The 110,329-nt window shown below is 63.3% G+C and carries 108 protein-coding genes, 1 tRNA gene, 1 pseudogene and 1 riboswitch (2 of these 111 running past the window's edge); of the genes and pseudogenes, 60 read left to right on the forward strand and 50 right to left on the reverse strand.

All coding sequences use genetic code 11. From position 1 onward, the window contains the following. The 9 genes from AC2FNS_RS06155 to secG all read right to left on the reverse strand — a co-directional run. Positions 1-229, reverse strand: partial view of an ABC transporter permease gene (locus AC2FNS_RS06155; RefSeq protein ID WP_480633320.1) — the beginning only. 659 nt of this gene lie to the left of the window's left edge; 229 of the gene's 888 nt are visible here — the first part of the coding sequence; it begins with the start codon at positions 227-229; its stop codon lies off the left edge, out of view. A gap of 81 nt (positions 230-310) precedes the next feature. Further along, positions 311-1,060 (reverse strand): transporter substrate-binding domain-containing protein, encoded by a 750-nt coding sequence (locus AC2FNS_RS06160; protein WP_496680270.1) that lies wholly within the window; start codon positions 1,058-1,060, stop codon positions 311-313. 32 nt (positions 1,061-1,092) lie between these two features. Beyond that, positions 1,093-1,869 carry an ABC transporter ATP-binding protein gene (locus AC2FNS_RS06165; protein ID WP_496680271.1) on the reverse strand — a complete coding sequence of 259 codons (777 nt, stop codon included), beginning with the start codon at positions 1,867-1,869 and terminating at the stop codon, positions 1,093-1,095. Positions 1,870-1,997: 128 nt separating this feature from the next. Beyond that, a complete protein-coding gene (locus AC2FNS_RS06170) occupies positions 1,998-2,741 on the reverse strand; it encodes a phosphate/phosphite/phosphonate ABC transporter substrate-binding protein (protein ID WP_496797394.1) in 744 nt (247 codons plus the stop codon). A gap of 5 nt (positions 2,742-2,746) precedes the next feature. Then, complete coding sequence (locus AC2FNS_RS06175; RefSeq protein WP_496688894.1) at positions 2,747-3,184, reverse strand: tellurite resistance TerB family protein; 438 nt, start codon at positions 3,182-3,184, stop codon at positions 2,747-2,749. Between the two features lie 20 nt (positions 3,185-3,204). Further along, positions 3,205-3,654: a tellurite resistance TerB family protein gene (locus tag AC2FNS_RS06180; protein WP_496680273.1), complete on the reverse strand. Its 450-nt coding sequence runs from the start codon at positions 3,652-3,654 to the stop codon at positions 3,205-3,207. Between the two features lie 42 nt (positions 3,655-3,696). Then, positions 3,697-3,990 (reverse strand): DUF1330 domain-containing protein, encoded by a 294-nt coding sequence (locus tag AC2FNS_RS06185; RefSeq protein WP_496711860.1) that lies wholly within the window; start codon positions 3,988-3,990, stop codon positions 3,697-3,699. A gap of 78 nt (positions 3,991-4,068) precedes the next feature. Continuing rightward, the gene (gene pyrG / locus AC2FNS_RS06190) at positions 4,069-5,712 is read right to left on the reverse strand and encodes a CTP synthase (RefSeq protein ID WP_496711859.1); all 1,644 of its coding nucleotides are present in this window, start codon (positions 5,710-5,712) and stop codon (positions 4,069-4,071) included. Between the two features lie 158 nt (positions 5,713-5,870). Further along, on the reverse strand, positions 5,871-6,236 hold the full coding sequence (secG, locus tag AC2FNS_RS06195) for a preprotein translocase subunit SecG (RefSeq protein WP_496680278.1): 366 nt from the start codon (positions 6,234-6,236) through the stop codon (positions 5,871-5,873). A 149-nt stretch (positions 6,237-6,385) separates the two neighbouring features. On the opposite strand from secG, the gene nthA reads away from it, so the two are divergent. The 5 genes from nthA (at position 6,386) to AC2FNS_RS06220 (ending at position 9,756) form a co-directional block, all read left to right on the forward strand. After that, positions 6,386-7,000, forward strand: a complete 615-nt coding sequence (gene nthA / locus AC2FNS_RS06200) for a nitrile hydratase subunit alpha (RefSeq protein ID WP_496711858.1) — start codon at positions 6,386-6,388, stop codon at positions 6,998-7,000. Then, positions 6,997-7,674, forward strand: a complete 678-nt coding sequence (nthB, locus tag AC2FNS_RS06205) for a nitrile hydratase subunit beta (protein ID WP_496711857.1) — start codon at positions 6,997-6,999, stop codon at positions 7,672-7,674. Before nthA ends, nthB begins: the two co-directional genes overlap by 4 nt. Next, the gene (locus AC2FNS_RS06210; RefSeq protein WP_496711856.1) at positions 7,671-8,006 is read left to right on the forward strand and encodes a nitrile hydratase accessory protein; all 336 of its coding nucleotides are present in this window, start codon (positions 7,671-7,673) and stop codon (positions 8,004-8,006) included. The genes nthB and AC2FNS_RS06210 overlap by 4 nt, the downstream gene beginning before the upstream one ends. A 212-nt stretch (positions 8,007-8,218) precedes the next feature. Continuing rightward, positions 8,219-9,514: an adenylosuccinate synthase gene (locus tag AC2FNS_RS06215; RefSeq protein WP_496775302.1), complete on the forward strand. Its 1,296-nt coding sequence runs from the start codon at positions 8,219-8,221 to the stop codon at positions 9,512-9,514. Further along, positions 9,514-9,756: a DUF2842 domain-containing protein gene (locus tag AC2FNS_RS06220; protein ID WP_496713512.1), complete on the forward strand. Its 243-nt coding sequence runs from the start codon at positions 9,514-9,516 to the stop codon at positions 9,754-9,756. Before AC2FNS_RS06215 ends, AC2FNS_RS06220 begins: the two co-directional genes overlap by 1 nt. Before the next feature lie 130 nt (positions 9,757-9,886). Here the strand turns inward: AC2FNS_RS06220 and AC2FNS_RS06225 are convergent, their stop codons facing one another. Next, on the reverse strand, positions 9,887-11,596 hold the full coding sequence (locus AC2FNS_RS06225) for a hypothetical protein (RefSeq protein ID WP_496713510.1): 1,710 nt from the start codon (positions 11,594-11,596) through the stop codon (positions 9,887-9,889). 122 nt (positions 11,597-11,718) lie between these two features. Between AC2FNS_RS06225 and AC2FNS_RS06230 the strand changes: the two genes are divergently transcribed. Further along, positions 11,719-12,426, forward strand: a complete 708-nt coding sequence (locus AC2FNS_RS06230) for a thiamine diphosphokinase (RefSeq protein WP_496680288.1) — start codon at positions 11,719-11,721, stop codon at positions 12,424-12,426. Here the strand turns inward: AC2FNS_RS06230 and AC2FNS_RS06235 are convergent. From AC2FNS_RS06235 to AC2FNS_RS06250, 4 genes and pseudogenes are all read right to left on the reverse strand, one after another. Then, a complete protein-coding gene (locus AC2FNS_RS06235) occupies positions 12,371-13,285 on the reverse strand; it encodes a DMT family transporter (protein WP_496713508.1) in 915 nt (304 codons plus the stop codon). The genes AC2FNS_RS06230 and AC2FNS_RS06235 overlap by 56 nt on opposite strands. 49 nt (positions 13,286-13,334) lie before the next feature. Next, positions 13,335-14,708, reverse strand: coding sequence for an L-serine ammonia-lyase (locus tag AC2FNS_RS06240; RefSeq protein WP_496713506.1), 1,374 nt, complete (start codon positions 14,706-14,708; stop codon positions 13,335-13,337). Between the two features lie 74 nt (positions 14,709-14,782). Beyond that, a pseudogene (locus AC2FNS_RS06245) lies at positions 14,783-14,995 on the reverse strand (thioredoxin domain-containing protein); the annotation flags it as partial. An 80-nt stretch (positions 14,996-15,075) separates the two neighbouring features. Continuing rightward, positions 15,076-15,873: a methyltransferase domain-containing protein gene (locus tag AC2FNS_RS06250; protein ID WP_496713504.1), complete on the reverse strand. Its 798-nt coding sequence runs from the start codon at positions 15,871-15,873 to the stop codon at positions 15,076-15,078. 125 nt (positions 15,874-15,998) lie between these two features. Here AC2FNS_RS06250 and rpiA point away from each other — a divergent pair, with 125 nt between their 5' ends. The 6 genes from rpiA to AC2FNS_RS06280 all read left to right on the forward strand — a co-directional run bounded on the left by rpiA (position 15,999) and on the right by AC2FNS_RS06280 (position 22,179). After that, positions 15,999-16,784 (forward strand): ribose-5-phosphate isomerase RpiA, encoded by a 786-nt coding sequence (gene rpiA, locus AC2FNS_RS06255; protein ID WP_496713502.1) that lies wholly within the window; start codon positions 15,999-16,001, stop codon positions 16,782-16,784. A 109-nt stretch (positions 16,785-16,893) separates the two neighbouring features. Then, positions 16,894-18,252, forward strand: coding sequence for a glutathione-disulfide reductase (gene gor, locus AC2FNS_RS06260; RefSeq protein ID WP_496688876.1), 1,359 nt, complete (start codon positions 16,894-16,896; stop codon positions 18,250-18,252). A 72-nt stretch (positions 18,253-18,324) separates the two neighbouring features. Next, positions 18,325-19,473 carry an FtsH protease activity modulator HflK gene (hflK, locus tag AC2FNS_RS06265; RefSeq protein ID WP_496680296.1) on the forward strand — a complete coding sequence of 383 codons (1,149 nt, stop codon included), beginning with the start codon at positions 18,325-18,327 and terminating at the stop codon, positions 19,471-19,473. A 3-nt stretch (positions 19,474-19,476) separates the two neighbouring features. Beyond that, positions 19,477-20,364 carry a protease modulator HflC gene (hflC, locus tag AC2FNS_RS06270; RefSeq protein ID WP_496680297.1) on the forward strand — a complete coding sequence of 296 codons (888 nt, stop codon included), beginning with the start codon at positions 19,477-19,479 and terminating at the stop codon, positions 20,362-20,364. Beyond that, on the forward strand, positions 20,364-20,558 hold the full coding sequence (locus AC2FNS_RS06275) for a DUF2065 domain-containing protein (protein WP_496713500.1): 195 nt from the start codon (positions 20,364-20,366) through the stop codon (positions 20,556-20,558). Before hflC ends, AC2FNS_RS06275 begins: the two co-directional genes overlap by 1 nt. A gap of 172 nt (positions 20,559-20,730) precedes the next feature. Then, the gene (locus tag AC2FNS_RS06280; protein WP_496713515.1) at positions 20,731-22,179 is read left to right on the forward strand and encodes a DegQ family serine endoprotease; all 1,449 of its coding nucleotides are present in this window, start codon (positions 20,731-20,733) and stop codon (positions 22,177-22,179) included. Positions 22,180-22,413: 234 nt separating this feature from the next. On the opposite strand, the gene AC2FNS_RS06285 is transcribed toward AC2FNS_RS06280, so the two are convergent. From AC2FNS_RS06285 to AC2FNS_RS06305, 5 genes are all read right to left on the reverse strand, one after another. Continuing rightward, complete coding sequence (locus AC2FNS_RS06285) at positions 22,414-23,082, reverse strand: Crp/Fnr family transcriptional regulator (protein ID WP_496713498.1); 669 nt, start codon at positions 23,080-23,082, stop codon at positions 22,414-22,416. Positions 23,083-23,205: 123 nt separating this feature from the next. Continuing rightward, positions 23,206-23,811, reverse strand: coding sequence for an inner membrane-spanning protein YciB (locus tag AC2FNS_RS06290; protein WP_496680303.1), 606 nt, complete (start codon positions 23,809-23,811; stop codon positions 23,206-23,208). 17 nt (positions 23,812-23,828) lie between these two features. Further along, a complete protein-coding gene (locus AC2FNS_RS06295) occupies positions 23,829-24,731 on the reverse strand; it encodes an EamA family transporter (protein ID WP_170366474.1) in 903 nt (300 codons plus the stop codon). A 79-nt stretch (positions 24,732-24,810) separates the two neighbouring features. Continuing rightward, entirely contained in the window at positions 24,811-25,962 is a 1,152-nt protein-coding gene (gene ftsY, locus AC2FNS_RS06300; protein ID WP_496712778.1) for a signal recognition particle-docking protein FtsY, read from the reverse strand. Between the two features lie 57 nt (positions 25,963-26,019). Further along, a complete protein-coding gene (locus tag AC2FNS_RS06305; RefSeq protein WP_496742340.1) occupies positions 26,020-26,655 on the reverse strand; it encodes a lysoplasmalogenase in 636 nt (211 codons plus the stop codon). A 138-nt stretch (positions 26,656-26,793) separates the two neighbouring features. Here AC2FNS_RS06305 and AC2FNS_RS06310 point away from each other — a divergent pair, with 138 nt between their 5' ends. After that, on the forward strand, positions 26,794-27,186 hold the full coding sequence (locus AC2FNS_RS06310; RefSeq protein ID WP_496712782.1) for a hypothetical protein: 393 nt from the start codon (positions 26,794-26,796) through the stop codon (positions 27,184-27,186). A gap of 12 nt (positions 27,187-27,198) precedes the next feature. Here AC2FNS_RS06310 and xseA read toward each other — a convergent pair whose 3' ends face one another. Then, the gene (gene xseA, locus AC2FNS_RS06315) at positions 27,199-28,692 is read right to left on the reverse strand and encodes an exodeoxyribonuclease VII large subunit (RefSeq protein WP_496712784.1); all 1,494 of its coding nucleotides are present in this window, start codon (positions 28,690-28,692) and stop codon (positions 27,199-27,201) included. A gap of 74 nt (positions 28,693-28,766) precedes the next feature. On the opposite strand from xseA, the gene purD reads away from it, so the two are divergent. Continuing rightward, positions 28,767-30,029 carry a phosphoribosylamine--glycine ligase gene (gene purD, locus AC2FNS_RS06320; RefSeq protein WP_496712786.1) on the forward strand — a complete coding sequence of 421 codons (1,263 nt, stop codon included), beginning with the start codon at positions 28,767-28,769 and terminating at the stop codon, positions 30,027-30,029. Positions 30,030-30,118: 89 nt separating this feature from the next. Here the strand turns inward: purD and AC2FNS_RS06325 are convergent, their stop codons facing one another. Both AC2FNS_RS06325 and AC2FNS_RS06330 read right to left on the reverse strand, forming a co-directional pair. Continuing rightward, complete coding sequence (locus AC2FNS_RS06325) at positions 30,119-30,886, reverse strand: FG-GAP repeat domain-containing protein (RefSeq protein WP_496712788.1); 768 nt, start codon at positions 30,884-30,886, stop codon at positions 30,119-30,121. Between the two features lie 11 nt (positions 30,887-30,897). Next, positions 30,898-31,221, reverse strand: coding sequence for a 2Fe-2S iron-sulfur cluster-binding protein (locus tag AC2FNS_RS06330; RefSeq protein WP_149776058.1), 324 nt, complete (start codon positions 31,219-31,221; stop codon positions 30,898-30,900). Positions 31,222-31,347: 126 nt separating this feature from the next. Here AC2FNS_RS06330 and AC2FNS_RS06335 point away from each other — a divergent pair, with 126 nt between their 5' ends. Both AC2FNS_RS06335 and AC2FNS_RS06340 read left to right on the forward strand, forming a co-directional pair. Beyond that, the gene (locus AC2FNS_RS06335) at positions 31,348-31,734 is read left to right on the forward strand and encodes an OB-fold nucleic acid binding domain-containing protein (protein WP_496712790.1); all 387 of its coding nucleotides are present in this window, start codon (positions 31,348-31,350) and stop codon (positions 31,732-31,734) included. Positions 31,735-31,774: 40 nt separating this feature from the next. Next, positions 31,775-32,590, forward strand: a complete 816-nt coding sequence (locus AC2FNS_RS06340) for a DUF2189 domain-containing protein (RefSeq protein ID WP_496712792.1) — start codon at positions 31,775-31,777, stop codon at positions 32,588-32,590. 87 nt (positions 32,591-32,677) lie between these two features. Here AC2FNS_RS06340 and AC2FNS_RS06345 read toward each other — a convergent pair whose 3' ends face one another. The 3 genes from AC2FNS_RS06345 to AC2FNS_RS06355 all read right to left on the reverse strand — a co-directional run bounded on the left by AC2FNS_RS06345 (position 32,678) and on the right by AC2FNS_RS06355 (position 34,338). Continuing rightward, positions 32,678-33,088 (reverse strand): heparin lyase I family protein, encoded by a 411-nt coding sequence (locus AC2FNS_RS06345; RefSeq protein ID WP_496712794.1) that lies wholly within the window; start codon positions 33,086-33,088, stop codon positions 32,678-32,680. 21 nt (positions 33,089-33,109) lie between these two features. Beyond that, positions 33,110-33,514, reverse strand: coding sequence for a hypothetical protein (locus AC2FNS_RS06350; protein WP_496712796.1), 405 nt, complete (start codon positions 33,512-33,514; stop codon positions 33,110-33,112). A gap of 125 nt (positions 33,515-33,639) precedes the next feature. Further along, on the reverse strand, positions 33,640-34,338 hold the full coding sequence (locus AC2FNS_RS06355; protein WP_496712798.1) for a glutathione S-transferase N-terminal domain-containing protein: 699 nt from the start codon (positions 34,336-34,338) through the stop codon (positions 33,640-33,642). 112 nt (positions 34,339-34,450) lie between these two features. After that, positions 34,451-34,528: riboswitch (SAM riboswitch) on the forward strand. Between the two features lie 62 nt (positions 34,529-34,590). Between AC2FNS_RS06355 and metZ the strand changes: the two genes are divergently transcribed. From metZ to AC2FNS_RS06380, 5 genes are all read left to right on the forward strand, one after another. Then, entirely contained in the window at positions 34,591-35,781 is a 1,191-nt protein-coding gene (metZ, locus tag AC2FNS_RS06360) for an O-succinylhomoserine sulfhydrylase (protein ID WP_496712800.1), read from the forward strand. Positions 35,782-35,972: 191 nt separating this feature from the next. After that, positions 35,973-37,076: a GTP cyclohydrolase FolE2 gene (folE2, locus tag AC2FNS_RS06365; RefSeq protein WP_496712802.1), complete on the forward strand. Its 1,104-nt coding sequence runs from the start codon at positions 35,973-35,975 to the stop codon at positions 37,074-37,076. A 277-nt stretch (positions 37,077-37,353) separates the two neighbouring features. Beyond that, a complete protein-coding gene (locus AC2FNS_RS06370) occupies positions 37,354-37,998 on the forward strand; it encodes a hypothetical protein (protein WP_496712804.1) in 645 nt (214 codons plus the stop codon). Between the two features lie 52 nt (positions 37,999-38,050). Continuing rightward, entirely contained in the window at positions 38,051-39,499 is a 1,449-nt protein-coding gene (locus tag AC2FNS_RS06375) for a TrkH family potassium uptake protein (protein WP_496712806.1), read from the forward strand. Beyond that, positions 39,499-41,079, forward strand: a complete 1,581-nt coding sequence (locus tag AC2FNS_RS06380; RefSeq protein ID WP_496712808.1) for a thiamine pyrophosphate-binding protein — start codon at positions 39,499-39,501, stop codon at positions 41,077-41,079. Before AC2FNS_RS06375 ends, AC2FNS_RS06380 begins: the two co-directional genes overlap by 1 nt. A 56-nt stretch (positions 41,080-41,135) precedes the next feature. On the opposite strand, the gene AC2FNS_RS06385 is transcribed toward AC2FNS_RS06380, so the two are convergent. Next, complete coding sequence (locus tag AC2FNS_RS06385; protein WP_496797378.1) at positions 41,136-42,875, reverse strand: serine protease; 1,740 nt, start codon at positions 42,873-42,875, stop codon at positions 41,136-41,138. 205 nt (positions 42,876-43,080) lie between these two features. Between AC2FNS_RS06385 and AC2FNS_RS06390 the strand changes: the two genes are divergently transcribed. Further along, positions 43,081-44,010, forward strand: a complete 930-nt coding sequence (locus tag AC2FNS_RS06390; RefSeq protein ID WP_496682224.1) for a glycine--tRNA ligase subunit alpha — start codon at positions 43,081-43,083, stop codon at positions 44,008-44,010. Between the two features lie 8 nt (positions 44,011-44,018). On the opposite strand, the gene AC2FNS_RS06395 is transcribed toward AC2FNS_RS06390, so the two are convergent. Then, the gene (locus AC2FNS_RS06395; protein ID WP_496688844.1) at positions 44,019-44,651 is read right to left on the reverse strand and encodes a MarC family protein; all 633 of its coding nucleotides are present in this window, start codon (positions 44,649-44,651) and stop codon (positions 44,019-44,021) included. 91 nt (positions 44,652-44,742) lie between these two features. Here AC2FNS_RS06395 and AC2FNS_RS06400 point away from each other — a divergent pair, with 91 nt between their 5' ends. The 9 genes from AC2FNS_RS06400 to glmM all read left to right on the forward strand — a co-directional run bounded on the left by AC2FNS_RS06400 (position 44,743) and on the right by glmM (position 57,068). After that, positions 44,743-45,267, forward strand: a complete 525-nt coding sequence (locus AC2FNS_RS06400) for a DUF6446 family protein (RefSeq protein WP_496712811.1) — start codon at positions 44,743-44,745, stop codon at positions 45,265-45,267. 8 nt (positions 45,268-45,275) lie between these two features. Further along, the gene (gene gltS, locus AC2FNS_RS06405; RefSeq protein WP_496712825.1) at positions 45,276-46,487 is read left to right on the forward strand and encodes a sodium/glutamate symporter; all 1,212 of its coding nucleotides are present in this window, start codon (positions 45,276-45,278) and stop codon (positions 46,485-46,487) included. 9 nt (positions 46,488-46,496) lie between these two features. Then, positions 46,497-48,755, forward strand: a complete 2,259-nt coding sequence (gene glyS, locus AC2FNS_RS06410; protein ID WP_496797377.1) for a glycine--tRNA ligase subunit beta — start codon at positions 46,497-46,499, stop codon at positions 48,753-48,755. A gap of 88 nt (positions 48,756-48,843) precedes the next feature. Then, entirely contained in the window at positions 48,844-51,384 is a 2,541-nt protein-coding gene (locus AC2FNS_RS06415; protein ID WP_496682212.1) for a putative PEP-binding protein, read from the forward strand. Positions 51,385-51,536: 152 nt separating this feature from the next. Next, positions 51,537-52,211 (forward strand): cell wall hydrolase, encoded by a 675-nt coding sequence (locus tag AC2FNS_RS06420; RefSeq protein WP_496682209.1) that lies wholly within the window; start codon positions 51,537-51,539, stop codon positions 52,209-52,211. Positions 52,212-52,290: 79 nt separating this feature from the next. Then, a complete protein-coding gene (locus tag AC2FNS_RS06425; RefSeq protein ID WP_496712815.1) occupies positions 52,291-53,667 on the forward strand; it encodes a multicopper oxidase family protein in 1,377 nt (458 codons plus the stop codon). 102 nt (positions 53,668-53,769) lie between these two features. Next, positions 53,770-54,690, forward strand: a complete 921-nt coding sequence (locus AC2FNS_RS06430) for a dihydroneopterin aldolase (protein ID WP_496682204.1) — start codon at positions 53,770-53,772, stop codon at positions 54,688-54,690. Further along, positions 54,687-55,685, forward strand: coding sequence for a dihydropteroate synthase (gene folP, locus AC2FNS_RS06435; RefSeq protein ID WP_496797376.1), 999 nt, complete (start codon positions 54,687-54,689; stop codon positions 55,683-55,685). The genes AC2FNS_RS06430 and folP overlap by 4 nt, the downstream gene beginning before the upstream one ends. A 36-nt stretch (positions 55,686-55,721) precedes the next feature. Continuing rightward, positions 55,722-57,068, forward strand: coding sequence for a phosphoglucosamine mutase (glmM, locus tag AC2FNS_RS06440; RefSeq protein ID WP_496712819.1), 1,347 nt, complete (start codon positions 55,722-55,724; stop codon positions 57,066-57,068). Here the strand turns inward: glmM and AC2FNS_RS06445 are convergent. Together AC2FNS_RS06445 and ilvC are read right to left on the reverse strand one after the other, a co-directional pair. After that, complete coding sequence (locus tag AC2FNS_RS06445) at positions 57,062-57,964, reverse strand: DMT family transporter (protein WP_496712821.1); 903 nt, start codon at positions 57,962-57,964, stop codon at positions 57,062-57,064. The two genes, glmM and AC2FNS_RS06445, sit on opposite strands and share 7 nt — an antisense overlap. Positions 57,965-58,036: 72 nt before the next feature. Next, positions 58,037-59,059: a ketol-acid reductoisomerase gene (gene ilvC, locus AC2FNS_RS06450; RefSeq protein ID WP_496682193.1), complete on the reverse strand. Its 1,023-nt coding sequence runs from the start codon at positions 59,057-59,059 to the stop codon at positions 58,037-58,039. 131 nt (positions 59,060-59,190) lie between these two features. Between ilvC and AC2FNS_RS06455 the strand changes: the two genes are divergently transcribed. Beyond that, positions 59,191-59,646: an Lrp/AsnC family transcriptional regulator gene (locus tag AC2FNS_RS06455; RefSeq protein WP_496682190.1), complete on the forward strand. Its 456-nt coding sequence runs from the start codon at positions 59,191-59,193 to the stop codon at positions 59,644-59,646. Next, positions 59,643-60,101, forward strand: a complete 459-nt coding sequence (locus AC2FNS_RS06460) for an Lrp/AsnC family transcriptional regulator (RefSeq protein ID WP_496686637.1) — start codon at positions 59,643-59,645, stop codon at positions 60,099-60,101. The genes AC2FNS_RS06455 and AC2FNS_RS06460 overlap by 4 nt, the downstream gene beginning before the upstream one ends. A 3-nt stretch (positions 60,102-60,104) precedes the next feature. Here the strand turns inward: AC2FNS_RS06460 and hutC are convergent, their stop codons facing one another. Continuing rightward, on the reverse strand, positions 60,105-60,719 hold the full coding sequence (gene hutC, locus AC2FNS_RS06465; protein WP_496686636.1) for a histidine utilization transcriptional repressor HutC: 615 nt from the start codon (positions 60,717-60,719) through the stop codon (positions 60,105-60,107). Positions 60,720-61,035: 316 nt separating this feature from the next. On the opposite strand from hutC, the gene AC2FNS_RS06470 reads away from it, so the two are divergent. Then, the gene (locus tag AC2FNS_RS06470; protein ID WP_496682183.1) at positions 61,036-62,163 is read left to right on the forward strand and encodes an aminotransferase class V-fold PLP-dependent enzyme; all 1,128 of its coding nucleotides are present in this window, start codon (positions 61,036-61,038) and stop codon (positions 62,161-62,163) included. Between the two features lie 13 nt (positions 62,164-62,176). Here AC2FNS_RS06470 and AC2FNS_RS06475 read toward each other — a convergent pair whose 3' ends face one another. From AC2FNS_RS06475 to AC2FNS_RS06485, 3 genes are all read right to left on the reverse strand, one after another. Beyond that, entirely contained in the window at positions 62,177-63,373 is a 1,197-nt protein-coding gene (locus AC2FNS_RS06475; RefSeq protein ID WP_496727583.1) for a UbiH/UbiF family hydroxylase, read from the reverse strand. Between the two features lie 74 nt (positions 63,374-63,447). Further along, positions 63,448-63,696, reverse strand: coding sequence for a hypothetical protein (locus AC2FNS_RS06480; RefSeq protein ID WP_496711927.1), 249 nt, complete (start codon positions 63,694-63,696; stop codon positions 63,448-63,450). A 122-nt stretch (positions 63,697-63,818) separates the two neighbouring features. Continuing rightward, positions 63,819-64,463 (reverse strand): pyrimidine 5'-nucleotidase, encoded by a 645-nt coding sequence (locus tag AC2FNS_RS06485; RefSeq protein WP_496711928.1) that lies wholly within the window; start codon positions 64,461-64,463, stop codon positions 63,819-63,821. A 101-nt stretch (positions 64,464-64,564) separates the two neighbouring features. Between AC2FNS_RS06485 and AC2FNS_RS06490 the strand changes: the two genes are divergently transcribed. Beyond that, positions 64,565-65,212 carry a GntR family transcriptional regulator gene (locus AC2FNS_RS06490; RefSeq protein WP_496682172.1) on the forward strand — a complete coding sequence of 216 codons (648 nt, stop codon included), beginning with the start codon at positions 64,565-64,567 and terminating at the stop codon, positions 65,210-65,212. On the opposite strand, the gene AC2FNS_RS06495 is transcribed toward AC2FNS_RS06490, so the two are convergent. Continuing rightward, positions 65,169-67,082, reverse strand: coding sequence for a glycosyltransferase family 2 protein (locus AC2FNS_RS06495; RefSeq protein ID WP_496711929.1), 1,914 nt, complete (start codon positions 67,080-67,082; stop codon positions 65,169-65,171). The two genes, AC2FNS_RS06490 and AC2FNS_RS06495, sit on opposite strands and share 44 nt — an antisense overlap. A gap of 90 nt (positions 67,083-67,172) precedes the next feature. Next, positions 67,173-68,339, reverse strand: a complete 1,167-nt coding sequence (gene carA, locus AC2FNS_RS06500; protein ID WP_496711930.1) for a glutamine-hydrolyzing carbamoyl-phosphate synthase small subunit — start codon at positions 68,337-68,339, stop codon at positions 67,173-67,175. A gap of 183 nt (positions 68,340-68,522) precedes the next feature. On the opposite strand from carA, the gene AC2FNS_RS06505 reads away from it, so the two are divergent. Then, entirely contained in the window at positions 68,523-69,005 is a 483-nt protein-coding gene (locus AC2FNS_RS06505; RefSeq protein WP_496682166.1) for a GatB/YqeY domain-containing protein, read from the forward strand. Between the two features lie 7 nt (positions 69,006-69,012). On the opposite strand, the gene AC2FNS_RS06510 is transcribed toward AC2FNS_RS06505, so the two are convergent. From AC2FNS_RS06510 to ctaD, 3 genes are all read right to left on the reverse strand, one after another. Next, a complete protein-coding gene (locus tag AC2FNS_RS06510) occupies positions 69,013-69,504 on the reverse strand; it encodes a DUF2244 domain-containing protein (RefSeq protein WP_496682165.1) in 492 nt (163 codons plus the stop codon). 45 nt (positions 69,505-69,549) lie between these two features. Next, on the reverse strand, positions 69,550-70,149 hold the full coding sequence (locus AC2FNS_RS06515) for a 2-hydroxychromene-2-carboxylate isomerase (RefSeq protein ID WP_496711931.1): 600 nt from the start codon (positions 70,147-70,149) through the stop codon (positions 69,550-69,552). 134 nt (positions 70,150-70,283) lie between these two features. Continuing rightward, entirely contained in the window at positions 70,284-71,942 is a 1,659-nt protein-coding gene (gene ctaD / locus AC2FNS_RS06520) for a cytochrome c oxidase subunit I (protein WP_496682160.1), read from the reverse strand. A gap of 292 nt (positions 71,943-72,234) precedes the next feature. Here ctaD and AC2FNS_RS06525 point away from each other — a divergent pair, with 292 nt between their 5' ends. After that, positions 72,235-72,654 carry an HIT family protein gene (locus tag AC2FNS_RS06525; protein WP_496682157.1) on the forward strand — a complete coding sequence of 140 codons (420 nt, stop codon included), beginning with the start codon at positions 72,235-72,237 and terminating at the stop codon, positions 72,652-72,654. A gap of 8 nt (positions 72,655-72,662) precedes the next feature. Here the strand turns inward: AC2FNS_RS06525 and AC2FNS_RS06530 are convergent, their stop codons facing one another. Beyond that, positions 72,663-73,076: a MerR family transcriptional regulator gene (locus AC2FNS_RS06530; protein ID WP_496686620.1), complete on the reverse strand. Its 414-nt coding sequence runs from the start codon at positions 73,074-73,076 to the stop codon at positions 72,663-72,665. 74 nt (positions 73,077-73,150) lie between these two features. Here AC2FNS_RS06530 and AC2FNS_RS06535 point away from each other — a divergent pair, with 74 nt between their 5' ends. Then, positions 73,151-74,077 carry a cation diffusion facilitator family transporter gene (locus AC2FNS_RS06535; RefSeq protein ID WP_496711932.1) on the forward strand — a complete coding sequence of 309 codons (927 nt, stop codon included), beginning with the start codon at positions 73,151-73,153 and terminating at the stop codon, positions 74,075-74,077. A gap of 334 nt (positions 74,078-74,411) precedes the next feature. On the opposite strand, the gene lipB is transcribed toward AC2FNS_RS06535, so the two are convergent. Together lipB and AC2FNS_RS06545 are read right to left on the reverse strand one after the other, a co-directional pair. Further along, positions 74,412-75,071: a lipoyl(octanoyl) transferase LipB gene (gene lipB / locus AC2FNS_RS06540; RefSeq protein WP_496711933.1), complete on the reverse strand. Its 660-nt coding sequence runs from the start codon at positions 75,069-75,071 to the stop codon at positions 74,412-74,414. Between the two features lie 38 nt (positions 75,072-75,109). Next, positions 75,110-75,769 (reverse strand): DsbA family oxidoreductase, encoded by a 660-nt coding sequence (locus tag AC2FNS_RS06545; protein ID WP_496711934.1) that lies wholly within the window; start codon positions 75,767-75,769, stop codon positions 75,110-75,112. Between the two features lie 141 nt (positions 75,770-75,910). On the opposite strand from AC2FNS_RS06545, the gene AC2FNS_RS06550 reads away from it, so the two are divergent. From AC2FNS_RS06550 to AC2FNS_RS06575, 6 genes are all read left to right on the forward strand, one after another. After that, positions 75,911-75,997, forward strand: a tRNA-Leu gene (locus AC2FNS_RS06550). A gap of 235 nt (positions 75,998-76,232) precedes the next feature. Further along, positions 76,233-77,240, forward strand: a complete 1,008-nt coding sequence (gene dusA / locus AC2FNS_RS06555; RefSeq protein ID WP_496711935.1) for a tRNA dihydrouridine(20/20a) synthase DusA — start codon at positions 76,233-76,235, stop codon at positions 77,238-77,240. Between the two features lie 33 nt (positions 77,241-77,273). Further along, complete coding sequence (locus AC2FNS_RS06560; RefSeq protein ID WP_496795997.1) at positions 77,274-78,098, forward strand: sulfite exporter TauE/SafE family protein; 825 nt, start codon at positions 77,274-77,276, stop codon at positions 78,096-78,098. Beyond that, on the forward strand, positions 78,092-78,877 hold the full coding sequence (locus AC2FNS_RS06565; protein ID WP_496797375.1) for a hypothetical protein: 786 nt from the start codon (positions 78,092-78,094) through the stop codon (positions 78,875-78,877). The genes AC2FNS_RS06560 and AC2FNS_RS06565 overlap by 7 nt, the downstream gene beginning before the upstream one ends. A 33-nt stretch (positions 78,878-78,910) precedes the next feature. After that, complete coding sequence (locus tag AC2FNS_RS06570; protein ID WP_496711938.1) at positions 78,911-79,639, forward strand: SpoIIAA family protein; 729 nt, start codon at positions 78,911-78,913, stop codon at positions 79,637-79,639. Positions 79,640-79,980: 341 nt separating this feature from the next. Continuing rightward, the gene (locus AC2FNS_RS06575) at positions 79,981-80,223 is read left to right on the forward strand and encodes a hypothetical protein (RefSeq protein WP_496711939.1); all 243 of its coding nucleotides are present in this window, start codon (positions 79,981-79,983) and stop codon (positions 80,221-80,223) included. On the opposite strand, the gene AC2FNS_RS06580 is transcribed toward AC2FNS_RS06575, so the two are convergent. From AC2FNS_RS06580 to ccmI, 3 genes are read right to left on the reverse strand one after another with little or no spacing between them, the layout of a single operon-like run. Next, positions 80,218-80,451, reverse strand: a complete 234-nt coding sequence (locus AC2FNS_RS06580) for a DUF1289 domain-containing protein (RefSeq protein WP_496686609.1) — start codon at positions 80,449-80,451, stop codon at positions 80,218-80,220. The two genes, AC2FNS_RS06575 and AC2FNS_RS06580, sit on opposite strands and share 6 nt — an antisense overlap. 17 nt (positions 80,452-80,468) lie before the next feature. After that, entirely contained in the window at positions 80,469-80,933 is a 465-nt protein-coding gene (gene ruvX / locus AC2FNS_RS06585) for a Holliday junction resolvase RuvX (RefSeq protein WP_149774785.1), read from the reverse strand. Continuing rightward, positions 80,930-82,159, reverse strand: a complete 1,230-nt coding sequence (gene ccmI / locus AC2FNS_RS06590; protein WP_496681215.1) for a c-type cytochrome biogenesis protein CcmI — start codon at positions 82,157-82,159, stop codon at positions 80,930-80,932. Before ccmI ends, ruvX begins: the two co-directional genes overlap by 4 nt. A 176-nt stretch (positions 82,160-82,335) precedes the next feature. Here ccmI and AC2FNS_RS06595 point away from each other — a divergent pair, with 176 nt between their 5' ends. From AC2FNS_RS06595 to AC2FNS_RS06615, 5 genes are all read left to right on the forward strand, one after another. Next, the gene (locus AC2FNS_RS06595; RefSeq protein WP_490360667.1) at positions 82,336-83,580 is read left to right on the forward strand and encodes a sarcosine oxidase subunit beta family protein; all 1,245 of its coding nucleotides are present in this window, start codon (positions 82,336-82,338) and stop codon (positions 83,578-83,580) included. Further along, entirely contained in the window at positions 83,580-84,377 is a 798-nt protein-coding gene (locus AC2FNS_RS06600; protein WP_496711940.1) for an FkbM family methyltransferase, read from the forward strand. The genes AC2FNS_RS06595 and AC2FNS_RS06600 overlap by 1 nt, the downstream gene beginning before the upstream one ends. A 19-nt stretch (positions 84,378-84,396) precedes the next feature. Continuing rightward, a complete protein-coding gene (locus AC2FNS_RS06605) occupies positions 84,397-84,726 on the forward strand; it encodes a sarcosine oxidase subunit delta (protein ID WP_496686601.1) in 330 nt (109 codons plus the stop codon). Positions 84,727-84,793: 67 nt separating this feature from the next. Then, a complete protein-coding gene (locus AC2FNS_RS06610; RefSeq protein ID WP_496797374.1) occupies positions 84,794-87,808 on the forward strand; it encodes a sarcosine oxidase subunit alpha family protein in 3,015 nt (1,004 codons plus the stop codon). Then, on the forward strand, positions 87,801-88,367 hold the full coding sequence (locus AC2FNS_RS06615; RefSeq protein ID WP_496711942.1) for a sarcosine oxidase subunit gamma: 567 nt from the start codon (positions 87,801-87,803) through the stop codon (positions 88,365-88,367). The genes AC2FNS_RS06610 and AC2FNS_RS06615 overlap by 8 nt, the downstream gene beginning before the upstream one ends. A gap of 78 nt (positions 88,368-88,445) precedes the next feature. On the opposite strand, the gene AC2FNS_RS06620 is transcribed toward AC2FNS_RS06615, so the two are convergent. Further along, complete coding sequence (locus AC2FNS_RS06620) at positions 88,446-89,198, reverse strand: FkbM family methyltransferase (protein WP_496711943.1); 753 nt, start codon at positions 89,196-89,198, stop codon at positions 88,446-88,448. 107 nt (positions 89,199-89,305) lie between these two features. Between AC2FNS_RS06620 and AC2FNS_RS06625 the strand changes: the two genes are divergently transcribed. Then, entirely contained in the window at positions 89,306-89,905 is a 600-nt protein-coding gene (locus AC2FNS_RS06625; protein ID WP_496686593.1) for a superoxide dismutase, read from the forward strand. 189 nt (positions 89,906-90,094) lie between these two features. Then, entirely contained in the window at positions 90,095-90,544 is a 450-nt protein-coding gene (locus tag AC2FNS_RS06630; RefSeq protein ID WP_496681233.1) for a baeRF12 domain-containing protein, read from the forward strand. A gap of 3 nt (positions 90,545-90,547) precedes the next feature. Here the strand turns inward: AC2FNS_RS06630 and AC2FNS_RS06635 are convergent, their stop codons facing one another. After that, positions 90,548-91,099, reverse strand: a complete 552-nt coding sequence (locus AC2FNS_RS06635; RefSeq protein WP_496711944.1) for an LOG family protein — start codon at positions 91,097-91,099, stop codon at positions 90,548-90,550. Positions 91,100-91,225: 126 nt separating this feature from the next. On the opposite strand from AC2FNS_RS06635, the gene AC2FNS_RS06640 reads away from it, so the two are divergent. Then, a complete protein-coding gene (locus AC2FNS_RS06640) occupies positions 91,226-92,599 on the forward strand; it encodes a LysM peptidoglycan-binding domain-containing protein (protein ID WP_496797373.1) in 1,374 nt (457 codons plus the stop codon). Positions 92,600-92,675: 76 nt separating this feature from the next. After that, the gene (locus AC2FNS_RS06645; RefSeq protein WP_496681322.1) at positions 92,676-94,481 is read left to right on the forward strand and encodes an ABCB family ABC transporter ATP-binding protein/permease; all 1,806 of its coding nucleotides are present in this window, start codon (positions 92,676-92,678) and stop codon (positions 94,479-94,481) included. Positions 94,482-94,540: 59 nt separating this feature from the next. Here AC2FNS_RS06645 and AC2FNS_RS06650 read toward each other — a convergent pair whose 3' ends face one another. Continuing rightward, positions 94,541-98,323 carry an efflux RND transporter permease subunit gene (locus AC2FNS_RS06650; protein ID WP_496711946.1) on the reverse strand — a complete coding sequence of 1,261 codons (3,783 nt, stop codon included), beginning with the start codon at positions 98,321-98,323 and terminating at the stop codon, positions 94,541-94,543. Next, the gene (locus AC2FNS_RS06655; RefSeq protein WP_496711947.1) at positions 98,320-99,546 is read right to left on the reverse strand and encodes an efflux RND transporter periplasmic adaptor subunit; all 1,227 of its coding nucleotides are present in this window, start codon (positions 99,544-99,546) and stop codon (positions 98,320-98,322) included. The genes AC2FNS_RS06650 and AC2FNS_RS06655 overlap by 4 nt, the downstream gene beginning before the upstream one ends. 222 nt (positions 99,547-99,768) lie before the next feature. On the opposite strand from AC2FNS_RS06655, the gene AC2FNS_RS06660 reads away from it, so the two are divergent. From AC2FNS_RS06660 to AC2FNS_RS06680, 5 genes are all read left to right on the forward strand, one after another. Next, positions 99,769-100,440, forward strand: coding sequence for a hypothetical protein (locus tag AC2FNS_RS06660; protein ID WP_496711948.1), 672 nt, complete (start codon positions 99,769-99,771; stop codon positions 100,438-100,440). Positions 100,441-100,487: 47 nt separating this feature from the next. After that, entirely contained in the window at positions 100,488-101,810 is a 1,323-nt protein-coding gene (locus AC2FNS_RS06665) for a PQQ-like beta-propeller repeat protein (protein WP_496711949.1), read from the forward strand. 48 nt (positions 101,811-101,858) lie between these two features. Further along, positions 101,859-103,313: a ribosome biogenesis GTPase Der gene (gene der, locus AC2FNS_RS06670; RefSeq protein ID WP_496711950.1), complete on the forward strand. Its 1,455-nt coding sequence runs from the start codon at positions 101,859-101,861 to the stop codon at positions 103,311-103,313. A 163-nt stretch (positions 103,314-103,476) separates the two neighbouring features. Beyond that, positions 103,477-104,463, forward strand: coding sequence for a fatty acid desaturase (locus AC2FNS_RS06675; protein WP_496681249.1), 987 nt, complete (start codon positions 103,477-103,479; stop codon positions 104,461-104,463). Positions 104,464-104,553: 90 nt separating this feature from the next. Next, positions 104,554-105,081 (forward strand): helix-hairpin-helix domain-containing protein, encoded by a 528-nt coding sequence (locus tag AC2FNS_RS06680; RefSeq protein ID WP_496686579.1) that lies wholly within the window; start codon positions 104,554-104,556, stop codon positions 105,079-105,081. Between the two features lie 40 nt (positions 105,082-105,121). Here the strand turns inward: AC2FNS_RS06680 and serS are convergent, their stop codons facing one another. Beyond that, a complete protein-coding gene (gene serS / locus AC2FNS_RS06685; RefSeq protein ID WP_496711951.1) occupies positions 105,122-106,414 on the reverse strand; it encodes a serine--tRNA ligase in 1,293 nt (430 codons plus the stop codon). Between the two features lie 78 nt (positions 106,415-106,492). Continuing rightward, positions 106,493-108,154 (reverse strand): mechanosensitive ion channel family protein, encoded by a 1,662-nt coding sequence (locus tag AC2FNS_RS06690; RefSeq protein ID WP_496681253.1) that lies wholly within the window; start codon positions 108,152-108,154, stop codon positions 106,493-106,495. A 204-nt stretch (positions 108,155-108,358) separates the two neighbouring features. Between AC2FNS_RS06690 and yajC the strand changes: the two genes are divergently transcribed. Then, positions 108,359-108,646, forward strand: coding sequence for a preprotein translocase subunit YajC (gene yajC, locus AC2FNS_RS06695; RefSeq protein ID WP_073279584.1), 288 nt, complete (start codon positions 108,359-108,361; stop codon positions 108,644-108,646). A gap of 33 nt (positions 108,647-108,679) precedes the next feature. Further along, positions 108,680-110,329: the 5' portion of a protein translocase subunit SecD gene (gene secD, locus AC2FNS_RS06700; protein ID WP_496686570.1), read on the forward strand. 12 nt of this gene lie beyond the right edge of the window; the window shows 1,650 of its 1,662 coding nt (coding positions 1-1,650); it begins with the start codon at positions 108,680-108,682; its stop codon lies off the right edge, out of view.

The following is a 110,329-nucleotide window of genomic DNA, read 5'->3' on the forward strand; positions in this document are numbered from 1 at the left end:
GCACGATGGCGATATAGCCCTTGCCCAGCCAGCCCAGCGGCGGGACATGCGACCGGGCCGCCATGGCCCCCGCAAAACCGAAGGCCAACGCCACCGGGGCCGTCACCGCCAGCAAGGCCAGAACCTTGATGAACGACAAGTAGAACGACCAGTGCACGCCGTTGGTCAGATAGCATGAAAACCAGCGGAAAGTGCCGAGCGTGTCGGGATCAGCGCAGTAGGAAAACATGAGGCGTCTTTCGAACGTCAGGCCCAGCACAAGGCCGGGATTGGTTCGGCGCGCGTGGCGCCGAACCGTAGGACCGGATGCTTAGTTGGTGACGACCGAGCCGTCAGGTGCATAGGTGGCGGTATCCTCACCGAACCACTTTTTCAGCATCTCGTTCAGGGTGCCGTCCTGTTTCATCGAGGTAATCGCGGCATCGAATTTTTCACGCAGCTCCGTGTCGCTTTCGCGCAGACCCATACCGACGCCACCGCCCAGCGGAACTGGATCGCCGACAAAGACCAGTTCGCCATTCGATTCCTCGACAAGCGGCACCAGATAGTCGCGGTCGGCCAGAACGGCATCGGCTTCGCCGTTGCGCACGGCGGCGATGGTTTCCTCGGGCGTTGCGAATTCAACCAGGGTTGCGCCCGACTCGGCCACGTGGCCGGCCTGGATGGTCGCGGTCTGTGCAGCGACAACGCCACCGGTCACGTCAACATCCGCCGAGGTGGCCACATAGGCCGACGCGGTCGGCGGGTAGTAGTCCTGGGTGAAGTCGATGACCTCGTCACGCTCGGCCGTGATCGACATGCCGGCGATGATGGTGTCGTAGTTGCCCGACACCAGGTTCGGAATGATCGAATCCCAGTCGTTCTTGACCCATTCGCATTCCAGCTGGGCGCGTTTGCACAGCTCGTCGCCGACTTCACGCTCGAAGCCGTCGATCTCGCCGGCGTCGTTGATGAAGTTGTACGGAGGATAGGCGCCCTCGGTGCCCATGCGGACCGTGTCGGCCATGGCCATGCCGGCGCCAAGCGCCAGTGCCGCGGTGGTCAGAATCAGGTTTTTCATTGGTAACTCCCCTGTTTGGTTCTGTTCTGATGTTATGCCGCCATCGTGGCGGAGAGAAAGCCCCGAAGCCGTTCGGATTCGGGCGCGGAGAAGATATCTTCGGGCGAGCCTTCTTCTTCGATCAGGCCCTGGTGCAGAAACACCACGTGGCTCGAGATGTCGGCGGCCATCTGCATGTCATGGGTGACGATGATCATGGTGCGGCCTTCGGCGGCCAGATCCTTGATTACCTTGATCACTTCCTGCTCCAGCTCGGGATCCAGCGCCGAGGTCGGTTCGTCAAACAGAAGCGCCTCGGGCTCCATGCAGAGCGCGCGCGCGATGGCGGCTCGCTGTTGCTGGCCACCCGAGAGCTGCGCCGGATAGGCGTCGCATTTGTCGCCGATGCCAACCTTGTCCAGATATCTGCGGGCGCTGTCCTCGACCTCGTGCCGGTCACGGCCCAGCACGGTGATCGGGGCCTCCATCACGTTTTGCAGGATGGTCATGTGGGCCCAAAGGTTGAACTGCTGGAACACCATCGACAGGTTGGTGCGAATGCGCAGCACCTGCTTGGGATCGGCGGGGCGGCGATGGTCGCGGGTTCCCGTCCAGCGCACCGGCTCGCCCTTGAACAGGATCTCGCCTTCCTGGCTGTCTTCCAGCAGGTTGCAGCAGCGCAGCAGGGTGGATTTGCCCGACCCCGATGACCCGATCAGCGACACCACGTCGCCGCGATGGGCGGTGATGTCCACTCCTTTGAGGACTTCGAGATTGCCAAAGCTTTTGTGCAGGTTCCTGATCTCGATGACGGGAGTGCTGTCGGTCACGGGTCGTCCTGGTGTTGTTGAGTGCGTTGGTGCGGTACTAGGGCTGAAAAACCAGAGCAATGCAATGCGCAAATGACAAGTTCAAGACCTGAAATCTCCGATTCGGCCAAGGACAGTGGTCAAATTGGTCAGCTTTCGGGCACCACCGCCGCGGGCGGTGGCGGGTTGGGAACGGCAAGGTAGAGATCGGGAGCAATGTCGATCAACCCGTGGATGTGCAGCGCCGCGCGATCGGCCGGGGAAAGGTCTGAGATCGCGGCGCGAACCGCGGCGGCGACCGCGGCCGGATCGCGCGTGATCGCGGTGATGTAGGGCAACGCCGGGGTGGGGCGCGTGGTTGCCACTTGGCGCAGGCGCTGGCCCAGATCGGTGTGCTCTTGCAGCAGCACCCATGTCAGCGCGTCCAGCGATGCAAAATCGGCATGTCCGTCGGCCACGGCCTGCGCTGACAGGGCGTGTCCACCGGTTTCCAGCAGGCGCGCCGGTGCAAGGCCCAGTTCGGACAGATGCGTGACCGGGGCGGCCCAGCCCGATTGGGACAGGGCCTCGTTATAGGCAAAGACGCAGGCGGCCAGTTCGGGCAGATCACGCGCATCATTGGCCTGGGCCACGAAGACCGAACAATAGTGCCCCGGAGGGCAACCCGGCAGGCCATAATCGGGGGTGCCAACCAGATGCACCTTGCCATGCAGTCGGGTGCGATAGGGCATGCCGCAGGTCTGGGCAAAGACTAGGTCAGGGTCCTGCCAGATTTCCCAGAAATCGCGATCACGGGTCAGTTGGCCCGGACCTTCGCCCAAATGCGCGCGAATCAGGCTCCAAAAGCGATCATTGACGGGCCGAAGGGCGGGCATGTCGTACATGCCCAGCATTGCGGTCACGATTTGGCGGCCTTCTGCCGGGCCCGTGCCGAATCCACGTCGCTGACGCCCAGAAGGCTGACCACCAGCCGCAAAAGCGAATCCTCATCCTGCGAGCGCTGACCGTCGGCCAGCGCCACCGACCACAGCGCCTGAACCACGCCGAGGCGGTGATCATAGGGCACCGCATCCTTGATGGCACGGGTGAAACGGACGGTGTCGGGGGCTTCTGCCTCGAGGTCCTCGGCCCGCGCACGCAGTCCTGCGGCCTCGAACGGCGACAGGTCATAGCGTTCAGCCAGGACCTTGTCGATGCGCGACATTTCGCTGTCGGCATAGTCATCGTCGGACCGGGCAAGGCGCACCAGCAGGGCGGCAAGCGCTAGCCGGGCGTCGTCATCGGTCAGTGGGTCGGGCTGCGGCTGGGTAAGCCGGGACAGGAAGGCATTGAACATGCCTCAGATATAGCGGCGGCTCAGTCTGCGTCCAAGCGGCTTTGCACGCGTTCGCGCGCGGCCTGGCTGTCATTGTAGCTGAGCCCCATGGCGATGCGTGCCTCCTCCACAATCTTGATCTCGCCCTCGTCCGAGTTTCCGTCGGCCAGCACCACCTCCCACAGGGCCTCCATCGCGGCCAGCCGCTCCTGCAAGTCCGTCGTTTCGCGGATCAGCTTGCCGAACGTGTCGGTGTCGGGGGCTGCGGCGTGCAGCTTCTCGCAGGTGGCGCGGACCTGGGCGGCCTCGATCGCGTTGTGCTGGTACAGGCGTGCCAGGATGCGATCGATCAACCGGATCTCTTCCAGCTTGTAGTCGCGGTCGGCCTGAGCCACGCGCACCAGCAACGCGCCTAGAGCCAGTTCCGTGTCCGGATCGGGCAGGGTGGTCTGTTGCTGCGGGCGAAACGCTTGAAAGAACTTTTTCAACATTGGCGCAGACTATTCCGTATTTTGTGGTCCGCCAAGCCCGGGCTACCCGTCATAGCCTTCGATGACCACCAGATCGCCCAGCGAGACCGGATCGCGCAAGGCCTTGGCTTTCTGGTAACCCGCGCTTTCATAGCAGGCCAGCGCATCCTCGTAGCTTGGGAATTCGATCACCACGGTGCGGGCGCGGGCTGCACCTTCCTTGACCTCGCGCTGACCCCCGCGCACCAGGAACCGCGCGCCATAGGCGGCGAAGGGTTCGGCGTTTGCGGCGATGTAATTCCTGTAGGCCTCCATATCGTTCACGTCGACATGCGCCACCCAATATCCTTTGGCCATGAAACTGCCCCCTGCGGTTTTTCCGGGTCAAATTGACCCGGAACGGAATGCAAAGCAAGCCCAAGCCGAAGGGGCGCGTCAAACCAGGCGCGAGCTTTCCTTCGCAGCGCGCACGAAATCGCGGAACAGCGGGTGCGGGTCGAAGGGTTTGGACTTCAATTCTGGGTGATATTGCACGCCAATGAACCACGGGTGATCCGACCATTCGACGATTTCCGGCAGGCGCCCGTCGGGCGACATCCCCGAAAATTTCAAGCCCGCTTTCTCAAGCTGTTCGCGATACTTGGTGTCCACCTCATAGCGGTGGCGGTGGCGTTCCTCGATCTGGGTGGTGCCATAGACCTCGGCCACCTTGGAGCCTTCGGTCAGAACCGCATTGTAGGCGCCCAACCGCATAGTGCCGCCCTTGTCATCGCCAACCTTGCGTTCGATCTTGGCGTTACCCTGGATCCATTCCTTGAGGTGATAGACCACCGGTTCAAACCGTTTCTGGCCGGACTCGTGGTCGAATTCCTCGGACCCCGCGCCGGATATGCCGGCAACGTTGCGGGCGGCTTCGATCACGGCCATCTGCATACCCAAGCAGATGCCCAAATAGGGAACCTGATGTTCGCGGGCGTATTGCGCCGCTTTGATCTTGCCCTCGGTGCCACGCTCGCCGAATCCACCCGGCACCAGAATGGCGTGGAAGCCTTCCAGATGCGGACCGGGGTCCTCGGTGTCGAAGATCTCGGCATCGACCCATTCGACCTTGACCTTGACGCGGTTGGCCATGCCGCCGTGGGTCAGCGCTTCGGCAATCGATTTATAGGCGTCTTCCAGCTGGGTGTATTTGCCGACGATGGCCACCTTCACCTCGCCTTCGGCGTTGTGGATGCGGTCGCTGACGTCTTCCCATTTCGACAGGTCGGGCTTGGGGGCCGGGCTGATCTGGAAAGCGTCCAGCACCGCCTGATCCAGCCCTTCCTTGTGGTAGGCCAGCGGCGCGTCATAGATGGTCGAGAGATCCTGCGCGGCAATCACTGCATCGGGGCGGACGTTGCAGAACAGGGCCAGCTTTTCGCGCTCTTTCTGCGGGATCGGACCTTCGGAACGGCAGACCAGGATGTCGGGGGCCAGACCGATCGAGCGCAGTTCCTTGACCGAGTGCTGGGTGGGTTTGGTTTTAAGTTCTCCGCTGGCCTTGATGTAGGGCAGCAGGGTCAGGTGCATGAAAATGCACTGTCCGCGCGGCTTGTCCTGGCTGAACTGGCGGATCGCTTCAAAGAAGGGGAGGCCTTCGATGTCGCCGACAGTGCCGCCGATCTCGCACAGCATGAAATCGACCTCATCCTCGCCGATGGCGATGAAATCCTTGATCTCGTTGGTGACGTGCGGGATCACCTGGATGGTCTTGCCCAGATAGTCGCCGCGGCGCTCCTTCTCGAGCACGTTCATGTAGATGCGGCCCGAGGAAATGGAATCGGTCTTGCGTGCCGGAACGCCGGTGAAGCGTTCATAGTGACCCAGGTCCAGGTCGGTTTCGGCACCGTCATCGGTGACGAAGACCTCGCCATGTTCGAACGGCGACATGGTGCCGGGATCGACGTTCAGGTAGGGGTCGAGCTTGCGCAGGCGCACCGAATATCCGCGTGCCTGCAGCAACGCGCCCAATGCGGCCGAGGCCAGCCCCTTGCCCAGCGACGAAACAACACCACCAGTGATGAAAATAAAACGCGCCATGTTTTTCGGCTGCTCCCGTGAGACGTCATTACCAACTGCCCGGCGGCCTGAAAAACCGCAGCATCACGGGACTTCACGTATAAAGGATTCGCGCCAAAAGCGCAAGAGAACCGCAAGATGCTGTTGCCGTTCTCTTTCAGATTTCTAGGTTTTGTGGATCAGTCGGCCTGCGGGATCAGCGGGGCATTGTCGCCCTGCGCCGGAGGCAGCAGATCTTCGGCCGGCGGAACCAACGGTGTGGTTTCTTCGGTTTCCACCGGAGCCGGAACGCCCAGACGATCGATGACCGACGTGCCAGCCGATTTCTGCGCCGCCAGAATCGTCAGCGTGATCGAGGTGACGATGAAACAGGCCGCAAGAATCCAGGTCAGTTTGCCCAGCGCCGTCGCGGCTGCGCGGCCGGTCATGGCGCCGCCGCCACCGCCGCCCATCCCCAAGCCGCCGCCCTCGGACCGCTGCATCAGGACAACGGCAATCAGGCCAAGGGCCAGAAGAAGGTGGATGATGAGAACGACGTTTTCCATGGTGGTCCTGTACGGCGTGGCGTGTATCGCCGGGTACTTAAGCAAGTTTGGGGGCGGGGGCAAGTCACGAGTTTCCCGCAGCCGGATCGATCCGCGATTTTGCATCGAAAGATGTGGACAGGACGCGGTGCATCGCGCAGGCTTTGGCCATGCCACATGACCACCCCGATCATCCGCACGCCCTGCTGCCACCCGAACCCGCCCTGCGCGTGAAAGCGCTGGAAACGGTTCTCATCCGCAAGGGCCTGATCGACCCGGCGGCTCTGGATGAGATCATTGACATCTATCAAAACCGGATTGGTCCGCAGAATGGTGCGCGCGTTGTTGCAAAGGCATGGGCCGATCCAGAGTTCAAATCCGGGCTGCTGAAGGATGCGACGCCGCTGATCGCCGAACTGGGCTATTACGGGCGGCAAGGAGAGCACATTGTGGTGGTCGAGAACACGCCACAGCAGCACAACATGGCCGTCTGCACCCTGTGCAGCTGCTATCCGTGGCCGCTGCTGGGGATTCCGCCCACCTGGTACAAGTCAGACGCCTATCGCGCCCGCGCGGTGCGCGAGCCGCGAAAGGTTTTGGCAGAGTTCGGCGTAAATCTGCCGTCTGAGACGGCGGTACGCGTGTGGGATTCGACAGCCGAGATACGCTACCTCGTCCTTCCGATGAGGCCGCCGGGCACTGAGGGGATGAGCGAGGACGAGCTTACGGCGCTGGTGACCCGCGACAGCATGATCGGCACCGGGCTGCCCAAGGTGCCGGCATGACGCGCGCGCATGATATGGGTGGCCGGTTCGGGGATGGCCGGGTCCGGCCCGAGCCGCAGGAGGCCCCGGTTTTCGCCGAGGAGTGGCACGCCCGGGCGCTTGCCGTCACGCTGGCCGCGGGCGCGTTGGGGCAATGGAACATTGACACCGCGCGCCATGCGCGCGAGCGGTTGTCGCCGCAAGACTATGCGCGGTTTTCCTATTACGAAAAATGGATCTCGGCCCTGGCTGACCTGTTGGTCGAAACGGGTGTGCTCAGCCTGGACGAGCTGCGCGGGGTGGACACCAAGGTGGAACATCCGTTGGCGGTTCGGGCGCTGCAAGCCGGCGCCGTTGGAAAAGTTCTGGCCATGGGTGGTCCGGCCGACCGTCCTTCGAACGTCGAGGTCGAATTCAAGGTTGGTCAGGTGGTGCGTACGCGCCGACCGGCGGGGAACCGATTGGTCGATGGCGGTCATACCCGATTGCCGAAATATGCCGCCGGAGCGCAGGGGCGGATCTTGCGCGTTCACGGGTGTCACGTGCTGCCGGATTCCAGCGCCCACGGACTGGGTGAAGCGCCTGAGCCGCTCTACGCCGTCGCGTTTCGGGCCTCGCAACTTTGGACGCACCCCGAAAGCCCACAGGACGAGGTCATCCTTGACCTTTGGCAAAGCTATCTGGAGCCGCCATGACCACATGCCCACCACCAATCCGACCTAACGTGGTGTTCGAGCAACCCTGGCACGCACAGTTGTTCGCCACCACGGTTGCGCTGAACGAGGCGGGGAGGTTTTCCTGGGCTGAATGGACGAATGCCTTTTCGACCACTTTGACGCGGCACGGTGTCGCCCGCGAACTGGATGGCGGCAATGACTATTTCCTAGCTTGGCTAGAAACGCTCGAGACACTTTTGGTATCCTCAGGTGCCGCCGAGCGCAATGAACTTGATGCTGTGTTCGAGGCTTGGAGGGTTGCGTTTCTGAGCACTCCACACGGGCACCCAGTTCGACTTACTCGCGAATAGGGGCTCTGCCCCCGCCGCCCGTTCCGGGCGACTCCCCCAGGATATTTATGGCCAGATGAAATTTGCGGCCAATGTTCATCCGGCCCAAAATATCCCCACCGGAGGCATCGCGCGCCAGCGCGATCGAACACTGCGTCGAAATACCGGTTTCCCTGCTGCCTGTGCCTCGTTATACGGGCCGAGTTTGGAAAATCAGCACAAAAGGACCGGATATGGCCAATGTTGTTGTTGTCGGCGCCCAATGGGGCGACGAAGGAAAAGGCAAGATCGTCGACTGGCTGAGCGAGCGGGCAGACGTGATCGCGCGTTTTCAGGGCGGGCACAACGCCGGGCATACGTTGGTTATCGACGGCAAGGTCTACAAGCTGCACGCCCTGCCGTCAGGAGTGGTGCGTGGCGGCAAGCTGAGTGTCATCGGCAACGGGGTCGTGCTGGATCCGTGGCACCTCTTGGAAGAGATAGAGACGATTCGCGGGCAGGGGGTCGAGATCACGCCCGAAACGTTGATGATTGCCGAGAATACACCCTTGATCCTGCCGATTCACGGAGAGTTGGACCGGGCGCGCGAAGAGGCCGCAAGCAAAGGGACCAAGATCGGCACGACTGGCCGTGGAATCGGGCCGGCCTATGAAGACAAGGTGGGGCGCCGCTCGGTGCGGGTGGCCGATCTTGCGGATGATGCGACACTGGAGGCCCGGGTCGACCGGGCATTGCAGCATCATGACCCCCTGCGCAGGGGTTTGGGTATTGCTCCGGTCGATCGCGATGCCCTGATCGCTCAACTGAAGGATGTCGCGCAGCAGATTCTTCCGTTTGCCGCCCCGGTATGGAAAGTGCTCAACGAAAAGCGCAAGGCGGGCAAGCGCATCCTGTTCGAGGGCGCACAAGGTGCGTTGCTGGACATTGATTTCGGCACCTACCCGTTCGTGACATCGTCAAACGTGATCGCCGGCCAGGCCGCGACGGGCGTAGGCATTGGACCCGGATCCATCGATTTCGTTCTGGGTATCGTCAAGGCCTATACGACCCGGGTGGGTGAAGGGCCTTTCCCGACCGAGTTGCATGATGCGGACGGGCAGCGCCTGGGTGAGCGCGGGCACGAGTTCGGGACCACCACTGGACGCAAGCGGCGTTGCGGTTGGTTCGACGCCTGTCTGGTGCGCCAGACCTGTGCAACCAGCGGGGTCAACGGTATTTCGCTGACCAAGCTGGATGTTCTGGATGGTTTTGACACGCTGAAGATCTGTGTTGGCTATGAGTTGGATGGGCAGCGCTTGGACTATCTGCCCACGGCCGCCGAGCAGCAGGCGCGCTGCAAGCCGATCTATGAGGAGTTGCCGGGCTGGAGCGAGTCCACCGAAGGTGCGCGCAGTTGGGCGGATCTTCCGGCCAATGCGATCAAATACGTGCGTCGGGTCGAAGAACTGATCGAGTGCCCGGTGGCCTTGTTGTCCACCAGCCCGGAGCGGGACGACACCATCCTGGTGACCGACCCGTTTGCAGACTGATGCGCAGGCAACGAGAAACCGGTCTCAGCTACAAGGCGCGCAGGCGGTGGTCATTGGTGCTGCTGCTGGTGGGGCTGCCGCTCTACATCGTGGCCGTCGTCACCGTGTTGAACTGGCTGGACCGTCCTCCGATCTGGCTGGAACTTTTGGTTTATGTCGGGCTTGGGATCCTGTGGGCGCTTCCGTTCAAATTCGTGTTCAGGGGGGTGGGGCAGGCCGACCCCGACCAAGAGCAGGAGTAAGTGCACCACTGGCCCTGATCAAAGCCGCGTGATCGGAGCGCGACCGGCTTCCCAAAAGAACCCATGTCAGCCGCACCAAAAAAGGCCGGAGAAATGTCTCCGGCCCGATTGGTCAGTTGTGGGGGTCTTGTCAGCCCGCGGCGCGTTTGTCCTCGGGCCGGAAGCCGATCTGGTTCGAGGCGGCAAAGCGCCCTCCGCCGGCTTTTTCGATTTTGCCGTCGCGCAGCAGCTGGCCGAACGACCGCAAGCTTTCCTCGCGGTTGAATTCGTCTTGCTTCAGGGCGCGAACCTTGTTCATCAACTGAGGGCGCGAGAACTGTTCCTGGCCCTCGATGAACGACAGGTAGGCGGCCGCGGCCTCGAGCAGTTCGGGCAGTGACTGTGCGCCCTGTTCTTGCGCGAACCGGGCAAACCCGCCTTCATCGGGTGACGAGTCCGCCGGTTCGGCGGTCACGCGGCGCGGGGTCACCGGGCCCGCCTCTGGGGCGTCCTTGTCGACCCGCTGCTCGGCCACCAGCTTGAGGGGGGCGGCCGTATCCGATTCCGGGCGCATGCTGGTTACTCGAATCTCGGGGCGGCGCGGGCTGACGACCGAGGCCAGATCGCCGCGGTATTTTTCGTCCTCGGAAGCCGCATTGTCACCGGTCGCCTCGCGCTCGGCTTCGGTGGCCGCGACAGCCGTGCGCAGGTGCGAATAGGTTTCTCGCGTGTCGGCAGTGGCCGGGTCACCCAGTTCGGCATCCGCCTTCTGCAGCAGGCGCAGAACATCCGTGTCCAGTTCGTCGTCGTCCGCGTGGTCGGCCGGCGCTTCCATTTCGGACTCGATCGCGGAAATTTCGCGCAGGATGTTTTCCTCATCCTCGACCGTCAGGGTGCCGTTTGCCTCTTTGGTGTCATCCGAGTTGTCGTCTTCGCCCAGAATGTTGAGGATGTCGTCGACATCGGGCTGGGCGTCGTCCTCGATATCCTCGAACAGGGCTTCTTCGGCCGCTGCTTCCGGTTCGATCGGGGTGGAAGGCGCCGCGGGCGCCATCTCGTCAGACCCGTTGTCCTCGGTCTCTGCCGCCTCGGCCTGGGGCGGTTCAACGGACAAATCGTCGTCGGCATCTGTGGCTTGAGGCGGCAGGTCGGGTTCCACGTCAGTCTGATCGACCAACTCAACGGAGGCACCGGTTTCTGCAGCGCTTTCCACATGGTCGTCCGGCTGGGCCAAGATTGGTTCCGCACCGGCGGTGGACGGGGTGTCGGGCTGCCGGGGGCTGGCTGCCGCCGGATCCGAACCGGCCACCGTTTCCAGATCGTCCGGGGCCAAGGCGCCCGTTTCAAAAGCAGCCGAAATGGCGTCGACCTGGGGTTCGGTTGCAGCCAGAAAGCCGGTCTCATCTTCTTCTGCGTAAGGCGTGGGGGGGTGGTCGCCGTGGGAAACCACCGCGCGGATACGCTGCAGTTTCGCGGCGATGCTGTCCGCAGCCGGGGGCGGCGCCGCAGGGCGCGCGGCTGGGTCTTGCGGGTCAGACAGGGGAGGGGTCATAGAGGGGGTCCGGGTGTCAGCAGTCATGGGGTGCGGTGCGGCCGAAGGGGGGCGATCCGAGGCGCGCAGCAGCAACCCGTTCTCGCCGGGGCGGGCCTCGACGTGGCGCGCGGTGTCTCGTTGCGCGATGCGGGCCAGCATCTCGGCGTCGGGTTGCGGAGGTTCAGAACCGAAATAGCGATCTTCTGCGGCGAGATCGCGGAAATATTCCGCAATCGCCTTCATCGTTTCGAAGGAATCGTCGAACCCTTCCAGCGTGCAGGAAAAAGTCCCGTAGGAAACGGTCAATACCTTGTTGTTCTGTACCATCAGACGCACGTCCTTTACACAATAACACAGCCAAACTCGCAACCGCGGCGCAGAATCGGCTCAAGCAACTGTTCTGATGAACCTATCATTTTGTGGTCTGAATGTGTCCAAAAGCGGGAAAAATGGTCAATCTTGGAAAAAACGGCGAAATTGTTCATTCTGATTGGCCAATCGGGCTGTTTGGTGGCGGAGAAATCGGCCCCGGCGATCTGGATCTGGCGCTGAGCCGCGTCAGGCTGGCCGTTGCTGCGGATGGGGGCGCGGCGGGTTTGATCGATTCGGGGCGCGTTCCGGATGCGGTGATCGGCGATTTCGACTCGCTTTCCAGCCGCCATCGTGCGCAGGTGCCGGCCGAGCGGCTGTTTCCGATCCGCGAACAGGACAGCACCGATTTCGACAAGGCCCTGCGCAATATTCGAGCACCGGTGGTGCTGGGTGTCGGATTCCTGGGCGGGCGGCTGGATCACCAGCTGGCGGTGTTCAATACCATGGTGCGTTGGCCGGATCGGCCCTGCATCCTTCTTGGGTCGCAAGAGGTGGTGTTCCACGCGCCGCCGCATGTCACCTTGCAGATCCCGCCAGGCGACACGGTGTCATTGTTTCCGTTCCGGCGGGTGACCGGGCGAAGCTTGGGGTTGGAATGGCCCATCGACGGATTGGTGCTGGAACCCGACGGGCGTGTGGGCACATCGAACCGGGCGCTGTCGGATGTCACGCTCACGGTGGACGGGCCGGGCTTGATCGTGATGGTGCCGCGCGGCGCGCTGGATCAGGTCATGCAGGCGTTTGCGTCCGGGCAGACAGGGCGGTGGCCCGCTCGCGCAGAATGACATAGAGGCCGGCACCCACGGTGATCGCGATCCCCAAGGCGGCAAGACCGTTGGGCAGGTCGCGGAAGATCAGCCAGCCGATCAACGTGGCGATGGGGATTTCCAGATACTGCATCGGGGCCAGCGTGGCCGACGGCGCATAGCGCAGCGACCACGTCATCAACAGGTGCGCGACCGTGCCCAATACCCCTATGGACAGCAGCAGACCGTAGGGGGCGTTGGCCGGCAGAGTCAGCGTCAGGGCAGGCAGGTCTGCGGATGCGCCGATCAGAAGGACCGGCAGCAGCAACAGCGTTGCCATCAGACCCGATACCGCTTGCAGGGCGATCGGATCGGTCTCTTTGGCGATCTGCCGCGTGACCAGCATGAACAGGGCGAAAACCACCGCAACGATCAACGGCAGCAGTGCGGGGGCGCCCACTTGGGCAAAGCTGGGCTGGATCACCAGCAGGGTGCCGGCAAAGCCGATGATGCAGGCGATCAGGCGGCGGGGGCCTACCTCTTCGCCCAGAACGTAGCGCCCCAGCAGCAGCATGATGAACGGCATGACGAAGGCGATGGCCACCGCATCGGCCAGCGGCAGGAATTGCAGCGCGCTGAACATCGCGCTGATGCCGATGATATGCAGCAGCGTGCGCAGCGCGGTCAGCCGCAGGACGCGCCCGCGCATCCGCCACGGCCGGCCGGTCAGTGCCACCAGAGGGATCAGGAGCGCAGCCTGCACCGCGAAACGCGCCAGGACCAGCAGGCCCAGCGGCATGGTCTCGCCCAACAGCTTGGCCAGCGCGTCGCCCAGCGGGGCCAGCACGCAGAAACCAAGCATCAGGAAGATGCCAAAGACGGGGCGATCCTGGGTCATGGCCCGCACGCTAGGTCAAGCGGCGGGCCGGTGAAAGGCCTAATGCGTCTCAGCAGTTCGGCACGTTGACGGCCAGTCCGCCCAGCGAGGTTTCCTTGTATTTCTCGTGCATGTCATGGCCGGTCTGGCGCATGGTCTCGATCACCGCGTCCAGCGGCACGAAATGCTGCCCGTCCCCGCGCAGGGCCAGCGACGCCGCCGAAACCGCTTTGATCGCGCCCAGCCCGTTGCGCTCAATGCACGGAACCTGCACCAGCCCGGCGACCGGGTCGCAGGTCATGCCCAGATGATGCTCCAGCGCGATCTCGGCGGCATTTTCCACCTGTTCGGGCGTGCCGCCCATCACTGCGCAGAGGCCCGCCGCGGCCATCGCGGCCGCGCTGCCCACTTCGGCCTGACACCCGGCCTCGGCGCCCGAGATCGAGGCGTTGTACTTCACCAGCCCGCCAATGGCGGCGGCGGTCAACAGGAAATCCTCGATATGGCTTTCCGATGCGCCGGGAACGTGGTCGAGGTAATAGCGCAGCACCGCCGGCAGCACGCCTGCCGCGCCGTTGGTGGGGGCGGTGACGACCTGACCGCCAGCGGCGTTTTCCTCGTTCACCGCCATCGCATAGACGCTCATCCAGTCGTTGATCGTGTGCGGCGCATTCAGGTTCATGCCCCGTTCGGCCATCAGCGCATCGTGGATCGCCTTGGCGCGGCGCCGTACCTTAAGGCCGCCGGGCAGGATGCCGTCGGTGCTCAGTCCGCGCTCGATGCAGGCGTTCATCACCTCCCACAGGCGGGCGGTGCCCTTGGCGAAACTGTCGGCGCAGCCGCGCGCGATCTCGTTGGCGCGTTTCATTTCGGCGATGGACTTACCGCTTGCGCGGGCCATCTCCAGCATCTCGGCTGCGGTCTTGAACGGGTAGGGCACGGGGGGACCATCGTTGGTGTCCTTGCCTTCGGCCAGTTCCTCTTCGGTCAGGACAAAGCCGCCGCCGACCGAGTAATAGACCTGCCGCAGGATCACGTCGCCCTGCGCGTCGGTGGCCATCAGGATCATGCCGTTGGCGTGGTCCGGCAGCGCGTTGTCATAGTCAAAGATCAGGTCCGCCTTGGGGTCGAAGCGCAGCGTGGGCAGGCCCTCGGGCGAAACGCTGCGGGCGTCGGCGATGGCGGCCAGGGTCGCCTCGGCCTTGTCATGGTCATAGGTATCGGGGGTGAACCCGGCCAGGCCCAGGATCGTGGCCCGGTCGGTGGCGTGGCCGACACCGGTAAAGGCCAGCGATCCGTGCAGCGAGGCGCGCAGCCCCGCGAATTCGAACGGCGAGGCGCGCATCAGATCCAGGAACCGGGCGGCAGCCACCATGGGTCCCATCGTGTGGGACGAGGACGGGCCGATGCCCACTTTGAACATGTCGAAGACGGAAAGAAACATCAGGTGGCAGACCCTTCTGGAGGCTTTGCATAGGTGGGTGCGGTAAACGGTGCGGTGCCCAGCCCTTCGGCCGTGATCGCGGCGGTTCCAAAGATCGGGCACTGCGGGGTTCCCAGAACCCGTATCAGCCCGTTGGGATTGAGCGCGCGACAGGCGGCGCTGTCCTGCGCATTGTGGGCGCGGTCGACCAGTTCCGTGCGGTAGGGCAGGCCCATCTCTTCCAGCGCCAGCCGGATCACCAGCGCGGCGTTGTCGGGGGCGTAGTGCAGGGCATACCGTTCAGTCATGGAGCCAAAATATCCAGCCCGCCTGTTGCGCGAACATACGATTGCGACGTTTCCGATAGGAAACGAGTATTTCCGACACATCAAATCGTCAATGGCAAGGATCGGCTTTTGTGCGCCACCCAGACGAAATGGGTGATCGACATGAAAAACCGGCCCGCGTCGGCAAGGGCGTTTTGCTCGTCGGCCCAGGCCGTTGCCTCGGCCTCGAGGATTTCGCCAGACTGGATGGCAAAGTCCTGCATCAGCCGAATCATCATCAGGGCTAGTCCGTCGGGGCGCAGGGTGGTGTCGCAGAACGTCACCGGATTCACGTGGTCCGGTTGAAACCCGCAGCCCCGCAGGGCCGCGGGCAGCGCGGCCGGAACGCAGCGGTCGGCCAGGTGGGCGTCCCAGATTTCGCAGATGCGGCGCATGCGTTCAGGGTGGTCGCTGTGCCATGTCAAACTGTCCCAGTGCGTGTCGCCGATCACCAGACGCCCGCCCGGGCGCAGGACGCGGTTGAGTTCGCTCAGCGCAGGCGCCGGGTCGGCGAAATATTCGAACACCTGTACGGACACGGCCTTGTCGAAATGCTGGTTGGGGATCGGCATGTCAAAGGCCGAGCCCTCGACCAGGTCAACGTGATCAAACGCGCTGCATCGGCTGCGCGCGGCGGCCAGCATGTCCGGGCTGGTGTCGAGGCCGGTAACCTGCCCCTGTGGCCCCACCGCACGGGCCAGTTCGGCGGTCAGCAGGCCGGTACCGCAGCCAAGATCCAGGATCGCCTCACCCGGGGCGGGGGCGAGGGCGTCGAAATTGGCGCGACGGCGGCGCGATACATCCGCGCCCTGATAGGCCATGTCCAGCAGTTGCGCCGTGGATTTTCCGAATTTCAGCATGGTGCCCCCTTCGGACCATCGTAGCCGAAATTCTTGTGCAGACGAAGGAAACCGCGCCCTTCCCCCTCGCACCCGCAGCAGGGATTGCCTATAAGGGGTCGAATTTTGAACTTTGCGAGGTTGCAATGACCCAGAAACTGTCACCGATCGACACTGCCAAGCGCGTCGCCGCCTATCGGGCGGCTGAGATGGTCGAGGACGGAATGCGCGTGGGGCTGGGCACCGGGTCGACGGCGGCCTGGTTGGTGCGCCGACTGGGTGAGCGCGTGCAGAACGAGGGCCTGAAGATCAGGGGCGTTCCGACCTCGACCGCAACGGCGCAGCTGGCGCGCGAGGTGGGCATCGAGGTGGTATCGCTGGATCAGGCCGGGTGGCTGGACCTGACCATCGACGGGGCCGACGAATTCGACGGCGAGTTGAACCTGATCAAGGGCGGCGGCGCGGCCTTGCTGCAGGAAAAGATCGTGGCCACGGCCAGCGACCTGATGGTGGTGATCGCGGATGCCGGCAAAGAGGTCGAGACTCTGGGTGCCTTTCCCCTGCCAATCGAGGTGATTCCCTTTGGCTGGCAGACCACGCGGACGCTGGTCGAGGAACTGCTGGATTCGATGGATGTTCTGGGCACGTCGGCTACGTTGCGGATGAACGGCGAGGCCCCGACCGTCACCGACGAGGGCAACCACATCCTGGACCTGCACCTGCAGCGTATCGGCAACCCGCGGCAATTGGCGCTGGCCCTGAACCAGATCCCCGGCGTGGTGGAAAACGGGTTGTTCATCGACATCTGCGACAAGGTGGTGATCGGGTTCGGCGATGGCCGGGTCGAGCTGCGCGACATCAACGAAGGCACGATCCAGCTGGATCGTCTTGGCGAGGGCGACGACAACCTGTTCTCGGACCTGGCCGACTGACCGGGGCGTTCACGCGCCCGTGTGGTATCAATGCCCGGGGCTTGGCAGGTTGTGCTGCGCCCCCACATATCCAAGACACTTCGAGGCAGGCTGACAGAAGGAACGCGGCATGAGCTTTGACTATGATCTTTTCGTCATCGGCGGCGGCTCGGGCGGGGTCCGCGCGGCGCGGGTGGCGGCGGGTGAAACCGGCGCCAAGGTCGCGCTGGCCGAAGAGGACCGGTATGGCGGAACCTGCGTGATCCGGGGCTGTGTGCCCAAAAAACTGATGGTGTTCGCCAGCGAATATTCGGGCATGGTTGAAGACGCTCGCGCCTATGGCTGGGACATCCAGCCGGGCGCTTTCGACTGGCAGCAGTTCCGCAGCAAGCTGCATGCCGAGCTGGACCGGCTTGAGGGGATCTATCGCAATATCCTCAAGAACAACGGCGTCGAAACCTTTGACCAGCGCGCGAAACTGGTCGATCCGCACACGGTCGAACTGGCCGATGGCACCCGCAAGACCGCCAAGCACATCCTGATCGCAACCGGCGGCCGCCCCGTGGTGCCCGAGTTTCCGGGTTCGGAACTGGCGATTACCTCGAACGAGATTTTCCATCTGGATAAGCTGCCCGAGACCATGCTGATCGTCGGCGGCGGCTATATCGCCTGCGAGTTCGCCGGGATCATGAACGGCCTGGGCGTTAAGACCACGCAATTCTATCGCGGGGCGCAGATCCTGCGCGGGTTCGATGACGAGGCGCGCGGGCTGATCTGCGAAGAGATGTGCCAGAACGGTGTCGACGTGCATCTGGGCACCAATGTGCTCGAGATGAAAAAGCAGGGCGACAAGATTTGGGTCAAGGCGACCAACGGGTCGGAACTGCTGTTCGACGTGGTCATGTTCGCCACGGGCCGGGCGCCCAATGCCGACGATCTGGGGCTGGAAGGTCTGGGCGTCGAACGTGGCCGCAAGGGCGAGATCATCGTGGACGAATACAGCCAAACGGCGGTGCCCTCGATCTTTGCCATCGGTGACGTGACCGACCGGGTGAACCTGACGCCGGTCGCGATCCGCGAAGGGATGGCCTTTGTCGAGACCGTGTTCAAGGGCAACCCCACCCCGGTGGATCATGAACTGATCCCGACCGCAATCTTCACCCAGCCCGAGATGGGCACCGTGGGGCTGAGCGAGGAGGCCGCCGCCGAGCAGGAGCCGATCGAGGTCTATGCGACCTCGTTCAAACCGATGCAGAAGGCGTTCGCAGGCAGCACGCAACGGGTGTTGATGAAGCTGATCGTAAGTCAGGCCACCCGCAAGGTGCTGGGGTGTCACATCGTCGCCCCCGGCGCGGGCGAGATGATCCAGTTGGCTGGCATCGCGGTCAAGATGGGGGCGACAAAAGAAGATTTCGATCGCACGGTTGCGGTTCATCCAGTAATGGCCGAAGAACTGGTAACCATGCGGCAACCCGTGCGTACCGCTTGATTTGCAAGCGCGCGCACACAGGTTACAAGTGATCCCGTGAGCTCACGGGCCAAAACAAGGGAAATGAAACACATGGCGGGCAACAGCGGAGGCCCCTGGGGGGGCGGAGGCTCATCCGGTGGCGGAGGAAACCGGGGAAACAATGGCGGCGGGCGACGTCCGCCCGAAGGCGACGGGCCGCAGATCCCCGAAATCGATGAATTGATGAAAAAGGGCCAGGAGCAGCTGCGCGTGCTGATGGGCGGGCGCGGCGGCGGTGGTCGCGGCAGCAACGGGTCCGGCCAGGGAGGCGGTGGCGGCCCGGCGATCACCAAGGGCACGATCCTGCTGGGTGGGGTTGCCGCCCTGGTTCTGTGGGGCTTTGCCAGCGCCTATACGGTCAAGCCCGAAGAACAGTCGGTTGAACTGCTGTTCGGCCGCTTTTCCGGGATCGGCACCGAAGGTCTGAACTTTGCCCCGTGGCCCGTGGTCACGGCCGAAGTCATCCCGGTGAAGGTCGAACAGACCGAGACCATCGGCTCGGGCGGTCGCGGCACCGATGCGGGGCTGATGCTGACCGGCGACGAGAACATCGTCGACATCGATTTCCAGGTGGTCTGGAACATCTCGAACCCGGCGGACTTCCTGTTCAACCTCCGCGATCCGCGCGAAACCATCCGTGCGGTGTCTGAATCGGCCATGCGCGAGATCATCGCGCAGTCGGACTTGGCGCCGATCCTGAACCGCGACCGTGCGGTAATCGCCGAGCGGCTCGAGGAGCTGATCCAGTCAACGCTGGACAGCTACAATTCGGGCATCAACATCGTCCGTGTGAACTTTGACGGGGCCGACCCGCCAGAGCCGGTCAAGGACGCATTCCGCGAGGTCCAGTCGGCCGGACAGGAACGGGACCGGCTCGAGAAGCAAGCCGATGCCTATGCCAACCGGGTTCTGGCCGGTGCGCGCGGTGAAGCCGCGCAGGTGCTGGAAGAGGCCGAGGCCTATCGCGCCCAGGTCGTGAACGAAGCCCAGGGTGAGGCCAGCCGATTCAGCGCGGTTCTGGAAGAATATTCCAAGGCGCCGGACGTGACTCGCAAACGTCTGTACCTGGAACGGATGGAGCAGGTTCTTGGCGACGTGGACAAGATCATCCTGGACGAAAGCGCGACCGGACAGGGGCAGGGCGTCGTGCCCTATCTGCCGCTGAACGAACTGCGCCGCAATTCGGGCGAGGGGAACTAAGACATGCGTAAATCATCCTTTCTCCTGCCGGCCATTTTCGTGGTTCTGGTGATCGCCCTGTCGGCGATCTTCATCGTGGACGAGCGCGAAAAGGCGCTGGTTCTGCAATTCGGCCGGGTGGTCGACGTCAAGGAAGAGCCGGGCCTGGCCTTTAAGATTCCGATCATCCAGGAGGTCGTGCGCTATGACGACCGTATCCTCAGCCGCGAGGTCGGGCCGCTGGAAGTCACGCCGCTGGATGACCGCCGCTTGGTGGTCGACGCCTTCGCGCGCTATCGGATCGCCGATGTGCGCCAGTTCCGCGAGGCCGTGGGTGCCGGTGGCATCGACACTGCCGAGCAGCGTCTGGACTCGATCCTGCGCGCCAAAACCCGCGAGGTTCTGGGTTCGGTCAGCTCGAATGACATCCTCAGCTCGGACCGGGCGGCGCTGATGCTGCGCATCCGCAACGGCGCGATCGCCGAGGCCCGCGATCTGGGCCTCGAGGTGATCGACGTGCGCCTGAAACGCACCGACCTGCCGCAGGCCAACCTCGAGGCGACCTTCGCCCGGATGCGCGCCGAGCGGGAACGCGAGGCGGCCGACGAAGTGGCCCGTGGTGAGGAAGCCGCACAGCGGATCCGCGCTCAGGCCGATCGGACCGTGGTCGAACTGGTGTCAGAAGCACGCCGCGAGGCCGAGATCGTCCGCGGTGAGGCCGATGCGCAGCGCAACGCAATTTTTGCCGAAGCTTATGGCAAGGACCCGGAGTTCTTCGAGTTCTACCGGTCGTTGACGGCTTACGAGAACGCCTTGAAGGGCGGCAACAGCTCGTTGGTTCTCAGCCCGGATTCCGAGTTCTTCAACTATCTCGGATCGCCGACCGGGCGCCGTGGAACGGCGGCCGAGTGATGGGCATGGTCTTGCTGGCCTTCGGGCTGGTGTTGATTGTCGAGGGGCTGGCCTATGCGCTGGCCCCTTCGCTTGTGGTGCGAGTGCTCGAAGCGCTGCGCAGCCTGCCCGAACCGGCGCGGCGGCTGGTAGGGTTGCTGTGCGTGGTCAGCGGTTTCATTCTGCTCTGGGCCGCGTATCAGGCGGGGTTTTGACCCGCCGCGGTCACGCGCAGGTGAATTCCTGTGCTTACCGAGTTGCGGGGCGGTGCAAACTGACTACATTGTTTGCAAACAGGGCGCGCCAAGGCGGTCCTTATGGCGATTGTCGACAAGGAGAGACCAAGTGCAGGCATTAGCACGCAGTGTGGCCGTCCGCCGGGACGATATGGTAACGATGATGCGGTTGATGTGGCTGTCTTTTGCCACCGCGATCCTAGTGCTGGCCCAGACCGTGGCCGCGCAGGCCCGGCCCGAAAGCCTGGCGCCTCTGGTCGACAGGATCAGCCCCGCGGTGGTCAACATCACCACCACAACCCTGATCGAGGGGCAGGCCGGTCCGCGCGGCATCGTACCCGAAGGCTCTCCGTTCGAGGATTTCTTTCGCGAATTCCAGGACCGCAATGGCGGCGAGGAAAACCGTCCCCGCCGCAGCAACGCGCTGGGCTCGGGCTTCGTGATTTCCGAGGATGGATTTATCGTCACCAACAACCACGTCATCGCCGAGGCCGATGAAATCCTGATCGAATTCTTCCCGGGTGACGGACAGCCAAAGAAAGAGCTGCCGGCCAAGGTGATCGGCACCGACGAAAAAACCGATATCGCTGTGCTCAAGGTCGAGGCTTCGGGGCCGCTGAAGTACGTCACCTTCGGTGACAGCGATACGGCACGTGTCGGCGATTGGGTCATCGCGATGGGAAACCCGCTGGGGCAGGGATTTTCGGTCTCGGCCGGTATCGTGTCAGCGCGCAACCGTGAACTCAGCGGCAGCTATGACGACTACATCCAGACCGATGCGGCGATCAACCGAGGCAACTCGGGCGGGCCGCTGTTCAACATGGACGGTCAGGTGATCGGCGTGAACACCGCGATCCTGTCGCCCAATGGCGGCTCGATTGGCATCGGTTTTTCGATGGCATCGAACGTCGTGGTCAAGGTGGTCGACCAACTGCGCGAGTTCGGCGAAACCCGTCGCGGTTGGCTGGGTGTGCGCATCCAGGACGTGACCGAGGACATGGCCGAGGCGATGGGGCTGGACAAGCCCGGCGGGGCGCTGATCAGCGATGTGCCGGACGGCCCCGCGAAAGAGGCGGGCCTGCTACCGGGCGACGTGATCCTGAGCTTTGACGGGGTCGAAGTGCAGGATACGCGCGCATTGGTGCGCCAGGTCGGGGAAACCCCGGTCGGCAAGGCGGTGCGCGTCGTGGTGATGCGCGACGGGGCGACCAAGACCGTGGTGGTCACGCTGGGCCGCCGCGAAGACGCCGAGCGGGCCGAACAGGGCGTCGGCGAAGATTCTCAGGCGCCGGTCGAGGAGGACGCCACTGTTCTGGGCCTGACGATCGCACCGCTTACGGATGCGCTGCGCGAGGATCTGGGGCTGGATGCGGGTGGCGAGGGCCTTGTGGTCATGGATGTCGACGAGGCGTCCGAGGCCTTTGATAAGGGCCTGCGGGCCGGTGACATCATCACCGAGGCGGGCCAGCAGAAGGTCAGCACCATTGCCGAGTTCGAGGCCCGCATGGACGAGGCCCGCGAGGCCGGGCGCAAGTCGCTGTTGCTGCTGGTGCGGCGCGGCGGCGACCCACGGTTCGTGGCGCTGAGCCTCGAGGAGTAGGCGCTCCAAGAATGGACGGTATGGCCGGGGCTTCACGCTCCGGCCATTTTAATTTCGGTCCTGAACGCAAAAGAGCCACATGCCGGGGAGGCACATGGCTCTGGTGCAGGGAGAGGCCAGTGGACAGATATCGGGGATGATACGCTGGCCCCCTACGGTAACGTCTATCGGTGTAATGTATTGTCCGTGCCCTGTATGTGAAGCGGATCACATCGGCCGTGGTTTTCCGAAACCTCAGATCAGATCGGATTCCGCAAGCTGGCGCAGGGCATCGAAATCATGAATTTGTACCCCCCCGCGCGTTGCTTCGACCACTTTGCTGCGTTTCCAGGTGGCGATGGTCTTGGACACGGCCTCGCGTGTGGCACCGACGAATTCGGCCAGTTCGCTCTGCGACAGGGCAATTCGGGCGCTGGGTACCTCTTGCTGGTTTGCAAGGTGCAACAGCTTGCGCGCAAGGCGCACGGGCATGGGCAGGAAGACCTGCTCATTCAACTGTACCCCCATCCAGCGCATTCGCAGCCCGGCCAGCCGGATCATATCCACCGCAAGGTCCGGGTGTGCACGGATCTGGTTCATCACGTCATTGCGGCGCACGCGCAGCACCCGCGACGGCTCGGCCGCCGTGATGGTGGCGGTGCGGGGGCCGCTGTCGAACAGGGCAATCTCGCCAAACACCTCGCCCGGCCGCATCAGGCTGAGCGCCAGCTTGCGCCCGCTCATGGCCAGGAAGGAAACCTCGAGCATGCCTTCCATCAGTGCATAGAGCGCATCGCCCTCGTCGCCCTGTTCAAACAGAACCTCTCCCTGCGACAGGAATACGGGGGTTGCCAGGCTGGACAGCATGACGCGCAACCGTTCGGACGCTTCGGAAAGAAACCCGCTGTTGGGAAATGCTGTCATGGACGACACGAGGCCTCGGCCGAGAACTTGGTGGGTGGTGGTGTGTCAGCTTTCCACAGCTTGCGCGTCAAGCCAAGGATTTTGTGAGGTTTTCCACCGATGTTGGGCCCGCCGGTCGGTGTCTTAGTTCTGGTCCGGGTCGTCCATGTAGCTTTGCAGGATGCTGAATTGCAGCATCAGGAACCCCATCAAGGCGATCGGGAAGCCAAAGGTTTCGATCTTGACCCACAGATCGGTGGACAGTGTGCGCCAGACCAGTTCATTTGCCACCGCTAGAACGGCGAAACAGGCGCACAGGCGGCGGGTCAGGATCATCCAGCCCTCGTGGCGCATGGGCAGCATCTCGTCCAGCACATAGGCGAGGTAGGATTTCCCTTGCAGCAGACCGATGCCCAGCGTCAGCGAGAAGAATCCGTAGACCAACGTGGTTTTCATCTTGAAGAACCGCTCGTCGTTGAACCAGGCGGTCAGGCCGCCGAAAAAGATGACCATGATGGCGGTGAAGATCTGCATCCGGCTGAGTTTGCCGGTTAGGTACCACAGGATACCCATCGCCCCCAACATCAGCGGAACGAAGATGATGGTGGCCACGATGAAGCCGGAATACTCCGTGCCGCCGATCAGAAAGCTGTCGTCGCGCAGGCGCAGGTAGATGAAGAAGAAGGCCAGCGGTGGTCCCAGTTCCAGCACCTGTTTCAGAAACGGATTGATCTCTTTCTTGTCTGCCATGCCTGTCGTCCTGCTGTTCACCCGCCCATTTCAACTATTACCGCGCCCAATGCAATCAATGCCATCAGGATTATGCGCCGAGGCCCCACGGTCTCTTTCAGGGCCAGCCAGCCGATCAGCGCGGCAAAGACGGTCGAGGTTTCGCGCAGCACCGCGGCTTCGCCGACCTTGTCCAGCCGGGTGGCCAGCATGATTGCTCCGAAAGACATGGGGGCGATCAGCCCGCCTGCAAGCCCCCGCAGCATCAACGGCCCGATCGCCGGGCGGTGAATCATCGCCCGCCAGCGCAGGAAGGCGTAGATCGGCATTGTCGCCCCGTCGATCATGAAGAACCAGGCCAGAAAGGTGAACGGATCAGCCGTGGCGCGGATGCCGTAGGCGTCATAGGTGGTGTAGAGCGCCACGAAGAGGCCGGTTGCAACCGCAAGGGCCAATGCGATGCCCAAAGTCTCGCGGTTGGTTTCCAGAAAGCGGAAATTGTAGGCAGCCAATCCAAAGATACCGGTCAGCAGCACGGCAACGCCCAGCCATTGGGTGGGCGAGAAGGTTTCGTTGAACAGCAGATAGGCACCGATGACGGTGAACAGCGGGCCGGTGCCGCGCACCACCGGGTAGACCACGGTGTAGGACCCCTTGGTATAGGCCATCGCCTGCAGCGTCTTGTAGGCGACATGGATCAGCCACACCACGGCAAATATCGGCCACATGAAAGGTTCGGGCCAGGGCACGACGAAGAACGCAAAAGGCGCGGCCATCAGGCAATAGCAGGCGTCGATCGCCCCGCGCGACAGCCAGGGGTCATGCCGACCCTTCTGCAGCGCGCCGAAAACCGCGTGTAGGAAGGCCGCCATAAGGGCGAGGCCAAGGGCCAGCCTGTGTCCGGCCTCGGTGCCTTCGAGGGAGATCAGCCAGTCGCTCACGCTGCGGGTCTTTCGCTGGTGGAGAGGCTGGGGGTTTTCCACCCCCAGACCCCCGAGGATATTTGGGGCCAGATGAAGGTCAGTTGGGGGCGAGTCCGGTCAGGGCGGCGGCGAATTCCTCGGGGTCGAAGGGGGCCAGATCGTCGATCTGTTCGCCGACGCCGATGGCGTGGATCGGCAGGCCGAACTTGTCGGCCAGCGCTACCAACACGCCGCCCTTGGCGGTGCCGTCGAGCTTGGTCATCACCAGGCCCGAGACATCGGCCAGCTTGCGGAAGGTTTCCACCTGGCTGAGCGCGTTCTGGCCGGTGGTGGCGTCGAGCACCAGGAGCGTGTTGTGCGGGGCGGTTTCGTCGATCTTGCGGATGACGCGGACGATCTTGGCCAGTTCCTCCATCAGATCGGCGCGGTTCTGCAGGCGGCCGGCTGTGTCGATCATCAGCAGGTCGGCGCCGTCTGCCTGCGCCTTGGTCAGGGCGTCGAAGGCGAGCGAGGCGGGGTCGGAGCCTTCGGGCGCGGTCAGGACCGGTACACCGGCGCGATCGCCCCAGACCTGCAGCTGTTCCACGGCGGCGGCGCGGAAGGTGTCGCCGGCGGCGATGACCACCTTTTTGCCGGCGGCCTTGAACTGGCTGGCCAGCTTTCCGATCGTCGTGGTCTTGCCAGACCCGTTGACGCCCACCACCAGCACCACCTGCGGGCGCTTGGGGTAGATCGGCATCGGTTTGGCGACCGGCTCCATCACGCGGGCGATTTCCTGCGCCAGCAGTTGCTTGATTTCCTGCGTCGAGAGTTTCTTGCCATAGCGCCCCTCGGCCATGTTGGCGGTGACGCGCAGGGCGGTGTCGACGCCCATGTCCGAGGCGATCAGCAGTTCCTCGAGCTGTTCGAGCATGTCGTCGTCCAGCGTGCGGCGGACCACCGGCCCGGCATCGCCGCGACCGAAGAGACGCCCGATCAGGCCCTTGGACTGGGGCTGTTCCGGCAATTCCGGCGGAGGCGGGGCGGGCGTCGGATCGACCGGCTCGGGCGACGGTGTCTCGACCGGCTGCGGTGTGGGTGCGGGTTCGGGGATTTCCGGGACGGGTTGCGGCTCGGGCTCGGGCTGGGGGATCATCGGATCGGGGGCGGTGGTTTCTTCGCCGCCGTCCTCGACGATTGCCTCAAGCCCCTGTTCGAGGCGGGACGAGGATTTGAACAACCGGTCCTTGAGCTTGGTAAAAAACGCCATAGTGGTCTCCGCAGGTGTTCCCTTCACCTAATGCGGAATGGCGGCAGTTGCAAAGGGTCAGGTGAAGGCCAGGAAAAAGCCGAACTGTGCGCCCCAGTAGAGCGGCCAAACAAGATAGGGCGTCAGCCGCAGGGCCGGGTGGCCAGGCGGCAGCAGGAACCTTTCGGTTGCCAGGATCAGGTCCGAGGCGATGAAGGCCATCGCGGCTGGCAAAGCCCAGCGCAGCGCCCCGGCCTCGGGCAGGGTCAGAACAGTGATGCCCATGCCCAGAATGATCGGGATATAGGCAAGGACCGGTCCGCGCAGATCCCCGGCCCGAGTGGCTAGCAGCGTGGCCATCACGATTCCCAGAACGACCAGCGTCCAGGCGTATCCGGGTTTGTCCAAGATCAGCGCGGTGTCGCTTGCCGGATGGGTCAAGAACAGAGCGATGTAAACCAGATGCCCGGCGGCGAACGCCCCGATGCCGGCCATGAATGCGCCTTCTGTCTCGTGCGACAGAAGCGCGTCTCCAAAGGCGCAGAGAGAAAGCGCGAGGACCAGAAGCAGAGGGCCGGACTGCACTGCGGCCTCGACGGCCAGCAGGGCGACGCTGGCGGTTTTCAGCGCCGTGCGCAGCAGACTGGCCGGACGAGCCGTCAAGGCCAGGTAGGCCAGGGCACAGGCCAGCGCTGCGAGTACGAGAATGGTCATCTTTGGCCTCCGGTTTCCGCCTGCGCCGGAAAGTTTCGCCGCAAGCGGGGCAAATCCTCAACCCGTAACGTGGGGGCATGGCATGCGGCGGCCAAACGGGCGATGGCACAGGGCGGCGGCATCTGCCAAGATACCCCCATGTTCACGCGAGCGGCGATTCTGTTTTCCGTGCTGGCCCCATCGGTGGTGGCCCAGCCCTTGTCGGGCGCCGAATTCGATGCCTACACCCGGGGCAAGACCCTGTTTTACGGGTTCGACGGCGTTGCCTACGGGGTCGAGCGGTACCTGCCGGACCGGCGGGTGATCTGGTCCTTTCTGGATGGCGACTGCAAGCAGGGCGTCTGGTATGAACAGGACGGCCAGATCTGTTTTGTCTACGAAGATCGCCCGGACCCGCAATGCTGGGTCTTTAGGCAATCGGGGGGCGGGCTGGTCGCTCAGTTCGAAGGCGACCCCGAGGCAACCGAGTTGTATGAAGCGGGCGACATCGACGAAGAGATGATCTGTTATGGCCCGGATGTCGGGGTTTGATCGCTCGGGTTTCTAGAACAGCGACCCTTGATCCGGGGCAGGTGGCTTGGATGGTTTCTTCGCGGCTGAGGCCGTTCCGGACAGCGGTGCTGCCTTCAACTTTCCATCCGCGAACTCAATAGTCAGAGTGGCGTGCTTGCTGGCCATTGCCTTTGTGGTGACCACGCCGCTTTCGGCATGCACCACGGCATAGCCGCGTTGAAGTGTGGCCTTGTAGCTGAGAGTTTCCCTAAGTCGGTCGGTCGCATCCAGTTGTTGGCGAAGCCGGTCCATCCGCAGAGTCTGCGCGGCCGTCATGCGCTGGGCCAGCTGGTTGACCCGGTCGCGCTGCTGCTGGATTTCGCGCTGGATCGGGCGGATCGACAGGCGCGAGGACAGGTTGCGCAGCGTGTCCCGCCGCGCGGCCACGAGGCTGCGCAGCGTTGACGGGCGCAGGTGCCCCGACAGTTCCACCACTTGCAGGCGGCGGTTCTGCACGCCGCGTTGCAACGCTGGAGCCAGACGATCGGCAATCAGGTCCAGCCGTTGGCGCGGACCATCCAGCAGAGTTTCGGGGCGCGGCAGTGCGCGCGACAGATCGCGCAGGCGTTGGGCGCGGCGCTGCACGGCGTCGGTGGCCGCGCGGGATAGGCGGGCGCCCTGTTCGCCGGTCCAGGCCAGCAGTTCCATCCGCACGGGCACGGCCAGTTCGGCGGCGGCTGTGGGCGTGGGCGCGCGGCGGTCCGAGACATAGTCGATTAGCGTGGTGTCGGTTTCGTGCCCAACGGCCGAGATCAACGGGATCTCGGACGCGGCGGCGGCACGGGCCACGATTTCTTCGTTGAAACCCCACAGATCCTCGATCGAGCCGCCGCCACGGGCGACGATGATCAGGTCGGGCCGCGGCAGCGCGCCACCGGGCGTCAGGCGGTTGAAGCCCTGGATGGCGTTGGCGACCTCGGGCGCGCAGTTGGCGCCCTGCACGGCCACGGGCCAGATCAGCACCTTGCGCGGGAAACGGTCACGTAGGCGGTGCAGGATGTCGCGGATCACCGCGCCCGAGGGCGAGGTGACGACGCCGATGATCTGTGGCAGGAAGGGCAGGGGTTTCTTGCGCTCGGGCGCGAACAGCCCTTCGGATTCCAGCTGTTTCTTGCGCTTTTCCAGCAAGGCCATCAGCGCGCCCTGACCGGCCACGACGACCTCGTCGACGTTCATGTTGTATTTCGACTGCGCGCCGAATGCAGTGAGGCGGCCCGTGACCACGACCTCGAGCCCTTCCTCGGGGATCACCGCTAGGCCGGAGATCTGGCCTTTCCACGTGGTGCAGGCCAGCACGTTGCGGTCATCCTTGACGTCGTAATACAGGTGCCCCGAGCGCGCCTTGAATACGCGCCCGACCTCGCCGCGCACGCGGATTCGCCCGAAAGTGCCTTCGAGCGTGCGCTTTACCTCGCCGGAGATCTCCGAGACGGTGTATTCGGGGGTATTCTGGCCGGGAATCGGATCGTCAAGCAGGTCGGACATTTCAGCGCCTTGTTTCGATTGCCCGCGCAGCTTAGAACGCCGCGCAGGCAAGGCCAAGCAGATCGGAGACTTTCATGAACATCCTCATTCTCGGCAGCGGCGGGCGCGAACACAGTCTGGCCTGGGCGGTGATGCAGAACCCCAAATGCGACCGCCTGATCGTGGCGCCGGGCAATGCCGGGATCGCGCAGATCGCCGATTGTGCGGCACTAGATATCGAGAATGGCGGCGCGGTGGTCAGTTTCGCCGAGGAAAACGCCATCGATTTCGTGATTGTCGGCCCCGAGGCGCCCTTGGCCGCCGGGGTTGCCGACCGGCTGCGCGAGGCGGGCATTCTGGTGTTCGGCCCCTCGGCCGAGGCGGCGCGGCTGGAGGCCTCAAAAAGCTTTACCAAGGAAATCTGTGATGCGGCCGGTGCGCCCACCGCCGCCTATGCCCGGTTCACCGAGGCCGAGCCGGCCAAGGCCTATATCCGCCAGCAGGGCGCGCCGATCGTCGTCAAGGCCGATGGTCTGGCCGCGGGCAAGGGCGTGATTGTGGCGATGGACGAGGCGACTGCGCTGGAGGCTGTGGACGACATGTTCGGCGGCGCGTTCGGCGGGGCCGGGGCCGAGGTGGTGATCGAGGAGTTCATGGACGGCGAAGAGGCCTCGCTGTTCGTGCTGTGCGACGGCGCGAACATCCTGTCGGTCGGCACCGCGCAGGACCACAAGCGCGTGGGCGAGGGCGATACCGGCCTGAACACCGGCGGCATGGGAGCCTATTCTCCGGCACCGGTTCTGAGCCCCGAGGTCGAGGAGCGTGCGATGGAACAGATCGTGCGCCCGACGATGGCCGAGATGGCCCGGCGCGGCACGCCGTTTCAGGGCGTGCTGTATGCCGGTCTGATGATCAAGGACGGGCAACCGAGGCTGGTGGAGTACAACGTGCGCTTCGGCGACCCGGAATGTCAGGTTCTGATGATGCGTCTGGGGGCGCAGGCGCTGGACCTGATGCATGCGGCGGCCGAGGGACGGCTGGACGAGGCGCGGGTCAACTGGGCCGACGATCACGCCTTGACCGTGGTGATGGCCGCGCAGGGCTATCCTGGGGAATATGAAAAAGGCAGTGTGGTCAACGGGCTGGATGACTTGCCCGAGGACAGCAGCCATATGGTTTTTCATGCGGGTACCAAGGCGCAGGACGGACAGATTGTGGCCTCAGGGGGCCGGGTTTTGAACGTGACGGCGCGTGGAGCAACATTGCATGAGGCGCGTGACAACGCTTATGCGATGGTCGAGGCCATCGATTGGCCGGGCGGCTTCTATCGGCGCGATATCGGGTGGCGGGCGCTTTGACCGTTTGAGGGCCTGCAGGGAAAGGGGGCTTTGCCCCCTCGGCCTGCGGCCTCACCCCCAGGATATTTGAGGCCAGACGAAGCGTGCGGTCAGCAAGTGAGCGCGCGCGCGAGGGCTTTGTCGTCGGTCAGCGGGCCGAGGTCTCTGGTGCGCCAGCCGTCTTCGTGGTGGACGGCGATGATCCGTCGCCAGTCGGCGCTGGCGACGATCAGCTCGGGCCGTTCGTTGCAGGTGCGAAGGCCGCCCGAGATGAAATCCTCGCCGATCCGGTGGTTGGTCAGGCCGCGGAGCGCGGCGATTTCCGTCAGTTGGCCGTCGGCAAAGCGCCAGATGCGTAGGATTTTGGCCAAGTGGGGGCGATCGACATAGGCGATTTCGACATGTCCGTCGCCGTCGAGGTCAGCTGCGCTGACCGGGGCCAGCCAGCGGAAACGGGTGCCGATATGCGGTGTCGCCGCCATGCGGCCGTGCGGGCCGTAGATGGCAAGGCGCGCGCCGTGCTGCGCGTCACTCTCCACCGTAATGACTTCCGGAAGACCGTCGCCCGTGACGTCGACCACCCGGGGCGCGAGGTCTTCGAAGACGAGATGATCGGGCAGGGTGAAGGTGCGGTGCACGCCGTCCGAAAGCCTGAGTTCAAGCGTCCCCCATTCGATCCGGTCACCCAGAACGCCGTGTGGATAGCGGGTGGTCGGGTCGGTGTAGTGGGCGGTCGCTATGGTTTCGGCGGCCAAGGCAGGACCCGCCAGCCACAGGCATGCAGCCATCAGCGCGCCGCGCACGCGGCATGGCCAAAAGCGCACCGCCAGACGCGGCGCTTTGAAGCCGCAACGCATGCCGCCAGACGAGCGGGACATGCGCCGTCGCATCAGATCTGCTTTTCCGGCATCTGCACGATCAGCCCGTCCAGTTCGTCCGTCACCTTGATCTGGCAGGTCAGGCGCGAACGGGCCGGGTCGGGCTCGTAGGCGAAATCCAGCATGTCCTCTTCCATGTCGTCCTTGGCGGGCAGTTTCTCGACCCAGTCGGGGTGGACATAGACATGGCAGGTCGAGCAGGCGCAGGCCCCGCCGCAATCGGCTTCGATGCCGGGGATGTTGTTGTCGCGGGCGCCTTCCATCACGGTCAGGCCGTTGGCGACTTCGACGGTGTGCTCGGTGCCACCGTGCTCGATGTAGGTGATTTTTGCCATTGCTCGCGTCTTCCTCTTGCGATGTTTCGCATCTTCCTAATCAAGCCATCTAGGCGTTTCCACCCTCATTTGCGACTCGTCGTGGCGCGTCTGGACATTCGTAGCGTATGTTCTATTTTTGTTCCTATGATCGCAACCCCGGCATCCCCCACGGTTTCAGGCCAGGACTGGCCGCGCCCGCCCGCCTGCCTGCCCGCCAACCGGCTGCAGGAGCCGCCCGAGGGCGCGCGGGTGATGGTCGCGGGGCTGGTGATCCTGCGGCAGAGGCCGGGGACGGCCAAGGGGGTAATCTTTGTCACGCTCGAGGACGAGACCGGCATCGTGAACGTAATCGTCTGGCGCAAGATCTACGAACGGTTCCGCCGGGCGGTGATCTCGGGACGGCTCTTGCGCGTCACCGGACGGATGCAGCGGGCCCATTCGGTGACCCATGTGATCGCGGAAGAGATCGAGGACATCTCGGGGATGCTGGATCTGCTGGTGCGGGGGGATGGGCAGGCCGGCTTGCCCTGATGCCTGACCTGATGCAAACTTTCCCGCGGAGGAGTTTGTCATGGCATCCAAAGCCGAAGGGTCCACGCCGGGCAACCCGGCGCCGCAGCAGGGGACTGCGCCCAAGGTCAACAAGGTTACAGCGGATGATATTGCCGAGTCGCTAAAAGCGGGGTTTTCCGACTTTCTGGCGCGCCCGGTCATGAGCGGCTTTTTCGGCCTATTCTACGCGCTGTTCGGGATACTGTTCGTTTGGGCCCTGGTCTGGCTGGGCGCGGTCTGGATGGTCATTCCCGCCGCCGTCGGCTTTCCGCTGGTCGCGCCCTTTGCCGCCGCCGGGCTGTATGAAATGTCGCGCCGGATGCAGAAGGGCGAAGACTTTGGCTGGCGTGATATTCTCACGGTCATGGCCAATCAGCGCAAACGCGAAATGGGTTGGATGGCCTTTGTCACCCTGTTCATTTCTTGGGTGTGGTTCTATCAGTTCCGGACCGTGATGGTGATCGTCCTGCAACATTCATCCTTCTCGGATCTCGAAGGGTTCCTTAATACCGTGTTCTTTACGCCCGAGGGCTGGATCTTTCTTGCGATCGGCACCTGTGTCGGCGCTTTTCTGTCGGCGGTGCTGTTCTCGGTGACCGTCGTCGCCATGCCCCTGCTGCTTGACCGCGAGGTCGATTTCATCACCGCGATGATCACATCCGTTCGGGTCGTCCGGGAAAACCCGGTGGTCATGCTGAGCTGGGCGGCGATCATCGCGGTCACCATGCTGCTGTCGCTGGTTCCGGCCTTTCTGGGCCTGATCTTTACCCTGCCGATCCTTGGCCACACCACTTGGCATCTGTATCAGCGAGCCGTGCAACCGGCGGAGAGGTGATCTCGGAGCGGTCTCTGCGGGTGGCGGGCCGGATACAGCGGGCCTTGGACACCAGGCCAGTCCTGACAGTTCACCTGTCGCAGATCGTCAATCAAAAAGGGCTTCACGGCTCTTTGCCCGATGAACATTGGCGAAATAGATCGTTCCCGGGCGGATTTTGTCAATTCCTTTGCTTCTGCTCAGATAGTTGCCAAAGCTAAAGTAATTTTTGTTGGACCGTTTACCGGTTTCAGTGATGTTGTTCGGATCCAGGTTGGGGCCATGATACGTCAGTTTCTTGGTCCCATTGACGTAGACTTCCACCTTTCCATCTCGCCCGCTGCTCCAGTTCACGAAGATCTCAAAGCGTGTCCACCTGCCCTTGGTCTCGGGCATGTTGGTGATCTTCTTCACTGCGACCGCTTCGCAGTCATGATTTTCCCAAGGGCCAACATGCTTGGATAGAAAAAGAAAAAGGGCATTTTCGTGATTTGGGCGGGTCCAGTGGCTGATGGCCATGTGGGGGCAGCTCTCGGCCTTCTACTGTGCAAAGATGTTAAACGCTGGAACCTGCTGACCCTTCGTCGGATAGTTGTTGGGGATCAAGAGATCAAAACCGTACCAAACCGGGCTGGGCTGTGGAAAGGCGCTAAAGAATGACTTGCCTCTTTTTTGCTCGCGCAACTCGCTTCGGACCGAGCCGTAGTCGCAGTCGCTTTTCCCGCTGTTGTCTGGCAGCTTGCCGGATTTGCATTTTCCGCCATAAATCGAAAAAGCGTGAACATGCTTCGCGTCGATCCCCTCAACCCCGCGCAGACGCTTGTAGGATTTCGGCAGGTTTTCCGGTTTGGGCTTGAACTTGTAAAAGTCAACATTGTCGGCGAAAGCGGCTGGTGAAAGCAAGAACAGGGTGGAAAAAACAATAACTAGAGACCTTGGTGTCATCTTCGACCTGAAAACTCCTGATGCTGAAATCTCAGTCCAGAGCCTTCATTTTTTGTTTTTCAAGTCAATAGCTCTCTTCCTGTCTTTCGTGATCTTACTACTGCGCAGATTCCTGGATACGGGTATCACCTCTTGAACAAGGCCCCCTGGGCCTCTTTGCTCCGGTGGTCCCCCCTGAGCTCCGCGAACAACGCCCGTCCGGCCTGCACGCCCGGACGGGCGGCCATGACCTTGAGCCAGCGGGCCATGTGCGGTTTGTCTTCCAGCGTCTGCTGCTGGCCCTCCCAAAGGCTGGCCCAGGGCCAGATCGCCATGTCGGCGATGGAGTAGAAGTCTCCGGCGACGTATTCATTCTCCGCCAGCCGCCGGTCCAGCACGCCATAAAGACGGGCGACCTCGGTGCGGTAGCGATCCTTGGCATAGGGGATGTCCTGCGGCGGGTCGAAATATGGGGCGTATTTCAGGAAATGATGCGCCTGACCCGCCATCGGGCCGACGCCGCCCATCTGCCACATCAGCCATTCCTCAACCGCAATCCGCTGGCGCTCGGTCTGCCCATAGAACCGCCCGGTCTTGCGCGCCAGATACATCAGGATCGCGCCGCTTTCGAAAACCGAGATCGGTGCGCCGTCTGGGCCGTCGGGGTCGACGATGGCGGGCATCTTGTTGTTCGGGGCAATCTTGAGGAACTCGGGGTCGTACTGGTCGCCCTTGCCGATGTCGATTAGGTTGACGGTGTAGGGCAGACCCATCTCCTCGAGCGCGATGGAGATTTTCCAGCCATTCGGCGTGGGCCAGTAGTAAAGCTCGATCGGGTCCGCCATGTGTCCTCCGTGTCTCGGAAGGTGATCATGAGGCATTTGCGGCAAACGGCAAGGGGCAGGCCGCGCACCCGTTCAGGCTTGACGCAACGGGATGCGCGGCGTATGGGCAGCGCAGGAACCACGTGGCGATTTGTTACCGGATTGCGGGCCACGCTAAACAACACCGCTAAAAGGTCAGGATGAAAGCCCCCTTTCGCTTGACCGCGATTGGGTTTTTTTTTGCCCTCGGGTTCCGGGGCGGAAAGGGACGAGATGAGCGACAGCTGGAGCAAGCGCACCAAGGCCGTGCATGGTGGAATCCGCCGCAGTCAATACAAAGAGGTGAGCGAAGCGATCTTCCTGACACAGGGCTTCGTCTATGACACCGCCGAACAGGCCGAGGCGCGGTTCATCGAATCCGGGCCTGATGAGTTCATCTATGCCCGTTATGGCAACCCGACCGTCTCGATGTTCGAGCAGCGCATCGCTGCGCTGGAAGGGGCCGAAGACGCCTTCGCCACCGCCTCGGGCATGGCGGCGGTGAACGGGGCGCTGACCTCGATGCTCAAGGCCGGGGATCATGTGGTTTCGGCCAAGGCGCTGTTCGGGTCGTGCCTGTATATCCTGGAAAACATCCTTGGACGGTACGGGGTCGAGGTGACTTTCGTCGATGGCACCAATCTGGACCAGTGGAAGGCGGCGATCCGGCCCGACACCAAGGCGGTGTTCTTTGAATCCATGTCCAATCCGACGCTCGAGGTCATCGACATTCAGGCCGTGGCCGGGCTGGCCCACGCGGTCGGGGCCACGGTGATCGTGGACAACGTGTTCTCGACCCCGGTCTTTTCCAAGGCGATCGAGCAGGGTGCCGATGTGGTGGTCTATTCGGCGACCAAGCATATCGACGGGCAGGGGCGTGCGCTGGGCGGGGTGATCCTCGGCAGTCGCGAGTTCATCCGCGGCACGGTGGAGCCCTACCTGAAGCATACCGGCGGCGCGCTGAGCCCCTTCAACGCGTGGATCATGCTCAAGGGGCTGGAAACGTTGGCGCTGCGGGTCAATGCGCAGGCCGAGACGGCGCAGAAGCTGGCCGAGGCGCTGGAAGGCCATCCGTCGCTGGATCGGATCATGTATCCGGGTCTGAAATCTCATGCCCAAAACGCTCTGGTGCAGAGCCAGCTGGGGGGTAAGGGCGGTACGGTTCTGTCGCTGGACATCAAAGGGGGCAAGGACGCGGCTTTCCGGTTCCTGAACGCGCTGACGATCCCGGTGATCTCGAACAATCTGGGCGACGCCAAGTCCATCGCTACCCATCCAGCGACGACCACGCACCAGCGGCTGAGCGAAGCCCAGAAAGACGAATTGGGCATCACGCCCGGTTTGATCCGCTTTTCCGTAGGGCTCGAGGATGCCGACGATCTGCTGGCGGATATACGACAGGCATTGTCGGCTACTGCGGACTAATGGCGCAATTGGGCGGGTGAACACATCGGCATCGGCGAAAGGCAGATCGGGACAAGGGCGCAATCCGTTCGGAAGCGGCGGTTTTAAGATGGTTTTTTCAATCCGGGCTGCTATCTCAACCGTATTGGGTTAGACTGAGGCTTTCGCCGTGGTCACAGATGACCTGACGACACACTGAGGATATGCAGCCGATGAACATTCATTCGCGCGACATTGACGAGAAACCTGATCGGGACGCGGCCGCCGAGGCTCTCAAGGTCCTGCGGAAATGGGCAAAAGGCGCAAGCTCGGCCGAGATTAGCCAGCTTGATCCGGCGGTGGCGCGCCTGGTGCCTGGGTTGATGCCGGAAAACTACCCTGCGATGTCGCGTGAATATCCCGACGACTTTAAGGTCGACGACGCCTACAAATCTGCCTTGCCCGACCTTCAGAACGGTCCGTCCAGCCTGATCCGTGGTGCCCAACAGCAGATCCAGCATGTGGGCATCTCGAATTTCCGCCTGCCGATCCGGTTCCACAGCAAGAACGGCCCTGACCTGACGCTGGAGACCTCGGTCACCGGCACCGTCAGCCTCGAGGCCGACAAAAAGGGCATCAACATGTCCCGGATCATGCGGTCCTTCTACAAACATGCCGAGCGTACGTTCAGTTTCGAGGTGATGGAGGCCGCGCTGAGCGATTACCTGACCGATCTCGACAGCTTCGACGCGCGGCTGCAGATGCGCTTTTCCTACCCCGAACGGGTCAAGAGCCTGCGGTCGGGGCTGGAGGGATATCAATATTATGACATCGCGCTGGAATTGGTTGAACAGGGCGGGGTCCGTCAAAAGATCATGCATCTGGACTATGTCTATTCTTCGACATGCCCGTGTTCGCTGGAACTCAGCGAACACGCCCGATCGGTGCGGGGGCAGTTGGCAACGCCGCATTCGCAACGGTCGGTGGCGCGGATCTCGGTCGTGGTCGACAGTGACGCCGATTGCCTTTGGTTCGAGGACCTGATCGCCTTGTGCCGCCGGGCCGTGCCCACCGAAACCCAGGTGATGGTCAAGCGCGAGGATGAACAGGCCTTTGCCGAACTGAATGCCGCCAATCCGATTTTCGTCGAAGATGCCGCGCGTTTGTTTTGCGCTGAGCTTCTGGCCGATCACCATATCGGTGACTTCCGCGTGATCGCCAGCCACCAGGAAAGCCTGCACAGCCATGATGCGGTCTCGATCCTGACCGAAGGGCCGACTTTCGCCGCATCCAGCCTGGACCCGCGCCTGTTCTCGACACTGTTCCACGTGGGATGATCGGCGCAAGCTGCTGAAAAAATGCGCAGGATCTGTCGGTTCAGCGCTTTTTCGCCGCATCGCAGCAAATTTTGCTGCGCATGCGGCATTTATGCGATACGATTCTTGTGAATGCAGCATCGGCGCATCCGCACGGGTGGGTGTGCCATCCCGAAAGGAAGCCGAGACGTGCATCGCCTTGGACTGCACCCCGCGTCAGTTAGCCCGATGGTTCGGTGTGGCAAGGGTTTTGCCCCTCAGGTTTCCGGCTGCTTCGCATTTACAGGAGAGACATGTAATGAATCCGATTGCCCATCAGCTTGAGCTTCAAGCCGCTGCCATGCGCCTAGCGGGCCATGCCGTTGCCAGCCAGTTGAAACTTATGGAAATCGTAGCTCGTTCGGCATTCGAACTGCCCTTGGCGCCGTTTGGCGTGCCAAGTGCAGGGACGAAGGCGACCGCGGCCGCACCGGCCAAACGCCCTGCCCCTAAGCCTGTTCGCAAAGCGAAACCCGCAGCTAGTCCCAAGTCTGCCGCCAAAGTAGCCAAGCCCAAGCTGGCAGCTAAAGCCACCGCAGCGCAGGCGAAGCCCGCCGCGAAGCCGGCACCCGCGCGAAAGGCGGCCAAGCCATCGGTGGTAGCGACGCCGAAAGCCGCTGCTTCAAAAGCCACGACTCCCGCCATCGCGCCGAAAACCGACGCCGGGGCCAAGGTTTCCGAGCGGAACGCAGCGCCCAAAAGTGCGGTCTCGGAACCGGCTCGGCCTCAAAAGGTTACCGCGAAACCGGCATCGAACGTTCAGCCGAACAAGGTGCCCGCGCCGGCAGAGGTCGCCGCCCCGACCAAGCCGGTTGCCGCGACCGCCAATCCTGCGCCGCGCCGGACCCGGGCGCCGTCCAAGCCGCCGGCGATGCCGGAGCCAAAGGTCACAACCACGGACTGATCTCTCTCCGCTTGCTTGACAGTTCCGGGCGGGCGCGCCAACCCTGCGCCTCATGATGGATCTTCGCCCTGTCGGATATGTGATTGGATTGCTGGTCGCCATTCTCGGGGCGACCATGGCTCTGCCCATGCTTGCCGACGTCATCGAAGGCCGTGGCGAATGGACCGTTTTCTTTGAAAGCGGCGTCATCACGATTCTGACCGGGGTCGTTCTGGCAATGAGCTGCGCGAACGGCGTAGGTGAGGGGTTAACGATCCGCCAGACCTTTCTTCTGACCACGGCGGTTTGGGTCGCGCTGCCTGTGTTCGGCGCGATCCCCTTCATCTTCGGCGCGACCGAGCTGCGCTTCGTGGATGCCTATTTCGAGGCGATGTCCGGCCTGACCACCACCGGATCGACGGTCATTTCCGGGCTGGACGACCTGCCGCGCGGTTTGCTGCTGTGGCGTGGAATCCTGCAATGGCTGGGTGGGATCGGCATCATCGTCGTGGCCATGGTCTTCCTGCCCGAGCTCAAGGTCGGCGGTATGCAGATTTTCCGCTCGGAAGGGTTCGAGACCATGGGGAAGATCCTGCCCCGCGCGCAGGAGATCGCGGGCCAGATTTCCCTGATCTACGTCTTTCTGACCTTTGTCTGTGGCCTTGTTTATGCCGGGCTGGGGATGAGTTTCTTTGACGCGCTGGTACATGCGCTGACGACGATTTCGACCGGCGGATTTTCGAACTATGACGCGTCTTTTGGCACCTTTTCTGGGCCTGCAGAATATGCGGCATCCGTTTTCATGATCCTCGCGGCGCTGCCCTTCGTGCGCTATGTGCAATTCGTGAACGGCCGGACCACTTCCTTGTGGGAGGACAGTCAGATCCGCGTGTTCCTGGCCACGATCGCCGTGCTGGTGATGGTTATGGCGGTTTTCCTGACCTCGGTCTTTCCGCATCATTGGGAACAGGCGGTGCGCGAGTCGCTGTTCAACATCACCTCGATTATTTCCGGAACCGGCTATGCCAGCGTCGATTACATGGCCTGGGGCAGTTTTCCGATCATGATGTTCTTCATGATCGGGCTGATCGGCGGGTGTGCGGGCTCGACCGCCTGTTCGATCAAGGTGTTCCGGTATCAGTTGCTGTTTGCCTCGATCAAGTCGCAGATTCAACGCATCCGGTCACCGCATGGGGTGTTCATCCCCAAATATGACGGCCGCCCGATCAGCCGCGACGTGCTGACCTCGGTCATGAGCTTTTTCATGTTCTTCGCCCTGTCGCTGGGCGGGCTGTCATGGGCGCTGGCCCTGACCGGGTTGGATTTCATCACCGCCGTCTCGGGCGCGGCCACGGCGTTGGCCAATGTCGGCCCCGGTCTGGGCGATCAGATCGGCCCGGCCGGAAACTTTTCCGGGTTGAACGACACGGCCAAGTGGCTGCTGACCTTCGGCATGCTCACCGGGCGGCTGGAGTTGATGGCCGTCTATGTCCTGTTCACCATAAGGTTCTGGAGAGGCTGATGAAAAGACCGCTGGGCGCGCAGATTTCCCACATGCTCAGGGATCGGGGGGTCGAGGTCATCTTCGGCATCCCCGGCGTGCACAATCAGGAAATGTATCGCGGGATCGAAGAGGCAGGTATTGCCCATGTCCTGGCCCGGCACGAACAGGGCGCGGGGTTCATGGCCGACGGTTACGCACGCGCCACGGGCAAGCCGGGCGTGGCCTATGTGATCACAGGGCCGGGCCTGTGCAATATCCTGACGCCGATGGGGCAGGGGTACACGGACTCAGTGCCGATGCTTGTTTTGTCCTCGTGCCTGGACGAGTCCCAAGCCCAGCGGGGCCAGTTGCACCAGATGAAGGATCAGCGCGCCGCTGCGGGCTGCGTGGCGGACTGGTCATGCCAGGCCAACGACGCGCAAGCGGTTTATGGCCTGATCGAGCGCGCCTTCGAGGAATTCGCGCTTCAGCGTCCGCGTCCCAAGCATATCCAGGTGCCGATTGGCCGGCTCGAGGCCGAGGCCGATCCTGCGCCTTTTCCCAACCAGGACGCGCAACGGGTGCGCGCGCTGGCGCCCGACATCGCCCCGGTCCTGTCGCTGCTGAACATCGCGCGCCGGCCTTTGTTCATTTTGGGAGGCGGAGCCCGGTCGAACCTGTGGCGCCAGATCCTGATCAATCTGGGCGCGGCCTGTTTCACCACCTATGCCGGGCGGGGGCTGGTCGGCACGGGATACGCGCTGGATTTCGGCGCCATGCTGCCGCGTCCGGGCAGCGCCGAGGTCATCGGGTCCGCCGACCTGGTGATCGCAGTTGGGGCCGAGTTGGGAGAGGTGGATCTGTGGCGCGACGACCTGGGCCACAAGGCAACGCTGGTGCGGGTCGATCTGGACCCCGAGGTGCTGTCGGATCGCCACCGGGCCGCGGTCAAGCTGCAGGCCGATGCCGAGAGCTTTGCGCTGGCCCTGTGGGCGGCCACCGAAGCCGCCAAGCCCGCAACCGGCTGGAGCCCCGATGAGGTGGCCGAGGCGCGCGCGCGCTGGCGGGCCGAGGTCGATGCCGAGCGCCCGGGTATCGTGCCCGTGGCCGATGCCCTGCGCGCGGCGATGCCGGACGACACGATGATCTATTCCGACATGACCCAGTTCGCCTATGCCGCGAAAGAGGTCTGGGACATGGCCTTTCCCCACCACTGGCATCATCCGACCGGGTTCGGCACCCTGGGCTATGCCCTGCCGGCGGCGATCGGTGGTGCGGTGGCGCGGCGCGGCAAGCCGACCGCCGTGATCGCGGGGGATTACGGTTTTCACTACACGATGCAGGAACTGGGCGTCGCAGTAGAGCTGGGTCTGTCGCTGCCGATCATTCTGTGGGACAACGGCAAGCTGAAAGAGATCGAGGACAGCATGGTCAGCAGCCAAATCGCCCCCAACGCCGTGGTGGCGCGCAACCCCGATTTCTGCAAACTGGCCGAGGCATTCGGTGCCTTGTCAGCGGCCCCTGCGTCACTGTCCGACATGCAAAATGCGGTGCGGACGGCCTTTGAGGCGCCGCGGCCCACGCTGATACATGTGACGCCCGAAATCCTGAACGGTTGATCGCAAAAGGCGCCGCATGGAACTGCGGCGCCCTTGGTCGGTTCACAAGGCCCGGATCAGTCCCAGCAATTCACCAGGACCGTCATGCCGATTGCCCGACGGTTCAGTTCGTCCGGCGAGACCTGTCCGGTTTCCTGCGTGGTTTGGGCCGTGGCACCTGCTTTTGACAGAAGGTCATGCAGGTGGTCGGCGGCGGCCGCCAGGCTGACATCGCGTGGCAGGGTGCGGCCTTCGGCCCGGGTGGGCAGCAACATGCCCACGACATTGCCGTGATCGTCAAAGACCGGCCCGCCGGCGTCCCCCGGTTGCGCCGCAAGGTTCAGGCGGGTCACGCCGGTTTCGCCGTTCAGCCCGCGGATGTCTGCGACCTTGCCAAAGGTCAGCGTCGGGGCACCCAGCGCGCCTTCGTAGGAATACCCGGCCACGGCTACTTCGGACTGCAGCCGCAGAGGTGCGTCGTTCAGGGCCGCCACGGCCATCGGCGCCAGATTGCGTGCCGGTCGCAGCACCGCCGCACCAAGATCCGGGTCGCTGTGGGCCAACTCTAGGTCCTGATCGTCATCCAGGGTGATGCGGCTGCAGTTCTGGACGGCCTCGGCTACGGTCATGACCAGCCCGCTCGGGTCGGCAAAGAAGCCCGACCGTGACAGGCGCGGCTTGCGGATGCGCAGGCCCGACATCAGATCGACGCTCTGGCTGGCCGTTGCACCGGCGAACGATTCCAGCACCGCGTCGAGCCGGGCAAAGCTGGTGGTCATGGCGGCCAGAACGCGGGTGCGGCGGGCCTCGTCCCCCTCGGGCCAGACCAGGGTGAAACCCTTGATCCGGCCATCCTTCAACTCGGCCTGGGTATGGGAAACGATCCCTTTGCCCCGACCTTCGATCGAGAAGCGGTTTCGACTGATCTCGCGCGGGCCGTTCAGGGGGACGATTTCCAGCGACTGCATCACCTCGTAGAGGGCACGCAGGGTGTTGTTGTCGCCCTCTTGGCTGATCAACAGAACGCGGGCGTCCAGATCGCCCGTCGGGTTGAAATGGGCGAATGGAGCCTCGTACCGGTCAAAGGCCACGACACCCAGCGGCAGGTCCATCGAGATCCCGGCGCGGTCATCGACATGGCGCTGCATGCCAACGCTGATGAGCGGTGCGTTGTAGTCATCCATCAGCACCTTGCGCTGTGCGGTGGTCAGAACGCCGGTGGGCTCGAAACCGTTGAACCGCTGCCAGTCGGCCATCGACCGGCGGGTGCCCTGCCCGAATGCGCCGTCGATCGTAGCGCTGTAGAAGCCCGCGGCCTGCAGGGCGGTCTGCAAGTCCTTGCGCTCCTGCGCGTTCAGCCGCCGTTCGGACTGCAGAGCCTGGGCGCGGGTTTCGTCCGACGGTTGCTGGGTCAGGCTGGTCTGGGGCTGTTCGGGTTCGGGCTGGACGGGGGCCGTGATGGCGCCCCGGTTCAGGACATTCGCGCCGATGGGCCAGAACTGCTGTCCCAGCGCGGAGGAAAAGGTGATGAAACTGTCCGACGGGATCTGACGCTCGGCCCGATAGACGCGCAGTACCTGTTCGGCATCTGCACGAAGATAGGGGCCGATGACGATGGCGTACCAGCCGCTGTTCAGGCGAAACCCGTTCACGTCGGGTAGATCGCTGGCATAGGCCTGGGCGCGCTCCTGCGCCTCGCGCAGCGAGGGCTGCGCCTCGATCTGCACCCAGACGCCGGGGTCGGTGCCTTGCTGAGCGATCGCGGCCCGCAGACCGAAGGAAATCGTGAAAATAAATGCAACTAGAATACGTGTCATTTTCTGCCCGTTGGTGCGGTGTCTTGGTCAAGGAACAGGTTACGCGATTCACCAGGGCGAAAGCCATGGCCCGGCCACGGGGAATTTCCAGTGTGGCGGCACAGTGACAGCCAGCGGCCATTGGCCCGTTGACGCCCTTTGGCCCCTTGCATAGGAAGGGCCAAACCGACCGGAACCGGGCACATCCGCGCCCAAAGGGAATGTCATGACCGAACCGTCAAGCGCACCACGTTCATTTCAGGAAATCATCCTGCGGCTTCAAAACTACTGGGCCTCGAAGGGCTGCGCCATCCTGCAGCCCTACGACATGGAGGTCGGCGCCGGCACCTTCCACCCTGCAACCACATTGCGCGCACTTGGCGCCAAGCCCTGGGCTGCGGCCTATGTGCAGCCCTCGCGCCGCCCGACCGACGGCCGCTATGGCGAAAACCCCAACCGCCTGCAGCATTATTACCAGTACCAGGTGCTGATCAAACCCAGCCCGCCGGACCTTCAGGAGCTGTATCTGGGCAGCCTTCAGGCCATCGGCATCGACATGGACCTGCATGACATCCGATTTGTCGAGGATGACTGGGAAAGCCCCACCTTGGGCGCATGGGGCCTGGGCTGGGAGGTCTGGTGTGACGGGATGGAAGTCAGCCAGTTCACCTATTTCCAGCAGGTCGGCGGCCATGACTGCGCGCCGGTCTCAGGCGAATTGACCTATGGGCTGGAACGGCTGGCGATGTATGTGCTGGGCATCGATCACGTGATGGACATGCCCTTCAACGATCCACAATCGCCGATCCCGCTGACCTATGGCGACATCTTCAAGCAGACCGAGGAAGAATACGCCCGCTGGAATTTCGACGTGGCCAATACCGAGGTTCTGCTGCGCCATTTCGAAGAGGCCGAGGCCGAGTGCGCTGCGATCCTGAGCCAGGAGCATGCGGACCCCAAGACGGGCAAGCGCATCATCATGGCGCATCCCGCCTATGACCAGTGCATCAAGGCCAGCCACATCTTCAACCTTCTGGACGCGCGCGGCGTGATCTCGGTGACGGAACGGCAGGCCTATATCGGGCGGGTGCGGGCGCTGGCCAAGCAATGCGCCGATGCCTTCGTGCAGACCGAGGCGGCCGGGTACCAGGCCTGATGGGCCGCTCAGGCCAATCCCGGCAGCAGGGTCTTCAGGCCGTCCGCGATCATGCCGACCGCGATGGCCGACAGGATCATGCCCATCAGACGGCTCATGATGACGCGGGCGTTGTCCGACAGGCGCCGGCCGAGGGCCGCGGCATTCCAGAACGTGACCAGCAACAGCAGCGTCACGCCCAAAAACACCCCGGCATAAAGCATGGCATCGGCAACGTTGCTGACATGATGGGCAAACAGGATGACCGTGGTGATGGTGCCGGGCCCCACGAGAATGGGAAAGGTCAGCGGATAGAAGGCGACAGTCTCGGGCGCCGGGTAGGCCTGTTTTTCGCTGTCCGTCCCGTGATGCGCGCTGGTTTCGCCACCGTTCAGCATGTTCAGCCCGAACAGCAGAACCACCAGGCCGCCAGCGACCCGCAGATCATTGACGCTGATCCCGAACAGCCCCAGAATATGATTGCCGAGGATGGCGAAAAGACCCCCGAGAACAAGGCAGTACACGGCGGTCTTGACCGCAACCTTGCGCTGGTCGCCCAGGTCCAGGCCCTCGGTCACGGTCAGGAAAACGGGCAGGTTGGTGATCGGGTTCATGATCGCAAACAGCGCGCCGAAAAATCCGGTGGCCAGTGTCAGATCCATGCAAATAGCCTTACGATATCAGGTTCAGGTTCCGACACTGTCTCATTTTCGGACGACTTGAAAGACGCTGCGTGAACAGGAGGCGTGATCTATGACCGGAAAGCTGCTGGCAATTCTCATTGTGATCTGCGCGGTGATGGCGGGCGTGGCCATGTATTACCTGCAGGTCTACTGGTACTACTACACCGTCACGCCGACCCCCGGCCGGGATGTCGTTCTGACCGACCGGCAAAGCGGCGCGACGGTGCCCATTTCCTATGACGGGTTTCAAGCCATCGACGCCGACAGCTCTCCGATCCGGTACCGGGCCTGTTTCACGACGGATCTGACACCGGATCAACTGGCCCAGCAGTTCGAACCCGCCGAAAAGGCCGAGCCGCTGACGGCACCGGGCTGGTTCGACTGCTACGACGCCGAGGCGTTGGGAAAGGCGCTGGCAAGCGGTTCGGCCCGCGCGTTCATCGGCGTCAAGAATATCCACTATGGCGTGGACCGGGTGGTTGCGGTCACCCAGGACGGGCGCGGCTTTGCCTGGCACGTCCTGAACAACTGCGGCGAAAAGGCCTATGACGGCACCGTGGTCGGCGAGGAATGTCCGCCCCGCCCGGAAAGCTGAGCGGCAGGATGGGGTTCAACTTGGATATCCCAGGTTTCGTGACGGCAACACTGGGTTTTGCAGTCTACCTGATGGGCGCCGAGATCAACGCCCGCGCCGAGGTTCTGCGTCGGTTCAACATTCCCGAACCTGTGACCGGAGGCCTGCTGGCCTCACTGGTGGTTCTTGCGCTGTATTTGCTGTTCGGGATCGAACTGGAGTTCGACCTGACCACGCGGGATTTCCTGCTGGTGCTGTTCTTTGCCGGGATCGGCCTGAACGCCCGGCTGTCCGACTTGATCGCAGGCGGAAAGCCTCTGGTGCTGCTGCTGATCCTCACGCTGCTGACGATCGTGGCGCAGAACCTGATCGGCGCGGCGGGGGCGGCGGCCTTTGGCTATCCGGCGCAGTCCGGCGTTCTGTTCGGGTCGGCCGCCCTGATCGGCGGCCACGGCACCGCCATCGCTTGGGCGCCCGAGGTCGCGCAGGCCACCGGGCTTGAGGGCGCGACCGAGTTGGGGGTGGCCGTTGCGACCCTCGGGCTTGTTCTGGCCGCGCTGGTCGGTGGCCCCATCGCGCGTCTGTTGATCGAAGGGCGCGACTTGTCGCCAAACCGCCCGGACGAGGAACACACGATCGGCTTGCCCGACGAGCCGTCAGACGCTGCCGCGAAGATCGACCACCTGACGGTGATGCGGGTGCTGCTGTACCTGAACATGGCCATCATCGCGGGCTATGCTCTGTCCGAGGTGATCCTGGCCGCGGGTTTGAAACTGCCGTTGTTCGTGCCGTGCCTGATCATGGGCATCGTGATCGGCAACCTGCGTCCGCTGCTGGCCCCGCGCGCTGCGCCTGTGTCGCGCACGCCGTCGCTGGCGCTGATTTCGGAGTTTGCGCTGGGCGCGTTTCTGGCCATGTCGCTGATGAGCCTGCAGCTGTGGACCATCGCAGATTTGGGCCTGTCGATCGTGGTGATCATGACGGCGCAAACGTTGTTTGCAGTGGCTTTCGTGATCTGGGTTCTGTTCCCAGTCATGGGCGCCAACTACCGCGCGGCCGTGCTGGCGGCGGGGTTTGGCGGCTTCGCGCTGGGCGCGACACCGACCGCAATTGCCAATATGACCGCCGTAACCAAGCGATACGGGCCTTCGCCTATTGCCTTTATCGTGCTCCCCCTTGTATCCGCATTCTTCGTGGATATCGCCAATGCCATCGTCATCCAGACGATCGTCAATTTCTAAGGATCGAAAATGCCCGACCTGCTGATCGAACTGTTTTCCGAGGAAATCCCCGCGCGCATGCAGACCCGCGCCGGCGAGGATCTGAAAAAACGGATCACCGACGGTCTGGTAGAGGCCGGTCTGACCTATGCCCACGCCCACGCCCTGACCACGCCGCGCCGCCTGACGCTGGCGGTCGAGGGGCTGCTGGCCGAAAGCCCCACCATCCGCGAGGAGCGCAAGGGCCCCAAGGTTGGCGCGCCGGACAAGGCCATCGAAGGCTTCCTACGTGGCGCGGGGATCAGCCGCGACCAATTGGAAGAGCGCGAGACGCCCAAGGGCGCGGTCTATTTTGCCACCATCGAGAAATCGGGTCGCCCGGCGGCCGAGATCGTGGCCGAGGTTTTGGCCGACACGATCCGCAACTTCCCCTGGCCCAAGTCGATGCGCTGGGGCAGTTCCTCGCTGCGTTGGGTGCGCCCGCTGCATTCGATCCTGTGCATCCTCAGCGATGAAAGCGGTGCGCAGGTCGTGCCGATGGAGATCGACGGGATCACGGCTGGCGACACCACCGAGGGCCACCGCTTCATGGCGCCCGGCCGGTTTGCCGTGACCGGGTTCGAGGATTACGCCGCCAAGCTGAAGCGCGCCTTTGTCGTGCTGTCGCCCGAGGAACGGGCCGAGCACATCTGGAACGACGCACAGAACCTGGCCTTTGCTGCCGGTCTGGAGGTGGTCGAGGACAAGGGCCTGCTGGCCGAGGTGGCCGGGCTGGTCGAATGGCCGGTGGTGCTGATGGGGCAGATCGACGATGAATTCCTCGACCTGCCGCCCGAGGTGCTGCAGACCTCGATGAAAGAGCACCAGAAATTCTTCTCGGTCCGCAATCCCAAGACGGGGCGGATCGAGCGGTTCATCACCGTCGCCAACCGCGAGACCAGCGACAATGGCGCGACCATTCTGGCCGGAAACCAGAAGGTGCTGTCGGCCCGTCTGGCCGATGCAAAATTCTTTTGGGAAAATGATCTGCGCGTTGCCAAGGCAGACATCACGCAATGGACCCGCGCGCTTGAGAACGTGACCTTCCACAACAAGCTGGGCACTCAGGCCCAGCGGATCGACCGCATTGCCGCGCTGGCCCGCGAACTGGCCCCGGTGACGGGCGCCGACCCGGATCAGGCTGAAAAGGCCGCGCGGCTGGCCAAGGCCGATCTGAGTTCTGAAATGGTGTATGAATTCCCCGAACTTCAGGGGCTTATGGGCCGCTATTACATCGAGGCCGCCGGTGAAGACGCCGCCGTGGCCGCCGTGGCGCAGGAGCATTACTCGCCGCTGGGCCCGTCGGATGATGTTCCGGCGGCACCGCTGTCGATGACCGTGGCGCTGGCTGACAAGCTGGACACGCTGACCGGGTTCTGGGCGATTAATGAAAAGCCCACCGGCTCGAAAGACCCGTTCGCGCTGCGCCGCGCGGCGCTGGGGGTGATCCGGTTGATCCTAGAGAACGATCTGAGGCTGGATTTGAAAGAGGCCTGTGTCTGGGCCTACTTCCCGCACGCTCTCAAGCGTGACACCTCGGCCGGTGAAACCATCGAGGAAAAGCGCGCGGAATACGCTCGGATCATGGGAGTCGAGGTCGACAAACTGCATGATCTGGGGATCGAGGCATTGGCGTCGATGATTGCCGAGCGTGGAATTCTCGGTACGTTGTGGGACACGCTGAATGACCGGAACTCCAGCTTCCGCGAAGATGCGGTGATCCTGGAAGATTTGCTTACCTTCGTCCACGACCGGCTCAAGGTCTTTCTGCGTGACGAAGGCATACGCCACGACGTGATCGACGCCTGTATCGCGATGGACGGTAATGATGACATCAACCTGCTGGTTAAACGCGCCCGCGCGTTGAATGTGGTGATCGCGACCGAGGATGGAGAGAATCTCGTGCAGGGATTCAAACGCGCCAACAACATCCTGACCCAGGCCGAGGAAAAGGACGGCGTGGAATATTCCTTCGGGGCCGATCCGAAATTTGCTGAAACCGACAGCGAAAAGGCCCTGTTCACCGCGCTGGAGGAGGCGCAGGCCAAGATCGCGCCGGCACTCGAGGCCGAGGATTTCCCGGCGGCGATGGCAGCGATGGCCGCGCTGCGCGGGCCAATCGACGCATTCTTCGAGGACGTTCAGGTCAATTCCGACAATGCCGTGCTGCGCCGCAACCGCTTGAACCTTCTCAGCCAGATCCGCCAGATCTGTTCCAGCGTCGCGGACCTGACGAAGATCGAAGGCTAAGGCCCACGGGCGCGCCGCGGCGCGCCCACTCGGCCCTTGCGCGACCGGCGCAGGCGCTTATGCTGCGGAGAAACCAAAAGGTGCCGCAGTGCAGAATAATCCACATACAACGCTTGTCACACCCGATGCGCCCATCGCCGCGAATACGCATGGCGGGCGGGCGAAATGCCTGCAACGCTTGGTGCGGCTGAACCTGCCAGTGCCGCGCACCGTGGCGCTGTCTTTCGACGCCGTCCAGCGGATCGCCGATGGCGAGGTGCCCGACATCGAGGCGGTGCTGGAACAATTCGATGCTTCGGCGCTGCTGTGCGTCCGGCCCAGTTCCGAGGACCCCGATTGGGGTGGGCCGGGCGCGGTGTTGAACATCGGCATGAACGACGCGCGCTATGTCGAGCTGTCCGACAAGATGGGGGGCGAGGCCGCCGCCGCCCTGTATCTGCGGTTCGTGCAAAGCTATGCGATCCACGTCGCTCGGCTGGATCCGGATGTGTTCGACGATATCGAGGGCGACGGCCGCAGCGGGCTGCGCCAGACCCTGCGCGCCTACGAGGACGAGACCGACGAGGAGTTCCCACAGGACCGTGGCGAGCAGCTGATCGGGGTGCTGCGCTCGATGGCGCGGGCGTGGGACGGCACGTCGGCACGATTGCTGCGTCAGGCCAAGGGGGCGCCGGCTGATGCCGGGCTGGGTCTGGTGATCCAGGAGATGATTCCGGGCGTCGGGCAGGGCGAGTGCGGCTCGGGTGTTCTGCAACTGGTCGACCCCACGACGGGTCTGCCGCAGATCACGGGCCGCTATCTGAGCCAGAGCCAGGGCCGCGACGCGCTGGGCGAAGGCGTTTCCGCACTTTATCTGGAAAAAGACCCCCGCGGACCGTCGCTCGAGGATGTGGCGCCGCAAGCCTTTGCCGACCTCAAGGCACATGCCGCGTTGATGCGCAAAAAGCTGCGCGAGGAAATGCAGGTTGAATTCGTGATCGAGAACGGCAAGGTGCATATTCTGGACGGCGTGCGCGTACCGCGCAGCGCCCGCGCCGCGATGCGCATCGCCGTTCGGTTGGCTGAAGACGGAATCATCCCGCCGCAAGAGGCGGTGATGCGGATCGATCCGCATTCTCTTAACGAGTTGCTGCACCGGCAGGTCCATCCCGAGGCCAAGCGTGACGTGCTCACTACCGGCATCGGGGCCAGCCCGGGGGCGGCCAGTGGGCGGATCGTGTTCACCTCGGCCGAAGCGCAGGCCAGCGCCGCGCGTGGCGAGCCCTGCATCCTTGTGCGCCGCGAAACCTCGCCCGAGGATGTGCGGGGCATGCATGCGGCCGTGGCCGTTTTGACCGAAAAGGGCGGGATGACCAGCCACGCCGCCGTGATTGGCCGCGGTCTGGGGCTGCCCTGTATTGTCGGGGCGTCCGAGATGCGGTTCCAGACCAAGAAGAAACATCTGGTGGCACCGGACGGTCGCGTGTTCAAGACCGGCGACACTCTGACTATCGACGGCACGTCCGGGCAGGTACTGGCGGGTGAGCCGGCAATGCTCGAGGCGGCGCTGGACGACTGTTTCCAGACCCTGATGGGCTGGGCCGATGCTGAACGCGACATCGCCATTCGCGCCAATGCCGACACGCCCGCCGATGCGCAGGTCGCGCGCCGGTTCCAGGCCGAGGGGATCGGCCTGTGCCGGACCGAGCACATGTTCTTCGACCCCGGTCGCCTGATCGTGATGCGCGAGATGATTTTCGCCGAGACCCCTGCCGGTCGCGCGGCGGTGCTTGCGCGGCTGTTGCCTATGCAACGCGCGGATTTCGTACAGCTTTTCGAAATCATGGAAGGGCAGCCCGTCTGCATCCGCCTGTTCGACCCACCGCTGCACGAATTCCTGCCCACGACCCGCAGCGGCCAGCGTGAACTGGCCGAGGCGCTGGACCTGCCGGTTTCGGATGTTGAGCGCCGGGTCGAGGCGATGAGCGAATACAACCCCATGCTGGGCCTGCGCGGCGTCCGCCTTGGCGTGACGGTGCCCGAAATCTATGACATGCAGGCCCGCGCGATTTTCGAGGCGACGCTCGAGGCCAGCAAGAACGGCGCCCCGGTGGTGCCCGAGGTGATGATCCCGCTGGTGTCGGCCAAGCGCGAGGTCGAGCTGGTCAAGGCCCGCATCGACTCGGTGGCCGCAGCCGTCGCGGCCGAGCGGGGGCAGGATTTTGAGTACCGCCTGGGCGTGATGGTCGAAACGCCGCGCGCCTGCCTGCGCGCGGAAGAGATCGCGCCGCATGTGTCGTTCCTGAGCTTTGGCACCAACGACCTGACACAAATGACCTATGGTTTGTCGCGGGACGATGCCGGACGGTTCATGTCGGCCTATGTCCGGCAGGGCGTATTTTCAGAGGATCCGTTTCATGTTCTGGATGCCGACGGGGTGGGGGAGCTGCTGAAGCTGGGCTCGGAACGCGGGCGTGCGGCCCGGCCGGATGTTACGCTTTCGGTTTGCGGTGAACATGGCGGTAACCCCGAATCAATCGCCCTGTGCCGGGACCTTGGGTTCGACTATGTGTCCTGTTCTCCGTTCCGGGTTCCGGTCGCTCGGCTGGCTTCCGCTCAATTGGCGATTGCGTCAAAACTTGGGGGTTGACCTGCCCTCCGAGCCCTAAGAATAGTGGGCTTGGGGTGGACCTGTGGCCAATTTTTTTGGCCCGACGGGCAAGATTTCTCTTGCCGAATCCTCAAAACTGGACGTTTCGCCCCGTCTGGGGTAAACCCCCCTCGCGCCCGCCGGGGGAGGGTATGGCGCGCGAAGTGCCTGTGCGAGGTTATCTGATGATACGTTACATACTGGCTGTTGCCATTGCGGCGGCAACCGTGCTGCCGAGTGCGTCCGTCGCCGAGAGAGAGACCACCGATTCCGCCAAGCGTGAACTGGTGTCCCGCAACGAGCTGCCGGGGCAAGGCTTCCGTGATTACCTGAAGCTTTTCCAACCACGCAAAGAGGTCAAGCCGGTTGAGGTTACCTACTCGAAAGGATGGCTCGATCAATTGCCCAAGGCGGCCGGCGGAGAGGACTGGAAATGCTTGGCCGAAGCTCTGTATTTCGAAGCGCGCGGTGAAAGCGTCCGCGGCCAGTTCGCGGTTGCCGAGGTGATTCTGAACCGGGTTGAAAGCAGCCGCTTCCCCAATTCGGTTTGCGGAGTGATCCGTCAGGGTACCGGCAAGAAGTATCAGTGCCAATTTACCTATACCTGCGACGGCCGCAAAGAGGTGATCCGTGAAAAGAAGGCCTATGAGCGTGTTGCCAAGGTGGCGCGTCTGGCCATGGATGGGGTTGGTAAACCGCTCACTTCGGGCGCAACGCACTATCACACCAAGGCTGTTCGCCCGTCATGGGCGCGGGTCTACAAAGAGACCGCGAGGATCGGTGTGCACATCTTTTATCGCCACAACTACCGGACAGCGAGCAACTAGCGCGAATTGACGCACCCGCGCTGTACGCTTGATGGCGCGGGGGTGAAGGCAGGCTATGTTGCGGGAAAGGAGACCCGTGATGAAACCAAGCCGCCGAGACCTATTGAAATCTGCTGCAGCCTTCGCGGCTTATCCGACGTTTGCCCAAGCTGCTCCGCCGACCCTGCAAGCGCGCGAGGGAACGCAGTTGATCGCGCCCGAGGGTTACCCACAGACTGGTGTTTGGGGCTATGGCGGTCGGGTACCAGGCCTGCCGATACAGGTGAAACAGGGTGCGCGGGTCCAGCGCCGTCTGGTGAATGATCTGCCGCAGGCCACCTCGGTGCATTGGCACGGTATCCGCATTGCCAACGACATGGACGGTGTGCCCGGGCTGACGCAGGATGCGGTGCCGGCGGGCGGCGTTTTCGACTATGATTTCGTCGCGCCGGACGCGGGCACCTTTTGGTACCACGCCCACAATAAGTCGGTCGAGCAGGTGGCGCGCGGGCTCTATGGCCCCTTGATCGTCGAAGAGCCCCAGGCGCCGGATGTTGATCAGGATCTGACCTTGATGCTGGACGACTGGCGGCTCGACCCAGAAACCGCGCAGATCACCGGTGATTTCGAAAATGGGCACGACCTCAGCCATGCCGGACGCCTTGGCAACCTTGTGACGGTCAATGGACGTTTCGACCCCTCCTATACCGTCAAGCGCCACGAACGCCTACGGTTGCGCCTGATCAACGCCGCGAACGCCCGCATTTTCGATCTGGGCCTTGATGGTTTGGCGGGGTGGATCGTCGCGCTGGACGGCATGCCGGTGTCGGATCCGATCGCGATCGAAGACACATTCCCGCTGGCGCCCGCGCAGAGGGCGGACCTGATCGTCGACGTCGTGGCCGAAGATGGCAGCGCGGCCGGCCTGTTCAGCCGGGAACGCGACGGCGCCTTTGGCGTCGTGCGCCTGGACGTTTCGGGGCAGGCCGCGTCGGTGCCCCGCAAAAGTGTTCAGCCGCTGCCGCCAAATCCTTTGCCCGAGATCAGGGGGCTGGATGGCGTTCCGCGTCACCGCATGACACTGCAGGGCGGGGCCATGCGCTGGTTGGATAGTGCCCGGCTGGGCGATACGGAATTGTCTGGCCGCGAACTGGCGCAGTTGGGCCGGTTCTGGGCGTTGAACGGTTATGCCGAACGCCCCGACGACCCGTTTCTGGATGCGCCCCTTGGCAGCCTTCACCGGATCGCCTTCTTCAACGAAACCGCCTTTCCTCACGCCATGCACTTGCATGGTCACCACTTTCGGCTGATCTTGCCGGACGGAACCCTTGGCCCGTGGCGCGACACGGTTCTTGTCGAACGTGGCGAAACCCGCGAGATCGCGCTGGTCATCGACAACCCGGGCAACTGGTTGCTGCATTGTCACATGCTGGGCCATGCCGCGTCTGGTATGATGAGCTGGTACCGCGTCACCTGACGCCGCTTTCGGCGGCTGGAATGGCGTTTGTTTGAGTGCTATAGCCGCGCCCAACGAATAATTTGGGCAAACCTGTCCAAGCTGCCCGAAAAGGCCTGTGCCATGAGCTCTGAAATCCGCCTTGCCTTTGCGCATCCGTCCGAACGGTCCGAGGCGACCGCGCCACGCGGACCGCTGGATCGCATTTCCCTGCGCGATCACATCGTCGAGGTTGAGATCGGCGCCTTTCAGGCCGAGCGGGGCACCACCCAGCGTATCTGCTTCAACATCGTGGTCGAGGTGCGCCCGCTGACCGAGCAGATCGACGATGACGTCGACCGCATCCTGTCCTACGACCGGGTGACCGAGGCCATCGCTTATGAACTGGCGGCCGAGCGCCTGAACCTTCTGGAAACGCTGGCCGAACGGATCGCCGAACGGATTCTACTTGAACCTCAGGCGGTAAGAGCTTTTGTCCGAATCGAAAAACTGGATCGGGGCCCCGGCGCTTTGGGGGTCGAGATCGTGCGTGGCAAGGACGCCGTCCATCACGATGTCATCGAGGAAGAACGTCCCCATCCCAGGCTGGTCTTTCTGTCGAACGCAGCGATTGAGTCCGACAATTTGTCGGGCTGGATCGACCAGTTGGAGAGCCGGCAGCGGCCGCTGATCCTGTGCGTCGGCGCGTCCGATCTGCCGGTGCCGCAGACCGGCCACGCCATGACCCAGCGCCGGATCGACCTGCTGGCGATCGAGCAGAACGCCTGGGTGCTGGCAGCGCGCGACCCGCGCTGTGTCGTCGTGTCGACCCGGACCGAGCTGAACTGGGCCATGAAGAACGGCCAGATCTGTGTCTGGGCACCGTCCAAGATCGTGCTGGATGCGGTCGATGGGCCTTCGGCGGCACCGTCCGATGCGGTGGCCTTGGCGGCCTGGTTCGCCGCCACTTTCGAAGCCAGCGAAATGCTGGTCATCGGTGGGCAACTGCCCGAGGCGCCCAAGACACCGCTGCGGGCGGTCCCGGTGGAGCAGGCGCAACTGTGACCAGTTACTATCGCCCACTGGTGCAACACGGGCCTGTGCGCCCGGACGGGGCCTCGCCGCTGGCGGGGCAGGGCTTGTGGTTCACCCATGCCGAATGCCTGCGGCGTGACGCGGCACCCCGGATCGTTGCAGCCGCCGACATCCCTGAAACGTGGCTCGACCGGCTGATGCAACCGCGCGCCGAGATTGCCGGGCTGGATATGACGCAGCCGCAGATCATGGGCATCCTGAACGCCACGCCAGACAGCTTTTCCGATGGTGGCAAGCACAACACCCCCGACGCCGCTTGTGCAGCAGCCCGGGAAATGGTCGCGCACGGTGCGACTATTCTGGATATCGGCGGTGAATCCACGCGCCCCGGTGCGGATTTCGTGCCCGAGGACGAAGAGATCGCCCGTACCCAGCCCTTGATCCGCGCGATCCGGGCTGAGACACCGGCGCTGATTTCGATCGACACGCGCAAATCCGCCGTGGCCAGGGCTGCGGTCGAGGCCGGTGCGGGGCTGATCAACGACGTTTCGGGCTTTACCTTCGATCCTGCACTTGGCGCTTTCTGCGCCGAGATCGATGCGCCGGTCTGCGTAATGCACATGCAGGGCGACCCGGCCACGATGCAGGACAACCCGACCTATGACGACGTTCTGCTGGACGTCTACGATTTCCTGTCCGGGCATGTGGCCTGGCTGGAAGACCTCGGGCTGGATCGGGGCCGGATCATCGTTGATCCGGGCATCGGGTTCGGAAAGACCGAGGAACACAACCTGACCTTGCTGCGCAATCTCAGCCTGTTTCACGGGTTGGGCTGCCCGATCCTGCTGGGCGTGTCACGCAAAGGCTTCATCGGCCGGATCGGCAAGGAACCGCGCAAGGATGCCCGCGCACCGGGATCAATCGCCGTGGCGTTGGCTGGATTGTCGCAAGGTGTACAGATCATCAGGGTACATGACGTGGCCGAGACCGCTCAGGCCTTGCGCCTGTGGGCCGCTGTCCGGTAATCGGGTCGCAGTCAGGACCAACCGGAGAAAGCAGGAATGCGCAAGCTGTTCGGAACCGACGGGGTGCGGGGCACCGCCAACACCTATCCGATGACGGCCGAGATGGCGTTGCGGATCGGCGCGGCCGCGGGGCGCTACTTCCGCCGGGATGGCTCGGGCGTTCACCGGGTGGTGATCGGCAAGGACACGCGCCTGTCGGGCTATATGCTGGAAAGTGCGCTGACGGCGGGTCTGACATCGACCGGCATGAACGTGCTGCTGTTGGGGCCGGTGCCGACACCGGCGGTCGGGCTGATGACCCGGTCGATGCGGGCTGATCTGGGTGTGATGATTTCGGCCAGCCACAACCCGGCCGAGGACAACGGGATCAAGTTCTTCGGCCCCGATGGGTTCAAACTGTCCGACCAAGCCGAGCTGGAGATCGAACAGCTTATCGAAGCGGGTGTCAAACCCGCGCGGGCGCAGAATATCGGGCGCGCCCGGCGTGTCGATGACGCGCGGTTCCGCTATGGCGAGCGGGTCAAGTCATCTCTGCCGCGCGATCTGCGGCTGGACGGTCTGAAGGTGGTGATTGACTGTGCCAACGGGGCCGCACACCGCACCGCGCCCGAGGTGCTGTGGGAATTGGGGGCCGAGGTGATCCCGGTGGGAACGGCGCCCAACGGCACGAACATCAATCTGGGCTGCGGCTCGACCCAGCCGCGCGTGGCGGCCGAGGCCGTCGTGGCGCATGGGGCGGATGTGGGCATCTGCCTCGACGGTGATGCCGACCGGGTGGTGATCGTGGATGAGACCGGACAGGTCGCCGATGGTGATCAGCTCATGGCCCTTCTGGCCACCGCCTGGGCCACTTCCGAACGGTTGAAAGGCGGCGCTCTTGTTGCGACCGTCATGTCGAACCTGGGTCTGGAGCGGTTCCTGGGCGCGCGCGGGCTGCGGCTGGAACGGACGGCGGTCGGTGACCGCTATGTGGTCGAGCGTATGCGGGAAGGCGGGTTCAACCTTGGCGGCGAGCAATCCGGCCACATCGTCATGAGCGACTATGCCACCACCGGTGATGGCCTGATGGCGGGGCTGCATTTCCTGGCCGAGATGGTCATTTCCGGACGCAAAGCCTCGGATCTGGCGCAGCAGTTCGAGACCGTGCCGCAACTGTTGAAGAACGTGCGCTATGGCGAGGGGCAGGCCCCGCTGGAAACGGACACGGTCAAGGCCGCGATCGCCGAAGCCGAGGCGCGGCTGAACGGGCAAGGGCGGCTGCTGATCCGCAAGTCGGGTACCGAGCCGTTGATCCGTGTGATGGCGGAATGCGAGGATGACGCCCTTTTGGCGCAGGTGGTCGATGGGATCGTGGCCGAGGTCGAAGCTGCAGCGCGTCAGTAGCCAAAGAGCATTTTGCGCAGGCTGAACCATTGGCTGATCGCCATTCCGGTCAGGATCAGCGCCAACGCGATGTAGAACCGCAACGGCAGCGCCTCGGACAGGATCCACGCGCCGAAGATCATGGACCAGACCGGTACCTGATAGTTCACCAGCGTCATGAAGACCGACCCGGCGCTGCGAATGATCGACACCCGCAGCAGGGTGGCAAAGGCCGTGGGCACAAGCCCCAGTACGATCAGCGCAAGAGTTGGGCGCAAGCCCTGCGGGGCGGGCACGCCCTCGGTCGCCATCATGACCGGCAGCAGGATCACTGCGCCCACCGCCAATGTCAGCGCGGCCAGAACCACCGGGTCAATCGGCGGGCAGCGCCGGGTCAGGATCGACGCCACGGAATAGCAGAATGCCGCCCCGATGCAGGCCAGCTGTGCCAGCGGTTCGGCCCCGCTGCCCAGTTGCGCCAGCCCTGGGCCGATGAGCGTCAGCGCTCCGGTGAATCCCAGCGATACCCCCACGAACCGGCGTGCGTTCAGGGGTTCATCCGAAAAGAAATGCGCCAGCGGCAGCACCATCAGCGGAATTGCCGCCATGGACAGCCCGGCAAAAGCCGAAGGCACATATTGCTGCCCCCAGCTGAGCAGCACGAAAGGCAGCGCGGTGGACAGGATGCCGATCAGGATTACCGACCACGCCAGACTTGGTGTCAGGCTGGGGATGCGCCGCCCGGCCAGCCCCATCAAAGCCAGAAGCATCACCGCCCCCAGAGTCGTCCGCGCCGTGGCCACCGTGATCGGGCCATAGCCTTCCAACGCCATCGCGACAACCATGAAGGTGCCGCCCCAGATCAGGCCCAGGGCAATGACGCCGCTCCAGTCGCGTATGTCGGGTTGATGCACCATCGCTGGCCGTTCATCCGTTGTGCATGAAAAGGGCGGCCACTGTGGCCGCCCTTTGGTTTCAACCGTTCCGGCTCAGTTCTTTTCCTGATCGACCAGCTTGCCGGCCGAAATCCAGGGCATCATGCCCCGCAGCTTTTTGCCGACTTCTTCGATCTGGTGTTCGTCATTGGCCCGGCGCGAGGCCTTCAGGAAGGGTTGGCCCACCTGGTTTTCCAGCATGAAGTCACGCACGAACTTGCCCTGCTGGATGTCCGACAGAACCTCTTTCATCGCCTTCTTGGTCTGCTCATAGGGCAGGATGCGCGGCCCGGTGACGTATTGACCGTATTCCGCAGTGTTCGAGATCGAGTAGTCCATGTTGGCGATACCGCCTTCATAGATCAGGTCCACGATCAGCTTCACCTCGTGCAGACACTCGAAATAGGCCATCTCGGGCGCATAGCCGGCCTCGACCAGAGTTTCAAAACCGCAGCGGATCAGTTCGACCAGACCGCCGCACAGAACAGCCTGCTCGCCGAACAGGTCGGTCTCACACTCTTCGCGGAAGTTGGTCTCGATGATGCCCGAACGGCCGCCGCCGATGGCCGAGCAGTACGACAGGCCGATTTCCAGCGCCTTGCCGGTTGCGTCGGTGTGAACGGCCACCAGGCAGGGCACGCCGCCGCCTTTGACATATTCGCCGCGCACCGTGTGGCCGGGGCCTTTGGGTGCCATCATGATGACGTCCACGCCCTCTTTCGGCTCGATCAGGCCGAAATGCACGTTCAGGCCGTGAGCAAAGGCGATGGCCGCGCCGGGCTTGATGTTGTCATGCACGTATTTCTTGTAGGTCTCGGCCTGAAGCTCGTCGGGCATGGTGAACATGATGACGTCGCACCAGGCCGCGGCTTCGGCGATCCCCATCACCTGCAGGCCTTCGGCTTCGGCTTTCTTGGCCGAGGGCGAGCCTTCGCGCAGAGCGACGACCAGGTTCTTGGCACCCGAGTCGCGCAGGTTCAGCGCGTGGGCGTGGCCTTGGGAGCCATAGCCCAGGATGGCCACTTTCTTGTCCTTGATCAGGTTGATGTCGCAATCGCGATCGTAATAGACGCGCATTTTGCCGGTCCTTTCTGTTTCGATTGATGCGGTTCTATCTGTGACGATTGCTATTGGCGAGAGCGTTGGGATTGGATATTGACGAAAGATGTAAACAATAATTCTTAGAAATAAGAAAAAACGAAAAATTCATGCTTGACGATATCGACCGCCGCATCCTGCGCCATTTTCAGGCCGAGCCAAGCCTGAGCACCGCCGAACTGGCCGAGCGGTGCCGGATCAGCAATGGCGTGTGTTGGCGCCGGATCGAGAAGATGCAGGCCGCCGGGATCATTCAGGGGCAGGAGGCCGTGATTGACTGGTCCGCCATGGGCTATGCGGTCGAGGTGTCGCTGCGGGTGACGCTGGACAAGACCCAGCCGCGCGCCTTCGACGAGTTCACCGCGGCGGCCCGAAAGGTACCCGAGGTGATCGAGATCCAGACCTTTCTGGGGCGGGTGGATGTTCGCCTGTCCATCATCGCGCGGGACATGGCGCATTATCAGCAGGTCTATCGCGACCGTATCCTGACCTTGCCGCATATCGCCGACATCGAGGCCCTGATGCACATCGCGCGGGTCAAACGGGACGAGGTGCTGCCGGTATGATCGAACTGGACGATCTTGACCGCAAGCTGCTGCGCGCCTTGGCGCAGGACGCCACGCAGAGCGCGGGTGCGCTGGGGCGGCGTTTCGGGCTGTCGCAGCCCGCGACATGGCGCCGGATCCGGCGGCTGGAGCAGGCGGGCATCATCAAGGGGCGCAGGCTGCGCCTGAACGCCGAGGCGCTGGGGTTCGGTGTCACCGTATTTCTGGGCGTCAAGCTGGCGCGCAAAGGGCAGGTCAGCCTCGAGGATTTCGAACGCGCCGTCAGCGCCATCCCCGAGGTGCAGACCGTGGAACACGTTCTGGGCCTGTATGATTATCGGCTGAGAGTGGTGGCGCGTGACTTGGCGGATTTCGAGCGTGTTCTGCGCCGCCGCATCATGACACTGCCTGGGGCCGGAGATGTCGAAGCCAACGTGCTTCTGAGCGAAGAACGCCGACCGGGGCCCATCGGCTAGGTTTCAGTACTGGGTGCGGATGCAGTATCCGGGGTGGAAGGTCATGCGCGCAAAGGACAATGGCACTCCGTCCTTCCAGGTGGTTCGCTCCAGTTGCATCATCGCTGCTGCGGTCGTTGTACCCATATAATCGGCAAGGCCGCTGTCGGCGGAAATTGCCCTGAAGGCGATTTCGGCAACCGAAAACGGCGCGGCGTCCAGCAACCATTCATGCGGCGATGTCCGCTCTAGGTCGGCCGCTTCAATTTCGGGGACGGCGGCGATGTTGACCCACCGTTCTTCGTGCTGAAAAGGACGGTTGTCTGCATAATGCATGCAGACCACGTGCAGCACCCGCGCATTTGCCTGCAGGCTGAGTTGCGAGCTGAGCCAACCGGGGCTGGGCACCACATTCCGTTCCACAAGTGAATAGCGATAGGCGGCATTCTGGTCTTCAACGACTTGCTTGACCACAGACAGCTCGAGCTTGGCCTGCTTGCTGGGCAATTTCTTGACCCGAGTGCCACTTTTGCGTTTGCGTTCGACAAAGCCCTGTTCGGCAAGTTCGCGCAGCGCCCGGTTCACGGTTGCCCGCGCGCAGTTGAATTCCTCGGCCAGCTGTGTCTCGGTCGGCAGCAATGCGCCTTGTGGCCAGACACGGGTTTCAATCCGCCTTTTGACTTCGTCACGAACAAACTGAAAACTGATACGCTTGTGAGCATTCACTGTCTGGAAATTCCTGTTCAGGTTCCGGCTGAGCGTATCTGTTCAGAAACACGCCAGAGTGTAAAGATCACCTGATACTGGTTGGCGTCATTTTTGCCGTTCCGGCCGATACTGTTGCATTCGAGAATATCAAAATGACATTTTCCTTGGGTCAATCGTTGATATTGGCCAGCCCATTCCCATAGTTTGTGTCTTATTTCTAAAAAATCAAAACTTGAAAGGAGCCTCCATGCCCGCATTGTTGGAAACCGTCGATCCACAGGGGCTTGAGGAGTTTTCGGTTGTGTTCACCGACCGCTCGCTCAATCACATGTCGCAGGCTTTTCAGCAGGTGATGCGCGACATCTCAGGGATGCTGCGGAGCGTTTATGGCGCGGATGGCGTGGCCATTGTGCCGGGTGGCGGAACCTACGCGATGGAGGCTGTGGCCCGCCAATTCGCCCGTGGCGCCAATGTGCTGGTGGTACGCAACGGCTGGTTCTCGTATCGCTGGAGCCAGATTATCGAAACCGGGGGCCTGACGGCGTCAGCCACCGTATTGAAGGCCCGTCAAACGGGGAATTCCAGCCCGTCGCCCTTTGCGCCCGCGCCGATCGACGAGGTGGTCGAAACCATTCGCAGCCAGCGACCCGGCGTGGTGTTCGCGCCGCATGTGGAAACCTCGGCCGGGGTCATTCTGCCGGACGACTATGTCAGCGCGATGGCTGCCGCAGCGCACGAGGTCGGCGCGCTGATGGTGCTCGACTGCATCGCCTCGGGCTGTGCCTGGATCGACATGAAGGCCACCGGCGTGGACGTTCTGATCTCGGCCCCGCAAAAGGGTTGGAGCGCCTCGCCCTGTGCTGGTCTGGTCATGCTGTCTGAACGCGCCGAGGCGCGGCTGGCCGAGACCACCTCGGACAGTTTCGCGCTGGACCTGAAGAAATGGCGCCAGATCATGCAGGCCTATGAGGGCGGCGGCCATGCCTATCACGCCACCATGCCCACCGATGCGCTGCGGGCGTTCCGGGACACGATGCTGGAGACCCGTGACTATGGGTTCGACAAGCTGCGTGACGCGCAATGGCTGCTGGGGAATGCGGTGCGGGCGATGCTGCGCGACAAGGGGGTCGTTTCGGTCGCGGCCGAAGGCTTTGGGGCACCGGGGGTGGTGGTCAGTTATACCGACGACCCCGAGGTGCAGAACGGCAGGAAGTTCGCCGCGCTGGGCATGCAGATCGCGGCCGGGGTACCTTTGCAATGTGACGAGCCCGAAGGGTTCAGCACCTTCCGTCTGGGCCTGTTCGGGCTGGACAAGCTCTATGATGTCGATGGCACGGTGGCCCGGCTGAAGCGGGTGCTGGATCAGGTGCTTTAGGCCCGAACGGGCCTCAGCGCACGCCGAGGCCCATCTGCATCAGCGTCTTGCGCACCACCGGCATCGAATAAAGCGCGTTGAGCCCTGCGGCGCGCGCATCGCGCAACGGCCGTGCCTCGACCATCGAGGCGCGGTTCAGCAGGTCGATCCCCTTGACGCGCAGCTCGATCTCGGAATGACGGGCCTTGTGATAGGCGTCGAGCATTTGGGCATCTCCCAGACCCTCGGGCCGGGCCTTGGCCAAGTCCAGCAGGCTGCGCAGATCCCCCAGTGACATGTTCAGCCCCTGCGCCCCGATCGGGGGCACCACATGGGCGGCCTCGGCCATCAGCGCCACGCGCTGGGCCGACAGGCGCTCGGCCGATTGGCTGATGATCGGCCAGATCGTCCGGCGTGAGGCCAGTTTCAGCGGTCCGAACAGGCCGCAGGACCGCTCGGTCATCGCGGCTTCGAACTCGGCCTCGGGCAGGTTTAGCAGTTCGACCGCGCGTGGGCCGCGCTCCATCCACACGATCGCCGACGAGGGCTGGCCCTGCCAGTCAGGCAGGGGGACCAGGGTGAACGGCCCGCCGGACCGGTGGATCTCGGTCGAGACGTTTTCATGGGCGATCGGATGGGTCACCGCAAAGGCCAATGCCTTTTGCCCGTATCGCGTGGTGTGGACCTTGATCCCCGCAGCCTCTCGCATCGGCGAGTTGCGGCCGTCGGCGGCGATCACCAGCTTGGTGCGGATGCGCGTGCCGTCGGACAGACCCACACGCGCCTCGGCGGTGCGGGTGAACAGGCAGACGGTGCCGGTGCCGGGGCGGAAATCGACATTCGGCAGTTCGTGCAGCCGGGCCACCATCTCGCGCCGTAGCAGCCAGTTGGGCAGGTTCCAGCCAAAGGGTTGATCCGAGATATCGGCGGCGTTGAAATCGCGCACCACGCGCGGCTCGGGGATGTCGCCGCCCGCGTCCACGATGCGCATGATCTGCAACGGCGCGGCGTAAGGTTCCAGCCGGTCCCACAATCCGCAGTGCTGCAGCAGGCCGTGCGCCGGCTGCAGAAACGCGGTGGTGCGTAGGTCGGACCCGTCGGCGTCTCGGTCGGTGACGGGTGGGGTCGGGTCCACGCAGATCACGTCGAACCCTGCGGCGCCGAATACGGCCGCCGCGGTCAGCCCGGCGATGCCGCCGCCGGAAATCAGGATGTCACAACTGTCGGTCATCGCGTCATTCTCCGTTGCCTGCGGACCCTAGTGCGGTTCTGGGGCCTGCGCCAAGTGACATCCTGTCCCGTGGTCTAGCCGCGTGAAATCAGGACCAGAATCAGGAACATCACCGGCACCATCGCCAGGGCCGGCAGATACAGGCCCGGCAGGCCGAACAATAGGGCGGAACAGCCCCACATGCTGACCAGCGCCGCAACGGTATAGCCCAGATCCTCGGGCTTTCCATTGGCCGCATCACGGGCCAGCCAGCCAAGCAGGGGAATTGCAAAAAGCAGGCGCTGCCAAAAGGGCAGGCGGCCGGGCATCTCGATCGCGGTCATCGGGGTCTCCAGTTCTGTTCGTCGCTGAGCCTGATGTAGGAACGACTTTGCACCTGCAGAATGCGCGGATCGTCGCAGTTTCGGGCTGCGCGCAGGCGCATTTCGTCGCAGTCTCGGGTGGTTCAGATCAGGCGCGCGAGAAAGGCGGTCAGGTCATCCGTGTGGTGGTGGATGTGATCCGCGTCATGAGGATCGGGCGCAACATGCACCGTACGCATGCCCATGTCGTGCGGGACCTTCAGGTTGCGCGGCTCGTCCTCGAACATGGCGGCGCGGTCGGGGTGGATGCCGTCGCGGTCAAAGACCGTTTCAAACGCGGCCTTGTCGGGTTTGGGGCGATACCCCGCATGTTCGACCCCATAGATCGCGTCGAACAGCCCATCCAACCCGCGTGAGGCCAGAACCCGCTCGGCGTAGGGCGCGCTGCCGTTGGTGTAGACGATGCGCCGCCCGGGCAGGGCCCGGATATGCGCGGCCAGCGCAGGGTCGGGCTCCATGTGGCTCAGGTCGACCTGATGAACCGCGTGCAGATAGGGCTCGGGGTCCAGATCATGTTCGGCCATCAGCCCGGCCAGCGTGGTGCCGTGTTCACGCCAATAATGTTGACGCAGTCGGTCGGCCTCGGCCCGGTCGACGCGCAGGGCTTCGACCACGTATTCCGTCATCAGCACCTCGATCTGATCGAACAGGCGCATGTGCGGCGGATACAGGGTATTGTCCAGATCGAACACCCACTGAGTGACATGCGAAAACGCAGGCTTGACCATGGGGTTGGGTTTAGGCCGTGGCCACCGGGTTTTCAATGGCGCACTTGATTGCAGACCCATGGCCCGGATAGACAGGTCCGAACGAGGAGAGACCTGACCCAATGAACCAGTCCCGACAGCCCCAGACCGATGCATACAGCCTGATCCTCGAAGCGATCGACGTAGGGGTGTACAAACCCGGTGACCGGCTGGTGGAAAGTGAACTGGCCGAGCGGTTCGGCGTGTCGCGCACCCCGATCCGCGAGGCGCTACAGCGGCTTGAGACGCAGTCGCTGCTTGAACGTGACGGGCGGTCGCTGATCGTGGCCTCGCTGGACCACAACCAGATGGCCGAGCTGTATGTCGTCCGGCGTGAATTGGAGGGGCTGGCGGCCCGGCTGGCCGCGCGGCATGCGACCGAGGAAGAAATCAAGGTATTGCAGGACATGGTCGCGGCCGACGACGCACTTGTGGGTGACCCGGTCGCCCTGTCGCGCGCCAATCGACGGTTCCACGAACAGATCCACCTGGCGTCGCACAACCGCTATCTCGTGCAGCAGCTGGATCTTGTGCACCGCACGATGGCGCTTATGGCCACCACGTCGCTGGCAGCGCAAGGTCGGGGCGAGATCGCCCAGAACGAGCACAAGGCGATCGTTGACGCCATCGCGGCCCGCGACGAGGAGGCCGCGGACCGGGCGCTGAAAGAGCATATCTCGGTCGCGTTCATGACCCGTCTGAAACAGGACGCAATCCGGCGCGAAAAGTAGGCTTGGGCAGGTTTTCTTCGGCTGCCTGGCCATGCTGGGTCTTGTCCCAGAAGAACGGGTTGGCCGCCAGTTCCCACAATGCCTTGTAGGCGGCTATCACGCCCAGCGGATAATACAGCGCCATGGTGGGTACCCATGGGATAAGGAACCGACGGCCGCCCGAGACCACGCCCAGTGTGCCCACGATGATGTTCGCGGCTTCGGCGGTCAGGAACAGATAGACGCAACCGCGCAGGATTTCCGGCGCTATGACGCCCTGGAAAGGATGCGGCCACCCGACCGAGGCCAGCCAGAAGGCCCAGAGCACCGGGGCAAGCAGAAATTGCCCGACCGTGCCCAGAAAGAAGGCCTGAACCCCGAAAAACCGCCACGCCCCAAGGTCGCGCAGCAGCCGCGTCGGAGACCGCATATGCACCAGGTAGGTGACCATGAAGCCTTTGAGCCAGCGTGACCGCTGCTTGATCCAAGGCCAGGCGCGGAAATTCGCTTCTTCATAGGTCGTGGTGTCCACGATCTGGGTGCGATAGCCAGCGCGGGTCAGGCGCAGGCCCAGATCCGCGTCCTCGGTGACGTTGTGTGCGTCCCAGCCGCCAAGCTCGATCAGCTTGTCGCGGCGGAAGAAGAATGTCGTTCCTCCCAGCGGCACGACCAGCCCCAGCCGGGCGATTCCCGGCAGGATCACTCGGAACCAGCCGCTGTATTCGATGGTGAAGCAACGGGCGCGCCAGTTGGTTCGCGGGTTGTAGAAATCCAGTGCCCCCTGCAGGCAGACCACGTCTTCGGGCGCCTTTGCGAAATGGCGAGCCACGGTCTCGAGCTGGTCCGGCACGGGGGCGTCTTCGGCATCCCAAACGCCCACGATCTCGCCCCGGCAGAAATCCAGCGCATAGTTCATGGCGCGCGGCTTGGTGGTCAAATCGCCCAGGGCCGGTACCTCGATCGTGCGCATCCAGCTTGGCAGATCGGCTTTTTCCAGCGCCGCGCGCGTGACGCCATCCTTCTCCTCCAGCACGAGGACGACATCCAGCAGCGCCTTGGGGTATGTCAGACGTTGCAGACGCTGGACCAGAGCGCCAGCGATTTCCCGTTCCTTGTACAATGGAACCATGATCGAAACGCTGGGAAGCCGGGCAGGCGATTCCATCAATTCGGTCTGGCGTGTTCTTCGCGGAGCGAAATAGGCCGCCACGCCAGCCAGACGCAGGACCAGAAACAATGTCAACGTGCCGACCGCGGCCCAGAACAGCAGCGAAAGACCAAGCTGCGGGATGGCGGCAAGCCCGGCGACGGCCATCAGAAACGCAACAGCCGGCTTGAACCGCGAACCGAGATTCCACCCACGGCAACTCTGGCTCAGTGGTGCGCGGGTTTCTGCAGCCTCGGCCAGCTGCGTCTTGTACCGGTCCGCGATCGCATTGTCGATCTGGTCCGCTTGGGCCAAGACCGGCAGGACCGTTTGCGCGCAGTCGCGCAGGCGATCGGCCACCACGTCGAACCGATCAGGGCGGGCGGTGGCCACCATAAGGATCGGCCCGACCCGCATCCACGGAATGACGTTGTGTTCGATCCAGAATTGCACCGGGCGCAGGGCGCACAGTTCGGCAGGCGGAGGGGAGGTCTCGAGATCGGCGAATTGCAACCGGCGTTGATGCCGCAAAGCGCACAGAACATCTTTGCGCGTGGCCCAGTTTTCGCTGACGAGAATCTCGCCCAACGGTGCCTTCTGTCGCTTTTGCGATTGCAGCGCCGCGTCCAGTTGTTGGGGCGTAATCGTTCCCGCATCGACCAAACAGGCGCCAAGGGGCTTCCAAATCTCCGATCCGGCCACTGCTGTCGCGGGACCCTGATCCGAAAAACTCAACTCAACCATATTGATACCCTGCCCGAAGTCACTCGGGCAGAGTTGCTCAATCAAGGTTAATCCCAGGTTAACGGCTGCGCATATCGCAGCCAACGTGGTTTAAGCGTGGGCTTTTCTGTCCGCCATGGCCTGCGCGAACCGTTCGAACAGGTAGAAACTGTCCTGCGGGCCGGGGGACGCCTCGGGATGGTACTGAACCGAATAGACGGGACGGTCGGTCATGCGGATGCCGCAGTTCGAACCGTCAAACAGGGAGCGGTGGGTTTCGATCACGCCTTCGGGCAGCGATTGCGCGTCCACGGCGAACCCGTGGTTCATCGACGTGATCTCGACCTTGCCGGTTTCCAGATCCTTGACCGGGTGGTTCGCGCCATGGTGGCCGTGGTTCATTTTGACCGTTCGGCCGCCCAGCGCCAGCGCCAACATCTGGTGGCCAAGGCAGATCCCGAAGACCGGAAGGTCGGTGGTGTCGAGAATTTCGCGGATCATCGGCACAGCGTATTCCCCGGTGGCGGCCGGATCGCCCGGACCGTTGGACAGGAACACGCCGTCGGGGTCATGGGCCAGAACTTCTGCCGCGGTGGCGGTTGCGGGCAGCACGGTCACGTCGCACCCGGCCGAGGCCAGACAGCGCAGGATGTTCCGTTTGGCGCCGTAATCCAGGGCGACGACCTTGTGCAGGGGTGCCTGTTGCCGCTGATAGCCGTCGGGCCAGGCCCAGCGCATCTCGTCCCAGCGGTAGCTTTGGGCGCAGGTCACCTCCTTGGCCAGATCCATCCCTTCCAGCCCGGCAAAACCACGCGCCGCAGCGATCAGCGACTCGATGTCAAAATTGCCGTCGGGGTCGTGGGCCAGGGCCACATGCGGGGCGCCCTGCTGACGGATCGCGCGGGTCAGCCGGCGGGTATCGACCCCACCGATGGCGATCCGGCCGCGCCTGGCCAGCCAGTCGGTCAGCCGCTCGGCCGAGCGCCAGTTCGATGGCTCGGTCGGGTCCCATTTCACGACCATGCCTGCCGCCACCGGATCGGCGGTTTCGTCATCCTCGGGATTGACGCCGACATTGCCGATATGCGGGAAGGTGAACGTGACGATCTGACCGGCATAGGACGGGTCGGTCATGATCTCCTGATAGCCGGTCATCGCGGTGTTGAAACACAGCTCGGCCACGGTCTGGCCCGTGGCGCCGAAACCGGTGCCGAAGAAGAGCGTTCCGTCGGCCAGTGCCAGACATGCGGTGGGCTTGGACGTGGCGTTGTGGGCCATGGCGCGACTCTCCTTTTGGGTAAATCGGCGCATAACTAAGGGGGTTGGTGCCTCGGGTCAACCCTGTTCAATTTTCGGGCTTTTGTTGTTTTTCAACGGCTTAACAAAAGTCCAAGGGTGTTGTGTCATGAAAACTGTTTGGATATGTTCGGGGTTCCGTTGCCATGGGGATGAATTGAGCAGATGGATATGCGAACGCGGATCACCACCGCCCTGAAGCAAGCAATGAAAGACAAGGACACCGAGCGCCTGTCGACCCTGCGGCTGATCAATGCCGCCATCAAGGACCGCGACATTGCCAAGCGCGCCGAGGGCAACGAAGAGGCCAACGGCTGCGGCGATGCGGATGTGCTTGAGATCCTTGGGAAAATGAGCAAGCAACGCAAGGAGAGCGCCCGCGCCTACGAGGAGGGCGGCCGCCTTGACCTGGCTGAACGCGAACTGCGCGAGGTCGAGGTGATCGAGGAATTCTTGCCCAAGCAACTGGATGACGACGAAGTCGCCGCCGCGATCGAGGCGGCGATCAGCGCGACCGGAGCCGGTTCGATCCGCGACATGGGCAAGGTGATGGGCGCTCTGAAATCGCGCTATGCCGGCCGGATGGATTTCGGCAAGGTCGGGCCGTTGGTCAAAGACCACCTGTGCAGCGTTTCGAACGGCGGCTAAGGCTGTCTCAGCCGACCGCCGGATCGCGCAAGCGTTTCACCAGGTCGTCGTAGAGGGAAACGCGCTCTTCCTCGGACAGGAAGGCACCGATTTCGACGACGCGGCCTTCGCCCGACAGGGTGACATAATTTGGCACCGGCCCGCCGGTCGGGTGGATCTCGGGACGGGCCCAGTATCGGTTGCACTGCCATTCCTGCCGAGGGGCTCGCGGGGCATGGCGCACCAGATGGGCCTGGGTGCCGGACAGGGTCAGAACCTCGTGGACGCTGCGGGCGCGGTAATTGGCCTCGAACGCCAGCCAAAGCCCGGCCACGGTCAGCAGCAGAAACGGCAGAAGCCCCCACAGAAGGACCGATCCCAGAACCGCCAGCAGGGGGATCAGGCCAAACAGAAAGACCGCCAGAACGACGGCCATCGCACCGCGCGGCGGCAACGAGTTGTGCGGCCACAGGCGCAGGCGCTGCTCGGCATCTGATGTGTCTTCCCAGTGATACGGCATCACGACAAAAAATAGCGGCCGTGCCCGTGTTGTCGATGGGCAATTTCACACGACATGCCCGACCCGCGCCCACGAGAGCGCGTCTTCCAGCCGGTCATCGCCCCAGAACACTTCGCCACCGACGACAAAGCTTGGGGCGCCGAAAATGCCCAGGCGGATGGCGGTGTCGGTTTCGGCCTGCAGCGCGGCTTCGGCCTGCGGGGTGCGGGCGCGGGCCAGTACCGGCAACGGGTCCTGCTGACAGCGGAAAAGGGCCTCGGAGATGGCCTGCTCACTGCCGGCCTCGACCCCCTCTTCGAACCAGATCCGGTACAGCGCCTGGGTAAAGCCCTTGCCCCAGCCTTCGGACATGCCCAGCAGCGCGACCTGATTGGCCAGCTCCAGATCCGAGATTGGATAGGGCGCGGGCAGGCGCGCATGGATGTGGTACTTGGACGCCCTGCGCTGGATATCGCGCCACATATAGGCCGATTTCACGGGTTTGCCCGCAAAGGGAATGTTTCGCTGTTCGGACATCACGGCCCGCACGTTGAATGGGCGCCATGTGACCGTCGCGCCGTTTTCCTCGCACCACGCGTCCAAGCGCATGATGGTCAGGAAGCTGTAGGTGCTGCCGATCGAGTACCAAAAATCAATATCGGCCATGGCATCCCCCGAGGTTGCCGCAGTTGTCGGGCAGGGACCAGATTACCCGATTTTTACCAATCTGGCGATGGCGGCCGTGGGGGCAAAGAAAAACCCCGCCGAAATGGCGGGGTTTTGTCATTTTGAAGCCGGGGTCAGTGCGCGTGGCTCTTGTCCCAGTCTTCCTGCTTGGGCAGCTGCTCGAACGTATGCTCGGGCGGCGGCGAGGGCAGGGTCCATTCCAGCGTGTCCGCGTATTCGTTCCACGGGTTCGGGCGCGTTTCCTTGGCACCACGGAACAGGGCGTAGAACACGATGCCGAAGAACAGCAGGAACGAAGCGAACGAGATGAACGCACCGATCGACGAGACGAAGTTCCACTGGGCGAATGCCTCTGGGTAGTCGATGTAACGGCGCGGCATGCCCTGACGGCCCAGGAAGTGCTGCGGGAAGAAGGTCAGGTTTGCACCGATGAAGAACATCCAGAAGTGCACCTTGCCCCAGAACTCCGAGTACTGACGGCCCGTCATCTTCGAGAAGTAGAAGTACACGCCTGCAAAGATGGCAAAGACTGCACCCAAGCTCATCACGTAGTGGAAGTGAGCGACGACATAGTAGGTGTCGTGATAGGCGCGGTCGATACCGGCCTGCGACAGAACCACACCGGTCACACCGCCGACGGTGAACAGAAACAGGAAGCCGAAGGCGAACAGCATCGGCGTCTTGAACTCGATCGAGCCGCCCCACATGGTTGCGATCCACGAGAACACCTTCACGCCCGTCGGAACTGCGATGACCATCGTGGCCAGCATGAAGTAGGCCTGCTGACGCAGCGACATGCCGACGGTGTACATGTGGTGTGCCCACACGACGAAGCCCAGCACGCCGATTGCGATGATCGCCCAGACCATCGGCAGATAGCCGAAGATCGGCTTGCGCGAGAAGGTTGCGATCACGTGGCTGATGATGCCGAAGCCGGGCAGGATCACGATGTACACTTCGGGGTGACCGAAGAACCACAGGATGTGCTGATACAGAACGGGGTCACCGCCACCGGCCGGGTCAAAGAAGGTGAAGCCGAAGTTGCGGTCCATCAGCAGCATGGTGATCGCGCCCGCCAGAACCGGCAGCGACAGCAGAATCAGCCACGAGGTGACGAAGATCGACCAGCTGAACAGCGGCACCTTGAACAGGGTCATGCCCGGGGCACGCATGTTCAGGAAGGTGGTGATCATGTTGATCGCGCCGAGGATCGAGGAGGCGCCCGATACGTGCACGGCAAAGATCGCCAGGTCCATGGACATGCCGCCTTCGGTCGTCGACAACGGCGGGTACAGAACCCAGCCCACGCCCGAGCCGGCTTGGTCGTTGCCTCCGGGGGCCAGCAGCGAAGCGATGCCCAGCGAGGTGCCGGCGACATAGAGCCAGAAGGACAGGTTGTTCATCCGCGGGAAGGCCATGTCCGGCGCACCGATCTGCAACGGCATGAAATAGTTGCCGAAACCGCCGAACAGCGCGGGGATGACCACGAAGAACATCATCAGAACACCGTGATAGGTGATCATCACGTTCCAAAGGTGTCCGTTCGGGGTGCAGGGATCGGCCATGAAGCCTTCCAGGCACATGTACTGAACGCCCGGATGCATCAGTTCTAGCCGCATGTAGATGGTCATCGCGACCGAGATGAACCCGGCAAAGGCCGAGAAGATCAGGTAAAGGATCCCGATATCCTTGTGGTTGGTCGACATGAACCACCGGGTAAAGAACCCGCGCTGGTCTTCATGATCGTGACCATGAATGGCTGCGTCTGCCATTTAGGTGCCTCCTGTTGCAAATAGACCGCGCAGCCGGACCTCTCCGGCGCGCGGGATTCCTGCTGGTTTTAGAATGCAAGGGGGCGGCCTTCAATGGCCGAGTTTGATCTGGATCAAGAATAATTGTCGCGGGGCAGGAGGTCACCCACACGAATTTGGCCCTGACCAAGCGGTAGCTGGGGATGATCGGGTGAATTGCAAGGGCTGGGGCTGCCCGAGGGCGGAATCGCGCCTTGACCCGCCGCGGGCTTGGCCGCAGAACAACACGCAGCCCCATTGCCGGAGACCTGTCATGTCCACTTATGATCCCGAAAACATCTTTGCCAAGATCCTGCGGGGCGAGATCCCCTCGACCCGTGTGTACGAAGATGATGAAACGCTGGCATTCATGGATATCATGCCGCGCGCCGACGGGCATCTGCTGGTGATCCCCAAGACCCCCTGCCGCAACATCCTTGACGCCTCCCCCGCGCAATTGGCCGCAGTCATGGCCACCGTGCAGAAACTGGCGCGCGCCGTCATGAAAGCCTTTGACGCCGACGGAGTGACCGTCCAGCAATTCAACGAGACCGCAGGCGGGCAAGAGGTGTTTCACCTGCATTTCCATGTTCTTCCGCGCCGTGAAGGCCTGCCCATGCGGCCGCCGGGCAAGATGGGCGATTTGGACGAAATCGCCGCGCATGCCGAGCGGATCCGGGCGGCGCTGGACTGATCCGGCGCTCAGTGCGGCCCTGAACAGTCGTCATGGGCGCCAAAGGCGTGCAGAACCGCGCAGACATGATCGTGCTGCCCGTCACAGGCAGTGGCGATCCGGGCCAGTTCGGACTCGAGCCTTTGCAACTTGCCGATGCGTTCCCGCAGATCATGCAACTGCCGCCGTGCGATCTCGTGCGCCCGGTTCAGGTCGTCGCCCTGCGCGCCCTCGAGCGACAGCAGCGCCTCGACATCGGCCAGCGGCAGTCCAAGGTCGCGCGTGTGGCGGATGAAGCGCAGGCGGTCCAGCGCCGCCTCGTCATAGCGCCGCTGATTGCCCGCTGTGCGTTCCGGTTGCGGCAGCAGGCCCTTGTCTTCGTAGAACCGGATGGTGGGCACCTTGACGCCCGTGCGGCGCGACAGTTCTCCGATCGTGTACATTTTCGGCCCCCCTTGAACCTCTAGTCACTAGAGGAATTAGGTGTTGGTCATGACCCAGACAAGGACCGATTTCCATGGCGCATAAACACGACCACGGGCATCATCACCACCAGATCGACCCAAGCACGGGGGATGCGCGGGTGGCCTGGGCCATCACCGTCAACCTAGCCCTCACGCTGGCTCAGATCGTCGGCGGCATTCTGTCCGGGTCGCTGGCGTTGATCGCCGACGCGCTGCACAATTTCTCGGATGCGGTCGCACTGATCATCGCGTTCTTCGCCCGCAGGATCGCGCGCCGCCCGTCTGATCCCCACATGAGTTTCGGCTATGGTCGGGCCGAGGTGGTGGCAGCTCTGGTCAACTATACCACGCTGGTCGTGCTGGCGATCTACCTGATTTACGAAGGCGTGATGCGCATCGTTCAGCCCGAGCCCATCGACGGCTGGATCGTGGTCTGGATCGCGGTGCTGGCCTTTATCGTCGATGCGGTCACCGCGCTTTTGACCTTTTCGATGGCCAAAACCAGCATGAACATCCGGGCGGCCTTCCTGCACAACCTTGCCGATGCCCTGGGGTCGGTGGCGGTGATCCTGGCCGGCAGCGCCGTGATCTTGTTCGGCTGGACCTGGGTCGACCCGGCCGTGACGATCCTGATCGCGTTCTACATCCTGTGGCACGTCAAGGCGGAAATCACCGGGGCGATCCGCGTTCTGATGCTGGGCGCGCCGCCCGGGCTGGACCCCGAACAGGTCGCCTCCGCCATTGAGGAGGCCGAGGGCGTCGACGGCGTGCACCATGTCCATCTGTGGAGCATGCAGGAGCGCGAGCCGGCCCTGACCGCGCATCTGGTCATCGCGGCCGACGCCTGGCCCGCGGCCGAGCGCATCCGCGTTTCGGTCAGGCAGATCTTGCAGGAGCGATTTGCCATTGGCCACACGACGCTCGAGATGGAACGGACCGGGCGGGGTTGCGAGACCCCGCCGCGGTTCGGGCATGATTGACGGTAGGGCTTGAAACGAGAATTTTTGAAGGTTGGGCCTGAAACGAGAATTGCCGTTCCGATTTGGGGTCGGAACGGCAGACTCGTAACCAAACACTTGATCGATTTTCGCGGGCTGGCCGCGATCACCGGTTAACATACCACTCACTCTTGAACGGTCTCTTCATAATACCTCAGACTGAGGCCATTGTGTGAACCGAAAGTGGTGTTTGGGTTAATTAACCCTGATTTTTAGACACATTTGGGAAAAAGCCGTCTGCTTTGCGAAACAGCGGCCACGTGACAAAGGCATTGTTGTTGCCCTGTGTCACTATCCGGCATGCCGGTGCCGAGAATCACCCGGCGGGTGCTGCTTCGAAAACCTCGTCGAAGGTTTTGCGCAAGGCGACATCAACATCGGCCATCGTCACGGGCAGGCCCAGATCCACAAGCGATGTCACGCCATATTCCCGGATGCCGCAGGGTACGATGCCCGAAAAATGCTCCAGGTCCGGTTCGACATTGATCGAGATCCCGTGGAAACTGATCCACTTGCGCAGGCGGATCCCTATGGCGGCGATCTTGTCCTCGGTCGGTTTGCCTGACGCGGTCAGGGGCTTGTCCTTGCGCGGCACCCAAACGCCGACGCGGCCTTCGCGGATTTCTCCGTGGACATTGAACTCACCCAGAGCGGCGATCACCCAAGCCTCCAGCTGCTTGACGAAGCGGCGCACGTCATGGCCACGTCTGCCGACATCCAGCATGACATACACCACCCGCTGGCCGGGCCCGTGATAGGTGTATTCGCCCCCGCGCTTGCTGGGATAGACTGGAAAACGGTCGGGGTCCGTCAGGTCTTCGGGCTTGGCCGAGGTCCCGGCGGTGTACAGCGGCGGGTGTTCCAGCAGCCAGATGCACTCGTCCGCCTGTCCGGCGGCGATTTCGGCCACGCGCGCCTCCATGAAGGCGACGGCGGCGTCATAGTCGGTCAGCCCGTCTGTGATCTTCCATTCCATGCGTGCCTCTTACCCCGGTTCCCGGCGAAGGGAAAGCGTCAGGCGGCCTCGGACAGGCAGCGTCTCAGCACCTGGGCGTAGGTGTCCGGGCCTTGCGCGCCCGTCAGCAGGTATTTCCCGCCGAAGACCATGGCGGGAACGCCGCTGATGCCGCGGCTTGTCCAGAATTGCTGTTTCTGACGGACGGGTCCCGCATGCGCGCCCGAGGTCAGCGCTGCGCGGGCCGCATCGCCGTCCAGCCCGACGGACCGGGCCGCATCCACCAGAACCTGGGTGTCCGAGACATCCTTCTGATCGGTGAAATATGCGCTGAACAATGCCAGCTTAAGCAGGTGCTGGCGCCCTTGCTCTTCGGCCCAGTCCAACAGCTGATGAGCGGCGAAGGTGTTCACGATGCGACTGTCATCAGTGAAATTGAAGGCAAAGCCCAGATCGGACCCCAGCGCCTTCAGCTGTGCGCGCGCCTGTTGGCTTTGCGCGACGGTAGTGCCGTATTTTTCGATGATATGATCGCGCAGATTCTGGCCCTCGGGTCCCATTGCCGGGTTCAGCTCGAACGGATGCCAGCGCAACCGGGCCTGGACGCCCTCGCGCGTCAGGGCCTGATCGAGTTGCAGAAATCCGACGATGCACCAGGGGCACACGACGTCCGACACGATGTCGATCTGTACGGTGGGGCGAGGGTCGAGCGAAGTCATGTCAAGCTCCTGTCGGGCTGGTCGTCGGTTTCCAGATGGCACAGATATGGTCGAAACAGGGGATTTCCAATGCGGTTGTTTTTGCCTCTTCACATCCATTCGCCAAACGTCTATACGCCGCCGTACCAAGTCATTGGCAGTGCGGTCGTGGCGGAATTGGTAGACGCGCAGCGTTGAGGTCGCTGTGGGGTAACTCCCGTGGAAGTTCGAGTCTTCTCGACCGCACCAATCTCAATACACCAATCATCGTTGCCGCGACATTGTTGGGCTGATCGCTTTCAGCTGCCTTAGACTTGGCGTTTGCGGTCGATACGGCTTACTGCTGAACATCCTCCAGAAGCGGCAGTGTCCTGTCGGCTCGGGTGTGCTACACGATGGCAACGCAGAATCGAAAACCGCCGAATTCGCCAGAAATCTGGGGTAGCCGTGCTGTAACGGGTGAGGGAAATTTGGAGCTAACGCTTTGAAAAATAACGCACAAAAAGCGGCGCGTTTAAGCGTGGCACCCATGATGGACTGGACGGATCGTCATTGCCGGTACCTGCACAGACTGCTGAGTTCCAATGCGCTTCTCTATACCGAGATGGTGACCGCGCCCGCTCTTGTCCGAGGTGGGGCGCTTCACCTGCTGGAGTTCAGCCCTGAAGAACACCCCGTGGCCCTGCAACTGGGCGGGTCCGACCCCGAGGAACTGGCGCAGGCCGCCATGTTGGGGGCCGAGGCGGGGTATGACGAGATCAATTTGAATTGCGGATGCCCGTCCGACCGGGTGCAGTCGGGCACCTTCGGCGCGGTCTTGATGAAGGACCCGGCGCGCGTGGCGGATTGTGTCGCGGCGTTGCGCGCGGCCGTGCGCGTCGAGGTGACGGTGAAATGCCGCATCGGAGTGGACGAGCAAACCCCCGAGGAGGTGCTGCCCGACTTTCTGGAGAGGATTCGAGCCGCCGGATGCCAGCGCGTCACGATCCACGCCCGCAAGGCTTGGCTGCAGGGGCTGAGCCCCAAGGAAAACCGCGATATCCCGCCGCTGGACTATGGCCTGGTGCATCGGATGAAGGCCGCGTTTCCCGACATGCACATCTCGATCAACGGGGGGATCGCGTCTCTGGCCGAGGCGCGCGCGCATCTGGAGGCCGGACTGGACGGGGTGATGATCGGGCGGGCCGCCTATCACCAACCCACCGACATTCTGGCCGAGGCCGATCAATTGATCTTTGGCACCGGGACTGCCGCCGATCCGGTGGACGTCGTGCATAAGATGCTGCCCTATATCGATCGACACCTTGCCGCGGGGGGGCGGTTGCACCAAATCACCCGGCACATGCTGGGTCTGTTCGCGGGCCGACCGGGCGCGCGGGGGTGGCGACGGGCCCTGTCGGAAGGGGCGGTCCGGGACCATGCCGGTCCCGAGGTCGTTTTGGAGGCGCTGGCCCGCGTGGCTCCGGACGCCGTCGCGGCACAGGCAATTTGACAGGGCCGAAGGGCCGCAATCCAAGGGGGACGGATGCCCGAGACTTTTTTGCTGGTCCAGATGCTGGGCCTGTTGCTTGTGATCGGAGCGCTGGCCGGGGTGCTGGCGGGCCTGCTGGGCGTGGGCGGAGGGATCGTTCTGGTGCCCGCGTTCTTCTATACGTTCCAGACATTGGGCTATGGCGGCCCGCAACTGATGCAGATGTGCCTGGCGACCTCACTAGCCACGATCATCGTGACCTCTGTCCGCTCGGTCCTGAGTCACAACAAGAAAGGCGCGGTGGATTGGCAGATCCTGCGCGGCTGGGGGCCGGGGATCGCTGCGGGGGCCATCTTGGGCGTCATGGTCGCGTCCGCCCTACGGACCGAGGCGCTGCAGGCCTTGTTTGGCATTCTCGGCATCTGCATCGGGGCCTATCTGGGCCTGGGAAAATCCGAATGGCGGCTGGGCGATGCCATGCCCGGCGGGCTGCGGCGATTGCTGATTTCCCCGATGGTCGGGTTTCTGTCGGTGTTGATGGGGATCGGCGGGGGCAGTTTCGGCGTGCCGCTGATGAGCCTGTACAACACGCCCATTCACCGAGCCGTCGCCACCGCGGCCGGGTTCGGCGTCATCATCGCGGTGCCGTCGGTCATCGGCTTCCTGTTCCTGCCCATCGCGCCGGACTATCGCCCGCCATTCACAATCGGGGCCGTCAACCTGATCGCTTTTGGCGTGGTCGTTGCCATGACCATGATCACCGCGCCCTGGGGCGTGAAGCTGGCCCATGCGATGGATCCCAAACCGCTTAAACGCGTCTTTGCGGTCTTTCTGACCCTCGTGGCGTTGAACATGCTGCGCAAGGCCTTGGGGTGGTGAGGCCATTCTGGGCGCGCGGGTGGGAGGTTTTCCCGGCCGAGCTCTCCGTCGCCGACTGGGTGGCGCATGCGCTGCCCGCCGCCCGCGCGGCGGTGCGGGACCCGGCCCATCTCCACTGGCTTGACTGTGAAGAGACGTGGTTCATCGGCGTCGATGCCCTGCCCAACGACGTGGCGGGGCGGGTTGGCGGCTCGGGACCGTTGGGCGGCGCGGCGCTTGACTTCCTGCGCGCGCAATACGGTCCGGTCGCGTTGCACCCGGGGCAGGTCTCGGTGGTCTATCCGGGCTATCCACGTCCGCGCCGCGGCGAAAGCGAAGCCGCCGCCCGATACCGGGCCCGGCGCGATGGGGCCCATGTGGACGGGCTCAAACCCAATGGGCCGGATCGGCGCCGCCATATCGACGAGCCGCACGCCTGGATTCTGGGGCTGCCGTTGACAGCGGCCAGCGCCGAAGCGGCGCCGCTGGTCGTCTGGGATGGCAGCCACCGGATCATGCAGGCGGCGTTTCGCCGGGTATTGGCCGGCGTCGCGCGCGCGGATTGGGCAATGGTAGACATCACCGAAGCCTATCAGGACGCCCGCCGAGAGGTGTTCGAAACCTGCCTGCGGATCGAGATCCCAGCCCGGCCGGGAGAGGCCATCGCACTGCACAGGCATTGTCTGCACGGGGTGGCCCCCTGGCGTGACGGAGCAACGGCCGGACCCGACGGACGGATGGTCGCCTATTTCCGGCCTGAACTGCCCGGCGGTGTGGCCGAATGGATCGAAACGCCGTAACCTCGGGCCATTCTCTGATTTGGAGGGCATTCGATGATTACGATTCACAAGACGCCTGACGGTGCACTGCTTGAGATCGAATTGACGGGCGAAGTCACCAGTGCCGATTATACCAACTCCTTGGTTCCCGCGATTGAAGCTGCGCTGCAAGAGCACGACCAGGTCCGGATGCTGGTGATCGCCGGCCCCGACTTCGAAGGTTATGACCTTGGCGCCGCGTGGGAGGACACCAAGCTGGGCCTCAGCCATTGGCGCGGGTTCGACCGGATCGCGGTGGTCACCAACAAAGCTTGGGTGAAGACCAGCGCGCGGCTCGCGGCTCCGCTGATGCCATGCCCTGTGCAGGTGTTCGAGATGTCGCATCTGGACGAGGCGCGCTTGTGGCTGCGCGAGTCCCTCGGGGCCATTCACGTCGTCGATCTGGGCGGGCCTTGTGTGCAGATCAGCCTGTTGGGCAAGGTGGACCCCAGGGAATACGAAGAGGCCGAGCAGCGCCTGGACACGTTGCTGAGCCAGAAGGAGGGCTTCCGTCTGCTGATCGATCTGCGCGAGTTCGACGGCTGGCAGGGCCTGTCGGCGCTCGCGGCGCATTTCCGTCTGGCGCGCAATCATATCGGCATGCTGGACCGGGCCGCCATCGTGGGCGACAAGGCCTGGCAGCACATGGCGCAGCGCGTCGCGCGGCACATCCTGGGCACACGTACCCAGTATTTCCCGTCCGAAGCGTATGAAGAGGCCAAGACCTGGCTGGCGTCCGGCTGATCCGCTCGGGGCCGCGATTCGCGGCGCGGCTGATGGGCCTTGATTTGCTCCGGCTGACCCTGGGTTACCCCAGGCTGTGCCGAAGGTATTGGATTTGTTACGCTACGTCCGTTTCGCGCACTCGTGGACAGGGGCGCGCGTGCAAGCGCCCGGACTTGAAGGATTTTTTGTCCTGTTGGACAAATTTTTGCGTTTCGCGGCGGGGTTTTCCCCCTTATTCAAAGCTACTCGAGACGGTAGGAATAGGTCGCTGCTGCAATCTATCCGTGTGTTTCGGTATAGGCCTTGCCCCGCGGGGGCGGCTGGATCGCAACGGCGCCGAGCTGTTCAAGGGGGCTGTCATGCGACTGTTCAAACTGTTTTCCGGCAAGGTCAAAACCAAGCGCCGTTCCTCGGTGGACACGTCTCAAGCCGACGCCGCGGCGGAAGTCCGAGCAAAAACCAACCGTGCCGAGATCACACGACTTTTCCAGCGGGAACTCTTGGCCAAAAAGGCGGGCGACAGAGTGACCAATCGGCAAATGGCCGCCGTGCGCGAGGCAAAATCCTTAAAAAAAGGCTCTGACGGGACGATGGCCTTATGACCGGACCAGCCGGGCTGCGCGCCCGCCGCGCCGTTTGGCCAGGCGGGGCTTACGGCTGGGCAGCTCTTCCATGATGGCGGCGCGTTCGGTGCTGTCCATCTTCGACCAGCGAGAGATCTCGTCCATGGTGCGGTAGCAGCCGGTGCAGATCCTCTCGGTCGGATGCACCACGCAGATCTGCACGCAGGGGCTTTCGACCTCGTTCCGTTTCCAGATCATGTTCGTCATGCGCGGTCTCCGACCCGTTACAGAAAGCGCAGCCTGTCCAGCGCCCCTTGCAGAATATACCCCGCCGCGACGTGATCGATCACCTGTCCGCGACGTTTTCGTGTCGTATCCGCCTCCAACAGTGCCTTTTCCGCCGCAACCGTGCTCAGGCGTTCATCCCAGAATCCGATTGGAATATCGGTTAGCTGCGACAGGTTGCGCGCAAAGGCGCGGGTGGATTGGCACCGCGGTCCCTCGGACCCGTCCATGTTGCGCGGCAGGCCCAGGACGATCCCGCCGATTTCCCGGTCGGTCGCGATTTCCAAAAGGCGCGCAGAGTCGAGCTTGAATTTCTTGCGCCGCACGGTTTCCAGCGGGCTGGCCACGCCGCGCATCCGGTCCGACACGGCGACGCCGATGGTCTTTTCGCCCAGGTCCAGCCCCATCAGTGCCTGCATCGGGGGCAGGGCGGCGGCAAACTCCTCGAACCCGTCGTGGATCATTGCGCGATCCCAGCCCGGCGGGCGGCCGAGGCGATCATCTCCAGCGCCTCGGGGTTGTCGGCGAACTTGGTCAGCGCCTCGTCGCGGATCGCGCTGGCGCGTTCGGTTTCGCCCAGAACACCCAGCGCCGAGATCAGCCGCGCCCATTCCTGAGGTGAGCCGCCCTCGGTCGCCAGTCTGTCGGACAGCCCGTCAACCATGCCGCGGATCATCTCCTGCCGTTCTTCGGCCGTCATCTCGGCGGCGGCCTCCATGTCGGCCTGGCTGGGGCCGGGGGCCGCCGGAGCGGTCGAAAGATCGGGGGCGTTGAACACGCCGGCGCGCCAGGCCAGATCGTCGATCTGGGCGCGGATCGCCTGCGCCCAAGGTGACTGAGGCGGCGAACTGCGCAGCGTATCCGCCCACACCCGATAGGCCAGATCGGGTCGGCCGATCTGGGCCAGCATCTGCCCCCAGTAATACCGCGCCGGGCCATGGTTGGGGGCGCGTTTCAGGGCTTCGCGCAGGGCGTCCTCGGCCTCGGGCGAGACATAGCCGCCGGCCGCAAGGATCAGCATCTCGGCCAGGTTCGAATAGGCATCCGCAGGGGCATCCGCGCCCGACAGCTCGATGACCTTTTTCTGCGCCTCGTACCCGGCCTTGAAGTTGCCGGCATTGGTTTCGTGCTGGGCCAGCAGCATGTGCCCCTGCAGGTCGTCGGGGCGGCTTGCCACTGTTTCGCGCAATTGGTCCAGCAGCTTGGCATAGCTTTCTTCCAGCTGGGGCGGCTCGACCGGGGGGGCGGCCCTTTCGGCCTCGGCTTGGCTGGGGCGGTTTTCGCGCAAGTCGTCGGCCATTTCCAGGCGGGCCGACAGCGGTTGATCGGGGTAACCAGCAGCGCCAAGTTGTCGATACAACGCCAGGGCGCCGCCCACCAGCAGTAGGGCCAAAACCACCGGTGCCGCCACGCGCATCACCCGTGACGGGCCGGATACTGTCGCGGCCGCCTGCATCTGCGCGTCCGCGGCCAGAATGCGGCGCGAGATCTCGGTCCGTACCCGCTCGGCATCGGCCTGGTCGATCACGCCGCGGGCCAAGTCACGGTCCACGCTGGCCAGCTGTTCGCGGTAGACGCGCAGGTCATAGGCCGCCGCCGGTTCTTCCCGGCGGCGTTCCCGCAGCATGCCATAGGCCAAAAAGACCGCGATCAGCAGCGCGAACAAGATGAGCAGAACCCAGAACGTCATGGTCCCTCCGACAATGGTTGCCCTGACTTAGACCTGCTTGCGGTCCGACAAAAGGGACAAAAGGCCGCGAATGGCCTACATGTCGCAATAGTGCGATATTGCGGCGCTGCATGGCAGGGGTATTCTGCCGCTGCACGGCATATCTTCGGCCAAACACGAACCGGACGGATTCGCTCATGAAACACTATTCAGCCTTTGCTGTGGCGCGCGAGGCGCTGCGCTATCACACCGGATGGGAGCGCGCCTGGCGTTCGCCCGAACCCAAGAAGCGCTATGACGTCATCATCATCGGCGCGGGCGGGCACGGCCTGGCGACGGCGTATTACCTGGGCCGGAACTACGGCATCCAGAACGTTGCGGTGATCGAAAAGGGCTGGCTGGGCGGCGGCAATACTGGCCGGAACACGACCATCATCCGCTCGAACTATCTGCAGGACCCGTCGGCGGCGATCTATGAAAAGTCGCGCGGCCTGTACGAGGACCTGAGCCAGGAGCTGAACTACAACATCATGTTCAGCCCGCGCGGCGTGATGATGCTGGCCCAGACCCAGCACGAGGTGCGCGGCTACAAGCGCACGGCGCACGCCAACGCGCTGCAGGGCGTCAAAACCGAGTGGATCGGACCCGAACGTGTCAAGGAACTGGTGCCGATCATCAACATTGACGGCCCGCGCTATCCGGTTCTGGGCGCGCTGTGGCAGGAACGCGGCGGCACCGCGCGCCACGACGCGGTGGCCTGGGGCTATGCCCGGGCCTGCTCGAACATGGGCATGGACATCATCCAGCAATGCGAGGTCACGGCCATCCGCTCGGCCAACGGCCGCGTCACCGGGGTTGAGACGACCAAGGGCGCCATCGAGTGCGACAAGCTGGGCATCGTGGTGGCGGGTCACTCGGGCCAGCTGGCCGAGATGGCGGGCTTCCGCCTTCCGGTCGAGGCACTGGCCCTGCAGGCGCTAGTGTCCGAGCCGATCAAGCCCTGCATGGACGTAGTGGTGATGGCCAACACCGTGCATGGCTACATGTCGCAATCCGACAAGGGCGAGATGGTGATCGGCGGCGGCACCGACGGGTTCAACAACTACACCCAGCGCGGCAGCTTCCACCATATCGAGGAAACCGTCCGCGCCCTGGTCGAGACCTTCCCGATGATCTCGCGCCTCAAGATGCTGCGCCAGTGGGGTGGCATCGTGGACATGACCGGCGACCGTTCGCCCATCCTGTCCAAGACTCCGCTGGGCGGCTGTTTCATCAATTGCGGTTGGGGCACCGGCGGGTTCAAGGCCATCCCGGGCTCAGGCTGGGGTATGGCGCAGCTGATGGCCACCGGGCATTCCCCGCTGACCGAGGCCTTCTCGCTGGACCGGTTCAAAGAGGGCCGTTTCATCGACGAAAGCGTTGCCGCCGGGGTCGCGCATTGATGGACATCCAATCCCTTCCCACCGCCATACCAGACCGGCCGCGCCGCAGCCGGCTTGCGCTGCTTGACTTTCTGCTGGCGTGTTTCGACGCGCAGTCCGACAGCGTTCAGGTGGTGCAGGTCGGGGCCAATGACGGCAAGCTGGATGATCCCATATTGCCGTACTGGTCGAAACCACATTGGAAAGGTGTCCTGATCGAGCCGCACCCGCTGTATTTTTCGGCCCTTGCGTCGCTGCATGCGGCCAATCCGAACGTGAAGCTGGTCAATGCCGCTGTATCGCAGGTTGCGGGCAGCATGACGCTGTATCACCTCGATGAGGCCTATTCCGGTGCCTATCCGGGCTGGTTGCGCGGCTGCGCGTCGCTGGACCGTGGCCGGATGGTGGCCGCAATCGACCGCGCCAACCGCAAGACGGGGGCGGACGTACCCCATTCGGCCGTGGCCGAGACAACCGTCGCCGCGCGGCGGCTGGACGGGATTCTGGCCGAAACGGGTGTTTCCGCCGCCGATATCCTCGTGATCGACGTCGAAGGGCACGAACGCTCTGTCCTCGACAGCTTTGATCCCGCACGCCTGGGGCTGTCGCTGGCCATCGTTGAATGCAACGCCGGCGACCCGGCCGAACAGGATGCGATCGTCTCGGCCCTGAACGCGGCCGGGCTGGTCGCATATCGGCTGGCCAACGACATCGTCGCCCTGCGTCCGGGCCGCGTGACCATCCCGATCGAGGCGATGTTCCACTTCAACAACCTTGTTCCGCTGACCGTCCAAGAAACGGTCGAACCGAATCCATGACCAAAGGTGTTTTGACCCGATGCTGATCCTGACCTGCCCCTATTGCGGCGTCGACGCCGAAGAGACCGAACTGACCGCCGGCGGCGAAGCGCATCTGAAACGCTTCGGTCCCGGCTCATCGGATGACGAGTTCCACGACTATCTGTTCATGCGCGAAAACCCCAAGGGCGTACATTTCGAACGCTGGCGCCACAGCAACGGCTGCGGCAAGTGGTTCCACGCCGCACGGTGCACTGCCACGCTCGAGGTGTTCGGCACCTATTCGGCCCAGGTCACCGAGCCGCCGCAGGAGATCCGCGATGCGATCTCGGCCAAACGCCCGGGCTGGAGTTGGAGAGAGTTCTCCTGATGCCCCGCCCATTCAAGAATATTCCCGCCGGAGGCACCATGCCCTCTATCCGCGAAAGGTCCGAAACATGAGCACCCGTCTCGCCAAGCAAGGCCGGCTGATCGACCGGTCGAAACCGGTCACCTTCACTTTCAACGGTACTGCGATGCAGGGCTATCAGGGCGATACGCTGGCGTCGGCCCTGCTGGCCAACGATCAGATGATGGTCGGCCGGTCGTTCAAATACCACCGTCCGCGCGGTGTCGTGGCCAGCGGTGCCGAGGAGCCCAACGCGCTGGTCGGTCTGGGGCAGGGCAACCGTTTCGAACCGAACCAGCGCGCCACCACGACCGAGCTGTTCAATGGCCTGACCGCGATCTCGCAGAACCACTGGCCCAGCCTGGAATACGACATCGGCGCGGTGAACACGGCGCTGGCGCGGTTCCTGCCGGCAGGGTTCTACTACAAGACGTTCATCCACCCCAAACCGTTCTGGAAACATGTGTACGAGCCGTTCATCCGCCAGTCAGCCGGTCTGGGCAGGGCGCCCGACAAGGACAGCCGCGACGCGGATACCTATGAACACTTCTATGCCTTCACTGACATTTTGGTGATCGGCGGCGGTGTTGCGGGCCTGCAGGCGGCCAAAGCCGCGGCGCAATCGGGCGCCAAGGTCATGCTGATCGAACAGACCGCCCATTGGGGTGGCCGCGCGCCTGTCGATGGGGGCACAGTCAACGACGAGCTTGTGGATAAGTTCGTGGAACAATTGGTTTCCGAACTCGAAACAATGAGCAATGTCACCCTGCGGTCGCGCTGCATGGGGGCCGGGGTCTATGATCACGGTTACGTGCTGGGATACGAGCGTCTGACCGACCACAAACCGGGCACCCAAGGCCCGCGCCATCGTCTGTGGCGCATCCGCGCCAAACAGGTCGTTACGGCGACCGGCGCGATCGAGCGCCCGCTGTCCTTTGCCGGCAATGACGTGCCGGGGGTGATGCTGGCCTCGGCCATGCGCGACTATGTGGTCAACTGGGGCGTGACCCCGGGTGAGCGCGTGATCGTCGCCACCAACAATGACGACGCCTACCGCACCGCGATCATCCTGAAACAGGCGGGTGTGGATGTGTTACGCGTCGTCGATGCCCGTCCCTCGGCCGGGCCGCTGGCGGACGAGGCGCGCAGCCTCGGCATCCGGGTCGACCCCGGCAAGGCCATCGCCAAAGTCAAGGGTGGTAAGCGGGTCAAGAAGGTCGCGATCTGCAACCAGGAAGGCATCGGCGGTGCTCGGGAAGAGGTCGAATGCGATGCGGTCGCCATGTCGGGCGGCTGGTCGCCGGTGGTGCACCTGTGGTCCCATTGCGGCGGCAAGCTGATCTGGGACGAGGCCAACGCGCATTTCCGCCCCGATCCCGACCGTCCGCCTCTGGGCGCCAACGGCGAAGGCTTTGTCGTGCCGGCGGGGTCGGCCAACGGGCCGCTGGCGTTGGGCGAGGTCCTGGCCGATGCCCACGCCGCGGGCAAGGCTGCGGCCAAGGCAGCCGGGTTCAAGCCGAAGAACACCAAGGCACCGCAGGGCGAGGCCGAGACCGAAGCGCCCATGCAAGCCGTCTGGCTGATGCCTGCCAAGGCCGAGGTGCAGCTGCGCATGAAGTCGTGGCTGGACTTCCAGAACGACGTGAAAGTCTCGGACGTACAACTGGCTGCGCGCGAAGGCTATGAGAGCGTCGAACACACCAAGCGTTATACCACGCTGGGCATGGCGACGGATCAGGGTAAGTTGAGCAATATCAATGGCCTGGCGATCCTTGCTGATGCGTTGGAATCCGAGATTCCCAAGGTCGGTACCACCACTTTCCGCCCGCCCTATACGCCCATCTCGATGGGAGCCATCGCGGGTGAGGCGCGCGGCGAGGTTTTCCAGCCGATCCGCCGCACGCCGATGCATGACTGGCATGACCGGAATGGCACGGATTGGGAGCCGGTGGGCCAGTGGCGCCGCCCCTTCGCCTATGTGCGCCCCGGGGAATCCGTGCATGACGCCGTGAACCGCGAGGTCAAGAACACGCGCGAGAACCTCGGTCTGCTGGATGCCTCGACCCTGGGCAAGCTGATCGTCAAGGGGCCGGACGCGGGTAAGTTTCTGGACATGATGTACACCAACATGATGTCCACGCTGAAGGTCGGCAAATGCCGCTATGGCCTGATGTGCTCGGAAAACGGTTTCCTGATCGACGACGGCGTCGTGGCCCGGATCGACGAGGACACGTGGCTGTGCCACACAACCACCGGCGGGGCTGAGCGCATCCATGCCCACATGGAGGAGTGGCTGCAGACCGAGTGGTGGGACTGGAAGGTCTATGTCGCCAACGTGACCGAGCAATACGCTCAGATCGCCGTGGTGGGCCCCAACGCCCGCAAGGTGCTGGAGAAGCTCGGCGGCATGGATGTCAGCCGCGAGGCGCTGCCCTTCATGGAGTGGCGCGACGGCCAGATCGGCGGCTTCGACTGCCGCGCCTACCGCATCTCGTTCTCGGGCGAGCTGTCCTATGAAATCGCGGTGCCCGCCAGCCAGGGTCAGGCCTTCTGGGATGCCCTGATGGAGGCCGGGAAAGAGTTCGGCGTGATGCCCTATGGCACTGAATGTCTGCACATTCTGCGCGCCGAGAAGGGCTTCATCATGATCGGGGACGAGACCGACGGCACCGTGATCCCGCAGGACCTGGGGCTGCACTGGGCGATCTCGAAAAAGAAAGAGGATTTCCTGGGCAAGCGCGCGCAGGAACGCGCTCACATGACCGACCCGGACCGCTGGAAACTGGTGGGTCTCGAGACTGTGGATGGATCGGTTCTGCCCGACGGTGCCTATGCGGTGGGCGAGGGCGTGAATGCCAACGGTCAGCGCAACGTGATCGGGCGCGTCACCTCGACCTATTACTCGGCCAACCTGGGCCGCGGCATCGCCATGGGGCTGGTCAAGAACGGGCCGAACCGCATGGGAGAGGTGATCGAGTTCCCGGGCACCGACGACAAAATCTACAAGGCAAAGATCGTGGACCCTGTGTTCTACGACAAGGACGGGGAGAAGCAGAATGTCTGAACCCATCAGCGCACTGAACCACGCAAGCTATGACGGCATCGCCCGGATCGAGGAATGCGGCCTGCAGGGGATGGTCACCCTACGCGGCGACCTGTCCGACAAGGTCGTGATCAAGGCGGTCAAGGACGCCACCGGCCAGAAGATGCCCGGCCAGCGTGAGGCTTTCGTCGATGGTGAAACAGGTGTCTGCTGGATGTCGCCGGACGAACTGCTGGTGCTTGTTCCCTACGCCGAGGTCGAGGCCAAACTGGCGGCCATGAAGGGCGCGCTGAGCGGCGTTCACGCGCTGGCGGTCAACGTCTCGGACGCGCGGGTAGTGTTCCGGGTCTCGGGCGCCTCGGCGCGCGAGGTGCTGGCCAAGGTGGCGCCCGTCGATCTGTCGCGGGATGCGTTCCAGCCCGGCCAGATCCGGCGCACGCGACTGGCGCAGGTGGCCGGCGCCTTCTGGATGGATGGCGAGGATGACTTCCGCGTGGTCTGCTTCCGCTCGGTAGCAGATTACGTCTTCAATCTGCTCAAGGTTGCGGCGCAGCCCGGCAGCGAAGTCGGGATCTACTGACCAAGGCGGCGGGGGCTCTGCCCCCGTCGCGCTCTGCGCGACTCCCCCGGAGTATTTTCGAAAAGATGAAGGTGCCGGTCAGCCGGTGAACAGGAAGCTGCGGAAGCGGTCCTGTGCGTCCGTGGCCGCGAGGTCGGCGGGGTGGCCGGCTTCGTCAAGGCAGGTGTCGTAGAAGGACAGCGCTTTGCCGAGGCGGGTCATGGCCGCGGCGCGATCTGCGGCGGGCAGGAACGGCGCGTGGGTGGACAGGTAGAGCGCGGGGCGGTGGTCGCGCAGCCAGTCGATCAACGTGGGCAGCACGGCAAACTCCGCGCCTTCGATATCCATCTTGACCAGCGACACACCGGAAAGGTCAGTGGCAGAGGCAAACTGATCCCATGCGATGGTCAGGGCATCGGTTCCATGCGCGCCGTCATGCAAGAGCGAGCTGGTGGAGTCGCCCGGCTCTCCGCGCATCGAGGCCATGCGGGCCACGCCGAACCTGTCGGACAGCGCCACGCCAAAGGCCGAGACGTTTCGGATGTCGTTCAGGTCCAGGTTCCAGGCCAGGTGGCGATAGGCGGTCGGGTCGGGCTCGAAACACCAGACATGGCGCGCCTTGCGGGCACCATAGAGAACGGTCGGGCCGATCCATGCGCCAATGTCCAGATAGTCGCGGTCTGGCGAAAGGTGGCGGTCGAGCACCGCGAATGTCTCGGGCTCCCAGTTGCCGGCCGAGGCCTTGCGCCAGAATTTCGAATGATAGGGATCCAGCCGGAAGGCTTCGCCATTCAGCTGACCCGCGTAGTATCCTCGGGCGCGGTAGAACATCTTGCGCGCTTTGGTCAGCATCGCCCTGCCTCCGGGTTCATTGTTTTATCGTGTCGGCCCTTGACCTCAACTGGCTGTCAAAGCATGTAAACGTGGGAATGCAACACATATTTTGACAGGGGGCCAAGATGGCTTTTGAACTTCCAGACCTTCCTTATGCACATGACGCGCTGGCATCCAAGGGCATGTCGGCCGAAACGCTGGAATATCACCACGACCTGCACCACAAAGCCTATGTCGACAACGGCAACAAGCTGATCGCCGGCACCGAGTGGGAAGGCAAGTCGCTGGAGGAGATCATCGTCGGCACCTACCAGGCCGGCGCGGTGGCCCAGAACGGCATCTTCAACAACATCAGCCAGCTGTGGAACCACAACCAGTTCTGGGAAATGATGGGGCCGGGCGAGTCCAAGATGCCGGGCGAGCTGGAAAAGGCTCTGATCGAGAACTTCGGCTCGGTTGACGATTTCAAGTCGCAGTTTGCTGCCGCCGGTGCCGGTCAGTTCGGCTCGGGCTGGGCATGGCTGGTCAAGAATGCCGACGGTTCGCTGGCCGTCACCAAGACCGAGAACGGCGTGAACCCGCTGTGTTTCGGGCAGACCGCGCTGCTGGGCTGCGACGTGTGGGAGCACTCGTATTACATCGACTTCCGCAACAAGCGCCCCGCTTACCTGGACAACTTCCTCAACAACCTGGTGAACTGGGAAAACGTCGCCTCGCGCATGTGACGGCACGGCCCGGAACGTCCGGATCACGGCCCGCCAGCCTGAACGCTGGCGGGCTTTTCGTTGTGTTCCGGTAGTGGCCGGACAAGTTTGGCCCTTTGGCGTTGCAAGTCGCTTTTTGATACATAAGTGGAATATTGCACGGTCCGCGACGGTCGCGGACCCAGGCATTCGGATCGACAGGAGGACGAAATGGTGAAGCTGGTACCTGGAACCTGGGTTGTGATCGCGGATGGCGAAAAAGCCTTGTTCACCGAGAACACCGCCGCAGGCTGGGAGCCGAAGCTGAAGGTCTTGTCGGTCGAGCAGCAGGATCCCGACGCGGTGCAGCCCCGTCCGAACGACCGGCCCGGGCGCCGGGCCGACGGTGGGCCGAACCAGAAGTCGGCCGTTGAAGAAGACACTTGGCGCACCCACGCTCGCGCGTTGTTCGCGCAGGACTTGGCCGATCTGCTGAACCGCGAAGGGCACAAGGGCGCCTTTTCGCATCTGGTGCTGATCGCAAGCCCTCAGGTTCTGGGGCTGCTTCGCCGCAGTCTGCATGACGGTGTTCAGACAAAGATCGTGGCCGAGATCGACAAGACCCTGACCAATCATCCGCTGGGGAAGATCGAGAAAGTGCTGGCCGATCACACGCCCTGAGCTTCAGGCCAGCATCTGGCGCAGCGCCGCCATGGCCGAGGGCGCATCGTCGACCCAAGTGATGAACCCCGCCAAGGAACCGTCTGCAAAGCCCTGGTCGATCACTTGATCCAGTAGGCTGTGCAGATTGTCCCAGTACCCTTCGACATTCATCACGAGAATGGGCTTGTCATGCAGGCCCAGTTGGCGCCAGGTCAGGGCCTCGAACAGCTCGTCCAAAGACCCCGGTCCGCCGGGCAGCACCACCACCGCGTCGGCGTTCATGATCATCACCTTCTTGCGTTCGTGCATGGTTTCGGTGACCACGAAACGTGTCAGGTCGGTCTTGCCGACCTCGCGGCGCAGCAGGTGCACCGGAATCACGCCGAATGTGTCGCCTCCGGCGGCCTGCGCGGCGCGGGCAACCTCGCCCATCAGGCCCACGTCGCCCGCACCATAGACCAGCCGCCAGCCTTCGCGGGCCAGAAGTGTGCCAAAGCTCCGGGCCTGTTCGGAATAGGCGGGGCGGGCGCCATTGCGTGACCCGCAGTACACACAGACGGATTTCTGGGGCATGGAAAGGCGACTCCGGGGTTGTGTCAGAGGTTTTGACCCGTGATAGCGGGATTGATAGATTGGCTCAACCGCCCGCAGGAATGCTTTTCAGACAAAGCGGTTGCGCGGCAGAGTGAAAGGGGAAACATGGACGCCAAATCGGGAAGCGGACGGTCAGGATCCTTCATCCTGGGGGTTCTGGCCGGTGTTCTGGCGATCCTGGTTGCTGCCGGGCTTTATCTTTTGGGTGTGTTCTCTGGGTCTTCGCCGTCGGCGCCCGAAGACGCCTCGGTTTCGAAGGAGGAACAGCCTCAGCAGGCCGGAGCCGTGCAGCCGAAGCCGCTGACCGAAACGCCGCAGAAACAGGACGAGGACGCAGTCGCCGTCGTACCGTCAGAGGCCGACGAAACGACGCCCGACGATACGCGGGTCGAAGCACCTGTCAAAAGCGCGGAACAGGCGGACGCGACCGAAACCGAATCCGAAAACGAGAACACGCAGGCTGAGTTGCCCCACCCCGTGCTGGACCAGATCTTCGTTGAACCCGATGGCACCGCCCTGCTGTCCGGCTCGGCCCAGCCCGGCAGCCGGGTTCGGATCCTGCTGGACGGGGCGCCGGTGCACAGTTTCACCGTCGATGGCAGCGGACAGTTTGCCGAATTCGTAGCCATTCCCTTCAGCGAGACCGCGCGCGGCCTGGTACTGGAAACCACCGATGGTGACCGAACGGCGCGGTCGGACGACTATCTGATCGCGGCCCTGCCAAAACCGGCAGAGGCGGCCCCGGTCGGCGACGATATCGCCAGCGCCGATGGCTCGACCACCAGCGAAACCGAAGAGCACCCGGTCCCCGCTGCGACGGGTGCGACTCAGACCGAGGACACGACCGCCGAGGATGCCCCGCCTGCGGATCAGGCCCCCGAGGCACCGCCTGCGGTGACGCCCGAAGATGCCGACGAAGAGCGGCAGGTTGCGGTTCTGCGCTCGGGGGAAGAGGGGGTATCGGTGGTGCAATCGCCTTCGGTCCGAAGTCAGGCGCCCGATCAGGTTGCCTTGGATACGATCGGTTATTCCGAACTGGGCGACGTTCAATTGACGGGCCGCGTCGCCGAGGGTGCCGCGGTGCGACTGTACCTGAACAACCGCCTGGTCGCCGATATCACGCCAGAGCAGGACGGCGATTGGCGCGGCCAGATCGAGGGGATCGATCCCGGCCTATATACCCTGCGTGTCGACGAGGTGGACACGGACGGCACGGTGCTTAGCCGCGTGGAAACTCCGTTCAAGCGCGAGCCGGTCGAAGCTCTGCGCGCGGCAGGTGCGCAAGGGCCGGAAGCCGGTGTCGAACCGTCGGCTCCGATCCGGTCCGTCACGGTGCAAAAGGGCGACACCCTGTGGGCGATCTCGCGCGAGCGGTTTGGCGATGGGATACTGTACGTGCGCCTGGTCGAGGCCAACCGCGACCTGATACGCGACCCGGATCTGATTTACCCGGGGCAGGTCTTCACCATTCCCGAATAAAGGCGTAGGTCTGGTGCCGGCCGGGGCTTCCCGGCCGCAGCCGTGTTTAAGTAGCCACATGAGAAGACTTGCGCCGATGCATTCCGATGACCTGCCACAGATGGACGAACGCAAGTCGGGATGGATAACCATCCGCAAGGTCGCTCCCTATCTGTGGCCGGCGGACGAGCCCTGGGTCAAGCGGCGCGTGGTGTTGGCCATGGCCATGCTGGTGCTGGCCAAGCTGATCGCGGTCTATACGCCGATCCTGTACAAGGGCGCGGTCGATGCCTTGGCGGGCGAGGGTGTGCCGCCGCTGGCGCTGGGCGCCGTTGGGCTGACCGTGGCCTATGGTATGGCGCGGATGATGACCGTGGGGTTTCAGCAGTTGCGCGATGCGCTGTTCGCGCCGGTGGGGCAACGCGCTCTGCGGGCTCTGGCGCTGGAAACCTTCCAGCACATCCACCAGCTGTCGATGCGCTACCATGTGACCCGCCGGACGGGCGGCCTCAGCCGGATCATCGAGCGCGGGGTCAAGGGCGTGGAGTTCCTGCTGCGCTTCCTGCTGTTTTCGATCGGCCCGCTGATCCTTGAACTGCTGCTGGTGGCGGTGGTTTTGATGTGGCTGTTCGACGTCTGGTATCTGGTCGTGGTGGCTGTCACCATCGCGCTGTACATCTGGTTCACCTTCACGGTCACCGAATGGCGCGTGAAGCTGCGGCGCGAGATGAATGACCAGGACACCGAGGCCAACCAGCGCGCCATCGACAGCCTGCTGAATTTCGAAACCGTCAAGTATTTCAACGCCGAGCGGCGCGAAGCTGAACGATATGACGTGTCGATGAAGGCCTATGCGCAGGCCGCGTTGAAAACGGCATATTCGCTGGCCTTCCTGAATTTCGGACAGTCCTTCCTGATCACCTGTGGGTTGATCGGGGTGATGGTTCTGGCCGCGATCGGCGTTCAGAACGGGTCGCTAACTGTGGGCGATTTCGTGATGGTCAACGCCTACATGATCCAGATCACCGTGCCGCTGAATTTTCTGGGCACCGTCTACCGCGAGATCCGTCAGGCCCTCGTCGACATGGGCCAGATGTTTCAGCTGCTGGAGCAGCCGGCCGAAGTTGTGGACAGGCCAGACGCCAAGCCCCTGCAGATCACCGAAGGCCGGGTCGAACTGGACCATGTGCATTTTGGCTATGACCCGGACCGCGAGATCCTGCGCGGTGTCTCTCTGGTGGTGCCGGGGGGGCAGACCGTGGCTATCGTGGGCGCGACCGGCTCGGGCAAATCCACCATCGGGCGCCTGCTGTTCCGGTTCTACGACGTAACCCAAGGCGCGTTGCGGATCGACGGGCAGGATGTGCGCGACGTGACGCAGGAAAGCCTGCACGCCGCCATCGGCGTGGTGCCGCAGGACACGGTGCTGTTCAACGACACGATCCGGTACAACATCGCCTATGGCCGCGAGGGGGCCTCGCAGGCCGAGATCGAAGCCGCCGCACAGGCCGCCCAGATCCACGAATTCATCACCTCGCTGCCCGAGGGGTACGATACCAAGGTGGGTGAGCGTGGCCTGAAGCTGTCAGGCGGCGAGAAACAGCGCGTGGGCATTGCGCGTACACTGTTGAAGAACCCTCCGATCTTGCTGTTGGACGAGGCCACGAGCGCGCTGGATACCGACACCGAGCAGGACATCAAGGATGCCCTGGCCCGCGCAGGCGAGGGGCGCACGGTGATCACCATCGCCCACCGCCTGAGCACGATTGCCGAGGCCGACCAGATCGTTGTTCTGGAAAAGGGCGAGATCATCGAGCAGGGCACCCACGACGAACTGTTGCGCCGTGAAGGGCGTTATGCCCAGCTGTGGAACCGCCAGCAATCGGATACGCAAGCGGCCTGAAACCCCTGCGGTTATGGATCAAACGAAAACGGGCCGGCAGAACCGGCCCGTTTCCTGTGTTACTCTGCCGCTTTCAGCGGATGCCCCGGTGTGTCGCCCGGGTTTTGCTCGGCATCTGCATCGGCACCCTCATCCTCGGTCCAGACGATTTCCGTCGCCTGCATCCGGCGGGCCGTGTCTCCGATCGCCATGTCCTGCGCGATCTGGCTGGATCGGCCGGCGGTCACGCGGGCCAACAGCTTGCCCAGCCATATGGCATAGGTGGTCACCCACACCCGCAACGCCAAGAACGAGGGCGTCACGATCAGTGTCAGAACCGTGGCGATACCCAAGCCGAACACCACCGCCGTCGCCAGCTGTTTCCACCACAACGCGGTGGGGCTGTCGATCGAATAGCCGCCATTGATGAAGTCCAGCGACAGGCCGAACATCATCGGTGTCAGGCCGGCCATCGTGGTCAACGTGGTCAGCAGAACCGGACGAATCCGCGCCTCGGCCGTGCGCACGATGGCGTCGATCCGGGGCATGTAGCGGCTGTATTCCTGGTAGGTGTCGATCAGAACGATGTTGTTGTTCACCACGATCCCCGCCAGCGCCACGATGCCCGTCCCGGTCATGATGATCGAGAAGGGTTGTTGCATCACCATCATCCCGATCAGCACGCCGGTGGTGGACAGAACCACCGCCAGCAGCACCAGCACCGAGTTGTAGAACGAGTTGAACTGCGCCAACAGGATCACGAACATCAGACCCAGCGCGGCCAGGAAGGCGCTGGATAGGAAGGCCTGGCTTTCGGCCTGGTCTTCCTGATCTCCGGTCCATTCCCAGGTGATCGTGTTGGCAAAGGGCTGTGTGTCCAGCCACTCGGTCAGTACCGCGATCCGTTCGTTCGGGTTGATCAGCGTTAGGCGGGCGTCGCCGTCATCAATGGCGGTCTGCACCTCCTGCAAGCTGTCCGCACCGGTCAACTGAACCAGAGTATAGGCCGTGCCATCCGCGCCGTTGATCGTCGCACTTTCAGGTTCCGAGCCTTCGGTCACTTCGCGTACAACGGCCAGCCGCTGTTCTCCGTCCGGGGTGTCGATCACCACTTTGCTCAGGCCGGATTCCACGTCGGCCTTGACGTCGTAGTAGCGCTCTTGATCCACCCGATTGATCTGGGCCAGCTTTGCCACCGGTTTGCGGGTGATGAAGTTCGACAAAGGCACCAGCCCGTCCGGAGTACGCACCTTGAGCGTATCCAACGTGGACAGGACCCGATCCTGATCGGGCAGACGCACGCGGATCTCGATTTCTTCATCCACGCTTTCGGGGCGCATTTCGCCCAGCAGGATGCCACGGGTCACCAACTGCACCATCGCTCCGACGGTGGCCACGTCGGCACCGAACCGGCCCGCCTTGGCCACGTCGACGTCGATCTGCCAGTCGATGCCGGGCAGGGGCAGGGTGTCCTCGATCTTGATCAGGCCCGGGGTGTTTTCGAACATTTCGCGCGCGGTCAGCGTCGCGCTGGTCAGGTCATCCCAGTCGTCGCCCTTGATCCGCAGGTGCACGGGCTTGGCCGAGGCCGGACCCTGTTCCAGAGGCAGGATCTCGACCACGAAACCCGGCAGCTTGGCCAGTTCGGCGTTCAACTGGTCGATCACGAAATCGCCGTCATACTCTGGTGCGACAGTGTGCTTCTCGAACAATCCGCCTGCGACAGGTTCTGACACGTTCGGGCGATCCTCCCACGGGATGATCTCGAACTGCACGCGGCCCACAGTGTCCGCCGGAGCCTGCGCCCCGCCGGTGTTCTGGTTCAGGCCGCCTTCACCGGCGAACGAGAACACGTTGATCACCGCCGGATGCTGGCTGATCACCTGTTCTGCTTCGAAGACCAGCGCGTCCTTTTCGGCCAGCGACAGGTTGCCCCGTGCGCGGACATAGGCGGTGGCCTGTTCCGGCTCGCTTTCGACGAAGAATTCGACACCGCGGTTGTTCTGGCCGTACATGGTCATCACTGTCATCACCGCGAATCCTACTGCCACGATCGAGACGATGGGCATGATCGGATTGCCGACAAGAAACTTGATGACATAACCAAAGGGCGTATGTTCCTTGGCCGTTTGCACGCGCTCATCCGGCTTGCGCTCGATCCTGGCCGCGCTGAGCGTGACCGATCCGGCAAAGGCGCCGAACAGGAATAGCACCACGCCCAGCAAGAACCCACCGCCTGCGCCTTCCGGCAACAGATACGTGGGATTCAGCAACTGCATCGCGCCCAGGAAGATCATGTAGACCGCCGGCGGCACCATGATGGCACGCACCCACCAGGGCGTCCGCGCGCGCAGCCAGTTCGAGCTGCGGTCGAACACGCGGCTCAACCGGCCAGATACACCGCCCATCACCGGCAGATAGATCAGCGCCACGATCAGCGAGGCCGACAGAACGAAGATCAGCGTGACCGGCAGCATCCCCATGAACTCGCCCGGAATGCCGGGCCAGAACAGCATGGGCAGAAAGGCGCACAGCGTCGTCGCGGTGGACGAGACGATAGGCCAGAACATCCGCTGCGCGGCCTCGACATAGGCGTGCATGGGGCCGACACCCTCGGCGATGCGCTTGTCGGCATATTCCACCACCACGATCGCGCCATCGACCAACATCCCCACGGCCAGGATCAGGCCGAACATCACGATGTTCGAGATGCTGACCCCCATGATCGCCAGGAAGGCAAAGCACAAGAGGAACGAGGTCGGAATCGCGAAGCCCACCAGCAGCGCCGCCCGGGTACCCAAAGAAGCCAGAACCACGATCATCACCAGTGCGATGGCCGTCAGGACCGAGCCTTCCAGCTGGCTGACCATCGAACCCACGATGCGGCTCTGGTCGTTCGACGTGCCGACATCCACCGCCGCCTGCAACTCGGGGGGCCATTTCGTTTCGGCCTTGGCGACGGTTTCCTTCACCTGGGCCACGGTGTCGATCAGGTTGAAGCCTTTGCGCTTGACCACCTGCAGCGCCACGGTCGGTTCGCCGTTGAACCGGGCGGTCCCTTCGCGGTCTTCGAAGGTGTAGTTGATCTCAGCCAGTTCGCCCAGGGTCACGACCCGGTCGCCATTGACCTTTATCGGCAGGCCGTAGACGTCTTCGGGCGTCTTGAACGACGATGGGATCTTGACCGAAAACGCACCTTGTTCGGTTTCGACCTCGCCGGCGGCGATGAGCTGGTTGTTGTTCCGTACCACGTTGATCAGCTCTGCCGCGGTGACGTTGTACGCCTCGAGCCGCAGCGGATCGATGATCACTTCCAGCATCTCGTCCCGGTTGCCCGCGATCCCGGCCTCGAGCACGGAATCCAACGCTTCGAGGTCATCCTGCAGATCTTTCGCGATGCGCGCCATGGTGCGTTCGGGCACCGGGCCCGACAGGTTGACGATGACGATCGGGAATTCCGAGAAGTTGATCTCGGTCAGCGTGTATTGCTCGGCGCCTTCGGGGAACTTGGCCTGGGCGCTGTTCATCGCGTCGCGCACGTCTGCGGTGATGGCGGTCTTGTCCCAACCAAAGTCGAACTCGAGCGCGATCCCGGCGTAACCTTCGGCGGCGGTGGCGGTCATTTCCTTCAGGCCGTCCAGATCCGCAAGCTCGGTTTCCATCGGCTTGATCAGCAGGTTTTCACTGTCCTCGGCCGAGATTCCGGGAAACTGCACCGACACGAACAAGGCGGGAATCTCGATGTCCGGCTCGCCCTCTTTGGGCAGGCCGACATAGGCATAGCCGCCGATGATCAGCGAGATTGCGATGAACGCCAGAACCATGCGGGCCCGATCGGCGGCCCAAGAGACGATACCGGTCATTGCGACGCATCCCGATAGGTCGGCTCGACGGCAACGCCGGCGGTCACGAATTCCTGGCCGACCACGATGACGTCGGCGGTTTCAGGCAGTCCGCCCACCCAAACCCCGTCGGCGCTGTCGCGCAGCAGGCGGATGGGCAGGAAGTTCACGATGTTGCCCGATCCGACGGTGCGCACGCCCAATTGACCCTCGTTGTTGAGGGTCAGCGCCGATTGCGGCAGCAGATGCGCCTTGGCACCTTCGGCGGCGATTTGGATGCTGGCGGTCTGCCCGTCGCGGATCAGCAGTTCGGGGTTGGGCACGGTGATTTCCACCTCGAAGGTGCGGGTGGTCTCGTCGGCGGACCTGCTGAGGAAGGTCACGCGGCCCTCGACCTGCAGGCCGGTCACCAGTTGTGCCTGCGCCGGGGCGCCGACCGTGATGCGGTTGACCGAGGTTTCGGGGACGAACCCGACCAACTTGATCGGGTCCAGCTGGATCACGGTCGCGCACAGCGATCCGGGCTGCATCAGACTGCCCAGCTCGGCGGCGTCGCTTTCCAGCAGGCCCCGGAACGGCGCCTTGATCGTCAGGCGGTCTACCTCAAGCTGGGCCGCGTCCACCGAGGCTTCGGCCCCCTCGATGCTGGCTTGGGTCGATTTCAGTTGTGCCTCGGCCGATTTAACTCCGGCCAGGGCGGCGGCCATTTCTGCTTCGGCGGAAATCTTGCGGGTTTCCGATCCAAATCCGGTCTCGGACAGTTTGCGGGCGGCGCGCAGATTGATTTCAGCCTCGGCGACGCGCGCAGTGGCCTCTTGCAACTTGGCCTCGGCCTCGGGGATGCGGCTTTGCGCCTCGGCCAGGGTGGCCTTGGCCTGTTCCAGTTGGGCCGGGCGCGGGCCGGGATCAAGCTGGCACATGACGTCGCCGGGCTCGACGAAGGCGCCCTTGCGCATCGGTTCCGAGATCACGGTCGACGTGGTTTCGGCCAGGACCTGCACCTGGCGGTTGGCCTTGGTCTGGCCACGCAGCAGAACGGCGCTGTCGATCTCGCGGGCGGTCGAGCGCAGGGCCACGACCCGAATGGCCTTGGTCGGGGCGGTTTCGACGGCCTCGGCCGAGGCCTCGGTCTGTGTGGCCGGACCTTCGCGCCCGGCGAAGGCAAACAGGGCATCGCGTTCAAATACCAGAAAATACAACGCTACTATGACCAGAACGGCGTTGATCAGGGATATCAACCGCATGCCGTGTCTCTCCTTGAAATTGGGGCCTTAAATCCACAAACGTGTGGCAAGAGATGGGGTGGACCGGGTCACTTGTCCATACTGAACTGAATAGTTCGGTTCAATTTCTTTCGCAAGAGGGGCCGCACGCCATGCATTTGTGCATTTGTGCCACTTGGCTTGATGGTGGCGGCGGGGTATGACATGTCGCCAGACAGATGACGAAATCCCCCGGGGGCAGGAATGAGCGACGTCGACAGTTTCATTGATGAAGTCACCGAAGAGGTGCGCCGCGACAGGCTTTACATGCTGTTGCGCCGGTGGGGCTGGGTCGGCGTGGCCTTGGTGGTGCTGATCGTCGGGGGCGCCGCCTTCAACGAATACCGCAAGGCCCGCAGCACCGCTCAGGCCCAGGATCTGGGCGACGCGATTGTGGCGGCGATGGTTCAGAACGAACCCGCGGACCGCGCGGCGACGCTCGAGGGGATCGAGGCCCATGCGCCCGGCGGCGACACGGTGGTGAACTTCCTTTTGTCGGCCTCGCGGGCTGAGGCGGGGTCGGCTCCCCAAGCGGTCGAGCGTCTGAACGCCATAGCCGTACAGGGTGACCTGCCAGAGATCTATCGCGCGATCGCTAGCTTCAAGGCGCTGTTGCTGCAGGCCGATACCTTGCCGGCGGCGGATCGGCGTCAGCAGTTCGAGGCGCTGGCCGTGCCGGGCGCGCCTTTGCGCCTGCTGGCCCAAGAGCAGCTGGCCCTGATCGACGTCGCCGAGGGTGACGTACAGGCCGCGCTGGACCGGCTGCAGGCTTTGCGCCAGGATGCCGAGGCCGGAACCGAAATCCGGCAGCGGGCCGGGCAACTGATCGTTGCACTGGGCGGCACGCCCGAACCGGTCGTGGCTCAACAGGGTTGAGGCGCGACAGCCAGCACGCAACGCAAGACAGGCGAGTACCGATTTCCATGTCAAAACCACTTATTTCCCGCGTTGGCTTGACGGTTGCGGCAATCGCCCTGACTGCTTTGAGTGCCTGCGAAGAGCCCGAAGTCATCCTGCCCGGAGAGCGCGAAGACATTCGCCCGTCCCAGGATCTTGAAACCGTCCAGCGCAGCGGGGCCAAACCGATCAGCCTGCCTGCATCGCAGCGCAACACTGCCTGGGCGCAAAGCCCCGGCACCCAGTCCTTCCGCACCACGAATGCGGCGCTGTCAGCCACACCTCAGCGTGTCTGGTCCGTCGATATCGGCAAGGGTGATGGGCGCAAGCAGCGTATCACAGCCGAGCCGGTGGTGGCGGGCGGCCTGATCTACACGTTGGATTCCGGTGCGACGGTCTCAGCGGTGTCCCCGCAGGGGCAGGTGGCGTGGAGCACCAACCTGGTACCGCCGACCGAGCGGGACGATCAGGCCACCGGTGGCGGTCTGGCCCACGCCGACGGCGTTCTGTACGTCTCGTCGGGCTTTGGCCGGCTGACGGCGCTTGACACCAAGACGGGCGCGATCCGCTGGCAGCAGAAACTGGACGCGACCGGCAGCGGCGCACCGCTGGTGTCCGGCGGTCTGCTGTATCTGGTCGCCGGAGACCAGACCGGCTGGGCCATCGACATAAAGGACGGGCGCGTTCTGTGGCAGATCGAGGGCATCCCCAGCGTTGGCAACGTTTTGGGGGCGCCGGCGCCGGTGCTGGCCTCGGAATTCGTGGTCTTTGCCTTCGGGTCCGGCGACGTCGCCGCGGCCTTCCGCAAGGGCGGCATCCGCCGCTGGAACAGCTCGGTCGCCGGTGGGCGGCGCGGGCGCGCCGCGGCGCAGATCCTGGATGTGACCGGCGGGCCGATCGTGGCAGGAAACACGATCTATATCGGCAACCATTCCGGCCGCACCGTCGCGCTCGAGGCCGAATCCGGCGAGCGCAAGTGGACGGCTTTCGAGGGCGCGGTCGATACCGTCTGGCCGGCCGGCAACAGCGTGTTCCTGATCAGCGACCGCAGCCAACTGGTGCGGCTCGATGCCGCCGACGGTTCGGTGATCTGGGCCGTTGATCTTCCGGGCTTCGTCAAGGACAAGCCCGGCAAGCGTGGCCCGATCTACGCGCATTACGGCCCGATCATGGCCGGCAGTCGGATCGTCGTCGCTTCGAATGACGGGTATTTGCGGTTCTTCAATCCGGTGGACGGTGCCCTGGTGCACCAGGTCGAGGTGCCGGGCGGCGCCACCACGACCCCGGTCGTTGCCGGGCAGACCCTCTATGTGGTTTCGACCAAGGGGCAACTGCACGCTTTCCGTTAACGGCAAGATGCGCTAAAGGGCGCGTCTGAGTCTTGAAAGTTGAGTATCATGTCTTTGACCCTCGCCATCGTGGGGCGCCCCAATGTGGGCAAATCCACCCTGTTCAACCGCCTTGTGGGCAAGCGCCTTGCGCTGGTCGATGACCAGCCCGGCGTCACCCGCGACCTCCGCGAGGGCGAGGGGCGGCTGGGCGACCTGCGCTTTACCGTGATCGACACCGCGGGGCTGGAGGACGCCACTGACGACAGCCTTCAGGGCCGGATGCGGCGCCTGACCGAACGCGCGGTGGATATGGCCGATGTCTGCCTGTTCATGATCGACGCGCGCACGGGCGTCACCCCCACCGACGAGCTGTTCGCCGAGATACTGCGCAAACGCTCCAAGCACGTGATCCTGGCGGCCAACAAGGCCGAGGGCGCGGCGGCCGATGCTGGCGTGCTCGAGGCCTATGGCCTTGGACTGGGCGAGCCGATCCGTCTGTCGGGGGAACATGGCGAGGGCATGACCGACCTCTACGCTGCGTTGATGCCTTTGGCCGACGCTATGGAGGAAAAGCAGGCCGAGGCGGCCCCCGATACCGACGTTGATCTGGACGAGGCCGGAGAGACCGAGGGCGAGACCCCCGCGATCACCGCCGCGAAGCCTCTGCAAGTGGCCGTGGTCGGCCGACCCAATGCGGGCAAGTCCACGTTGATCAACAAGATCTTGGGCGAAGACCGACTGCTGACCGGCCCCGAGGCCGGGATCACCCGCGATGCAATCAGCCTGCGCATCGACTGGAACGGTACGCCCATGCGCATCTTTGACACTGCAGGCATGCGCAAGAAGGCCAAAGTGCAGGAAAAGCTGGAAAAGCTGTCGGTCTCGGACGGGCTGCGCGCCGTCAAATTCGCCGAGGTCGTCGTGGTGCTGCTGGACGCCGCGATCCCGTTCGAACAGCAGGATTTGCGCATCGCCGACCTGGCCGAGCGCGAGGGCCGCGCCGTGGTGGTCGCGGTCAACAAGTGGGACGTCGAAGAGCACAAGCAGGAAAAGCTGCGCGAGCTCAAGGAGGCCTTCGAGCGCCTGCTACCGCAACTGCGCGGCGCGCCGCTGGTGACGGTCTCGGCCAAGACCGGGCGCGGGCTGGACCGCCTGCACGACGCGATCCTGCGCGCCCATGATGTCTGGAACCGCCGCATTCCGACCGCGGCCCTGAACCGCTGGCTGACGGCGATGCTGGAACAGCACCCGCCGCCCGCCCCGCAGGGTCGCCGGATCAAGCTGCGTTACATGACCCAGGCCAAGACCCGCCCGCCGGGGTTCGTGGTGATGTGCTCGCACCCCGACAAGATGCCGGCCAGCTATACGCGCTATCTGGTCAACGGCCTGCGCGATGATTTCGACATGCCCGGCACCCCGATCCGCCTGACCCTGCGCGGTCAGGGGGACAAGAACCCGTACAAGGGCCGGCGAAAGAAAAATGCCGGCGCGCTGGCCAAACATCTCAAGGGCAGGGCGTAACCGCGCCAATTTTATGCATTTTCAGGCGTGGGACGTGACAGGCCCCACACATCGCGCTAGCATTTGCTGGTGCGCACCCATTTCGCGTGCAGCTTGTGCGCGGGACTCGCGTGCTTGTTTTCGAAGGAACTATTGAACCGGACCATCGTGGGGAGCGGGCTGGATGGATCTGAGAGAGTACACAAGGCAATATGCGGTGCAGGACAATCGGCTTGCTGCACTGAGTTACTTTGGAACCTTTGCGGTTTATTTCGCGTCGCTGGCGCTGGCGATCGCCCATGTCGACCGCTGGTACATCCTGATCCCGGCCGGGGTGGTGTTCGCGTTTTCCGCCGTTCGGCTGTACGTGCTGCAGCACGACTGCGGGCATCATTCTCTGTTTGAAACCCGACGGCAGAACGAATGGGCCGGCCATGTCCTGTCGCCGTTCACCTTTGCGCCGTTCGAGGTGATGAAACAGAACCACAATCTGCACCATGCGGGCATCGGCAATCTGGAACATCGCGAAACCGGTGAGATCCACACCATGACCCTGCGCGAATGGAACGCGGCCGACTGGAAGACGCGGCTGTTTTATCGTCTGTACCGAAACCCGTTCATCCTGGTGCCGGTCGGGGCGTTGTTCACCTATTTCATCCGCTATCGCTGGCCCAAGAACACGATGCGGTTCGGGGTGCGCGGCGTGCTGCTGCACAACCTGTCGATCGTGGTGTTCCTCGGGTTGCTTTACTGGATTGCCGGACTGACCGGCATTCTGGTCTGGCTGGTGTTTTCACTGTTGGGCGGCATGCTGGGCGTGTTCCTGGTGTATCTGCAGCACAATTTCGAGGATACCTACTGGGATCGCCGCCCGGATCTGGATCCGCAGCTTGCGGCGCTGCAGGGGTCGTCGGCGCTGGATTTCGGATGGTGGTTCGACATGGCGGTGGCTTGCATCACCTTGCACGACATCCACCACTTCAACGCGCGCATCCCGTCCTATCGGTTGCGAGCCTGCCACTACAACCTGCCGGAGGAATACACGCCGCGCCGGATCAAGTTCCCCGAGGCCCTGGCCGCGCTGAACCTGAAACTTTGGGACGAAGATGCAAAGCGTTTGGTTCCATTCCCAAAAAAGAACAACTCGGGCAGCTTCGCACCCGTCAATTGATATTCGGGCCGCAGATGCCATCCGTTGGGCGTAGTGTTTGGCATGGCGCGCGGACTGGATCGCTGCCCTCGAACTTGAAAGGACATTTGAATGACATCAGTGACGAACGTGCGTGGTGTGGGCAAGGCTTTGGGTCAGGAGCTGTCACGTCAGGGAATCAAGACCGCGCAGGACCTTGCCAGCGCTGATCCTGAAAACCTGATCGCTGTTCCGCGTATCGGCAAACGGCGCGCGCAAGCACTGATCTTGGCTGCAAACCAAGCGGTTTCAGATGGCGCAACGCCCGCCAAGCCAAACGCCCGAACAACAACCAAGCCGAGGCCGAACTCGGGCCGCGCGGTTTCAGGCAAGTCACAGGCACCGACGCAAGTCGCTGAAGACGACGCCGAGAAAGCCGCCGCGGACGCCAAGGCCCGCAAGAAAGCCAAGGCCAAGGCCAAAGCCGAGAAAGCCGCCAAAAAGAAGAAGGAGATGGAGGCGGCAATCCAGAAAGCCAAAGAAAAGATCAAGTCCAAGACAAAAAAGGACAAGAAGTCGAAGAAAGACGGCAAGGCGTCAAAAAAGGACGGTAAGTCCAAGAAATCCAAGAAAGAAAAGAAAAAGGCGAAGAAGAAATAACTTCTCCGCCTTCTGTCGTCAGGTCGCGATCCGTGTCGGATCAGGCCAGCGTGCCGTCCTTTTGCAGGGTCAGCTTGCCACCCAGATAGGGGGCCAGCACCTGGGGCAGGACCACGGTCCCGTCGGCCTGCTGGCCGTTTTCCAAAACTGCGATCAGGCAGCGCCCCACGGCCAGCCCCGAGCCGTTCAGTGTGTGCACGTATTCCGGCTTGCCGCCGCCCTCGGGGCGGAAGCGCGCATTCATCCGGCGGGCCTGGAAATCACCGCAGGTGGAAACCGAGCTGATCTCGCGATAGGTGTTCTGACCCGGCAGCCAGGCCTCGATGTCATAGGTGCGGCGCGCGCCAAAGCCCATGTCGCCTGTGCACAGGATCACGGTGCGATAGGGCACGCCCAGCTTTTCCAGGATACCCTCGGCGCAGCGCAGCATGCGCTTTTGCTCTTCGTCCGACTTGTCCGGATGCGTGACCGAGACCATCTCGACCTTCTCGAACTGGTGCTGTCGCAGCATCCCGCGCGTGTCCTTGCCGGCCGAACCAGCCTCGGAGCGGAAGCACAGCGAATGCGCGGTGTAGCGGCGCGGCAGATAGCTTTCCTCGATCATCGTGTCGTTGACGATGTTGGTCAGCGACACTTCGGAGGTCGGAATCAGCCACCACCCCTCGCGGGTCTGATAGCTATCCTCGCCGAATTTCGGCAACTGGCCGGTGCCCATCATCATCTCGGACAGAACCAGAACCGGGGCGTTCACCTCGGTCAGGCCGTTCTCGTTGATATGCGTGTCCAGCATGAACTGCGCCAGAGCCCGGTGAATGCGCGCGACGCCCCCCGAAAGCAGCACGAAACGCGAGCCCGCCAGCTTGGCCGCGGTTTCGAAATCCATGCCATTCTGGACCGCTTCGATCTCGAAATGCTCTTTGGCGTCGAAATCGAATTCGGGCGGGGTGCCCCAGCGGTTCACCTCGACATTGTCGTTTTCGTCCTTGCCGTCCGGCACGTCCTCGGCCGGCAGGTTGGGAATGCGGATCAACTGGTCGGTCAGCAGCGCGTCCAGATCCTTGGCCTCGGTCTGCATGCGGGCGATCTCGGCCTTCTTCTCGGCCACCAGCGCGCGCAGGCGCTGGAACTCGGCCTCGTCGCCGCGGGCCTTGGCGGCGCCCACTTCCTTGCTCGCCTTGTTCTGCTCGGCCTGAGCGGTTTCGGCGGCCAGGATCTTGGCGCGGCGGGCTTCATCCAAGCGCAACAGCTCGGCCGAGATCGGCGCTTCGCCCCGGCGGGCAAGGGCAGCGTCGAAAGCGGCTGGGTTTTCGCGGATTGCGCGGATGTCATGCATGGCTCAGATCCCTGGCAAATGAATCACTTTGCCCGCTTATGCACCATCTGGCGCGCGGGGTGTAGCACCGGATTGGCCTCAATCCTCTGTGTCTTCGCGCGCTTCATGCGCAAGGTGGCCATCCCATGGCGCCGAGGGAATCTTGGGTTCGGGCGGATCGGCCATGTAGGACGGGGTCATGATCTGCACGCCGTTTTCATTGAACACCGCCACGATGTTGCGGTGGAGATCCGAGCGTATCCTGGGGATCGAATTGCCGCGGGTCGTATAGGCGTTGATCTGGTAGTTGATGGCATAGTCGGCCAGCGCGGCCCACAGAACGAACGGGGCTGGGCGGGCCTTGAGCCCCTTGGTGCGCCGCGCCGCCTCGATCAGCATCGCCTCGATCATTTCGGGCGGTTCCTCATAGCCGATCCCTACGGTGGTGTGCACCAAAAGGCCGTTGCCGTCTGTCGGTTTGGAGAAATTGATCACGTCTGAGTTCATCAATTGCGCGTTAGGGATCGAGATCAATTCGTTCTTGATGGATTTCAGATGGGTTTCCATCAGTTTGATCTGCACGACGTCGCCGATATGGTCGCCGATCTGGATGCGGTCCCCGATCGAGGTCGACCGGCGGTAGATCACGAACAGCCCCGCCAGCATGTTGCTGACCACAGAATTCGCGCCCAGCGACAGCATCGCGCCCACCAGGATCGTCAGCCCCTGGAAGGCTGCCGAATCCGAGCCCGGTATGTAGGGCACGGCAAAGACCAGCGCGATCAGGATCACCACGACGCGGGCGATATTGAACGTGGGGTTGACCCAGTGTTTCTCGAAATCGCCCAAGTCGAAGGTTCCGGCCTCGACCGCGTCGAAGAACACGCGCATGCCCTTGATGATGTACATCGTCACCCAGGCGATCAGCGCCAGCATGATCAGGTTCGGGACATAGCTGATGATACCCCTGAAGATCAGCAGCACGGGTTCGGTCAGATAGGTGAGCAGCAAATTGGCGAAATACCGGGTCTCGGCAAAAGCCAGAAGGACGAAGGACAGGTAATAGTAGAAGCCCAGGAAAAAGATGACCAAAAGCACGAAGCTCAGCGCGTACCGGATCAGGGCGGCGATGGCCTCGGCCTGTACGCTTTTGGCGGTGGCTTCCTCGACATCGCGCAGATAGCGCCGGACAACACTCAAGGTGCGGCGCCGGATGCGCCGGTGTAGCCACAGGATGGTCACGACAAACACCGCAAAGCCCAGCGTCCAGGCACCGGCCTCGATCGCACTGGACACGCGCGCCTCGTCGGTGCGGTTGGCGCGATAAGACCGGATCGCCTCGCGGATCGCATCGGCATGCAGTGCGGTCAAGACCTTCAGGTCAATCTGGTCCAGTTCGGCATCGGCCTCGGTGACGATCGTGACAATCACCCCATCGGCCAGGATGCGGGTGCCTAGCTCGGTTTCTTCGAAGGTGATGCTGACGTCAGGCCGGTCCGACGACTCGGCCACGGTGACGATGGTGTTCTGGATGTTCTCGGCCCGTTCGGGGGCGGGCAGGGCGCTGGACCCACGAATGTGAAACAGCGTATCGCCGTCCACGATCACCGGGGCCCGGAATGCTTCGGCCTGTGCGATCTCGGCATCGGTAGGCTGGGGCGGGGCCTCTTGCGCGGTGGCAGGGGGCGACTCCACCGCTGTCAGGGTGAGGGTGCACAGCAAAAGAGCCAATCTGAACAGCGGTTTGAAAAAATGTCGCATGGGCCCTCCACTCGGCTCGAATATAGCTGAGGCGAATCGTGTTCATAGTGTATTCCTGCAACGTTTTGCCTTGGTGTGCCCTGCCGTTGCCCCATGTCCGCGCGAATCCGGGGCGGCGTTGCTTGCAAAGGTCGATTGCAGGGCATAGTTTCCCGCCAAATTCGCGGCGCTCCGACCGCGACCTCAAGAAAAAAGGAATATCCCATGGAAGGTGGCGCAATCGCCCAGTTTCTCCCGCTCATTCTGATCTTTGCGATCATGTACTTCCTGCTGATCCGTCCGCAGCAGAAAAAGATGAAGGAACATCAGGCCATGGTCGAGGCCGTGCGCCGTGGCGATCAGGTGGTCACGCAGGGCGGCCTGATCGGCAAGGTGTCGAAGGTCAAGGAAGGCGAGAACGAGATCGAGGTCGAAATCGCCGATGGCGTGAAGGTCCGCGTGATCAAATCGACCATCGCTCAGGTTCTGAACAAGACCGAGCCGGCGAAGTAACTTCGCGCGACAATCGACGGAAAAGGCAGGGTAATGCTGCAAATTGACACCTGGAAGCGGGTCCTGATCTGGCTGGTCTGCGTGGTTGGCTTGCTGTTGGCCCTGCCGAACGCCTTCTACACGCGGGTCGAGCAATCGAACGACGCCAAGGCGGCTATTGAGTTGGGTAACGACACCCCTGAGATGCAGACGCAGGCCGCGCAATGGCCGAATTGGATGCCCTCGTCGCTGGTCAACCTTGGGCTTGATCTGCGCGGCGGTGCGCATCTGTTGGCCGAAGTGCAGGTCAGCGACGTGTACGAAACCCGGATGGAGGCCATGTGGCCGGAAATCCGCAACGCGCTGCGCGACGTGCGCTCCGAGGTCGGCACCATCCGCCGGCAGCCGTCAGAGCCCGATGAGATTCGCATCCGCATCAGTCAGCCCGAAGGCATGCCCCGCGCATTGGAGGTGGTGCGTGGCCTGGCCCGCCCGATCCAATCCCTGACCGGGGCGGGCGCCACCGATATCGACGTGCGCGCCGAGGGCGACACCATCGTGGTGCAATTGTCCGAGGCCGAGAAACTGGCCTCTGACGATCGCACCGTGCGCCAGGCGCTGGAGATCGTGCGCCGCCGGATCGACGAGGTCGGTACCCGCGAACCCACGATCCAGCGCCAGGGCACCGACCGAATCCTGATCCAGGTGCCCGGAATCGGCAGCGCCAGCGAACTGAAAGAGATCATCGGCACCACCGCACAGTTGACCTTCAACCCCGTGGTCTCGCGCGGGACGGACCCTGACGCCCCGGCGGGCATCGGCGAAAAGGTCGTGCCCTCGATCGACGAAAACGGCGTTTACTACACCATCGAGGCCGCCCCCGTCGTGACTGGCGAGGAACTGGTGGACGCGCAGCCGTCCTTCGACCAGAACGGCCGCCCGGCCGTCAGTTTCCGGTTCAATACTACGGGTGCACGCAAGTTCGGCGACTATACCCGTGACAATATCGGTGCGCCCTTCGCCATCGTGCTGGACGACGAAGTCATCTCGGCCCCGGTCATCCAGAGCCACATCCCCGGCGGCTCGGGCATCATCACCGGCAATTTCACCGTCGAGGAAAGCACCAACCTGGCCGTCCTGCTGCGAGCCGGTGCACTGCCCGCGGGGCTGGAGTTCCTGGAAGAACGCACCATCGGCCCCGAATTGGGGCAGGACAGCATCGAGGCGGGCAAGGTGGCCACCATCGTTGCTTTCGCGGCGGTGCTGGTCTTCATGGCCCTCAGCTATGGCCTATTCGGCATCTTCGCCAACATCGCGCTGCTGATCAACGTGGGCTTGATCTTTGGCCTTCTGTCCCTGATCGGGGCAACGCTGACCCTGCCGGGCATTGCGGGCATCGTTCTGACGGTGGGCATGGCGGTGGACGCCAACGTTCTGATCTTCGAGCGCATCCGCGAGGAACTGAAATCGTCGAAAGGCCCCGCCCGCGCGATCGAGCTGGGCTATGAAAAGGCGCTGTCGGCCATTTTGGACGCCAACGTCACCACTTTTATCACCGCCGTGATCCTGTTCGCCATGGGCAGTGGTCCGGTACGCGGCTTTGCCATCACATTGGGCCTGGGCATCCTGACGTCGGTGTTCACCGCGATCTTCGTGACGCGCTTGATGGTGGTCATGTGGTTCGAGCGCCGCCGCCCGAAAACG

The organism is Ruegeria sp. BHSA191 (genome assembly GCF_059613325.1).

Excerpts from the sequence above, each read along its gene's own strand:
- AC2FNS_RS06655 (WP_496711947.1), bottom strand. The coding sequence starts at position 99,546 with ATGCGGTTGATATCCCTGATCAACGCCGTTCTGGTCATAGTAGCGTTG.
- AC2FNS_RS06615 (WP_496711942.1), top strand. The coding sequence starts at position 87,801 with ATGTCTGAACCCATCAGCGCACTGAACCACGCAAGCTATGACGGCATC.
- AC2FNS_RS06210 (WP_496711856.1), top strand. The coding sequence starts at position 7,671 with ATGACCACATGCCCACCACCAATCCGACCTAACGTGGTGTTCGAGCAA.
- gor (WP_496688876.1), top strand. The coding sequence starts at position 16,894 with ATGAGCTTTGACTATGATCTTTTCGTCATCGGCGGCGGCTCGGGCGGG.
- AC2FNS_RS06330 (WP_149776058.1), bottom strand. The coding sequence starts at position 31,221 with ATGGCAAAAATCACCTACATCGAGCACGGTGGCACCGAGCACACCGTC.
- AC2FNS_RS06630 (WP_496681233.1), top strand. The coding sequence starts at position 90,095 with ATGGTGAAGCTGGTACCTGGAACCTGGGTTGTGATCGCGGATGGCGAA.
- AC2FNS_RS06455 (WP_496682190.1), top strand. The coding sequence starts at position 59,191 with ATGCTTGACGATATCGACCGCCGCATCCTGCGCCATTTTCAGGCCGAG.
- metZ (WP_496712800.1), top strand. The coding sequence starts at position 34,591 with ATGAGCGACAGCTGGAGCAAGCGCACCAAGGCCGTGCATGGTGGAATC.
- AC2FNS_RS06445 (WP_496712821.1), bottom strand. The coding sequence starts at position 57,964 with ATGGTGCATCAACCCGACATACGCGACTGGAGCGGCGTCATTGCCCTG.
- AC2FNS_RS06325 (WP_496712788.1), bottom strand. The coding sequence starts at position 30,886 with ATGTCCCGCTCGTCTGGCGGCATGCGTTGCGGCTTCAAAGCGCCGCGT.
- AC2FNS_RS06290 (WP_496680303.1), bottom strand. The coding sequence starts at position 23,811 with ATGGCAGACAAGAAAGAGATCAATCCGTTTCTGAAACAGGTGCTGGAA.
- AC2FNS_RS06675 (WP_496681249.1), top strand. The coding sequence starts at position 103,477 with ATGGATCTGAGAGAGTACACAAGGCAATATGCGGTGCAGGACAATCGG.
- AC2FNS_RS06545 (WP_496711934.1), bottom strand. The coding sequence starts at position 75,769 with ATGACTTCGCTCGACCCTCGCCCCACCGTACAGATCGACATCGTGTCG.
- ctaD (WP_496682160.1), bottom strand. The coding sequence starts at position 71,942 with ATGGCAGACGCAGCCATTCATGGTCACGATCATGAAGACCAGCGCGGG.
- AC2FNS_RS06425 (WP_496712815.1), top strand. The coding sequence starts at position 52,291 with ATGAAACCAAGCCGCCGAGACCTATTGAAATCTGCTGCAGCCTTCGCG.
- ruvX (WP_149774785.1), bottom strand. The coding sequence starts at position 80,933 with ATGATCCACGACGGGTTCGAGGAGTTTGCCGCCGCCCTGCCCCCGATG.
- AC2FNS_RS06375 (WP_496712806.1), top strand. The coding sequence starts at position 38,051 with ATGATGGATCTTCGCCCTGTCGGATATGTGATTGGATTGCTGGTCGCC.
- AC2FNS_RS06460 (WP_496686637.1), top strand. The coding sequence starts at position 59,643 with ATGATCGAACTGGACGATCTTGACCGCAAGCTGCTGCGCGCCTTGGCG.
- AC2FNS_RS06575 (WP_496711939.1), top strand. The coding sequence starts at position 79,981 with ATGCGACTGTTCAAACTGTTTTCCGGCAAGGTCAAAACCAAGCGCCGT.
- AC2FNS_RS06530 (WP_496686620.1), bottom strand. The coding sequence starts at position 73,076 with ATGTACACGATCGGAGAACTGTCGCGCCGCACGGGCGTCAAGGTGCCC.
- AC2FNS_RS06340 (WP_496712792.1), top strand. The coding sequence starts at position 31,775 with ATGGCATCCAAAGCCGAAGGGTCCACGCCGGGCAACCCGGCGCCGCAG.
- AC2FNS_RS06610 (WP_496797374.1), top strand. The coding sequence starts at position 84,794 with ATGAGCACCCGTCTCGCCAAGCAAGGCCGGCTGATCGACCGGTCGAAA.
- purD (WP_496712786.1), top strand. The coding sequence starts at position 28,767 with ATGAACATCCTCATTCTCGGCAGCGGCGGGCGCGAACACAGTCTGGCC.
- pyrG (WP_496711859.1), bottom strand. The coding sequence starts at position 5,712 with ATGGCGCGTTTTATTTTCATCACTGGTGGTGTTGTTTCGTCGCTGGGC.
- hflC (WP_496680297.1), top strand. The coding sequence starts at position 19,477 with ATGCGTAAATCATCCTTTCTCCTGCCGGCCATTTTCGTGGTTCTGGTG.
- AC2FNS_RS06395 (WP_496688844.1), bottom strand. The coding sequence starts at position 44,651 with ATGGATCTGACACTGGCCACCGGATTTTTCGGCGCGCTGTTTGCGATC.
- carA (WP_496711930.1), bottom strand. The coding sequence starts at position 68,339 with ATGGCCCACAACGCCACGTCCAAGCCCACCGCATGTCTGGCACTGGCC.
- AC2FNS_RS06560 (WP_496795997.1), top strand. The coding sequence starts at position 77,274 with ATGCCCGAGACTTTTTTGCTGGTCCAGATGCTGGGCCTGTTGCTTGTG.
- AC2FNS_RS06535 (WP_496711932.1), top strand. The coding sequence starts at position 73,151 with ATGGCGCATAAACACGACCACGGGCATCATCACCACCAGATCGACCCA.
- AC2FNS_RS06635 (WP_496711944.1), bottom strand. The coding sequence starts at position 91,099 with ATGCCCCAGAAATCCGTCTGTGTGTACTGCGGGTCACGCAATGGCGCC.
- AC2FNS_RS06605 (WP_496686601.1), top strand. The coding sequence starts at position 84,397 with ATGCTGATCCTGACCTGCCCCTATTGCGGCGTCGACGCCGAAGAGACC.
- AC2FNS_RS06470 (WP_496682183.1), top strand. The coding sequence starts at position 61,036 with ATGCCCGCATTGTTGGAAACCGTCGATCCACAGGGGCTTGAGGAGTTT.
- AC2FNS_RS06580 (WP_496686609.1), bottom strand. The coding sequence starts at position 80,451 with ATGACGAACATGATCTGGAAACGGAACGAGGTCGAAAGCCCCTGCGTG.
- AC2FNS_RS06220 (WP_496713512.1), top strand. The coding sequence starts at position 9,514 with ATGCGCAGGCAACGAGAAACCGGTCTCAGCTACAAGGCGCGCAGGCGG.
- AC2FNS_RS06625 (WP_496686593.1), top strand. The coding sequence starts at position 89,306 with ATGGCTTTTGAACTTCCAGACCTTCCTTATGCACATGACGCGCTGGCA.
- AC2FNS_RS06485 (WP_496711928.1), bottom strand. The coding sequence starts at position 64,463 with ATGGTCAAGCCTGCGTTTTCGCATGTCACTCAGTGGGTGTTCGATCTG.
- hflK (WP_496680296.1), top strand. The coding sequence starts at position 18,325 with ATGGCGGGCAACAGCGGAGGCCCCTGGGGGGGCGGAGGCTCATCCGGT.
- AC2FNS_RS06390 (WP_496682224.1), top strand. The coding sequence starts at position 43,081 with ATGACCGAACCGTCAAGCGCACCACGTTCATTTCAGGAAATCATCCTG.
- AC2FNS_RS06250 (WP_496713504.1), bottom strand. The coding sequence starts at position 15,873 with ATGCTGAAATTCGGAAAATCCACGGCGCAACTGCTGGACATGGCCTAT.
- AC2FNS_RS06600 (WP_496711940.1), top strand. The coding sequence starts at position 83,580 with ATGGACATCCAATCCCTTCCCACCGCCATACCAGACCGGCCGCGCCGC.
- gltS (WP_496712825.1), top strand. The coding sequence starts at position 45,276 with ATGGGGTTCAACTTGGATATCCCAGGTTTCGTGACGGCAACACTGGGT.
- AC2FNS_RS06355 (WP_496712798.1), bottom strand. The coding sequence starts at position 34,338 with ATGGCGGACCCGATCGAGCTTTACTACTGGCCCACGCCGAATGGCTGG.
- AC2FNS_RS06385 (WP_496797378.1), bottom strand. The coding sequence starts at position 42,875 with ATGACACGTATTCTAGTTGCATTTATTTTCACGATTTCCTTCGGTCTG.
- AC2FNS_RS06640 (WP_496797373.1), top strand. The coding sequence starts at position 91,226 with ATGGACGCCAAATCGGGAAGCGGACGGTCAGGATCCTTCATCCTGGGG.
- ilvC (WP_496682193.1), bottom strand. The coding sequence starts at position 59,059 with ATGCGCGTCTATTACGATCGCGATTGCGACATCAACCTGATCAAGGAC.
- der (WP_496711950.1), top strand. The coding sequence starts at position 101,859 with ATGTCTTTGACCCTCGCCATCGTGGGGCGCCCCAATGTGGGCAAATCC.
- AC2FNS_RS06160 (WP_496680270.1), bottom strand. The coding sequence starts at position 1,060 with ATGAAAAACCTGATTCTGACCACCGCGGCACTGGCGCTTGGCGCCGGC.
- AC2FNS_RS06620 (WP_496711943.1), bottom strand. The coding sequence starts at position 89,198 with ATGCTGACCAAAGCGCGCAAGATGTTCTACCGCGCCCGAGGATACTAC.
- AC2FNS_RS06370 (WP_496712804.1), top strand. The coding sequence starts at position 37,354 with ATGAATCCGATTGCCCATCAGCTTGAGCTTCAAGCCGCTGCCATGCGC.
- secG (WP_496680278.1), bottom strand. The coding sequence starts at position 6,236 with ATGGAAAACGTCGTTCTCATCATCCACCTTCTTCTGGCCCTTGGCCTG.
- AC2FNS_RS06230 (WP_496680288.1), top strand. The coding sequence starts at position 11,719 with ATGGTCAATCTTGGAAAAAACGGCGAAATTGTTCATTCTGATTGGCCA.
- AC2FNS_RS06215 (WP_496775302.1), top strand. The coding sequence starts at position 8,219 with ATGGCCAATGTTGTTGTTGTCGGCGCCCAATGGGGCGACGAAGGAAAA.
- yajC (WP_073279584.1), top strand. The coding sequence starts at position 108,359 with ATGGAAGGTGGCGCAATCGCCCAGTTTCTCCCGCTCATTCTGATCTTT.
- AC2FNS_RS06430 (WP_496682204.1), top strand. The coding sequence starts at position 53,770 with ATGAGCTCTGAAATCCGCCTTGCCTTTGCGCATCCGTCCGAACGGTCC.
- AC2FNS_RS06400 (WP_496712811.1), top strand. The coding sequence starts at position 44,743 with ATGACCGGAAAGCTGCTGGCAATTCTCATTGTGATCTGCGCGGTGATG.
- AC2FNS_RS06570 (WP_496711938.1), top strand. The coding sequence starts at position 78,911 with ATGATTACGATTCACAAGACGCCTGACGGTGCACTGCTTGAGATCGAA.
- glyS (WP_496797377.1), top strand. The coding sequence starts at position 46,497 with ATGCCCGACCTGCTGATCGAACTGTTTTCCGAGGAAATCCCCGCGCGC.
- AC2FNS_RS06305 (WP_496742340.1), bottom strand. The coding sequence starts at position 26,655 with ATGACCATTCTCGTACTCGCAGCGCTGGCCTGTGCCCTGGCCTACCTG.
- AC2FNS_RS06240 (WP_496713506.1), bottom strand. The coding sequence starts at position 14,708 with ATGTTTCTTTCCGTCTTCGACATGTTCAAAGTGGGCATCGGCCCGTCC.
- AC2FNS_RS06665 (WP_496711949.1), top strand. The coding sequence starts at position 100,488 with ATGTCAAAACCACTTATTTCCCGCGTTGGCTTGACGGTTGCGGCAATC.
- AC2FNS_RS06525 (WP_496682157.1), top strand. The coding sequence starts at position 72,235 with ATGTCCACTTATGATCCCGAAAACATCTTTGCCAAGATCCTGCGGGGC.
- lipB (WP_496711933.1), bottom strand. The coding sequence starts at position 75,071 with ATGGAATGGAAGATCACAGACGGGCTGACCGACTATGACGCCGCCGTC.
- ftsY (WP_496712778.1), bottom strand. The coding sequence starts at position 25,962 with ATGGCGTTTTTTACCAAGCTCAAGGACCGGTTGTTCAAATCCTCGTCC.
- AC2FNS_RS06480 (WP_496711927.1), bottom strand. The coding sequence starts at position 63,696 with ATGACCGCGATCGAGATGCCCGGCCGCCTGCCCTTTTGGCAGCGCCTG.
- AC2FNS_RS06350 (WP_496712796.1), bottom strand. The coding sequence starts at position 33,514 with ATGACACCAAGGTCTCTAGTTATTGTTTTTTCCACCCTGTTCTTGCTT.
- AC2FNS_RS06660 (WP_496711948.1), top strand. The coding sequence starts at position 99,769 with ATGAGCGACGTCGACAGTTTCATTGATGAAGTCACCGAAGAGGTGCGC.
- AC2FNS_RS06225 (WP_496713510.1), bottom strand. The coding sequence starts at position 11,596 with ATGGTACAGAACAACAAGGTATTGACCGTTTCCTACGGGACTTTTTCC.
- AC2FNS_RS06505 (WP_496682166.1), top strand. The coding sequence starts at position 68,523 with ATGGATATGCGAACGCGGATCACCACCGCCCTGAAGCAAGCAATGAAA.
- xseA (WP_496712784.1), bottom strand. The coding sequence starts at position 28,692 with ATGTCCGACCTGCTTGACGATCCGATTCCCGGCCAGAATACCCCCGAA.
- AC2FNS_RS06495 (WP_496711929.1), bottom strand. The coding sequence starts at position 67,082 with ATGGTTGAGTTGAGTTTTTCGGATCAGGGTCCCGCGACAGCAGTGGCC.
- AC2FNS_RS06380 (WP_496712808.1), top strand. The coding sequence starts at position 39,499 with ATGAAAAGACCGCTGGGCGCGCAGATTTCCCACATGCTCAGGGATCGG.
- AC2FNS_RS06310 (WP_496712782.1), top strand. The coding sequence starts at position 26,794 with ATGTTCACGCGAGCGGCGATTCTGTTTTCCGTGCTGGCCCCATCGGTG.
- AC2FNS_RS06690 (WP_496681253.1), bottom strand. The coding sequence starts at position 108,154 with ATGCGACATTTTTTCAAACCGCTGTTCAGATTGGCTCTTTTGCTGTGC.
- AC2FNS_RS06510 (WP_496682165.1), bottom strand. The coding sequence starts at position 69,504 with ATGCCGTATCACTGGGAAGACACATCAGATGCCGAGCAGCGCCTGCGC.
- AC2FNS_RS06680 (WP_496686579.1), top strand. The coding sequence starts at position 104,554 with ATGACATCAGTGACGAACGTGCGTGGTGTGGGCAAGGCTTTGGGTCAG.
- glmM (WP_496712819.1), top strand. The coding sequence starts at position 55,722 with ATGCGCAAGCTGTTCGGAACCGACGGGGTGCGGGGCACCGCCAACACC.
- serS (WP_496711951.1), bottom strand. The coding sequence starts at position 106,414 with ATGCATGACATCCGCGCAATCCGCGAAAACCCAGCCGCTTTCGACGCT.
- AC2FNS_RS06645 (WP_496681322.1), top strand. The coding sequence starts at position 92,676 with ATGCATTCCGATGACCTGCCACAGATGGACGAACGCAAGTCGGGATGG.
- AC2FNS_RS06275 (WP_496713500.1), top strand. The coding sequence starts at position 20,364 with ATGGGCATGGTCTTGCTGGCCTTCGGGCTGGTGTTGATTGTCGAGGGG.
- AC2FNS_RS06180 (WP_496680273.1), bottom strand. The coding sequence starts at position 3,654 with ATGTTGAAAAAGTTCTTTCAAGCGTTTCGCCCGCAGCAACAGACCACC.
- AC2FNS_RS06235 (WP_496713508.1), bottom strand. The coding sequence starts at position 13,285 with ATGACCCAGGATCGCCCCGTCTTTGGCATCTTCCTGATGCTTGGTTTC.
- nthA (WP_496711858.1), top strand. The coding sequence starts at position 6,386 with ATGCCACATGACCACCCCGATCATCCGCACGCCCTGCTGCCACCCGAA.
- AC2FNS_RS06515 (WP_496711931.1), bottom strand. The coding sequence starts at position 70,149 with ATGGCCGATATTGATTTTTGGTACTCGATCGGCAGCACCTACAGCTTC.
- rpiA (WP_496713502.1), top strand. The coding sequence starts at position 15,999 with ATGACCCAGAAACTGTCACCGATCGACACTGCCAAGCGCGTCGCCGCC.
- AC2FNS_RS06420 (WP_496682209.1), top strand. The coding sequence starts at position 51,537 with ATGGCGCGCGAAGTGCCTGTGCGAGGTTATCTGATGATACGTTACATA.
- AC2FNS_RS06650 (WP_496711946.1), bottom strand. The coding sequence starts at position 98,323 with ATGACCGGTATCGTCTCTTGGGCCGCCGATCGGGCCCGCATGGTTCTG.
- AC2FNS_RS06595 (WP_490360667.1), top strand. The coding sequence starts at position 82,336 with ATGAAACACTATTCAGCCTTTGCTGTGGCGCGCGAGGCGCTGCGCTAT.
- AC2FNS_RS06345 (WP_496712794.1), bottom strand. The coding sequence starts at position 33,088 with ATGGCCATCAGCCACTGGACCCGCCCAAATCACGAAAATGCCCTTTTT.
- folE2 (WP_496712802.1), top strand. The coding sequence starts at position 35,973 with ATGAACATTCATTCGCGCGACATTGACGAGAAACCTGATCGGGACGCG.
- AC2FNS_RS06475 (WP_496727583.1), bottom strand. The coding sequence starts at position 63,373 with ATGACCGACAGTTGTGACATCCTGATTTCCGGCGGCGGCATCGCCGGG.
- AC2FNS_RS06175 (WP_496688894.1), bottom strand. The coding sequence starts at position 3,184 with ATGTTCAATGCCTTCCTGTCCCGGCTTACCCAGCCGCAGCCCGACCCA.
- AC2FNS_RS06280 (WP_496713515.1), top strand. The coding sequence starts at position 20,731 with ATGGTAACGATGATGCGGTTGATGTGGCTGTCTTTTGCCACCGCGATC.
- AC2FNS_RS06185 (WP_496711860.1), bottom strand. The coding sequence starts at position 3,990 with ATGGCCAAAGGATATTGGGTGGCGCATGTCGACGTGAACGATATGGAG.
- nthB (WP_496711857.1), top strand. The coding sequence starts at position 6,997 with ATGACGCGCGCGCATGATATGGGTGGCCGGTTCGGGGATGGCCGGGTC.
- ccmI (WP_496681215.1), bottom strand. The coding sequence starts at position 82,159 with ATGACGTTCTGGGTTCTGCTCATCTTGTTCGCGCTGCTGATCGCGGTC.
- AC2FNS_RS06285 (WP_496713498.1), bottom strand. The coding sequence starts at position 23,082 with ATGACAGCATTTCCCAACAGCGGGTTTCTTTCCGAAGCGTCCGAACGG.
- AC2FNS_RS06490 (WP_496682172.1), top strand. The coding sequence starts at position 64,565 with ATGAACCAGTCCCGACAGCCCCAGACCGATGCATACAGCCTGATCCTC.
- AC2FNS_RS06170 (WP_496797394.1), bottom strand. The coding sequence starts at position 2,741 with ATGCTGGGCATGTACGACATGCCCGCCCTTCGGCCCGTCAATGATCGC.
- AC2FNS_RS06335 (WP_496712790.1), top strand. The coding sequence starts at position 31,348 with ATGATCGCAACCCCGGCATCCCCCACGGTTTCAGGCCAGGACTGGCCG.